This window comes from Amycolatopsis sp. NPDC004378, assembly GCF_053602455.1.
On the sequence record NZ_JBSGDR010000003.1, the window covers coordinates 44,428 to 155,704 of the forward strand.

At 71.7% G+C, this 111,277-nt stretch carries 111 protein-coding genes and 2 tRNA genes (1 of these 113 cut by a window edge); 69 read left to right on the forward strand and 44 right to left on the reverse strand.

The window, feature by feature from the left end; genetic code table 11:
* A partial coding sequence (locus ACWEN0_RS11790; RefSeq protein WP_451972103.1) for a hypothetical protein occupies window positions 1-493 on the reverse strand: 493 nt, incomplete at its 3' end.
* A gap of 35 nt (window positions 494-528) precedes the next feature.
* Between ACWEN0_RS11790 and ACWEN0_RS11795 the strand changes: the two genes are divergently transcribed.
* The 11 genes from ACWEN0_RS11795 (at window position 529) to ACWEN0_RS11845 (ending at window position 12,303) form a co-directional block, all read left to right on the forward strand.
* Window positions 529-2,370 (forward strand): dynamin family protein, encoded by a 1,842-nt coding sequence (locus tag ACWEN0_RS11795; protein WP_451972105.1) that lies wholly within the window; start codon window positions 529-531, stop codon window positions 2,368-2,370.
* Window positions 2,371-2,517: 147 nt separating this feature from the next.
* A complete protein-coding gene (locus ACWEN0_RS11800; protein ID WP_451972107.1) occupies window positions 2,518-3,834 on the forward strand; it encodes a dynamin family protein in 1,317 nt (438 codons plus the stop codon).
* Complete coding sequence (locus tag ACWEN0_RS11805; RefSeq protein WP_451972109.1) at window positions 3,831-5,096, forward strand: hypothetical protein; 1,266 nt, start codon at window positions 3,831-3,833, stop codon at window positions 5,094-5,096. Before ACWEN0_RS11800 ends, ACWEN0_RS11805 begins: the two co-directional genes overlap by 4 nt.
* Before the next feature lies 1 nt (window position 5,097).
* Window positions 5,098-6,714, forward strand: a complete 1,617-nt coding sequence (locus ACWEN0_RS11810) for an Hsp70 family protein (protein ID WP_451972111.1) — start codon at window positions 5,098-5,100, stop codon at window positions 6,712-6,714.
* A gap of 108 nt (window positions 6,715-6,822) precedes the next feature.
* Window positions 6,823-7,971 (forward strand): MFS transporter, encoded by a 1,149-nt coding sequence (locus ACWEN0_RS11815; RefSeq protein ID WP_451972113.1) that lies wholly within the window; start codon window positions 6,823-6,825, stop codon window positions 7,969-7,971.
* A 9-nt stretch (window positions 7,972-7,980) separates the two neighbouring features.
* Complete coding sequence (cutA, locus tag ACWEN0_RS11820; RefSeq protein ID WP_451972115.1) at window positions 7,981-8,304, forward strand: divalent-cation tolerance protein CutA; 324 nt, start codon at window positions 7,981-7,983, stop codon at window positions 8,302-8,304.
* A gap of 10 nt (window positions 8,305-8,314) precedes the next feature.
* Window positions 8,315-9,016 (forward strand): RraA family protein, encoded by a 702-nt coding sequence (locus ACWEN0_RS11825; protein WP_451972117.1) that lies wholly within the window; start codon window positions 8,315-8,317, stop codon window positions 9,014-9,016.
* Between the two features lie 59 nt (window positions 9,017-9,075).
* Window positions 9,076-9,723 carry a response regulator transcription factor gene (locus ACWEN0_RS11830; protein ID WP_451972119.1) on the forward strand — a complete coding sequence of 216 codons (648 nt, stop codon included), beginning with the start codon at window positions 9,076-9,078 and terminating at the stop codon, window positions 9,721-9,723.
* A 71-nt stretch (window positions 9,724-9,794) separates the two neighbouring features.
* The gene (locus ACWEN0_RS11835; RefSeq protein ID WP_451972121.1) at window positions 9,795-10,193 is read left to right on the forward strand and encodes an ATP-binding protein; all 399 of its coding nucleotides are present in this window, start codon (window positions 9,795-9,797) and stop codon (window positions 10,191-10,193) included.
* 53 nt (window positions 10,194-10,246) lie between these two features.
* Window positions 10,247-11,929, forward strand: coding sequence for a PAS domain S-box protein (locus ACWEN0_RS11840; protein ID WP_451972123.1), 1,683 nt, complete (start codon window positions 10,247-10,249; stop codon window positions 11,927-11,929).
* The gene (locus ACWEN0_RS11845; RefSeq protein ID WP_451972125.1) at window positions 11,926-12,303 is read left to right on the forward strand and encodes a response regulator; all 378 of its coding nucleotides are present in this window, start codon (window positions 11,926-11,928) and stop codon (window positions 12,301-12,303) included. Before ACWEN0_RS11840 ends, ACWEN0_RS11845 begins: the two co-directional genes overlap by 4 nt.
* A gap of 4 nt (window positions 12,304-12,307) precedes the next feature.
* On the opposite strand, the gene ACWEN0_RS11850 is transcribed toward ACWEN0_RS11845, so the two are convergent.
* On the reverse strand, window positions 12,308-12,694 hold the full coding sequence (locus ACWEN0_RS11850) for an STAS domain-containing protein (protein WP_451972127.1): 387 nt from the start codon (window positions 12,692-12,694) through the stop codon (window positions 12,308-12,310).
* A 473-nt stretch (window positions 12,695-13,167) separates the two neighbouring features.
* Between ACWEN0_RS11850 and ACWEN0_RS11855 the strand changes: the two genes are divergently transcribed.
* The 3 genes from ACWEN0_RS11855 to ACWEN0_RS11865 all read left to right on the forward strand — a co-directional run bounded on the left by ACWEN0_RS11855 (window position 13,168) and on the right by ACWEN0_RS11865 (window position 16,497).
* Window positions 13,168-13,476 carry a DUF4326 domain-containing protein gene (locus ACWEN0_RS11855; RefSeq protein ID WP_451972128.1) on the forward strand — a complete coding sequence of 103 codons (309 nt, stop codon included), beginning with the start codon at window positions 13,168-13,170 and terminating at the stop codon, window positions 13,474-13,476.
* A gap of 52 nt (window positions 13,477-13,528) precedes the next feature.
* Window positions 13,529-16,078 (forward strand): hypothetical protein, encoded by a 2,550-nt coding sequence (locus ACWEN0_RS11860; protein WP_451972130.1) that lies wholly within the window; start codon window positions 13,529-13,531, stop codon window positions 16,076-16,078.
* Between the two features lie 239 nt (window positions 16,079-16,317).
* The gene (locus ACWEN0_RS11865) at window positions 16,318-16,497 is read left to right on the forward strand and encodes a hypothetical protein (RefSeq protein WP_451972132.1); all 180 of its coding nucleotides are present in this window, start codon (window positions 16,318-16,320) and stop codon (window positions 16,495-16,497) included.
* Here ACWEN0_RS11865 and ACWEN0_RS11870 read toward each other — a convergent pair.
* A complete protein-coding gene (locus ACWEN0_RS11870) occupies window positions 16,494-17,939 on the reverse strand; it encodes a phenylacetate--CoA ligase family protein (RefSeq protein WP_451972134.1) in 1,446 nt (481 codons plus the stop codon). The two genes, ACWEN0_RS11865 and ACWEN0_RS11870, sit on opposite strands and share 4 nt — an antisense overlap.
* Before the next feature lie 28 nt (window positions 17,940-17,967).
* Between ACWEN0_RS11870 and ACWEN0_RS11875 the strand changes: the two genes are divergently transcribed.
* The 8 genes from ACWEN0_RS11875 to ACWEN0_RS11910 all read left to right on the forward strand — a co-directional run bounded on the left by ACWEN0_RS11875 (window position 17,968) and on the right by ACWEN0_RS11910 (window position 26,381).
* On the forward strand, window positions 17,968-18,456 hold the full coding sequence (locus ACWEN0_RS11875) for a MarR family winged helix-turn-helix transcriptional regulator (RefSeq protein ID WP_451972136.1): 489 nt from the start codon (window positions 17,968-17,970) through the stop codon (window positions 18,454-18,456).
* A 196-nt stretch (window positions 18,457-18,652) separates the two neighbouring features.
* The gene (locus tag ACWEN0_RS11880; protein WP_451972138.1) at window positions 18,653-19,840 is read left to right on the forward strand and encodes a hypothetical protein; all 1,188 of its coding nucleotides are present in this window, start codon (window positions 18,653-18,655) and stop codon (window positions 19,838-19,840) included.
* Window positions 19,841-19,937: 97 nt separating this feature from the next.
* Window positions 19,938-20,243 carry a DUF1883 domain-containing protein gene (locus ACWEN0_RS11885; RefSeq protein ID WP_451972139.1) on the forward strand — a complete coding sequence of 102 codons (306 nt, stop codon included), beginning with the start codon at window positions 19,938-19,940 and terminating at the stop codon, window positions 20,241-20,243.
* A gap of 408 nt (window positions 20,244-20,651) precedes the next feature.
* Window positions 20,652-23,192 (forward strand): glutaminase domain-containing protein, encoded by a 2,541-nt coding sequence (locus ACWEN0_RS11890; RefSeq protein ID WP_451972141.1) that lies wholly within the window; start codon window positions 20,652-20,654, stop codon window positions 23,190-23,192.
* A gap of 22 nt (window positions 23,193-23,214) precedes the next feature.
* Complete coding sequence (locus tag ACWEN0_RS11895) at window positions 23,215-24,357, forward strand: type III PLP-dependent enzyme (RefSeq protein WP_451972143.1); 1,143 nt, start codon at window positions 23,215-23,217, stop codon at window positions 24,355-24,357.
* Window positions 24,350-24,709: an adenosylmethionine decarboxylase gene (gene speD / locus ACWEN0_RS11900; RefSeq protein ID WP_451972145.1), complete on the forward strand. Its 360-nt coding sequence runs from the start codon at window positions 24,350-24,352 to the stop codon at window positions 24,707-24,709. The genes ACWEN0_RS11895 and speD overlap by 8 nt, the downstream gene beginning before the upstream one ends.
* A complete protein-coding gene (locus tag ACWEN0_RS11905; protein WP_451972147.1) occupies window positions 24,709-25,572 on the forward strand; it encodes a spermidine synthase in 864 nt (287 codons plus the stop codon). Before speD ends, ACWEN0_RS11905 begins: the two co-directional genes overlap by 1 nt.
* Before the next feature lie 182 nt (window positions 25,573-25,754).
* The gene (locus tag ACWEN0_RS11910) at window positions 25,755-26,381 is read left to right on the forward strand and encodes a DUF4360 domain-containing protein (RefSeq protein WP_451972149.1); all 627 of its coding nucleotides are present in this window, start codon (window positions 25,755-25,757) and stop codon (window positions 26,379-26,381) included.
* A 64-nt stretch (window positions 26,382-26,445) separates the two neighbouring features.
* Here ACWEN0_RS11910 and ACWEN0_RS11915 read toward each other — a convergent pair whose 3' ends face one another.
* Together ACWEN0_RS11915 and ACWEN0_RS11920 are read right to left on the reverse strand one after the other, a co-directional pair.
* Entirely contained in the window at window positions 26,446-26,865 is a 420-nt protein-coding gene (locus ACWEN0_RS11915; RefSeq protein WP_451972151.1) for a hypothetical protein, read from the reverse strand.
* A gap of 338 nt (window positions 26,866-27,203) precedes the next feature.
* Window positions 27,204-27,638 carry a MarR family winged helix-turn-helix transcriptional regulator gene (locus tag ACWEN0_RS11920; RefSeq protein ID WP_451972153.1) on the reverse strand — a complete coding sequence of 145 codons (435 nt, stop codon included), beginning with the start codon at window positions 27,636-27,638 and terminating at the stop codon, window positions 27,204-27,206.
* Window positions 27,639-27,712: 74 nt separating this feature from the next.
* Between ACWEN0_RS11920 and ACWEN0_RS11925 the strand changes: the two genes are divergently transcribed.
* A complete protein-coding gene (locus tag ACWEN0_RS11925) occupies window positions 27,713-29,767 on the forward strand; it encodes an MMPL family transporter (protein ID WP_451972155.1) in 2,055 nt (684 codons plus the stop codon).
* Here the strand turns inward: ACWEN0_RS11925 and ACWEN0_RS11930 are convergent.
* Window positions 29,748-30,125 carry a MerR family transcriptional regulator gene (locus ACWEN0_RS11930; protein ID WP_451972157.1) on the reverse strand — a complete coding sequence of 126 codons (378 nt, stop codon included), beginning with the start codon at window positions 30,123-30,125 and terminating at the stop codon, window positions 29,748-29,750. The two genes, ACWEN0_RS11925 and ACWEN0_RS11930, sit on opposite strands and share 20 nt — an antisense overlap.
* 47 nt (window positions 30,126-30,172) lie before the next feature.
* Here ACWEN0_RS11930 and ACWEN0_RS11935 point away from each other — a divergent pair, with 47 nt between their 5' ends.
* Window positions 30,173-30,967 carry an MBL fold metallo-hydrolase gene (locus tag ACWEN0_RS11935; protein ID WP_451972159.1) on the forward strand — a complete coding sequence of 265 codons (795 nt, stop codon included), beginning with the start codon at window positions 30,173-30,175 and terminating at the stop codon, window positions 30,965-30,967.
* Here the strand turns inward: ACWEN0_RS11935 and ACWEN0_RS11940 are convergent.
* From ACWEN0_RS11940 to ACWEN0_RS11970, 7 genes are all read right to left on the reverse strand, one after another.
* Complete coding sequence (locus ACWEN0_RS11940) at window positions 30,964-31,311, reverse strand: STAS domain-containing protein (RefSeq protein WP_451972161.1); 348 nt, start codon at window positions 31,309-31,311, stop codon at window positions 30,964-30,966. The two genes, ACWEN0_RS11935 and ACWEN0_RS11940, sit on opposite strands and share 4 nt — an antisense overlap.
* On the reverse strand, window positions 31,308-32,378 hold the full coding sequence (locus ACWEN0_RS11945) for a cobalamin B12-binding domain-containing protein (protein ID WP_451972163.1): 1,071 nt from the start codon (window positions 32,376-32,378) through the stop codon (window positions 31,308-31,310). Before ACWEN0_RS11945 ends, ACWEN0_RS11940 begins: the two co-directional genes overlap by 4 nt.
* Window positions 32,375-34,000, reverse strand: coding sequence for a PP2C family protein-serine/threonine phosphatase (locus ACWEN0_RS11950; RefSeq protein ID WP_451972165.1), 1,626 nt, complete (start codon window positions 33,998-34,000; stop codon window positions 32,375-32,377). Before ACWEN0_RS11950 ends, ACWEN0_RS11945 begins: the two co-directional genes overlap by 4 nt.
* Window positions 33,993-34,391, reverse strand: coding sequence for an ATP-binding protein (locus ACWEN0_RS11955; RefSeq protein WP_451972166.1), 399 nt, complete (start codon window positions 34,389-34,391; stop codon window positions 33,993-33,995). The genes ACWEN0_RS11950 and ACWEN0_RS11955 overlap by 8 nt, the downstream gene beginning before the upstream one ends.
* Before the next feature lie 92 nt (window positions 34,392-34,483).
* Window positions 34,484-34,870 carry an STAS domain-containing protein gene (locus ACWEN0_RS11960; protein ID WP_451972168.1) on the reverse strand — a complete coding sequence of 129 codons (387 nt, stop codon included), beginning with the start codon at window positions 34,868-34,870 and terminating at the stop codon, window positions 34,484-34,486.
* Window positions 34,871-34,967: 97 nt separating this feature from the next.
* Window positions 34,968-36,140, reverse strand: a complete 1,173-nt coding sequence (locus ACWEN0_RS11965; protein WP_451972170.1) for a VanZ family protein — start codon at window positions 36,138-36,140, stop codon at window positions 34,968-34,970.
* A gap of 75 nt (window positions 36,141-36,215) precedes the next feature.
* Window positions 36,216-36,410, reverse strand: coding sequence for an antitoxin (locus ACWEN0_RS11970; RefSeq protein ID WP_451972172.1), 195 nt, complete (start codon window positions 36,408-36,410; stop codon window positions 36,216-36,218).
* Between the two features lie 504 nt (window positions 36,411-36,914).
* Between ACWEN0_RS11970 and ACWEN0_RS11975 the strand changes: the two genes are divergently transcribed.
* Both ACWEN0_RS11975 and ACWEN0_RS11980 read left to right on the forward strand, forming a co-directional pair.
* Window positions 36,915-38,585 (forward strand): sulfatase-like hydrolase/transferase, encoded by a 1,671-nt coding sequence (locus tag ACWEN0_RS11975; protein ID WP_451972174.1) that lies wholly within the window; start codon window positions 36,915-36,917, stop codon window positions 38,583-38,585.
* A gap of 414 nt (window positions 38,586-38,999) precedes the next feature.
* Window positions 39,000-39,341 carry a hypothetical protein gene (locus ACWEN0_RS11980; RefSeq protein ID WP_451972176.1) on the forward strand — a complete coding sequence of 114 codons (342 nt, stop codon included), beginning with the start codon at window positions 39,000-39,002 and terminating at the stop codon, window positions 39,339-39,341.
* 82 nt (window positions 39,342-39,423) lie between these two features.
* On the opposite strand, the gene ACWEN0_RS11985 is transcribed toward ACWEN0_RS11980, so the two are convergent.
* Window positions 39,424-40,512 carry a mandelate racemase/muconate lactonizing enzyme family protein gene (locus ACWEN0_RS11985; protein ID WP_451972178.1) on the reverse strand — a complete coding sequence of 363 codons (1,089 nt, stop codon included), beginning with the start codon at window positions 40,510-40,512 and terminating at the stop codon, window positions 39,424-39,426.
* Between the two features lie 376 nt (window positions 40,513-40,888).
* On the opposite strand from ACWEN0_RS11985, the gene ACWEN0_RS11990 reads away from it, so the two are divergent.
* From ACWEN0_RS11990 to ACWEN0_RS12000, 3 genes are read left to right on the forward strand one after another with little or no spacing between them, the layout of a single operon-like run.
* Window positions 40,889-42,010 carry a S1 family peptidase gene (locus tag ACWEN0_RS11990; RefSeq protein ID WP_451972180.1) on the forward strand — a complete coding sequence of 374 codons (1,122 nt, stop codon included), beginning with the start codon at window positions 40,889-40,891 and terminating at the stop codon, window positions 42,008-42,010.
* A 41-nt stretch (window positions 42,011-42,051) separates the two neighbouring features.
* Window positions 42,052-42,552, forward strand: a complete 501-nt coding sequence (gene tsaA / locus ACWEN0_RS11995; RefSeq protein WP_451972182.1) for a tRNA (N6-threonylcarbamoyladenosine(37)-N6)-methyltransferase TrmO — start codon at window positions 42,052-42,054, stop codon at window positions 42,550-42,552.
* Between the two features lie 53 nt (window positions 42,553-42,605).
* Window positions 42,606-43,154 carry a dihydrofolate reductase family protein gene (locus ACWEN0_RS12000; protein WP_451972184.1) on the forward strand — a complete coding sequence of 183 codons (549 nt, stop codon included), beginning with the start codon at window positions 42,606-42,608 and terminating at the stop codon, window positions 43,152-43,154.
* Here the strand turns inward: ACWEN0_RS12000 and ACWEN0_RS12005 are convergent.
* Both ACWEN0_RS12005 and ACWEN0_RS12010 read right to left on the reverse strand, forming a co-directional pair.
* Window positions 43,151-43,741 carry a TetR/AcrR family transcriptional regulator gene (locus tag ACWEN0_RS12005; protein ID WP_451972186.1) on the reverse strand — a complete coding sequence of 197 codons (591 nt, stop codon included), beginning with the start codon at window positions 43,739-43,741 and terminating at the stop codon, window positions 43,151-43,153. The genes ACWEN0_RS12000 and ACWEN0_RS12005 overlap by 4 nt on opposite strands.
* Before the next feature lie 4 nt (window positions 43,742-43,745).
* Window positions 43,746-44,615 (reverse strand): alpha/beta fold hydrolase, encoded by an 870-nt coding sequence (locus tag ACWEN0_RS12010; protein WP_451972188.1) that lies wholly within the window; start codon window positions 44,613-44,615, stop codon window positions 43,746-43,748.
* Between the two features lie 159 nt (window positions 44,616-44,774).
* On the opposite strand from ACWEN0_RS12010, the gene ACWEN0_RS12015 reads away from it, so the two are divergent.
* A complete protein-coding gene (locus ACWEN0_RS12015) occupies window positions 44,775-45,533 on the forward strand; it encodes a D-Ala-D-Ala carboxypeptidase family metallohydrolase (RefSeq protein ID WP_451972190.1) in 759 nt (252 codons plus the stop codon).
* 174 nt (window positions 45,534-45,707) lie between these two features.
* On the opposite strand, the gene ACWEN0_RS12020 is transcribed toward ACWEN0_RS12015, so the two are convergent.
* Window positions 45,708-46,145 (reverse strand): YybH family protein, encoded by a 438-nt coding sequence (locus ACWEN0_RS12020; RefSeq protein ID WP_451972192.1) that lies wholly within the window; start codon window positions 46,143-46,145, stop codon window positions 45,708-45,710.
* 50 nt (window positions 46,146-46,195) lie between these two features.
* On the opposite strand from ACWEN0_RS12020, the gene ACWEN0_RS12025 reads away from it, so the two are divergent.
* Both ACWEN0_RS12025 and ACWEN0_RS12030 read left to right on the forward strand, forming a co-directional pair.
* Window positions 46,196-46,834: a TetR/AcrR family transcriptional regulator gene (locus tag ACWEN0_RS12025; RefSeq protein ID WP_451972194.1), complete on the forward strand. Its 639-nt coding sequence runs from the start codon at window positions 46,196-46,198 to the stop codon at window positions 46,832-46,834.
* 41 nt (window positions 46,835-46,875) lie between these two features.
* Complete coding sequence (locus tag ACWEN0_RS12030; protein ID WP_451972196.1) at window positions 46,876-47,391, forward strand: VOC family protein; 516 nt, start codon at window positions 46,876-46,878, stop codon at window positions 47,389-47,391.
* On the opposite strand, the gene ACWEN0_RS12035 is transcribed toward ACWEN0_RS12030, so the two are convergent.
* The gene (locus ACWEN0_RS12035; protein ID WP_451973290.1) at window positions 47,388-47,813 is read right to left on the reverse strand and encodes a DoxX family protein; all 426 of its coding nucleotides are present in this window, start codon (window positions 47,811-47,813) and stop codon (window positions 47,388-47,390) included. The genes ACWEN0_RS12030 and ACWEN0_RS12035 overlap by 4 nt on opposite strands.
* Window positions 47,814-48,190: 377 nt before the next feature.
* Here ACWEN0_RS12035 and ACWEN0_RS12040 point away from each other — a divergent pair, with 377 nt between their 5' ends.
* From ACWEN0_RS12040 to ACWEN0_RS12060, 5 genes are all read left to right on the forward strand, one after another.
* Window positions 48,191-48,886: a TetR/AcrR family transcriptional regulator gene (locus ACWEN0_RS12040; RefSeq protein WP_451972198.1), complete on the forward strand. Its 696-nt coding sequence runs from the start codon at window positions 48,191-48,193 to the stop codon at window positions 48,884-48,886.
* A gap of 95 nt (window positions 48,887-48,981) precedes the next feature.
* Complete coding sequence (locus ACWEN0_RS12045) at window positions 48,982-50,247, forward strand: PucR family transcriptional regulator (RefSeq protein WP_451972200.1); 1,266 nt, start codon at window positions 48,982-48,984, stop codon at window positions 50,245-50,247.
* Between the two features lie 103 nt (window positions 50,248-50,350).
* On the forward strand, window positions 50,351-50,584 hold the full coding sequence (locus ACWEN0_RS12050) for a hypothetical protein (protein ID WP_451973292.1): 234 nt from the start codon (window positions 50,351-50,353) through the stop codon (window positions 50,582-50,584).
* Window positions 50,585-50,605: 21 nt separating this feature from the next.
* On the forward strand, window positions 50,606-51,229 hold the full coding sequence (locus ACWEN0_RS12055) for an NAD(P)H-dependent oxidoreductase (RefSeq protein ID WP_451972202.1): 624 nt from the start codon (window positions 50,606-50,608) through the stop codon (window positions 51,227-51,229).
* Window positions 51,222-51,383, forward strand: a complete 162-nt coding sequence (locus ACWEN0_RS12060; RefSeq protein ID WP_451972204.1) for a hypothetical protein — start codon at window positions 51,222-51,224, stop codon at window positions 51,381-51,383. Before ACWEN0_RS12055 ends, ACWEN0_RS12060 begins: the two co-directional genes overlap by 8 nt.
* On the opposite strand, the gene bla is transcribed toward ACWEN0_RS12060, so the two are convergent.
* Window positions 51,367-52,263 carry a class A beta-lactamase gene (bla, locus tag ACWEN0_RS12065; protein ID WP_451972205.1) on the reverse strand — a complete coding sequence of 299 codons (897 nt, stop codon included), beginning with the start codon at window positions 52,261-52,263 and terminating at the stop codon, window positions 51,367-51,369. The two genes, ACWEN0_RS12060 and bla, sit on opposite strands and share 17 nt — an antisense overlap.
* A 108-nt stretch (window positions 52,264-52,371) precedes the next feature.
* On the opposite strand from bla, the gene ACWEN0_RS12070 reads away from it, so the two are divergent.
* The 3 genes from ACWEN0_RS12070 to ACWEN0_RS12080 are packed head-to-tail and all read left to right on the forward strand — an operon-like array spanning window position 52,372 to window position 54,516.
* On the forward strand, window positions 52,372-53,241 hold the full coding sequence (locus ACWEN0_RS12070; protein WP_451972207.1) for a LysR family transcriptional regulator: 870 nt from the start codon (window positions 52,372-52,374) through the stop codon (window positions 53,239-53,241).
* A complete protein-coding gene (locus ACWEN0_RS12075) occupies window positions 53,238-54,140 on the forward strand; it encodes a serine hydrolase (protein ID WP_451972209.1) in 903 nt (300 codons plus the stop codon). Before ACWEN0_RS12070 ends, ACWEN0_RS12075 begins: the two co-directional genes overlap by 4 nt.
* 43 nt (window positions 54,141-54,183) lie before the next feature.
* The gene (locus ACWEN0_RS12080) at window positions 54,184-54,516 is read left to right on the forward strand and encodes an antibiotic biosynthesis monooxygenase family protein (RefSeq protein WP_451972211.1); all 333 of its coding nucleotides are present in this window, start codon (window positions 54,184-54,186) and stop codon (window positions 54,514-54,516) included.
* 318 nt (window positions 54,517-54,834) lie between these two features.
* On the opposite strand, the gene ACWEN0_RS12085 is transcribed toward ACWEN0_RS12080, so the two are convergent.
* Window positions 54,835-55,401 (reverse strand): cysteine hydrolase family protein, encoded by a 567-nt coding sequence (locus ACWEN0_RS12085; RefSeq protein ID WP_451972213.1) that lies wholly within the window; start codon window positions 55,399-55,401, stop codon window positions 54,835-54,837.
* Between the two features lie 54 nt (window positions 55,402-55,455).
* On the opposite strand from ACWEN0_RS12085, the gene ACWEN0_RS12090 reads away from it, so the two are divergent.
* Window positions 55,456-55,737: a hypothetical protein gene (locus ACWEN0_RS12090; RefSeq protein ID WP_451972215.1), complete on the forward strand. Its 282-nt coding sequence runs from the start codon at window positions 55,456-55,458 to the stop codon at window positions 55,735-55,737.
* Here the strand turns inward: ACWEN0_RS12090 and ACWEN0_RS12095 are convergent.
* Window positions 55,734-55,946, reverse strand: coding sequence for a DUF2795 domain-containing protein (locus ACWEN0_RS12095; RefSeq protein WP_451972217.1), 213 nt, complete (start codon window positions 55,944-55,946; stop codon window positions 55,734-55,736). The genes ACWEN0_RS12090 and ACWEN0_RS12095 overlap by 4 nt on opposite strands.
* A gap of 34 nt (window positions 55,947-55,980) precedes the next feature.
* Window positions 55,981-56,973, reverse strand: a complete 993-nt coding sequence (selD, locus tag ACWEN0_RS12100; RefSeq protein ID WP_451972219.1) for a selenide, water dikinase SelD — start codon at window positions 56,971-56,973, stop codon at window positions 55,981-55,983.
* A gap of 54 nt (window positions 56,974-57,027) precedes the next feature.
* Between selD and ACWEN0_RS12105 the strand changes: the two genes are divergently transcribed.
* The 6 genes from ACWEN0_RS12105 to nrfD all read left to right on the forward strand — a co-directional run bounded on the left by ACWEN0_RS12105 (window position 57,028) and on the right by nrfD (window position 65,126).
* Window positions 57,028-57,122, forward strand: a tRNA-Sec gene (locus tag ACWEN0_RS12105).
* Window positions 57,122-58,405 carry an L-seryl-tRNA(Sec) selenium transferase gene (gene selA, locus ACWEN0_RS12110; protein WP_451972221.1) on the forward strand — a complete coding sequence of 428 codons (1,284 nt, stop codon included), beginning with the start codon at window positions 57,122-57,124 and terminating at the stop codon, window positions 58,403-58,405. Before ACWEN0_RS12105 ends, selA begins: the two co-directional genes overlap by 1 nt.
* The gene (selB, locus tag ACWEN0_RS12115; RefSeq protein WP_451972223.1) at window positions 58,396-60,117 is read left to right on the forward strand and encodes a selenocysteine-specific translation elongation factor; all 1,722 of its coding nucleotides are present in this window, start codon (window positions 58,396-58,398) and stop codon (window positions 60,115-60,117) included. Before selA ends, selB begins: the two co-directional genes overlap by 10 nt.
* 38 nt (window positions 60,118-60,155) lie before the next feature.
* Entirely contained in the window at window positions 60,156-63,383 is a 3,228-nt protein-coding gene (fdh, locus tag ACWEN0_RS12120; protein WP_451972225.1) for a formate dehydrogenase, read from the forward strand.
* Window positions 63,376-64,206, forward strand: a complete 831-nt coding sequence (locus tag ACWEN0_RS12125) for a 4Fe-4S dicluster domain-containing protein (RefSeq protein ID WP_451972227.1) — start codon at window positions 63,376-63,378, stop codon at window positions 64,204-64,206. Before fdh ends, ACWEN0_RS12125 begins: the two co-directional genes overlap by 8 nt.
* Window positions 64,203-65,126: an NrfD/PsrC family molybdoenzyme membrane anchor subunit gene (nrfD, locus tag ACWEN0_RS12130; RefSeq protein ID WP_451972229.1), complete on the forward strand. Its 924-nt coding sequence runs from the start codon at window positions 64,203-64,205 to the stop codon at window positions 65,124-65,126. Before ACWEN0_RS12125 ends, nrfD begins: the two co-directional genes overlap by 4 nt.
* Here nrfD and ACWEN0_RS12135 read toward each other — a convergent pair.
* The 10 genes from ACWEN0_RS12135 to ACWEN0_RS12180 all read right to left on the reverse strand — a co-directional run bounded on the left by ACWEN0_RS12135 (window position 65,104) and on the right by ACWEN0_RS12180 (window position 71,661).
* Window positions 65,104-65,988: an alpha/beta fold hydrolase gene (locus tag ACWEN0_RS12135; RefSeq protein WP_451972231.1), complete on the reverse strand. Its 885-nt coding sequence runs from the start codon at window positions 65,986-65,988 to the stop codon at window positions 65,104-65,106. The two genes, nrfD and ACWEN0_RS12135, sit on opposite strands and share 23 nt — an antisense overlap.
* 62 nt (window positions 65,989-66,050) lie before the next feature.
* Window positions 66,051-66,233 (reverse strand): CsbD family protein, encoded by a 183-nt coding sequence (locus tag ACWEN0_RS12140; RefSeq protein ID WP_451972233.1) that lies wholly within the window; start codon window positions 66,231-66,233, stop codon window positions 66,051-66,053.
* A 35-nt stretch (window positions 66,234-66,268) separates the two neighbouring features.
* Window positions 66,269-68,068 carry a complex I subunit 5 family protein gene (locus ACWEN0_RS12145; RefSeq protein WP_451972235.1) on the reverse strand — a complete coding sequence of 600 codons (1,800 nt, stop codon included), beginning with the start codon at window positions 68,066-68,068 and terminating at the stop codon, window positions 66,269-66,271.
* 4 nt (window positions 68,069-68,072) lie between these two features.
* Entirely contained in the window at window positions 68,073-68,417 is a 345-nt protein-coding gene (locus tag ACWEN0_RS12150; protein ID WP_451973294.1) for a cation:proton antiporter subunit C, read from the reverse strand.
* Window positions 68,417-69,151 (reverse strand): MnhB domain-containing protein, encoded by a 735-nt coding sequence (locus ACWEN0_RS12155; RefSeq protein ID WP_451972237.1) that lies wholly within the window; start codon window positions 69,149-69,151, stop codon window positions 68,417-68,419. The genes ACWEN0_RS12150 and ACWEN0_RS12155 overlap by 1 nt, the downstream gene beginning before the upstream one ends.
* A complete protein-coding gene (locus ACWEN0_RS12160; RefSeq protein ID WP_451972239.1) occupies window positions 69,148-69,384 on the reverse strand; it encodes a Na(+)/H(+) antiporter subunit B in 237 nt (78 codons plus the stop codon). The genes ACWEN0_RS12155 and ACWEN0_RS12160 overlap by 4 nt, the downstream gene beginning before the upstream one ends.
* Window positions 69,381-69,674, reverse strand: coding sequence for a monovalent cation/H(+) antiporter subunit G (locus ACWEN0_RS12165; protein WP_451972241.1), 294 nt, complete (start codon window positions 69,672-69,674; stop codon window positions 69,381-69,383). The genes ACWEN0_RS12160 and ACWEN0_RS12165 overlap by 4 nt, the downstream gene beginning before the upstream one ends.
* Entirely contained in the window at window positions 69,671-69,925 is a 255-nt protein-coding gene (locus ACWEN0_RS12170; protein ID WP_451972243.1) for a hypothetical protein, read from the reverse strand. The genes ACWEN0_RS12165 and ACWEN0_RS12170 overlap by 4 nt, the downstream gene beginning before the upstream one ends.
* Window positions 69,922-70,362 (reverse strand): hypothetical protein, encoded by a 441-nt coding sequence (locus tag ACWEN0_RS12175; protein ID WP_451972245.1) that lies wholly within the window; start codon window positions 70,360-70,362, stop codon window positions 69,922-69,924. Before ACWEN0_RS12175 ends, ACWEN0_RS12170 begins: the two co-directional genes overlap by 4 nt.
* A gap of 39 nt (window positions 70,363-70,401) precedes the next feature.
* Window positions 70,402-71,661 carry a cation:proton antiporter domain-containing protein gene (locus ACWEN0_RS12180; RefSeq protein WP_451972247.1) on the reverse strand — a complete coding sequence of 420 codons (1,260 nt, stop codon included), beginning with the start codon at window positions 71,659-71,661 and terminating at the stop codon, window positions 70,402-70,404.
* A 122-nt stretch (window positions 71,662-71,783) separates the two neighbouring features.
* On the opposite strand from ACWEN0_RS12180, the gene ACWEN0_RS12185 reads away from it, so the two are divergent.
* The gene (locus ACWEN0_RS12185) at window positions 71,784-72,128 is read left to right on the forward strand and encodes a hypothetical protein (RefSeq protein ID WP_451972249.1); all 345 of its coding nucleotides are present in this window, start codon (window positions 71,784-71,786) and stop codon (window positions 72,126-72,128) included.
* A 50-nt stretch (window positions 72,129-72,178) separates the two neighbouring features.
* Here the strand turns inward: ACWEN0_RS12185 and ACWEN0_RS12190 are convergent, their stop codons facing one another.
* Entirely contained in the window at window positions 72,179-75,826 is a 3,648-nt protein-coding gene (locus ACWEN0_RS12190; protein WP_451972251.1) for a family 78 glycoside hydrolase catalytic domain, read from the reverse strand.
* 261 nt (window positions 75,827-76,087) lie between these two features.
* Here ACWEN0_RS12190 and ACWEN0_RS12195 point away from each other — a divergent pair, with 261 nt between their 5' ends.
* The 6 genes from ACWEN0_RS12195 to ACWEN0_RS12220 all read left to right on the forward strand — a co-directional run bounded on the left by ACWEN0_RS12195 (window position 76,088) and on the right by ACWEN0_RS12220 (window position 84,644).
* Window positions 76,088-77,644 (forward strand): alpha-L-arabinofuranosidase B, encoded by a 1,557-nt coding sequence (locus ACWEN0_RS12195; RefSeq protein WP_451972253.1) that lies wholly within the window; start codon window positions 76,088-76,090, stop codon window positions 77,642-77,644.
* A 218-nt stretch (window positions 77,645-77,862) separates the two neighbouring features.
* Window positions 77,863-80,427, forward strand: a complete 2,565-nt coding sequence (locus ACWEN0_RS12200; protein ID WP_451972255.1) for a glycosyltransferase — start codon at window positions 77,863-77,865, stop codon at window positions 80,425-80,427.
* Window positions 80,427-81,875: a radical SAM protein gene (locus tag ACWEN0_RS12205; protein WP_451972257.1), complete on the forward strand. Its 1,449-nt coding sequence runs from the start codon at window positions 80,427-80,429 to the stop codon at window positions 81,873-81,875. Before ACWEN0_RS12200 ends, ACWEN0_RS12205 begins: the two co-directional genes overlap by 1 nt.
* A 90-nt stretch (window positions 81,876-81,965) precedes the next feature.
* Entirely contained in the window at window positions 81,966-82,799 is an 834-nt protein-coding gene (locus tag ACWEN0_RS12210) for a lysozyme (protein WP_451972259.1), read from the forward strand.
* A 151-nt stretch (window positions 82,800-82,950) separates the two neighbouring features.
* On the forward strand, window positions 82,951-84,201 hold the full coding sequence (locus ACWEN0_RS12215; RefSeq protein WP_451972261.1) for a GDSL-type esterase/lipase family protein: 1,251 nt from the start codon (window positions 82,951-82,953) through the stop codon (window positions 84,199-84,201).
* Window positions 84,202-84,254: 53 nt separating this feature from the next.
* Complete coding sequence (locus ACWEN0_RS12220) at window positions 84,255-84,644, forward strand: hypothetical protein (RefSeq protein WP_451972263.1); 390 nt, start codon at window positions 84,255-84,257, stop codon at window positions 84,642-84,644.
* 38 nt (window positions 84,645-84,682) lie between these two features.
* Here the strand turns inward: ACWEN0_RS12220 and ACWEN0_RS12225 are convergent, their stop codons facing one another.
* The gene (locus tag ACWEN0_RS12225) at window positions 84,683-85,486 is read right to left on the reverse strand and encodes an SAM-dependent methyltransferase (protein ID WP_451972265.1); all 804 of its coding nucleotides are present in this window, start codon (window positions 85,484-85,486) and stop codon (window positions 84,683-84,685) included.
* A gap of 283 nt (window positions 85,487-85,769) precedes the next feature.
* Between ACWEN0_RS12225 and ACWEN0_RS12230 the strand changes: the two genes are divergently transcribed.
* Window positions 85,770-86,411: a LuxR C-terminal-related transcriptional regulator gene (locus ACWEN0_RS12230; RefSeq protein WP_451972267.1), complete on the forward strand. Its 642-nt coding sequence runs from the start codon at window positions 85,770-85,772 to the stop codon at window positions 86,409-86,411.
* 183 nt (window positions 86,412-86,594) lie between these two features.
* Here ACWEN0_RS12230 and ACWEN0_RS12235 read toward each other — a convergent pair whose 3' ends face one another.
* Entirely contained in the window at window positions 86,595-87,224 is a 630-nt protein-coding gene (locus ACWEN0_RS12235) for a ScbR family autoregulator-binding transcription factor (RefSeq protein ID WP_451972269.1), read from the reverse strand.
* Window positions 87,221-87,640, reverse strand: a complete 420-nt coding sequence (locus tag ACWEN0_RS12240; RefSeq protein WP_451972271.1) for a nuclear transport factor 2 family protein — start codon at window positions 87,638-87,640, stop codon at window positions 87,221-87,223. The genes ACWEN0_RS12235 and ACWEN0_RS12240 overlap by 4 nt, the downstream gene beginning before the upstream one ends.
* 282 nt (window positions 87,641-87,922) lie before the next feature.
* Between ACWEN0_RS12240 and ACWEN0_RS12245 the strand changes: the two genes are divergently transcribed.
* From ACWEN0_RS12245 to ACWEN0_RS12265, 5 genes are all read left to right on the forward strand, one after another.
* Window positions 87,923-88,591 carry a response regulator transcription factor gene (locus ACWEN0_RS12245; protein ID WP_451972273.1) on the forward strand — a complete coding sequence of 223 codons (669 nt, stop codon included), beginning with the start codon at window positions 87,923-87,925 and terminating at the stop codon, window positions 88,589-88,591.
* A 101-nt stretch (window positions 88,592-88,692) separates the two neighbouring features.
* Window positions 88,693-89,247, forward strand: coding sequence for a lamin tail domain-containing protein (locus ACWEN0_RS12250; RefSeq protein WP_451972275.1), 555 nt, complete (start codon window positions 88,693-88,695; stop codon window positions 89,245-89,247).
* 80 nt (window positions 89,248-89,327) lie between these two features.
* Window positions 89,328-89,582 (forward strand): helix-turn-helix transcriptional regulator, encoded by a 255-nt coding sequence (locus ACWEN0_RS12255; RefSeq protein ID WP_451972277.1) that lies wholly within the window; start codon window positions 89,328-89,330, stop codon window positions 89,580-89,582.
* 115 nt (window positions 89,583-89,697) lie between these two features.
* Window positions 89,698-90,315 (forward strand): lamin tail domain-containing protein, encoded by a 618-nt coding sequence (locus ACWEN0_RS12260; RefSeq protein ID WP_451972279.1) that lies wholly within the window; start codon window positions 89,698-89,700, stop codon window positions 90,313-90,315.
* A gap of 473 nt (window positions 90,316-90,788) precedes the next feature.
* On the forward strand, window positions 90,789-94,700 hold the full coding sequence (locus ACWEN0_RS12265) for a S8 family peptidase (protein WP_451972281.1): 3,912 nt from the start codon (window positions 90,789-90,791) through the stop codon (window positions 94,698-94,700).
* On the opposite strand, the gene ACWEN0_RS12270 is transcribed toward ACWEN0_RS12265, so the two are convergent.
* Window positions 94,690-95,676, reverse strand: a complete 987-nt coding sequence (locus tag ACWEN0_RS12270) for a helix-turn-helix domain-containing protein (RefSeq protein ID WP_451972283.1) — start codon at window positions 95,674-95,676, stop codon at window positions 94,690-94,692. The two genes, ACWEN0_RS12265 and ACWEN0_RS12270, sit on opposite strands and share 11 nt — an antisense overlap.
* Window positions 95,677-96,582: 906 nt before the next feature.
* Here ACWEN0_RS12270 and ACWEN0_RS12275 point away from each other — a divergent pair.
* Window positions 96,583-97,761 (forward strand): DUF4062 domain-containing protein, encoded by a 1,179-nt coding sequence (locus ACWEN0_RS12275; protein WP_451972285.1) that lies wholly within the window; start codon window positions 96,583-96,585, stop codon window positions 97,759-97,761.
* A gap of 19 nt (window positions 97,762-97,780) precedes the next feature.
* On the opposite strand, the gene ACWEN0_RS12280 is transcribed toward ACWEN0_RS12275, so the two are convergent.
* Together ACWEN0_RS12280 and ACWEN0_RS12285 are read right to left on the reverse strand one after the other, a co-directional pair.
* Window positions 97,781-98,251 carry an NUDIX hydrolase gene (locus ACWEN0_RS12280; protein ID WP_451972287.1) on the reverse strand — a complete coding sequence of 157 codons (471 nt, stop codon included), beginning with the start codon at window positions 98,249-98,251 and terminating at the stop codon, window positions 97,781-97,783.
* A gap of 8 nt (window positions 98,252-98,259) precedes the next feature.
* A complete protein-coding gene (locus ACWEN0_RS12285; protein WP_451972289.1) occupies window positions 98,260-99,003 on the reverse strand; it encodes a DUF5919 domain-containing protein in 744 nt (247 codons plus the stop codon).
* Window positions 99,004-99,487: 484 nt separating this feature from the next.
* Between ACWEN0_RS12285 and ACWEN0_RS12290 the strand changes: the two genes are divergently transcribed.
* From ACWEN0_RS12290 to ACWEN0_RS12325, 8 genes are all read left to right on the forward strand, one after another.
* Window positions 99,488-99,940: a hypothetical protein gene (locus tag ACWEN0_RS12290; protein ID WP_451972291.1), complete on the forward strand. Its 453-nt coding sequence runs from the start codon at window positions 99,488-99,490 to the stop codon at window positions 99,938-99,940.
* Window positions 99,941-100,186: 246 nt separating this feature from the next.
* A complete protein-coding gene (locus ACWEN0_RS12295) occupies window positions 100,187-100,453 on the forward strand; it encodes a hypothetical protein (protein ID WP_451972293.1) in 267 nt (88 codons plus the stop codon).
* A complete protein-coding gene (locus tag ACWEN0_RS12300) occupies window positions 100,434-100,685 on the forward strand; it encodes an AMED_5909 family protein (protein ID WP_451972294.1) in 252 nt (83 codons plus the stop codon). Before ACWEN0_RS12295 ends, ACWEN0_RS12300 begins: the two co-directional genes overlap by 20 nt.
* A gap of 334 nt (window positions 100,686-101,019) precedes the next feature.
* Window positions 101,020-102,573 carry an FtsK/SpoIIIE domain-containing protein gene (locus ACWEN0_RS12305; RefSeq protein WP_451972296.1) on the forward strand — a complete coding sequence of 518 codons (1,554 nt, stop codon included), beginning with the start codon at window positions 101,020-101,022 and terminating at the stop codon, window positions 102,571-102,573.
* Window positions 102,570-102,956 carry a hypothetical protein gene (locus ACWEN0_RS12310; protein ID WP_451972298.1) on the forward strand — a complete coding sequence of 129 codons (387 nt, stop codon included), beginning with the start codon at window positions 102,570-102,572 and terminating at the stop codon, window positions 102,954-102,956. Before ACWEN0_RS12305 ends, ACWEN0_RS12310 begins: the two co-directional genes overlap by 4 nt.
* Window positions 102,956-104,551 carry a replication initiator gene (locus tag ACWEN0_RS12315; RefSeq protein WP_451972300.1) on the forward strand — a complete coding sequence of 532 codons (1,596 nt, stop codon included), beginning with the start codon at window positions 102,956-102,958 and terminating at the stop codon, window positions 104,549-104,551. The genes ACWEN0_RS12310 and ACWEN0_RS12315 overlap by 1 nt, the downstream gene beginning before the upstream one ends.
* Before the next feature lie 12 nt (window positions 104,552-104,563).
* Window positions 104,564-104,782, forward strand: coding sequence for a helix-turn-helix transcriptional regulator (locus ACWEN0_RS12320; RefSeq protein ID WP_326949832.1), 219 nt, complete (start codon window positions 104,564-104,566; stop codon window positions 104,780-104,782).
* Window positions 104,783-104,871: 89 nt separating this feature from the next.
* The gene (locus ACWEN0_RS12325) at window positions 104,872-105,981 is read left to right on the forward strand and encodes a tyrosine-type recombinase/integrase (RefSeq protein ID WP_451972302.1); all 1,110 of its coding nucleotides are present in this window, start codon (window positions 104,872-104,874) and stop codon (window positions 105,979-105,981) included.
* A gap of 57 nt (window positions 105,982-106,038) precedes the next feature.
* Here the strand turns inward: ACWEN0_RS12325 and ACWEN0_RS12330 are convergent, their stop codons facing one another.
* From ACWEN0_RS12330 to ACWEN0_RS12350, 5 genes are all read right to left on the reverse strand, one after another.
* Window positions 106,039-106,764 (reverse strand): hypothetical protein, encoded by a 726-nt coding sequence (locus tag ACWEN0_RS12330; RefSeq protein ID WP_451972304.1) that lies wholly within the window; start codon window positions 106,762-106,764, stop codon window positions 106,039-106,041.
* Between the two features lie 293 nt (window positions 106,765-107,057).
* Window positions 107,058-107,131 (reverse strand) — tRNA-Pro (locus ACWEN0_RS12335).
* Between the two features lie 117 nt (window positions 107,132-107,248).
* Window positions 107,249-108,421, reverse strand: coding sequence for an alginate lyase family protein (locus ACWEN0_RS12340; protein WP_451972306.1), 1,173 nt, complete (start codon window positions 108,419-108,421; stop codon window positions 107,249-107,251).
* A 162-nt stretch (window positions 108,422-108,583) separates the two neighbouring features.
* The gene (locus tag ACWEN0_RS12345; protein ID WP_451972308.1) at window positions 108,584-110,839 is read right to left on the reverse strand and encodes a glycosyl hydrolase family 18 protein; all 2,256 of its coding nucleotides are present in this window, start codon (window positions 110,837-110,839) and stop codon (window positions 108,584-108,586) included.
* A 117-nt stretch (window positions 110,840-110,956) separates the two neighbouring features.
* Window positions 110,957-111,277: the 3' end of an enoyl-CoA hydratase/isomerase family protein gene (locus ACWEN0_RS12350; RefSeq protein ID WP_451972310.1), read on the reverse strand. It continues 459 nt past the right edge of the window; 321 of the gene's 780 nt are visible here — the last part of the coding sequence; its start codon lies beyond the right edge, outside the window — the gene reads right to left on this strand; it ends in the stop codon at window positions 110,957-110,959.

A 111,277-nucleotide genomic window follows, 5' to 3' on the forward strand; every position in this document is an offset into this window, starting at 1 on the left:
CAACGAGCAGGCCTCGACCGGTGGCCACGGGAGCATCTTCCAGAACGAGCAGGGTCACGGTGGTCGTGGCGGTGATCAGTTCAACGAGCAGGCCTCGACCGGTGGCCACGGGAGCATCTTCCAGAACGAGCAGGGTCACGGTGGTCGTGGCGGTGACCAGTTCAACGAGCAGGCCTCCACGGGTGGCCACGGGAGCATCTTCCAGAACGAGCAGGGCCACGGCGGGCACGGTGGGAACCAGTTCAACGAGCAGGCCTCGACCGGCGGCCACGGGAACATTTTCCAGAACGAGCAGGGCCACGGCGGAAACCAGTTCAACGAACAGGCCTCCACGGGCGGCCACGGGAACGTCTTCCAGAACGAACAGGCCCACGGCCACCACGGCGGCGACCAGTTCAACGAGCAGGCGTCCACCGAGCACGAGCACGAGCACCACCACGGCGAGGAGCACCACCAGGACCACCACGCCGACTACCACCACGACGTCGACCACATCTGAGCCGGCGTAGGCAACCCAGGGGAGCGGTCATGCAGGAGCCGAGCGGCGGGGGGCGCATCGCCCTCGACACCCTCGACCTCGCCGTCAAGGGGGCGAAGGCCTACGGGCGGGACGATCTCGTCCAGCGCCTCACCGACGCCCGGCGCCTGCTGTCCGAGCCCGACGTCACCGTGTACGTCGTCGGGGAGTTCAAGCAGGGCAAGAGTTCTCTCATCAACGCCCTGCTGACCGCCAAGATCTGCCCGGTCGACGACGACATCGCGACCGCGGTGCCGACCGTCGTCCGCTACGCGCCGGAGTCCGGGGCTCTGGCGACCTACGAGCCGGCCGATCCGTCGTCGCCGCCGTGGACCGAGCGGATCTCCCTCGAGGACCTGCCCAGTCACGTCAGCGAAGCCGGAAACCCCGGCAACGTCCGGAAGCTCAAGTCCGTCACGGCTTCGATCAGCCGCCAGCTGCTCTCCGGCGGGCTGGTGCTGGTCGACACCCCGGGCGTCGGCGGGCTCGGCTCGCTGCACAACGCCGTCACGGTCAGCTCGCTGCCGCGGGCGCACGCCGTCCTCTTCCTTTCCGACGCCTCCCAGGAACTGACCGCCGCCGAGCTGCGGTTCCTCCGGACGGTCAAGGAACTGTGCCCCAGCGTGTTCTTCGTCCTCACCAAGATCGACCTCTACCCGCAGTGGCGGCGGATCCTCGAGCTGAACGCCGGCCACCTCGAGGCGTGCGGCATCACCATCGACACCGTCGCCGTCTCGTCCGAGCTGCGGACGGTCGCGGCGCGCTCGGCCGACCAGGACATGAACGTCGAATCCGGGTTCCCGCAGCTGGTCAAGCGGCTGCAGGGCGTGGTCGGGGACGCCGAGCGGTCCGCACTCAACGCCGTGGGCCTGCACGTCGCGTCCGCGGTCGGGCAGCTGCACGCCGCCCTGCGGGCCCGCCGCACCGCGCTCGTCCACCCCGAGCAGTCCGCCGGCCTCGTCGCGGAGCTCGGCCGGGTCAACGACCGCGTCGACGCGCTGCGCAGCCAGTCCGCGAAGTGGCAGCAACTGCTCTTCGACGGCTTCGCCGACATTTCGTCCGATGTGGACTACGACCTGCGCGCCCGCTCCCGCGGCGTGCTGCACGAGGCCGAAGAGGCCATCGACGAAGGCGACCCCGCCAAGAACTGGGACGAGTTCGAGAAGTGGCTGCGCCAGCGCCTCGCGAACGAAACGCTCGAGAACTACGCGACCTTCGTCAAGAACGCCCGCGGTCTCGCGTCCCGTGTCGCCGACCACTTCGAGCTCGCCGAGTCCCAGGCCGTGCTGCCGCGCGAGGTCCAGGCGCCGGTCGAGGTCGTCGAGGAGATCGACATCGATTCGTCGTTCACCGGCGTCAAGACCCGCGGGGCCACCGGGATGGCCGCGTTCCAGAAGGCCTACAGCGGCTTCCTGATGTTCTCCATGCTCACGAAGATGGCCGCGCTCGTCATCCCGACCCCGTTCGGCGTCGCCGCCGGCCTGCTCATGGGCCGCTCCGGGTTCATGGACGAGCGCAAGCGGCAGCTGGAGAAACGCCGCAGCCTGGCCAAGACCGCCGTGCGCCGGTTCGTCGACGAGTTCAACCTCCAGGTGGGCAAGGACTCCCGCGACGCGATGCGGACCGTCCAAAGAGAACTCCGCGACGCCTACAGCGCGCGTGTCGAAGAGCTGCAGCGGTCCCTGACCGAAGCGCTGGCGAACGCGAAGAAGGCCGTCGTCGACGACGACGCCGAGGCCGCCGAGCTGAGCCGCCTGGAGGCCGACATCGAAGCCCTCGAAGTGCTCGGCCGCCGCGCCGACGAACTCACCCTGCGCAGTGCGCCCAAACCCGTCCCGGCGGTGACGCGATGATGCCGCTCTACGTCCAGGTCCGCGGGTTCGTCGCCCGCGCGTGCGCCGGGTACGCCCGCCGAGCCGCAGCTGCGGCAGATCGCGGGCCGGCTCGCCGAACCGCTGCGCGTCGCGATCGCCGGCCGCGTCAAGGCCGGGAAGTCCACGTTGCTCAACGCGCTGGTCGGCCAGGAGCTCGCGGCGACGGACGCGGGGGAGTGCACCCGCGTCGTCACCTGGTACCGCAACGGCCCGACCTACCGGATCATGCTGCACCCGGTCCGCGGGATGCCGCGCCAGCTGCCGTTCGGCCGGCTGTCCGGCACCCTCGGCCTCGAGCTCGGCATGGCACCCGACGACGTCGAGCGGCTGGTCGTGGACTGGCCGTCGCCGGCGTTGCGCGCGATGACGCTGATCGACACGCCCGGGCTCGGCTCGGCGCGCTCGGCCGTTTCCGAACGCACCGAGGTCGCGCTGGTGCCCGAGGGCGACGGCGTGGGCACCGCGGACGCCGTCGTGTACCTGATGCGGCACGTCCACGGCGACGACGTCCGGTTCCTCGACGCTTTCCACGACGACCCGGCGCAGCGCCGCCCGGTGAACACGATCGGCGTGCTGTCCCGGGCGGACGAAGTGGGGCACGCCCGCACGGACGCGCTCGACTCGGCCGCGAAGATCGCCGAGCGCTACGCCCGCGACTCCCGCGTGCGCGGGCTCTGCCAGACCGTGGTCCCGGTGGCCGGCCTGCTGGCCAGCTCCGCCGCGTCGCTGAAGGAGTCCGAGTACCGCGCGTTCCGGGTCCTGGCGGCCGCTCCCGAACCGGAGGCGGCGCGGCTGCTGACGTCGGCCGACCGGTTCGCCCGCGCCGAGTCCGAAGTGGACGTTCCGGTCGCCGAGCGCACCGACCTGCTGGCCCGTTACGGCCTCTTCGGCGTCCGGCTGGCGGTCGAGCTGACCCGCGGCGGGATGGTCACCGGCGCGCGGGCGTTGTCCGGCGAACTGCTGGCCCGCAGTGGCCTGCACCGGCTCCGCTCGCTGTTGACGACGCAGTTCGCCGCGCGGGCCGACGTGCTCAAGGCACGCTCGGCGCTGCAGGCGGCCGAACTGGTATTGCGGGCCTACCCGGACCGCACGGGCGGGCTGCTGCACGAATGGGAACGGATCGTCGCCGGGGCGCACGAGTTCGCCGAGATCCAGCTGATCGATTCGATCCGGCTCGGCGTCGTGCTGTTCACCACCGACGAGTCCGGCGACGCGGAACGGCTGCTCGGCGCGGCCGGGGTGGACGTGCCGAGCCGGCTGGGCCTGCCGCCGAACGCGGGCCGGGCCGCGATCCGGCAGGCGCTCGGCGCGCAGCTGCTGAGGTGGCAGCGGCGCGCCGAGCACCCCGCCTCCCCGCGCGACGTCCGCGACGCGGCCCGCGTGCTGGTGCGGACGTGCGAAGGAATCCTGCTCAGCGAAGCCCGGGCGGAGGTCTTGTCGTGAACGAGCTGCCGAAGAAGATCAAGCGGGCGGTCACGGCCACCGCCGGCGCCGTCGCGTCGGAGGTGGCGGGCAACCTGCTCACGCCGGGTTCTCCCGCGACGACGGCCACACCGCCGCCGCAACCGGCACCCGCGGCCGCGGAGACCGCGCACACCGACCCCGGCCACGACTACGTCCCGCACGTGGAGACCAGCACGGTCACCCGGGGCGAGGACGGCTCGGTCGAGGCGCGGACGGGCACGGTCTGGCACCCGGAGACCACCGGCGGCGCGCCGGTCGAGGACCTGCCGACCGTCGAGGAGTTCGAGCAGATCGACGTCCGCGAAGACGAGTTCGGCAACTTCGTCATCGACGCCGCCGAGCGGTTCGTCGTGCACAACCACGGCCACGACGAGGTGTACGCCGACCACCAGCACGTGGTCGTGCCGGGGGACGGGACACCGGGCGACACGGACATCGACGTCGTCCAGAACGCCGGCATCGTCGTGCACGAGCACCCGGACGGCTCGATCTCGGTGGAGCACGCGGGATCGCTGACCTACGAGCTCACGCCGGACGCGCCGGGCCACGGCGACATCGAGGTGTTCCAGGAGGAGACGGTCGCGCTCGACGAGGCCGGGACCGGGCCGCCGGGGATCGCCGTCGCCGTCGGCGTCGACGAGAAGGCGACGGCCGAGGACCCGTTCGGCGAGCCGGCCGGGCCGGCCATCCACCAGACCGAGGTGATCACGGACAGGGCGCGCGGCGCCACGGTCACCACACAGGTCACCGCGCCGGCGCCGGCGCTGCCCGGCCCCGCGGCCCCGCCGGTCGTCACGTTCGGCCGTCAGCCGTCCACTGTGGACCTCGCGCCGGCACCGCCGATCGCCGTCGAGACCACGACGCTGGCGGCGTCTTCGTCGCTGGCCGACCACCCGCCCGCGAAGCACAGTTTCGCGACCGAACGCGAACCGGTGCACCACGACGCGGGTGAGGTCACGGGCAGCCGGCCGCAGCCCGAGGAGAAGGACCACCCGTTCGAGCCCCCGCGGCACCACGAGCCGGACCACGAGCACGGCACGGGTCAGCTGCCGGATCCGGGGCACCTGCCGGACACCGGCCACCTGCCGGGCGACCCGCCGCCCGAGCCGCCCGAACCGCCGCCGGCCGAACCGCCCGGCCCGCCGGCGCCGGAAGAACACCACGAACACCTCGAGGAACCGGCGCCGGTTCCCGACGACCACCCGACTTTGGACCACGCGCACGCGGACGGCGGAGGCTGACATGGGCTACGGACTGGGCATCGACCTCGGCACCACGTTCACGGCTGCCGCCGTCGACAGCGCCGGCCACGTCGAAATGGTGTCCCTCGGCGACCGCACGGCGGCGATCCCGTCGGTCGTGCTGCTGCGGGCGGACGGGAGCGTGCTGGTCGGGGACGCGGCGAGCCGGCGCGCGGCCGTCGAGCCGGACCGGGTGGCGCGGGAGTTCAAGCGGCGCTTGGGCGATCCGACGCCGGTGCTGCTCGGCGGGGCTCCGCATTCGGTGGCGTCGCTGATGGCGCACCTGCTCGGGTACGTCGTCCGGACGGTCGCCGGGCAGCAGGGCGGCCGGCCGGACCGGATCACCCTGACGCACCCGGCGAACTGGGGGCCGTACAAGCGGGAGCTGTTCGAGCAGGTGCCGCGGCTGACCGGGATCGACCGCGTCGGCCTGATCACCGAGCCCGAGGCCGCGGCGGCGCACTACGCGTCGCAGGAACGGCTCGAGGACGGCGCGGTCGTGGCGGTGTACGACCTCGGCGGGGGCACGTTCGACGCGACCGTGCTGCGCAAGCGCGGCAACGGGTTCGAGATCCTCGGCACCCCGGAAGGCATCGAAGGGCTCGGCGGCGTCGACTTCGACGAAGCCGTGTTCGGCCACGTCGACCGGGCGCTCGACGGGAAGCTGTCGCAGGTCGACCCGGACGACCCGGGCGCGGTCGCGGCGGTCGTCCGGCTGCGCCAGGAATGCGTGCTCGCGAAGGAGGCCCTGTCGGCCGACACGGAGACGGCGATCCCGGTCCTGCTGCCTTCGGTGCAGACCGAGGTGCGGCTGACCCGCGGCGAGTTCGAGGAGATGGTCCGCCCGTCGATCACCGCGACGATCGGGTCCCTGCACCGCGCGCTGCGCTCGGCGAACCTGCGCCCGGCGGACCTCGGCGCGGTGCTGCTGGTCGGCGGCTCGTCCCGGATCCCGCTGGTGTCCCAGCTGGTCTCGGCCGAGCTGGGCCGCCCGACGGCGGTCGACATCCACCCGAAGTACGGCGTCGCCCTGGGGGCGGCGGCACTGGCTTCGGGCCGGTCGGGGCTGGTGCAGGCGACGCGCTCGCACCCGGCGATCCGGCCGGTGCCGCCGCCGCCCGTCCCGCAACCGGAAGGCCCCCGGCTCCCGGTGCCCCAGCCGGACGTCTCCCGCGTGCCGGCGCCCCGCGAGGAGACCCGCGCGATGGCCGGCCCCGGCTTCGGCGCGGGGGCACCCCCGCCGTCCCTGGGCCGGGTCAAGTCGGACGCGAGCCCGGGACGGCGGGCGTCCCGTCGCGGGGTGGTCATCGGGCTGTGCGCGGTCGCGGTGGTGGCGATCGGCGGGGTGGCGGTCGCGGTGAGCAGCTCGGGCAATTCGTCCGGCGGCACGACCCCGCCGGGCTCGAGCTCGGCGAGCGAGACGCCGACGCTGGTGAGCGTGCCGTCCCCGGAAGCCCCGGAGACCACGCACGCGACGGTGGCGGCACCACCCCACACGAACCCGCCGGTGACGACCCACCGCAAGACCCCGCCCCGGACGACGACCCCGACGCGCACGACCACCCCGACGACGACCACGACCCCGCCGACCACGACGAGCACGAAGACCACGAACTGAGCACCCGGCCGTCGGCGCGCTCAGTATGTGAGAGATTTTCCAGCCCATGGAGTGAAGCCCGGGTGCACGCCGTTGACCCTGGCCCCGGCCGGGCCGCAAGTAGACCGGGTGATCACCCTCCTGCCGGCCCCCACCGCCGCCGGCCGTCAGCTCGCGGTGCTCGCCGCGGTGCAGGTGTGCGCCCTGAGCGTCTGGTTCTCCGCCTCCGCCGTGGTTCCGGCCCTGCGCGCGGAATGGGGGCTCTCGCGGGAGCACACGATCCTGCTGACCGTGACCGTCCAGGCCGGGTTCGCGGTCGGTGCGGTGGTTTCGGCCGCGCTCAACCTCGCCGACCGGGTGCCGCCGCAGGCGCTGATCGCCGGCAGTGCGCTGCTCGCGGGCGGCGTCACCGCCGCCCTGCCGTGGTGCGCGCACGGGCTCGCCGTCCCGCTGCGGTTCGTCACCGGCTTCGCCCTCGCGGGGGTCTACCCGGTCGGGATGAAGGTCGTCGTCTCGTGGTTTCCGCGGCAGCGCGGGATCGCGCTCGGCGTGCTGCTCGGGGCCCTGACCGTCGGCTCGGCCCTGCCCAGCCTGCTGAACCCGTTGCCGTGGCGGACGGTCCTGCTGTGTTCGGCCGGGCTGGCGACGCTCGGCGCCGGCATCGCCGCGGCGTTCGTCCGCCCCGGTCCGGATCGCCGGCCCTCGCCACGGTGGCAGCCGCGGTACCTGGTGCGGATGGCCACCGATCGCCGGCAGCGGCTGGTCTGCCTCGGCTACTTCGGGCACATGTGGGAGCTCTACGCGCTGTGGGCGTGGCTGCCCGCCTACCTCGCCGCGACCGGCGGACCGGGCGGTGTGCCGCCGTTCGTCGTCATCGGCGTGTGCGGGGCGGCCGGGTGCGTGCTCGGCGGCGCGCTGTCGGACCGCTGCGGACGCGTGGTCGTCGCGATGGCCGCCATGCTCGTCAGTGCGGCCTGCGCGCTGCTGTCCTATGTCGTGTCCGGCACGTCGCTGCTGGTGCCGGTGCTCCTGGTCTGGGGCGTCGCCGTCATCGCCGACTCCGGTCAGTTCTCCGCCGCCCTCGCCGAGACGGCCGATCCGCGCTACGTCGGCACCGCGCTCACCGCCATGACGGCGTTCGGGTTCCTGCTGAGCGCGGGCACGATCCAGCTGCTGCCCCTGGCCGCCGACGCCGTCGGCTGGCGGGCCGCGGTGCCGGTGCTCGCCGTGGGGCCGCTGCTCGGCGCGTTCGCCCTGCACCGCCTGCGCCGCCGGTAACCTCGCGGCATGGCGGCAGAGCACGTGGTCGTGACGACCACGACCGACTCCGAAAGCGCGGCCCGGGAGCTGGCCGCGAAGGCGATCGAAGCGCGGCTGGGGGCCTGCGCGCAGGTCGTCGGCCCGGTGACCAGCGTCTACCGCTGGGACGGCGAGGTGCGGACCGACCGGGAATGGCGCGTCGAGATCAAGACGACCGCCGAGCGGGTGCCCGCCCTGACCGAGCACCTCGGCCGGCTGCACGGCTACGACCTGCCGGAGGTGATCGCCACCCCGATCGTCGGCGGCAGCGCCGCGTACCTGGCCTGGCTGAGCACCGAAACCGGTGGCTAGATTCGCAGGCATGGAAGACCTCGTGCCGCGCTTCACCACCCTGACCACCGCTCACCTCGCGGACGCCTGCATCCGCGCCGGGCTCCCGGTCCGCTGCGCGCCGGCGGGCACGCGCGCGGTGGAGCCCGGCACCCGGGTGATCGGCCCGGCGGTCCCGGCCCGGCACGTCGGCAGCGTCGACGTCTTCCTGGAGGCGTTCGAGCAGGCCACGCCCGGCGGCGTGCTGGTGGTCGACAACGGCGGCCGCCTCGACGAAAGCTGCGTCGGCGACCTCGTGGTGCTCGAGGCGCGCGCCGCCGGGCTCGCCGGCGTCGTGATCTGGGGCCTGCACCGCGACACCGCCGACATCCGGGCGATCGGGCTGCCGGTGTTCAGCCTGGGCTCGCTGCCCACCGGCCCGCTCAGCCTCGGCCCGCGGGTCGACGGCGGGCTGGCCGAAGCGATCGTCGGCACCTGGCGGATCGGCCCGGGCGACCTCGTGCTCGGGGACGACGACGGCGTCCTGTTCGTCCCGCTGGCCCGCGCGGACGAGCTGTTCACCCTCGCCGAGGGCATCCGGGACACCGAACGCCGTCAGGCCGACCGGATCCGGGGCGGCGAGCCCCTGCGAGAGCAGGTCCGCTTCGCCGAGTTCCTCGCCGCACGCGAACAAGATCCGGCGCTGACGTTCCGGGCGCACCTGCGCGCCGTGGGCGGTGCGATCGAGGAGTGATCACGGCGGCCCGCGAGCGCCTAGGATGGACCGACCGACCCGTCCACCGAGGGATGCCCGTGAGCAGCGCCGATGACCCCCGCCCCGTGCGCGTCCTCCTCGTCGAGGACCACGACATGGTGGCTGAGGCCCTGCAGCTGGCCCTCGACCGCGCGGACGGGATCACCGTGATCGGCCGCGCCCGCTCCCGCGCGGAAGCCGTCGCCGACGCGCGCGAGCACGAACCGGACGTCGTGCTGCTCGACCGGCGCCTCGCCGACGGTGACGCCCTCGGCGTGCTCGCCGAGCTCGGCTCGGGCGGTGCCCGGGTGCTCGTGCTGACCGGGGACGCGACCCCGGCGGTCGCCGTCCAGGTCGCCAAGGCGGGCGGGGCCGGGCTCCTGCTCAAGTCGTCTCAGCTGGGTGTGCTGGAGGCGGCCGTCCGCGACGTCGCCGCGGGCGGCGTCGTGTTCGACCAGGAACTGCTGCCCGAGATCTTCGACCGGCTCACCGGACGGCGGCCCGCCCGCGGCACCGAGCTGACCGCGCGCGAGCGCGAAACCCTCGACCTGCTCGCGGAAGGCGCCACCACCGACGAGATCGGCGCGCGCCTCGGCGTCTCGCGCAACACCACGCGCAACCACGTGCAACGGGTGCTGGAAAAGCTCGGCGCGCGGTCGAAGCTCGAAGCGGTCGCCGTCGCGCGCCGGGAGGGCCTCATCGGCTGATGCAGCTGCACCAGCCGCGCGGTCGTGTTTGCATCTCGTGCGGCCGGGCCGGCGGACGCACGCTGGACGACGTGGACCTCCCTGCGCCCTTGACGGCCGAGTGCGCCCTGACCGACCTGGCGGGCGGCATGGCCGTCGTGCGCCGGTTCGCCCGGCTCGCGCTCCAGGCCTGGGCCAGCGGCGCGGACGTCGACGACGCCCTCCTGGTCGTCACCGAGCTCTCGACCAACGCGCTCCGCCACGGCACCGGCCGGCCCGTGCTCCGGCTGAGCGTCGGGGCCGGGCACGTGCGCGTCGAGGTGTTCGACGACGACCCGGCCCCGCCCGTGCGCCGGTCTCCGGGGGCCGACGGGGGCTGGGGCCTCGCCCTCGTCGAGCGGCTCTCCCTGGCCTGGGGGACCGCCCGGCACGGAGCGGGGAAGGTGGTCTGGTGCGCGCTGCCGGCACCGTCGGCCGAACTCGCCGGCTGAGGCCGGCGCGCCCGCGTCGTGCCGGGCGGGCCGCAGTCCGGCACAGTGGCCGCATGGACGACCACGGGATCGCACTGCTGGATCCGGAAGGCCGCGTGACGAGCTGGAACGCGGCGGCCGAACGCATCACGGGCTGGCCGGCGGACGAGGTCGCCGGCCGGCCGTTCGGGGCGTTCGTCCCGCCGGCCGGCGGTGACGACCGGCGGGTCCGCAAGGACGGCGGGCCCTTCCGGGCGAACGTGGTGATCACGCCGTCCTTCGACGAGCAGCACCGGCTGCGGGGGTTCGAGGCGGTCCTGACCGAACACCACGACCCGGCCGGGGACCGGTTGCGGCTGCTCGTCCAGAGCGTCCAGGACTACGCGATCTTCGTGCTCGATCCCGGTGGGCACATCGCGAGCTGGAACGCGGGTGCCGAGCGGATCAAGGGGTGGTCGGCGGAGGAGATCATCGGCCGGCACTTCTCGGTGTTCTACCCGCCGGAGGACGTCGCGGCGGGCAAGCCGGAGCGGGAACTGGAGGTCGCGGTCGAGCAGGGGCGGCTGGAGGACGAGGGCTGGCGGGTGCGCAAGGACGGCACGCGGTTCTGGGCGAACGTGGTGATCACGGCGTTGTTCGACGAGCAGGGGCGGTTGCAGGGCTTCGGGAAGGTCACCCGCGACCGGACGGAACGCCGGGACGCCGAGCAGGCGCTGCGCGAGAGCGAGGAGCGCTTCCGGCTCCTGGTGCAGAACGTGCTCGACTACGGGATCTTCATGCTGGACCCCGGTGGGCACATCTCCAGCTGGAACGCGGGTGCCGAGCGGATCAAGGGATGGTCGGCGGAGGAGATCATCGGCCGGCACTTCTCGGTGTTCTACCCGCCCGAGGACGTCGCGGCCGGGAAGCCCGCTCGGGAGCTGGAAGTCGCGATCGAACACGGGCGGCTGGAGGACGAGGGCTGGCGGGTGCGCAAGGACGGCACCCGGTTCTGGGCGAACGTGGTGATCACGGCGTTGTTCGACGAGCAGGGCCGGTTGCAGGGCTTCGGGAAGGTCACCCGCGACATGACCGAGCGCCGCACCGCCGAGCAGGCGCTGCGCGAACGCCGCCGGCTCGTCGGGCACCTGGTCGACGCGCAGGAGGTCGAACGACGCCGGATCGCCTGGGACGTCCACGACGAGTCCATCCAGTCGATGGTCGCCGTCGGGATGCGCCTGCAACTGCTCGCCTCGCGGCTGCCGGAGCCGCACGCGAGCGCGGTCGAAGGGCTCGACGAATCGGTGCGCGCCGCCATCGGCAGGCTGCGCGACCTGGTGTCCCGGCTGCGCCCGCCGGAACTCGACCGCCACGGCCTCGTCGAGGCCGTGTCCGCGTACGCCGACGACGTCACGGGGCACTGGGGCCTGGCGCACTCGGTGCTCGACGAGCTCACCGCGGAGCCGTCGCCGGAAGCGGCGATCACGATCTACCGGATCTGCCAGGAGGCGCTCAGCAACGTCCACAAGCACGCCCGGGCCACCCGCGTCGACCTGCGACTGTCCACAGTGGACAACGGCACGCTCGTGCGGATCGCCGACGACGGCGTCGGCACGATCGCCGACGGCGCGGGTGCGGGTCACTTCGGGCTGGTGGAGATGCGCGAACGGGCCGAGGCGGCACACGGCTGGCTGTCGGTGACGGGCACCCCCGGCCAGGGCACGGTCGTCGAGTTCTGGCTGCCGAAGCTGCCCGACCTGACGGGACTCGAGCAGTGACCGAGGTGCGGGTGCTGATCTCCGACGACGACGCGATGATCCGAGACGTCCTCAAGGAGGTCCTGGACTCCGAATCCGACATCGCCGTGGTCGCGGTGGCCGGCGACGCCGACGAGGCGATCCGGCTCGCCGAGCGCCACCGGCCCGCGGTCGCGGTCCTCGACGTCCGGATGCCGGGCGGCGGGGGCGCCCGCGCGGCGCGCGAGATCACCCGGCGCAGCCCGGAAACCGCGATCCTGGCCTTCTCGGCCTACGCCGACCGGACTTCGATGGCCGGGCTCGCCGCGGCGGGCGTCACCGAGTACCTCGTGAAGGGCGTGCCGAACGCGAAGATCGTCGAGGCCGTCCGAAGACTGGGGACGCCCCCTCCGTGAGCGCTCAGCCGACCGGGTTCACGACGTCGTCGAAGTCCGTCGGCAGCAGCGCGAACAGCCGCCGGACGGCGCGTGACCGCCCGGGGTCGACCGCCAGGCGCGCCCCGGCGGTGTCGGCGAGCAGTTGCGCCCGCAGCAGCGAGTTCAGCCCGGCGACGGAGAAGAACGTGACGCCGCAGAGGTCGATGACGACCTCCACGAGGTCGCTGCGGATGCGGGACTGGAGGACTTCGTCGAGTCTCCGGGCGGTGCACAGGTCGACTTCGCCGGCCACCCGCACGAGCACGGTGCCCGGAGCGGGGTGCAGGACTCGCAGGGAGAGGTGACCACCGGCGTCGAGCCAGCCGGTGGAGAGGAGCTCGTGGTCGGCCGAGCGAGGTTCAGGAACCATCGCGGGCACACCCTTTCGTCGGGCAGCTGGGGATGCCGGACGCAGGTCGGACGGTGCCCGGTCAAGGCAGCCCGCCGGCCCGGGCGCGGAACGTCCGGCAGCGGCTGACGGCTCAACCGAACTCACAGCATAGTGCATCTGCACTAGTCCAACCACCGCCGGTGACCTCGGGATCGGCCGTGCTGGTTCTGCGGTGACGACGTGCCCGGCGCCGGAGCGCCGCGCCGGTTCTGCCGTGACACCCGTCTGGCGGGTCGGTGCCGGAGCGGCCAGGCTGGTCGCGCCGCGTGCCCGGGTGTTCGCAACCGACCTGGCGCGCGATCCTGCCACCGAATCCGTGCGGGCGGCTCGCCCGGGCGCGTTCGGCGGGCGGCGGCACGTAGCTCGGCGCGCGCCGAGCCGGTTCTGCCGTGACACCCGTCTGGCGGGTCGGTGCCGGAGCGGCCAGGCTGGTCGCCGGGAGAGGAGGAGCCATGCCCACCACCGTCGTCAACCTGAAGGGCCACCGCGACGACCCGGACTACGCCGACGTCGTCTACGTCGGGCGGCCCATGCACCGGGGCGGCTGGCACCTGGCGGGGTCGAAGCTCGCCAGCCCGTTCCGCCCCGGCCCGGACGGCACCCGCGAGGAGGTCGTCGCGAGGTACCGCGAGTACCTGCTCGCCCGGCCGGACCTGCTCGCGCTCCTGCCCGAGCTGCGCGGGAAGCGCCTCGGGTGCTGGTGCGTGCCGGAGCTGTGCCACGCCCAGGTGATCGCCGACGTCGCGGATCACGGCCCGTAACAATCCGCACCCCCTCCGCGAGTAACCTGGCGACACGAGGGGGTGATCGGTGGTGCCCGGCGGCTTCGATCAGGCGGAACTTCCGGCGGCTCACCGGATCCGGTGGTGGTTCGCGGCGGTGGCGGCGGGGATCGTCGCGGCCGGCTTCGCCGTCGTGCCCTACCTGCCCTTCTTCCAGAACTGGACGTTCGTCCGGGACCCGAAGGTCGCGAGCGTCATCACCTGGACCGTGCTGCAGACGTCGGTCGTGGTGGTCTCCGCCGTGCTGACGCTGTACTTCGTCGGCAGGGCCCGGCTCGAATCGGCGGCTTACCGGGCCAACCAGATCGACATCCGGCTCTTCGCCGACGAGCGGCCGGCCGGCAGCCACGACCGCGAGATCGATTCCGCCGTCGAGCTGACCGCGACCTTCAAGCGGATCCTCAACGACTCCCGCCTCTACACGCCGACCCCGGTGCCCGGCGCCGGCGTGTCCTACGACTTCATCCAGATCGTCGAGCACGCGGGCGACTCCGCGGACGGCTGGTGGAAAGCGGTCAGCAAGCTGGTCCGGCTCGCCCAGCCGCCGGCCGCGTTCACCGTCACCGGCACCATCCGGCCGGGCAACACGACCGGCCGCTACCAGCTCATCCTGGAACTGGTGCGCGTCCCGCGCTTCGCCGCGAGCCCGCTGGTGATCGAGGACGAGAACTGGCCGCGCGTGCTGCACCGCGCGGCGAACGCCGTGGCGGCGCTGGTCATCCCGCGCAGCGCCTACGTCCGCACGAACATCCACTGGGCGGCGTGGCGGGGCGCGAAGATCCCGTACGAGCTGTTCGACGCCTACCAGCGCGCCAACCACTTCATCACCTACCGCCGCTACGACGAGGCCCTCGCCGAGTACTACCGCGCGGTGAGCCTCGACCCGTCGAACGTCTACATCAGACTCGAGATCGCCGCCCTGCAGGAACAGCTGGACCTGCACCTCGACGCGCTCGCGACGTACGACGACGTGATCACCGTCTGCAGCCGGGGCCACCCGAAGCTGGCCCGGTGGTGGATCGGCCCGGACTTCGCGCGCCAGCCGCGCCACGCGGGCCGCGGCCGTGACGTCGCCCTGCTCATCGCCCGCTACCGGCACGCGCTCGTCCTCGGCCACGGCGACTCCGTCGCCGGTTCGTGGTGGGTGCGGCGCACGACGGCCGGCGCGCCCGACGACGCCCGCGCGCTGCGGCGCGCCGAACTCCGGGCGGCCCTGGAGCTGCGCTTCCGCCGGTACGTCGACCTCGACGTCCGGGTGCGGCCGTACGCGATCCCGCGGGAGAAGCGGGTCGAACTGCACCGCCGCGTGCTCCGGGTCCCGGCCGAGGAGGTCGTCGTCCACGAGGCGACGCCGGAGAAGCTGGCCGAGTACAACCAGCGCGCCGCCGAAATGCGGTCGTACTTCTGCGCGCTGTCGCAGTACGAGATCGAGCGGCTCGTCGCGGACTACCGCCGGTTCGGCCGGCGCTGGCGCCCCAGCTGGCAGCAGCTGACCAACCGCGCGCTCGACCTGTCGCTGGTCTGGGCGGTGGTGCGGCGCGCGATGGCGGACGTCGAGCCGGTGACCGGTGCGGTCCCCGAGCCCGCGGTCGCCTACCCGGGCAGCCGCGTGCGCCTGGCCGACGTCTGCCCGGACCGGCGCTGGCCGCCGGACCCGAAGGCGCTCGACGACACCGTCGAAGCGGCCGGTCCGCGGAAGTCGTGGGAGGAGTGCTACAACGCGGCGAGCGTGTACGCGGTGGCGATGCTCGAAGTCGGCCCGCGCGGCGAACGCGATCTGCGCGACCGCGCCCGCAACCCGCGTCTGGTCGGCGAAGCACGCGACGAGGTGGCCCGCCGCGCGGTCCGCGAGCTGTACCACGCCGCGACGATCAGCCACAGCGGCCGGCTGCCGGAGCGCCGGTCGTGGGTGATGGGGGAGGACCCCGACCTCGTCGCGCTGCGGGGCCACGAGCTGTTCCGGGTGTTCGAGATGGTGACGTTCTCCCCGGACCGCGCCGCGCCGCTGCGGCCGCAGCGCGCCCACGTCTGGGAGCAGGTCGGCTACGTCCGCCAGCTCGTCGCGGAGATCGCCGGCTGCCGCGCGCACTTCTGGCGGGCCCGGGCGCTCGAACCCGCGCCGGACGGCCGCACGCTCGACCGCTGGCGTTCGGCCGACCGCGACGCCTGGCGCAGGCTCGCCGAGCTGGCTCGCGGCAAGCAGGACTGGTACACGCGCTACCAGGCGATCTGCGCGTTCCGCGCGTGGTCGGCCGACTCGGGCTATCCGGGGTCGATCGCGGGATTCCCGTTGTACAGCGAGGAAAAGCTGCACTCGCAGCTGCGCGGCGCGGCCGGCCCGCGGGTCAAGGCGGGCCTGGACGCGAACGCCGTGGTCCGCGAGTACGTGCGCCTGTGCGACCAGCGGCTCGACCAGCTGACGACCGACATCGCCGAGCTCGTCGAGCAGTCGACGGTCGACGACTTCGCCGGCTGCGCGGACCTGTGGACGGCCCTCGGCTCGTGGTTCGACGACGACATCGCGGACCGATCGTCCGCCGACGAACGGCGTGAGCGGTTCCGGAAACTGATCCGGTCCTAGACTCACCGGCGTGCGAGAGAGGGTGCGGACGCTGCGCGCGGACGAGCGCGACTACACGTGGCGGGCGACCATCGGCTCCGTCCGCGGCGACGACGTCGACGTCCACCGGTGCATCAGGGTGCGCGTCTGGGGGTGCCGGCAAGAACAGCCGCGCGCTGGAGGCCGACCTGCTTTCGAAGGCCACGAGCAGCGGCTGGACCCCGGCCGACACCGACGGCGCGTACCCGGCGCCGGCCGATGTGCGGCGCCTCGTCGCGCACGCGCTGGCCGCCGGCTGGGATCCCGGCGCGCTCGGCGGGACGTTCCGGCTCACCGAGGCGCACGGGCTGGAGCTTCCGGACTTCCTGATCACCGATCGCCTGCGCGACCCGGGCGCGGCGGACCCGACCGAGCGGGTCCTCCGGGCATCCGAAGCCTAGGACTGCCGCGTGTAGCGGTGTTTCACCCCGGCCGGGAAGTACTCGGGATCGCCTGCCGGGCGCAGGACGACGTCGGGCCGCTGCCGTTCGGCCGGGACGTAGTGCGCGAATTCGCTGTTGAGCCGCAGCAGCTGCTCGCGCACCGACTCGGCGATGCGGTCCGCGTCGGCGGTGGCGCCCGGTGCCGTCTCTACCGTGATCCGCAGCCGGCGGTCGCGGTCGGCGTCCTCCACCGACTCGATGACGAACTTGCCCGTCACCGTGTCGCTGATGCCCGGCTGTTCCAGCCCGACGGTGACGTTCTCCGGGTAGACGTTCGCGCCGAAGAACGACACCGTGAACAGCGAACGGCCGAACACGTACACGAACGGCAGCTCCGGGCCGGGCGGCGGCGTGAAGCCGTGGCGGGCGCAGTAGGCGAGCAGTTCGTCGTGGGCGATCAGCCCGCCGTCGTCGGCGATGTGGTAGCGGACCAACGGGATCCCGCCGTCACCGGTGAAGACCAGCGTGCCCTCGTGCACTTCGAAGAAGCGGCTCGCCGGGTCGTACTGCACCAGCGTCGGGAGGCGGCCGTCGCCGAAGACCTCGCGCGCGAGGTCCGGGTGGTCGGCGAAGAACCGGCGGATGCCCGCCGACACCGGGGTTTCGGTGCCGAGCACGCCCGCGTCGGCCGTCCCGTACAGGGACGCGATGTGGCGCACCGGATCGGCGATCCCGGCCCGCCGGCCCACCAGTTCGCGCCACTGCTCGCTGAACACCTCGCCGGCCAGCACGAGCTTGATCGCGTACGCCGGCCAGTCGACGCCCTCGGCCAGGCCGGTGTCGACGACGTCCTTGACGAACGGCGGGTAGCCCAGTAGCACCACCTGCTCGAAGTGCGGCGCGAGCTCGGGCAGCACGCGCAGGATCTCGGCCTTGTTGTTGCCCGGCGCCACGACGGTGATCGGGCAGCCCTTGGCCGCGAGGTGACGCACGCAGGCCGTGGTGAACAGGCCGCCCACCCAGGTGCCGAGCGGGAAGCAGACGACGGCCAGCGTGCTGCGCTCGGCGGCCTCGAACGCGTCCACCAGCACGGTTTCGAACCGGCGCGCCACGTGCAGCTCGTCTTCGAGGGCGCGCGGCCAGACGGTCGGGTGACCGCTGGACCCGGAGGAGACGGCGATCATGTCGAGCCCGGCGAAGGTGCCGTCGCGGCACAGCTCGGGCAGCGGGTACCTGCGGTGGTAGCCGGCCTTGTCGACGAGCGGCAGCTTGGCGAAGTCGGCCATCGTCAGGACGTCTTCGGGCGCGATCCCGTGCTCCCGCAGGAACTTCCGGTACGCGGGCACGGTCTCCGCGGTCCGGTGGAACAGCGCGAGGACGTGGTCCGCGGGCGGCGGCGCGGGCGGGCCGAAGAACGAGTCGAACGCCTGCCGCACGCGGGTCTGCCGGCCGAGGTCCATGATCGGAGCATAGCGGCCGGAGCGTGTCATGATGGGCGGCGTGAGCACCTCCGCCGAGCAGCAGCCCGCCGGCCCGCCGTTGACCCTCTACCTGGTCAAACGGCTCGAGCTGGCGATCCGCGCGCTGCTCGACGACGCCCTCCGGCCGGTCGGGCTCACGACGTTGCAGTACACCGCGCTGACCGTGCTGGAGGCGAGTGGCGCGCTGTCGTCGGCGCAGCTCGCCCGGCGCTCGTTCCTGCGCCCGCAGACCATGCACGAAATGGTGCTGGCCCTGGAAAAGCGCGGGCTGATCGCCCGGACCCCGAAGCCGGAGAACAAGCGCGTCCTGCTGGCCGGCCTGACCGACGCGGGCCGCGCGCTGCTCGTCGCGTGCGCACCGGCGGTCGCGGAGGTGGAGGACGCGCTGCTGGCCGACCTGAGCCCGGGCCAGCGCGCGACGTTCCGCGAGGGCCTCCAGCACGGCGTGTTGACGCTGGGTGCGTTGTCGGAGCTCCGACGCTCTCAGGAAGCCTGATTTACCGCGGAGCTACGTTTCCGCGTGCGACTGGGTCATCCGGCTACTCCACCTGGACGGTCAAATCAGGCTTGCTGAGACCTCTGCGCTAGGCCGGTCGAGTGGAAGCGGCAGGCGGCGCGTAGCCCGCGTGTGGTGGCGGGCGTTGGAGGGTACGTCCCAGATCTGCATCTCGCATTCTGGAGGTTCGCCGACCGTGACCGGGGCTCGCGACGTGGCTGGCACAGTGGCCGCCGCCCGACGGCTCCTGGCGGTCGCCGGGGCCATCGCCGGGTTCTGGCTGCTGTCGTGGCTCGTGTCGGGGCACGCCCAGGCGGACCCGCTGGGTGCGGTGGTTCCACCGGCGGGTTCCGGTGTGGTGGCACCGGCGGCGGGGGCCGCGCTCGAAGGGTCTTCGCAGGCGCGGTCTGCCGTGCGGGCGGGATCGGCGCCGGTGGCAGAGCCGGTTTCGCAGCCGCGGTCCGCGGCGCGGGTCGGTTCGGCGGCGCCGGTTTCTCGGCCGTCGGCCACTGAGCCGATCGTGGCGTCGGTGAGGCCTGCGGTGCCGGTGGCCGGGGCAGCCAAGCCCGTGGTGCGCCCGGTCGCGACGTCGGCCCGGTCTGTGGCGGCGCCGGTCGTGGCGTTGGCGAAGCCAGTGGTGGATGCGGTTGTGCTTCCGGCGGTGCCGGTGGCCGGTGCGGCTACACCCGTGGTGCGCCCGGTCGCGGAATCGGCCCGGTCTGCGGCGGAGCCGGTCGTGGCGTTGGCGAATCCTGTGGTGGCGCGGGTTTCCCGGCCGGTGGCCGATGTGGTCAAGCTTGCGGAACCCGTCGCGCGAGGGGTGGCTTCCACCGCGCCGGTGATCGAACCCGTGGTGAACGCAGTCGCGCCGGTCTCGCGACTCGTCGGGTCCGTCGTCCCGGTGATCAAGCCGGTGCTGGATGCCACCGCGCCCGTCATCGAACCGGTCGCCACTGGCGTCTCGCCCGGGACCACTGCCCCGACCACCCGGCCTGGCATCGTCCCCCCGCTCACCGAGCCGGTCGATGCCGAAACCCCGCTCGCGAACTCGCTGACCCGCGAGGCCGACCTCGGGCGGGCAATCTTTGCCGCCCCACCGAAAGCCAAGCCGGCCGGACGGGTCCCGGCCTCCCGCACCCGGCCGGCCGTAACCACGAAGACACCGGAACACCGCACCTCGGCGACGACCGCGCACCAGCCGGGGGACACCCCGGGCCCGCGGGGCCCGGCCCCCGCCGATGCCGCCTGGGGGAGCAGCCCCACCGTTCCTCCCGCCTTCCTCACCCCTGGCTCCGGACCCCGCGCCACCCGGGCGTTCGCGCCGTCGCACGGGGACTTCCTGCCGCTCTGGCGGCCGTGCAAGCCGGGCACCGGCCCCGGCTAGACCCGTCCCGGACTCCCGATCCGTCGTGCGCTCCGCGGCGTGCTCCGCGCTGCCCGCGACAACCAGAACGCAACCCACACGTGGAAGAGGGACGAAGATGGAAGCGAGTGTGTTCGACCTCGGGAAGGTGCGAAGAGACGCGGTGGTCACCGTCCGCCTGGACGCGATGGCCAACGTCAGGCTCCTGACGGAGGTCAACTTCCAGGCTTACCGGCGCCGGCAGTACTACCGGATGCACGGCGGCGTGGCCACCGCACCGATGTTCAAGATCCACATCCCCGCCAACGCCCACTGGTTCCTGGTCGTCGACGCGGAAGGGCTGGAGAAGCTGCCCTCGCGTCCCCGGGTGAACGTCGAACCCGAGCCGGCCGTCACCGCCCGTGGGCGCAGCGGCCGGCGGTGACCGTCACCGCGACCTTCGCGGCCCCGATCGCGTCTTCGGGGCAGGCGATCGAAGACCACGAGGCCGGCACGGTGGCCGGGGCGTAGTGCCCCCGTGTCGTGGATGCCCTGCAGCGGGTCGGGACCGCTCACCGAAGGCGGCCGGCCCGGCTCGCGGCAGGGCACCGAACGAGTACTGCCACGACGCCCGTTCGGCCGGGCACCGTCGCCGGCCGCGGTGATCCGATCCCCGGTGACGGCCACGAACCCCGGCCCGGGTGCGCGGGACCACCGGTGACCCGCACCGGACCGGCGATCCCACTGGTCCGCACCCTCCTCGCGACCCCGACCAACGGCGGATTTACAACGTTGTACCAACGATGTAAAAGTATCTCCGCACCGGCTCGTACGCCGTTGGAAGGGGCCACTGATGTCCTCCCTGGAACTGACTCGCCGTGATCTGCTCCGGCTCGCCGGGGGCTCGGCCGCCGCCGTGGCCGTGGCGCTGTGGCTGCCCGGGACGGCGGCCGCCGCGGGTACCTTCAGCCCGATCCGGCCGCCCGCCACTCCGCTGATCGTGCGTTCTCCCTACCTGTCCACCTGGCAGGCGAGCGACACCCTGCCCGGCACCTGGTCGAGCTTCTGGACCGGCCACATCACCGCCCTGTGCGGGCTCGCCCGCATCGACGGCGCCGCGTACGTCTTCGCCGGCTCGCCCGCCTTGCCGTCCGGGCCGGCCCTCACCCCGATGACCCAGGTGAGCCTGCAGGTCACCGGTACCCGCTCGACCTACGTCCTCACCGGCGGCGGGGTGAACCTGACCGTCACGTTCTTCTCTCCGGTCGACCCGGCGAACCTGCAGCGCCAGTGCGTCCCGTTCGGCTACGTGACCCTTCAGGCCGCCAGCGCCGACGGTCGCGCGCACGCCGTCGACCTGCACTTCGACACCTCGGCCGAGTGGGTGCACGGCGACACCTCGGCCCAGGTCACCTGGACGCAGCAGCAGTCGGGTGGCTACACGCTCCTGAGCTGCACCCCGGCAAGCCCGGGCGTGCTGCAGGAGAACGGCGACCAGGCAAGCTGGGGTCAGCTCGTGCTCGCCGCGCCGACGTCCGGCGTGAGCTGGCAGATCGGGCAGGACACCGTCGTGCGCGCCGCGTCGGCCGGCCAAGGCGGCCTCGCCGACACCAGCGACACCGCCCAGCCGCGCGCGATCAGCGACCGCTGGCCGGTGCTGGCCTTCAACAAGAACCTCGGCACGATCCCGGCAGGCGGTTCGTCGAGCCCGTTCACGCTCGCGATCGGGCACGTCCGCACACCCGCGGTCCGCTACCTCGGCACCCCGCTGAACCCGTGGTGGACGCACTACTGGGGCAGCTGGCAGGACATGGCCGTCTGGTTCGCGAACGACTACGCGAGCGCGCTGTCGGCCGCGACCGCGATCGACCAGCGGCTGCACGACGACGCCGTCGCGGCGGCCGGCGGCGGCAGCACGGGCGAGCACTACGCCGGGATCTGCGCGCTGGCGCTGCGCCAGGCCTTCGGCGGCACCGAGCTCGTCGACCGCGGCGGCTCGCCGTGGGGCTTCCTCAAGGAAATCTCCTCCAACGGCAACATGTCCACTGTGGACGTCACCTACCCGGCGTTCCCGGCCTACCTCTACCTTTCCCCGGCCTACCTGCGGCTGATCCTGGAGCCGCTGCTGGACTACGCCGAGCGCGGCGGCTGGCCGATGCAGTACGCCGAGCACGACCTCGGCACCCACTACCCGGACGCGACCGGCCACAACGACGGCAACGAGGAGAGCATGCCGGTCGAGGAGTCGGCCAACATGCTGATCATGGCCGCCGCGCTCGTGCAGCGGCTGCCCTCGGCCGACGCCGTGGCCTTCGCGAACACCCACTACCGGATCCTGCGCCAGTGGGCGGAGTACCTGATCGGCAACACCCTGGACCCCGGCTTCCAGAACCAGACCGACGACTTCACCGGGTTCATCGCGCACAGCGCCAACCTCGCGCTGAAGGGCATCGTCGGCGTCGGTGCGATGGGGGTGATCGCCGCCGCCGTCGGCAACACCGCCGACGCCCAGCGCTACCGCTCGGTGTCCCGCAGTTACGTCAGCCAGTGGGTGACGCTCGCGCAGGACTCGTCGAACCAGCACCTCAAGCTCGCCTACGACCAGGCCGGGACGTGGAGCCTGAAGTACAACGGCTTCGCCGACCGCGTCCTCGGCCTCGACCTGGTCCCGCTGGGCGTCGCGGCGCAGGAAGCGGCCTGGTACCAGGGCCGCGCGGGCGCCCACGGCGTGCTGCTCGACCCGCGCAACGACTACACGAAGGCCGACTGGGAGCTGTGGACCGCGGCCTGGCTGACCGACCAGCCGACCATCCGGACCACGCTGGTCGAAGGCGTCTACAGCTACGCCGACACCACGCCGCAGCGGGTGCCGTTCTCCGACTGGTACGTCGTCGCCGACGCCACCCAGCGCGGGTTCCAGGCCCGGCCGGTCGCCGGCGGCTACCTGGCGCTGCTGACGCGGCCCGCGGCGTCGGCGACGGTGTGGCGGAAGCTGCAGAACCAGCGTTCGGGCAAGGTGCTCGCCGTGTCGAACATGTCGCTCGCCGACACCGCGGAGGTCACGCAGTGGACGGACAACGGCACGGCCGACCACCTCTGGGCGGTCGTCGACAACGGCGACGGCACGGTCCGGATCGTCAACCGCAACAGCGGCAAGATCCTGGCCGTGCACGACCAGAGCCTCGACAACGGCGCCCACGTGCAGCAGTTCCAGGACAACGGCACCCCCGACCACAACTGGCGCATCGTCGACGCGGGCGGTGGCTGGTCGAAGATCGTCAACGTCCGCAGCGGCAAGGTGATGGCCGTCGACCAGCAGTCCACCGCCGACGGCGCGCAGGTGACGCAGTGGGAGGACAACGGGACACCGGACCACCTGTGGCGGTTCGTCTGACGCCGTTTGCGAGACTGGCGGAGTGTGTGCCGACCCCCTCCGCCGCTTCCTCGACGACCGGGACCCGCCGACGCCGTGCCTCGTCGTCGACACCGACGCCGTCGCGGCGCGGGCGCTGGAGTTGCGCGCCGCGTTCCCCGGCGCGCTGATCCGGTACGCGGTCAAGGCCAACCCGGCGCCGCCGGTGCTCGACGCGCTGGTGGCGGCCGGGATCGGCTTCGACGTCGCCGGGCCCGCCGAGCTCGCGCTGTGCCTCGGGCGCGGCGCGGCCCCGGCGGACCTCGCCTACGGCAACCCGATCAAGAAGCCCCGCGACATCGCCTTCGCGTTCGAGCGCGGCGTCCGGGAGTTCACTACGGACGCGCCGGACGACGTCGACCACCTGGCCCGGCACGCGCCGGGCTCGGCCGTGTCGGTCCGCGTGGTGCTCGACGCGCCGGACTCGGTGACGCCGTTCGGCCGCAAGTTCGGCTGCGAGCCGGCCGAAGCCCTGGACCTGGTGCTGCGCGCGGCCGCGCGGGGCCTGCGGCCCGGCATCGCGTTCCACGTCGGGTCGCAGCAACCGGACGCCGGCGCGTGGGAGATCGGGGTCGCGACCGCGGCGAAGCTCTTCGCCGAAGCCGCCGCTCAGGGCGTCGGGATGACCCGGCTCAACCTCGGCGGCGGCTTTGCGACGACCCATCGCACCGAGGTCCCTTCACTGGCCACCTACGCGGAGAAGATCGCCTCGGCGCTCGACACGCACTTCCCGGCGGCGCGGCCGGAGCTGCTGCTGGAGCCGGGCCGGGTGCTCGTCGCCGACGCCGGGCTGCTGCGCACCGAGGTCGTGCTGGTCGCGCGCCGCGGGGAGCGGCGGTGGGTGTACCTCGACATCGGCCGCTACAACGGGCTCGCCGAGGCCGAGAACGAGGCCATCGCCTACCGGTTCGAGCCGGTTTCCCCGCACGACGGCCCGGCCGGGCCGGTGGTGCTCGCCGGGCCGACCTGCGACGGCGACGACGTCCTCTACCAGCGGACGCCGTACGAACTGCCGCTTTCCCTGCGGACCGGTGACCGGCTCGACGTGCCCGGCACCGGCGCCTACACCGCGAGTTACGCGTCGGTGGGGTTCAACGGGATCGAGCCGCTGCGCACCCACTGCGTCGGGTGGTGGGGAGATGCCTGAGATCGGCCGGTTCACCGGGCGGCACGTGCTGGCCGAGCTGCACGGCGTCGACCCCGCCCTGCTCGACGACGCGGCGCGGCTGGGGGAGCTGCTGCGGGCGGCGGTGACGGAGGCGGGCGCGACGGTCGTCGACGTCGTGGCGAAGCGGTTCGCGCCCCAGGGCGCCACGGTGATCGCGCTGCTCGCCGAGTCGCACGCGTCCGTCCACACCTACCCCGAGCACGGGTCGCTCTTCGCCGACGTCTTCACGTGCGGCGAGCGCGCCGACCCCGAACACGCGCTGCGGCTGCTCGCGAAGTCGCTCGACGCCACCTCGGTCCACCTGTCCGTCCTGCACCGCGGAGAACCCTGATGCCTCTCGTCCACGAACCGGTCGGCCCCGGCCTCACCCGCGTCTGGGAGGTCGGCGAGGTGCGGTACGAGGCGCGCACGCCGTACCAGGACGTGCTGATCGGGAAGACCGCGCAGGGGATTTCACTGTTCTGCGACGGGGAACGCCAGAGCACCGAAGCGAGCCAGCTGGTGTACCACGAGGCGCTGATGGTGCCCGCGCTCCTGCTGGCCGAGCAGGTCCGGCGGGTCCTGGTCGTCGGGTCGAGCGAGGGGGTGGCTTCGCAGCTCGCGGTGGCCGCGGGCGCATCGCTGGTCGACCACGTCGACATCGACGAGCAGGTCGTGCGGGCCTGCGCCGAGCACCTGCCCTACGGCTACACGACCGAGGACCTGGCTCGCGACGGCGGGCCGGTCCGGGTGTCCTTTGCGGACGGCTGGGCGTTCCTGGCCGAAGCCGAGGAGCGGGGTGACACCTACGACGTGGTCGTCATCGACCTGCCCGACGAGACCACCGATCCCGACGCGCAGCACAACCGCTTGTACGGCAAGGACTTCCTCGGCCGGTGCGCTCGCCTCCTGGCGCCCGGCGGGGTCGTGACGTGCCAGGCCGGGTGCCCGACGCTCTGGCGCAACGAGACGCTGCTCGCGTCGTGGCACCGGTTCCGCGAAGTGTTCGGGACGGTCCTGTACTTCGGTTCCGACGAGCACGAGTGGGCGTTCCTCTCCGGACGGACCGACCGCGTCGAGGAGCCGGGCGCGCTGGTCGCGCGGCGGTTCGCCGAGCGGGGGAGCCGGGCCGTGACACTCGACGCCGAAACGCTCCTCGGCGGCGCGATCCCGCCCTATTCGCTCCGGCACTCCAGTGGTCCGGACCACCGGTGACCGTCGATTATCCGCTATTCCGAACTCCGTGAAGATGAATGTGCGGGAAATGGATTTCCCGCACTCCGGGCCGTCGTGTTACTCCGTTCAGTGGCCGTCGAAAAGGTTGCGATCGCGCTACGATCCGTTCCGCGCGCGATCACCGTGACCCCCAGGCACCGTGGCCCATTTGGAGGAGCGTCATGCTCGGTATGTTGGTCGTAGCCGGAATGGTTCTGTCCGCCCTCGCCGGACCCGCCGATTCCCCGGCGGCCTCGGTTCCGACCGAAAAGATCACGCTCGACATCAAGACCATCAACGGGTCCGGCTGTCCCGCGGGCACGGCCACCGCGTCGGCCGACGTCGCGTCCGACAACACCTCGTTCACGGTGCACTACACGAACTTCACCGCCAAGGCCGGCGGCGGCGCGTCCGCGCTCGACGCCCGGAAGAACTGCCAGATCAACGTGCTCGTCCATGTACCGCAAGGGTTCACGTACGCGATCGCCGAGGCGGACTACCGCGGCTTCGCGCACATCGAGAGCGGCGCGAGCGCGCTCGAGCAGGCCAACTACTACTTCGCCGGCACGTCGCCCACGGCCCGGGTGCGCCACACCTTCCCCGGCCCGTTCCACGGCGTGTGGCGGGCCACGGACACCACCGACGTCGCCGAGCTCGTCTTCGCCCCGTGCGGCGAAGACCGCAACCTGAACGTCAATGCGGAACTGCGCGCCGACGCGGGCACGTCATCCGCGACCAGTTTCATCGAAATGGATTCCGAACACGCGAGTGTGGACACCATTTACCACTTCGCGTGGAAGACCTGCTGAATTCAGGACCATTTCGCCCCGCGGCCCGCTCACCGGGAAACGTCCCGGTGAGCGGGCTTGCCCGCTAAACGTGGGTGACGAGCAGGGTCACCCCGGCTTCGCCGCCGCAGTCGACGAACACCGGGCCGACGCCGTTGCCGATGTGCTGCGCCAGCGTCGCCTTGGCCACGAAGTGCGCCGGGCCCGCGTCGACGATGCGGATGTTCTCCAGTGACGGGTGCTCCGGGAAGCCGCCGAGCACGGACTTCAGCCCCGTGCCGCCGCCGCAGCCGCCCGTGATGGTCACTTCTTCGCCGCGCCGCGTGGTGGGGTTCGGGCTCACCTGCACGGTGGCGCGCGCCCCCTTCGGCGGTTGCTGCTGACCGGCCATGGTCCCCTCCGTCGTCCCCGATTCCGCCGACGCCGCGCCGGCGATCCCGACGCTCGCCGCCGTGACCAGCCCGGCCGCGACGGCCAGGCCGAGCACCTTCGACTTGCTGTGCATGGTGTTCTCCTCCCGTGGACCCGATCACCGGATCTGCCCGGTCAGTCGCGGCGAGGGGTCGCCGAGGTTCTCGACGGGCGGGAGTGAGACGTGGATCACGCTGGCACGCGCTTCAGGGCACCGGGGGGATTTCCGGCGGGGGAGCGGACTTCAGCCGCGCGGATCGGCGTGTTCGGCTTTCGCGGTGGGCACCAGGGAACATCGTCGCTCGAACCGCTCCATGAGGACGGTAGCGATCAGGAGGGCCACTGGGGTGCTCACCGCGATCCACATGCCAGAAGACGTACCCAGCACGGCAAAGTCTCAACCGCCACCGGGTGATCGCCGAGGTCATGGGGTCACTCGGTCGTGGAGAGCCGGGTGATCAGGTCCAAGAGGCCGGCGCGGAAAGCGTCGTCGTCGCCCAGGACTCCGAGCAGCGCGGGCTCCGCGCGCACCGCCCGTTCGTGGACGGCCCGGCCGGGCGCCGTCAACCGGGTGAGGTGACGGCGGGCGTCGGCCGGGTCCGGCGTCCGCGTGACGAACCCCGCCTTGGCGAGCCGGTCGAGGGTGCGGCTCATCGTCTGGTCGGTCACCTGGCAGCGCTGGGCCAGCGCCCGCTGCGACAGCGGCCCGTCCCGCAGCGTGTGGAGCGCGATCAGCCCCGCGTGGGTGAGTCCCATCCCGCCGAGCACGGCCTCCCAGCGGTGCTCCACCAGCCGGGCGGCGACGGCGAGCAGCCGGCCTGTCGGCCAGGTACTCAGATCGGGTTCGGGGGTTGTGCTCACCGTCACTCCGGGTCGTCGTGCAGAATGTTCAGCCTGCTGAACAATTGGGCGTGTTCACGCTCGAAGGGACCTTAGCGACCATGAACCAGACGCCGCGCCGCCTCCGCTGGCTGATCCCCGCCCTCCTGGTGATCGCCTGGCTCGCGCTGGGCGGTATCGGCGGGCCGTACGCCGGGAAGCTCAGCCAAGTCGCGAAGAACGACAACGCCGCCTTCCTGCCCCGGTCGGCCGAGGCCACCGAGGTCGCCGACGAGCAGAAGGCGTTCACCCCGCGCCAGGTGCTGCCCGCGACCGTCGTCGCCGAGCGCACGACCGGCCTCACCGCCGAAGACCGCCGCTTCCTCGACGCCAAGGCCCGGAAGCTCGGCGGCATCCCCGGCGTCGTCGGCCCGCTGGGCACGCCCGAACAGGCACCGCGGGACGACCAGGCCGTCCAGCTCGCCGTGCCGATCCTCGCCGACGGCAACCCCGCCGACGTCGTCAAGGAGGTCCGCGCGCAGCTCACCGGCGCCCCGGCCGGGCTCACCGTGCTGGTCACCGGCCCGGCCGGGCAGATCGCGGACCTGGTCAAGGCCTTCGGCGGCATCGACGGGATCCTGCTGCTCGTCGCCGGGGGCGTGGTCGCGCTGATCCTCATCGCGGTCTACCGCAGCCCGCTGCTGCCGTTCCTGGTGCTGCTGTCCGCGGTGTTCGCGCTCGGGCTCGCCAGCCTCGTCGTCTACCTGCTGGCGAAGAACGACGTCCTCGCGCTCAACGGCCAGAGCCAGGGCATCCTCTCGATCCTCGTCTTCGGCGCGGCGACCGACTACGCGCTCCTGCTCGTCGCGCGGTTCCGCGAGCAGCTGCGCGACACGCCGAGCCGGTTCGACGCGCTGAGGCTCGCCTGGCGCGCGACGCTCGAGCCGATCGCCGCGTCGGCGGGCACCGTGATCCTCGGCGTGCTGTGCCTGCTGTTCAGCGACCTGAACTCCAACAAGGGCCTGGGCCCGGTCGCGGCGATCGGCATCGGCGCCGCCCTGCTCGCGTCCACGACGTTCCTGCCCGCCGCACTGGCGCTCTGCGGCCGCGGCGCGTTCTGGCCGTTCAAGCCCGCGCTCGGTTCGGCCCACCCGGAGACGGCCGGGATCTGGGGCCGCGTCGCGCGCCTGGTCGGCCGCCGGCCGCGCGCGGTCTGGGTCGTGACGGCGCTGGTGCTCGGCATCGGCGTCGCGTTCCTGCCGCAGCTCAAGGCGTCCGGCACCGCGCAGTCCGACGTCTTCCTCACCCAGGTCGAGTCCGGTACCGGCCAGGACGTCCTGGGCCGCCACTTCCCCGGTGGCCTCGGCGCACCGGCGATCACCATCGCCGACGCCGGCGCGGTGCCCGCCGTGCTGGCAGCGTCCAAAATGGACGGAATCGCACAGTCGGTGCCGCTGCCGAAGGAAGTGCACGGCCGGGTGCAGATCCTGTCCGTGCTGAACGACCCGGCGGACTCCGAGGCGGCGGTCGCGACCGTCGGCCGCCTGCGCGACGCCGTGCACGCGATCCCGGGCGCGAACGCGAAAGTCGGTGGCCCCACGGCGATCCAGCTCGACACGCAGCGGACCTCGGAACGCGACCGCGCGCTGATCATCCCGATCGTGCTGCTGGTGATCTTCCTCGTGCTGGCCCTGCTGCTGCGGTCGCTGCTGGCGCCCCTGCTGCTGATCGCGACGGTGGTGCTGTCGTTCGCGGCGACCATGGGCGTGTCGGCGCTGGTCTTCAACCACCTCCTGGACTTCCCGGGCGCGGACCCCGTGGTGCCGCTGTTCGGGTTCGTCTTCCTGGTGGCGCTCGGGATCGACTACAACATCTTCCTGATGACGCGGGTCCGCGAAGAGGCGCTGAGCCGCGGGACGCGGGACGGCACGTTGCGCGGGCTGTCGCTGACCGGCGGCGTGATCACCTCGGCCGGCGTCGTGCTCGCCGCGACGTTCTCCGCGCTCGCGGTGATCCCGATCCTGTTCCTGGCCCAGATCGCGTTCATCGTCGCGTTCGGCGTCCTGCTCGACACGTTCCTGGTCCGGTCGCTGCTGGTGCCCGCGCTGACCGTCGACGTCGGGCGCCGGATCTGGTGGCCGTCGGCGCTGGCGAAGGCTACGAAATCGCCCGCTTGAAGTCCGGGCACTCGACGAGCGGCACGTGGTCGCAGGTCGCCGCGTGCCGCAGGCTGTCGCGCATGCGCGACAGCCGGTCGATGGCGTCGTCCAGCTCGGTCGCCTTGGCGGCCATCCGCTCGCGCAGCGCGTCGTCGCCCGGGGTCGCCACGAGGAACCGCGCGATCTCCGCGATCGTGAAGCCCGCGCCGCGCGCGCAGGCGACGAGGTCGAGCCGGCGCAGGACGTCCGGGTGGTACGTGCGCCGCAGCCCGTTGCGCCCGGCCGGTTCGACGAGCCCGCGCTTCTCGTAGAACCGCAGCGCCGACGGCGCCAGACCGGACTTCTCGGCGACTTCGGCGATGTCGAGCAGGGTCATCGTGGCCTCCTTGACTTGAAGCGTAGTTCAAGTCAGACGATGACGGCATGAAGATCCACCACCTCAACTGCGGGTCCGTGCGGCAGATCGAAGCCCCCGGGCTCCCGGCCGCACCCGCGGTCAACCACTGCCTGCTCGCCGAGACCGACCACGACGGTCTCGTGCTCGTCGAGACCGGTCTCGGCCTCGGCGACGTCCGGGACCCCGAAACCACGCTGGGCGGCGACTGGGTCGCGATGGCCCGGCCCCTGCTCGCCGAGGACGAAACCGCCGTCCGGCAGGTCGCGCGCCTCGGCTTCTCACCCGGGGACGTGCGCCACGTCGTCGTCACGCACCTCGACGTCGACCACTCCGGCGGCCTTCCCGACTTCCCGGACGCGCGGGTGCACGTCCTCGCCGCGGAACGGGACGCGGCCCTCGCCGAGGCGCCGAGCTTCCGGTACCGGCCCGCCCACTGGGCGCACGGGCCGCGGTGGGCGGCCTACGAGCCGCCGTCCGGCGACGACTGGTTCGACTTCGCGTCCGTGCCACTGGCCGGCCTGAAAGCCGACATCCGGCTCGTGCCGCTCGGCGGGCACACCGCCGGTCACGCCGGGGTCGCGCTGCACGACGGCACCCGGTGGCTGTTGCACTGCGGGGACGCGTACTACTACCACCGGGAACTCGACGCCGAGCCCGCGCCGCACCCGGTCATGGACGTCGTCCAGACCCGCTCCGAAATCCACCACGACCTGCGGCTGGGGACGCAGGCGCGGCTGCGCGAGCTGGTCCGGCGCCACGGCGGCGAGGTGACGGTCTTCAGCGCCCACGACCCGTGGGAGCTGGCCCGGCTGCGGGCCTAGGAGTCGAGCCGCGCCCGGGACGCCGCGGTTTCGCCGATCAGGTACCCCGCGGTCCCGGTGAGGGCCAGCAGCCGCTCGAGCGCGTGCGTCCGGTTGTCCAGGTGCAGCCGGGCGTCCGCGCCCGTGACGGCGCGCTGGACGAGCAGCAGCGTGGACAGGCCGGAGGAGTCGCAGAAGGCGATCTCACCGCAGTCGAGCCGCACGTCCCGGACGCCCGGGTACTCGGTCAGCCGGTCGGTGACCAGCCGCAGCAGCTGCCCGGCCGTGGCGAACTCGAGGTCGCCGACGATCGAGACGCGGGCCGTGACGCCGTCCGACGTGGTCCAGGCGCAGGTCAACGTCATGCCGAGAGCTCCGATCCGGCGGCCGGACCCGCCAAGTGCGTGCGTGCGGTCCGGAGCAGCTCCGTCGCCCGCGGGAAGTCGCGCAGCTCCGCTTCGAGCAGGTCGAGGGCGGGCACCAGGGAGGCGGCCGGGACGCCGCGCGCGGTGAGGATCCCGGCCGTCCAGGTCAGGAAGCCGGTGAACAACTCGCTGTCGCCGACGTAGAGGGCCGTCGCCAGGAACTCGACGATGTGCGCGAGGTCCTCGGCCGTGTGCTGGCGCTGCAGTTCGGTGTACGCCCGCATCGCCGGGACGCGCTCCTCGAGCCCGGCCAGCACCGACTTGACGAGCCGGCCGGAGCTGCGCGTGACCAGGGTGTACTCCTGGTCGGCCAGGTGCGGCAGGTCGTCGAGCGGCTGGTGCCCGGTGTGCGGGCGGGGGAGCGGTTCGGTCAGCCGGTCGGCGGCCGAGCGCGCGTCGGGCGCCCACGCTTCGGCGCCGAGCAGCCGTGCGTACCGGCCGTCGGGCCCGAACGCGGCGCCACCCGCGATGACCGGGGTCGCCGCGGCCTGGCAGGCCGTGATCGTGGCGTGCGCGGTCGGCAGCCGGGTCGCGATGGAGCCCGACAGCGCGACCGCGTCCGGCCCGGTGCGGTGCAGGTGGGCGACCAGGTGCGGGGCGGGCACCTGCGCGCCGAGGTAGTCGACCTGGAACCCGCGCAGCCGCAGCACTTCCGAGAGCAGCCGGGCGGGCATCGCGTGCCACTCGCCGTCGACGCAGGCAACCGTGACGCGGCCGAGGTGTGGTTCGGGCCGCTTCAGCACGTAGCCGAACGTCGCGATCACGCGGTCGTTGATCGCGGTCGCCGCGTGCTCCTGGGCGACGGTCAGCCGGTTCGCCGCCCACTCCAGGCCGACCTTGCGCTGCACGGCGCCGATCACGTCGAGCAGCACGCTCTCCGGGTCGGCCCCGTCGCCGAGCGCCTGGACGACGATGTCGCCCGCGGCGTACTCGTCGCCGGTCGTGACGGCGGCCCAGAGCCGTTCGGAGTACTCGGCCACCCCGGTGCCGCGGGTAGCGGTGGTCATGCGGTGTACCTCCCGCGACCGTGGCCGCCGACCGCGGCCAGGTGCTGCCCGCGCGGGGCCGTGATCGCCAGTACCGCCATGTCGTCGTGGGTGCCGCGCCCGATCCACTGCGACGCGAGCATCTGGATCCGCTCGACGACGGCGTCGGCCGGCAGGTTGGCGCACTCGGCCAGCGACTGCCGGAGCCGCTCCTCGCCGAACATGGCTTCCCCGAGCGGCCCGCCGCGGGCTTCGACGATCCCGTCGGTGTAGAGCAGGCAGGTCTCGCCCGGCTCGAGCGTGATGTCCGCGCCCGTGGACTCGATCTGCGGCAGCACGCCGATCAGGCTGCCGTGGCTGTCGGCCTCCTCGACCCGGCCGTCGGCCCGGACGATCAGGGGCGGGGGATGACCCGCGCAGGTGACGCGCAGCCGGACCGTGGCGCCGTCGCGGCGCGCGGAGGCCAGCACGAGGGTGACGAACCGGGCGTTGCGGCTGTCGGCGAGCGTGCTGTTGAGCAGGTTCAGCAGCCGCGCGTGGTCGTCGGCCATCGGCAGCAGCGCCCGCAGCGTGGTGCGGATCTTGCCGGTCAGCACGGCCGCGTCGAGGCCCTTGCCGCAGACGTCGCCGAGCACGGCCAGCGACTCGTCGCCCTCGGCGGTGATCGCGGAGTGCACGTCGTAGAAGTCGCCGCCGATCCGCTCGCCGTCGCGGGCCGGGCGGTAGCGGCCGGCGAACTCGACGCCGCCGAGCTGTTCGAGGGTGGGCGGGAGCAGTTCACGCATCAGCGTGTCCGTGATCGACGCCTGGAGTGCGAACACGCGCGCCGCCGACATCGCGGCGCCGGCTCGCGCGGCGAACAGCCGCGCGAAGAGCTCTTCCTGCTCGGTGAACGACGCCCGGTCGTCGCGGCGCAGCAGGACCAGGGCGCCAGCGGGCACGCCGTGGCCCGGCAGGGGCGTGACGACGATCGAGCCGGCCGCGCCGAAGCCCGAGGGCAGCACCCAGCCGGGGGCGGCGTCCGGATCGAGCCAGCGCGAAGGCACCGGCGGGAAGCCCTGCAGGGCCTCGCCGAGCCCGGGCAGCTCGTCCGGGTCGATTTCGAACCGGGACCGGACCGGCTCGCCGCCGCGCAGGCAGGTGACGACGGGGAAGCCGCCGCCCGTCGCGGGCGCCAGGACCATGGCCGCGTCGGCGAGGTGCTGCGCGGCGAGCCGGGCGGCGACCTCCATGCAGCGTTCGAGGTTGAGCGACCCGAGCAGCGCGGCCGAGGCGTCGCTGAGGAACGCCGTCCGCTCCTGCTCCCGGGCCAGCGCCTCGCGGGCCACGCGGGCGTCGGTCTCGTCGACCAGCCACCACGTCACGGCGGTGCCGTGGGGGATCGGGTGGGCCGCGAAGGCGCGCTCGGCGGCCTCGCCGCGCACGACCGCCTCGGAGCCGCGCTCGTGGGCTTCGGCCAGCCAGTCCGCGACCGTGCCGGCCAGCGGACGGCCGGGCCCGGCGGCGGGGAACAGCGCACGGGCGGCGTCGTTGAGCAGCCGGACGGCCCCCGTGTCGTCGGCCACGATCGCCGCGGTGGGAGCGGCGGCCCAGCCCAGGTCGCCGCTGACGGGGGCGGGCGGCGCCGTCACCGGGTCAGCCATGGGCTCCGGCCGGGTCCTGATCGGTGGTCAGCTCGGCCCACAGGGTCTTGCCGCTGGGGCGGCGCAGCTGGCCCCACGCGGCGGCGCAGCGCTCCACCAGCAGGAGCCCGCGGCCGCCGTGGTCGTTCGGCGCCCGCCGGCGGGCCGGTTCGCCGCCGCCGTCGTCGACCTCGATCCGCAGCTTGGCGCCGCCGGGCAGCAGCCGGACGTGGTAGGGGGCACGGCCGTGGCGCAGCGCGTTGGACGCCAGTTCGTCGACCACCATGACCGCGGTGCTGACGACGTGCGCCGGCAGGCCCCGCAGCACCGCGCGCACCCAGTGGCGGACCTTGGCCAGCTCGCTGAGCTCGGCGGTGATGCCCAGCTCGTGCCGGACCGATCGCAGGTTCACGTCCGCCTCCTTCGCCGTGCCGGACCCCGCGGTGAAGCCCTCCCCGTCTTCATGCCCGGAACCGGGCCCGCTGACACGGGTGCCGGAGGCCGTCATGCTTCCTCGCCCCAGGAGGCGAGGGCCGCGGCGAAGCTGGGGCGCACCGGCATGACGTCGCCGAGGCCCAGCAGCTCGATCGGGCGGACGACGGCGTGCACGGTCGTCACCAGGGCCAGCCGGCCGCCGGCTTCACGCAGGCTGCCGCCCAGCCGCAGCAGGACCTGCAGGCAGCTGGAGTCGCAGTACTCGACCTCGGTCATGTCCAGCACGACCCGGACGGCGCCGGGATCGCCGGGGAGCAGGTCGGCGAGCTTCGCCGAAACGGCGAAGTCGAACTCGCCGCTCAGGGTGTAGACGTGCGGGTCACCGTCGTCGCGGACTTCGAGGGACCAGCCGCCACCGGAGAACCGCTGCCGGGGCCGCGTAGCGTCGGTGGTCATGCAGGGCTCCAGAATGGGGGATCGGGGACGCGGGCTGGCGGCTCAACCCTGCTCCCGTGGCAATCTACCAGCGCCGCGGATCCCGGGCAGCACCGTGTCACCGTCCTTTGAGGACCTCCGTGCGCGCCGCGGGCGCGGGTGCCGGTTCGGGCTCGGGCACCCCCGGTGGCACGATGGCGGCGTTGACGGTCCTGGTCAGGCGCTCGTAAGGCGCCCGGTGCTCGCTGTCCAGCAGCACCGCCAGCGGCGTCCAGACGCCGACCACGAACACGGCGGCGGCGAGCCCGGCGGGCAGCAGCAACCGCTCGGGGTGCGCGCCGAGATCCCAGTGGTCCAGGTCCAGCACCAGCCACGTCAGCCAGAGCGGCGAAAGCAGGACGCCGTTGCGGACCAGCAGCGCGACCGGTCCGGCCCGGCGGCCGCCGCGGCGCGTCACGCGCAGCAGCATCGCCCGTTTGCCGGGCGTCGAGCCGGTCACCGCGGGCAGCACCACGAACCACACCACGGCGAGGATCACGACCGGCGTGTCGCGGTGGGTCAGGTCCTCGCCGAACAGCGTCAGCAGGCCGAACAGGAAGCCGAGCAGGGCGGCGAACCCGAGCAGGTCGGTGGCCAGCGCGAACAGCCGCCGGGTGAACGTGACCTTGGCGGCGTAGCGGCGCCGCTCGTGTTCCGGCTCCGGGGAGGGGAGCAGCCGGCCGAGCGGGCCGGCGAGGACCCAGCCGACGACGACGCCGGCGGTGTTGAGGATCAGGTCGTCCACGCTGAAGAGCCGGTACGGGCACGGGTAGACGAACCACAGGCCGGTCAGCTGCGTCAGTTCGAAGAACAGGGAAACGCCGAAACCGACCAGCGTCGCGGGGATCAGCCGCATCTTCTGCGCGTAGCGCACGTAGAAGCCGAGCGGTACCAGCATCACGACGTTGAGCGCGGTGGTCCAGACCGCCGGGTTGTGCAGCAGCGCGCCGGGACTCCAGTGACCGCGAGCGCGCTGCGCGACGACTTCGACGAAGTAGAAAGGCCGCAACTGCGGAGAACTCGCGTAGGTGTGACCCGCGCAGTACGCCGGATCGGCGGGCAGCGGCAGCACCGTCTGCGTCGCGATCGCCAGCAGGTAGAAGAGGAACGTGTAGAAGACGAAGGTCGGCCACCCGCCGGCACGGCCCCGGCGGCGGTAGCTGACGAACGCGGCCGGGAGCATGACGGCCAGCACGAGGAACGGGAAGAGGATGAGGGCCGTCCGGACGGGGACGAGGTAGGTGGCGACCACGGAGCCGGTGGTACCCAGCCGCGGGGAAAGCGAAGCGCGCTTCCCCCGGACGGCTGGGCGGCTACCGGCGCCGGATCACTGCGGGGGCGCGTCCTGCCCGCCGCCGTCCTGCTTGTGCAGGAAGTCCTTCACCTTTTCCGAGCCCTGGTCGATCTTGTCGGCGTGGTCGCCGAAGCGCTGCTTGGCGGCATCGGCCGCCTTGTCGACGCCTTGGTCGGCCTGGTCCGGGTGCTTGCCCAGAGCCTCTTTCGCCTTGTCGAACAGATTCATCGGGTCGGCCTCCGTTCGGAATCCGATCTTCGGACCCCCCGAGGACATCACCGGCGCAGCGGGCCCGCAACCGAATGGCCGTATGCACTCCCCTGTCGTGGGTAATACGGCCCCTTTCCCGGGTGAAAGCCGGTGGTCCGGGTTTGAACACGCGGAGTTCGGGTAGCGCCCGATTCCTTTCGCCCCGGCGGCCGGCGTCGCCCACGTCGTGTGGTCGGCGTCAAAGCCGCCGCCGGCGCGGAGTTCCACGGCTGCCCGGGATCGCCGTGGCTGCCGCCGACCCGGAAAAGGCGCCGCTGCACGGAATGTACGACCGGTACCTGGGCGGACGCACCCCGCCGCCGGAACCGGACGCCGGCCGGCCGGCGTCCGGATCGTCCCGGAACGGCTGTACTCCGGCCGCCCGCGTGAACCTCCCGGCGCCGCGACCCGTATACCGGGTGAGGATCGCCGGCCCGGCCGCACGGGCCGCGCGGTCACCGCCGCGAACGACGTGAGGCCAGCATGCCCGGACGAACCGGACCGACCACCCCGCTCCCCGAATTCGGCCTGCCCCGGCTCGGCCGCCGGCACGTCGTCGCCGGCCGGATCCTGACGGTGCTGGCCGCGCTGCTCGTGCTGTTCGCGCTGCTCGCCCCGGACGACCTCACGGCGTTCTCCGGCGAGGCAATGGTGCGGGTGCCGGTCGAGGGGCTCATCGTCGCGGCGTTCGTGCTGGTCCTGCCGCCGCGCGCCCGCCGGGTGGTCGCGGTCGCCGTCGGGGTGGTGCTCGGCCTGCTCGTCGTGCTGAAGGCGCTCGACACGGGCTTCTACGCGACCCTGGAGAAGCCGTTCGACCCGGTCTACGACTGGAGTTTCTTCAGCGCCGGGGTCGAGTTCCTCGCCGGGCAGATCGGGGACGCGGGCGCGCTCGCCGTGCTCGCCGGCGCCGGCCTGCTCGCGGTCGCCGTGGTCGTGCTGATGGTCCTGGCGATGCTGCGGCTGACCCGGGTCGCCGCCGGGCGCCGCACCGAATCGACGCGCGTCGTGGCCGTGCTGGGGGTCGTCTGGATCGTCTGCTCGGTGTTCGGCGTCGAGATCGCGCCGGGGCAGCCGCTCGCCGCGCAGAGCGCGGCCGCGCTGGCCTACGGCGACCTGCGCCAGGTCGGCGCGGACCTGCGCGAGCAGCGGCCGTTCGGCGAGGTCGCGGCCGAAGACGCGTTCCGCGCCACCCCCGGTGACCAGCTGCTGAATGGTCTGCGCGGCAAGAACGTCGTGCTCACCTTCGTCGAGAGCTACGGCCGGATCGCGCTCGACGACCCGGCGATCGGGACGAAGATCGGGGCGACGCTCGACGCGGGCACGGCCGAGCTGCGCGCGGCGGGCATCGGCGCCAAGAGCGCGTTCCTCTCGTCCTCGACGTTCGGGGGCGGGAGCTGGCTCGCGCACTCGACCGTCCAGTCCGGGATGTGGATCGACAACCAGCAGCGCTACAACGACCTCCTCGGCAGCGACCGGCTGACGCTCGGCGGCGCGTTCCAGCGGGCGGGCTGGAAGACCGTCTGGGACGTCCCGGCGCACACGAAGGACTGGCCGGAGGGTCAGCGGTTCTACCACCCGGACGCCTACTACGACGCCCACCACGTCGGCTACCGGGGGCCGGGCTACGCCTACGCCACGATGCCCGACCAGTTCACGCTGTCGATGCTGCAGCGCACCGAACTCGCGAAGTCGAGCCAGAAGCCGGTGATGGCCGAGGTGGACCTGGTTTCCAGCCACGCGCCGTGGTCCCCGCGCCCGTGGCTGGTGGACTGGAACCAGGTCGGCGACGGCTCGGTGTTCGCGCCGCAGCCGGCGGCGGGGGAGGCGCCGGAGTCGGTCTGGAAGGACCCCGCCAAGATCCGCGACGCCTACCGCGACGCCACGGACTACGCGCTGAAGACGCTGATCTCGTTCATGCAGCACTACGGCGACGAGAACACCGTGCTGGTCTTCCTGGGCGACCACCAGCCCCCGGTGGTGACCCCGCAGGGCGCGGTGCACGACGTCCCGATCACGATCGTGGCGAAGGACCCGAAGGTGCTGGACCGCATTTCCGGCTGGGGCTGGACGGACGGCCTCCACCCGGCGGCGCAGGCCCCGGTCTGGAAGATGGACTCCTTCCGCGACCGCTTCCTGACCGCCTTCGCCCACTGACCCCCGGCGGCGGGCCGGGCCGGGCACTTGCCCGGCCCGCCGACGCATCGGCGGCGGAGACCTGCTGCCGACCGGCCGCGGGGACGGGTGCGCGCTCGCCCGGCACACCTCGGTGCCGGCCGGCGCGAGAACATGCCGCGCTCGGTGCGGGCGCGGGGCTTGTCCCGCGGTCGCCCAAACCGTCCAGCGAGGTGCGGATCCACGCCGCGAAGAACGCCGGGCGCGGTCGGGTTTGCGTGAGCCGCCGGGGAAATGCTCACCCGTCCGCTTGCGTTTCCCGGCGCGGGCTAGCTCGGATGGAGCAGCGTGGTGACTATCCGCTGCGCGGGTTTTCACTGGCCCGATGAATTGCCGGTAATTCTTTCGCGCTCCTACGCTTCATAACGTCGGGGTTCTCCGCGCTGAGGAGTGGTCATGCGAAGCGGTTTGCGCAAAAAGCTGGCGGTACTCGCGGTCACCGTGTTTTCCCTGCTGGGTCTGGCGGTCGGTCCCGCGGCCGCCGCCGAACGCGACTTCGCGCCGCCCGGCTGTTTCGCCGAGCGGTACGGAATCCTCTTCGGACAGGGCGTTTCGGTGAGCTGCCTGCCGGGGGAGGGCTACGGGTACCGGGTGATCGCGCACTGCTCGGACGGCAACGTCTTCTGGTTCGCCGCCGGGGATTTCGTGTCCTACGGGTTCGGTCCGGCGACGGCGGAATGCTCCGGCGCACTGCTGGTTCCGGCGCGGGTGTACACCTACCACGTCGACGAAATCTGATTCAGCACGGAACCGTCCGGCTGCCCGTTTTCCGGGTGGCCGGGCGGTGCTGTGTCCACGATTTCCCGCGAGCGATTCTTCGTCACACCGTACGGCGGTCGTCCATCGCGTCGCGGTCCCAGTCGATTCCGAGCCCGGGCGTTTCCGGGGGCACCGCGTGGCCGTTTTCGACGGTCAGTTCGGTGCGCGTGATCGCGCGCAGCTGGGGGATGTGCTCGACGTACCGGCCGTTCGGCACCGCCGCGGTCAGGCTGACGTGCAGTTCCATCAGGAAGTGCGGGCACACCTCGACGTTGTGCGCCTCGGCGAGGTGGGCGACCTTCAGCCACGGCGTGATGCCGCCGAGCCGGGCGGCGTCGGGCTGCAGGATCGCCGCCGCGTCGCGGTGCAGGTAGTCGCGGAACTGCGCGATCGAGTACAGCGACTCGCCCACGGCGACCGGGATCGACGTCGACGCGGCGAGCCGCGCGTGCCCGCTGACGTCGTCGGCCGGCAGCGGTTCTTCCAGCCAGGACAGGTCGAGGCCGCCGAACGCGGCCGCCCGGCGGACGGCTTCGGCGGCGGTCATCGACTGGTTCGCGTCCACCATCAGGTCGAACCGCGGCCCGACGGCCTCGCGGACCGCGGTGAGCCGTTCGAGGTCCTCGCTCGCGTCCGGCTTGCCGATCTTGACCTTGACCCCGCCCCAGCCGGCCGCCACGGCGGACTTCGCGCCCGCGACGAGCTCCTCGGTGCTCAGGTGCAGCCAGCCGCCCTCGGTGTCGTACAACGGAACGCGGGGCCGGAATCCGCCGGCGGCGCGCCACAGCGGTTCGCCGGCCCGGCGGCACTTCAGGTCCCACAACGCGGTGTCGACGGCGGCGAGCGCGAGCGAGGTGATCGCACCGACGGTCGTCGCGCGCGTGGCCGCGAACAGGTCCCGCCAGAGCGCCTCGACCAGCCTCGAGTCCCGGCCGACGAGCCGGGGGAGCAGGTGGTCGCGCAGCAGGGCGACGACGGAGCTGCCGCCGGTGCCGATCGTGTACGAGTAGCCGAGCCCGCTGCCGCCGTCGGCCGTGGTCAGCTCCACGAACACGGTTTCCTGGGACGTGAACGCCTGCACCGCGTCGGTCCGGGCCCGCTCGACCTCGACGTCGACGAGAAAGGCCTCGGCCCGCGTGACGACAGTCAACGATCCCCCTGACGCAGAATCCTATAGGAAATACGATTCTGGCTTGCCGCGCTGTCGGATGTCAACGGCCGGCCGTCGAGGGACGGTCATGCACGTCTGCTGCCCCGCAGACTCTGGTTCCGGCCGCCGCTCGCGTCCGCGTGCTGTACTTGGTCCAGACCTTCGTCGACGCGGACGGGAGAGCCCGGCTCGCGGCTCTTTCGCGTGCTCCGAAAGTGTTGTGGCGCAACAGAGATAAAGATCAAGTCCGCAATGGACAGTCGTTCGCCTCCGCGAATTCCGGACAGAAGACCGGACAAATCTGGACCACTCGCCCGGCCTCACCGCACACTCGGCCCACAGTGAGTTTCTTTCCCCCTGCCACGAAGGAGACCTCATGCGTCGAAGAATCGCCCTCGCCCTCGGCGGCGCCGCGGTCCTCACCGCGAGCCTCGCTTCCGCCTCGCTCAGCCCGGCCGTCGCGTCACCCGGGTTGATCGCCGCCATGCAACGGGATTTCGGCCTGACCGCCGCTCAGGCCGAAGCCCGCCTCGGCCAGGAGACGACGGCCTCGCGCGTGCTGCCGGCCGCACAGCAGGCCGCCGGGGCCGCGTTCGGCGGTGCCTGGTTCGACCCCGCGCTCGGCAAGCTCGTCGTCGGCGTGACCGACCCGGCCGCGGCCTCGGCCGTTCGCAAGACCGGCGCGGAAGCCGCTCCCGCCCGGGTCAGCGCCGCGAAGCTGGACGCGGCGAAGGCCGCGATCGACGCCTCGGCCAAGGCGAAGCCGGCCCCCGCGGCCGTCAGCGGCTGGCGCACCGACCCGCGCGCGGGCAGCGTCGTGGTCACCCTGCGGCCGGGCGCGCACGGCGCCGACGTCGACGCGTTCCTGGCGAAGGCCCGCGAAGCGGGTCCGGTCACCGTGGCGACCGCGCCGGCCGCCCGGCCGTTCTCGGCGGGCACCGTCGGCGGCGACCCGTACTACATCAACGGCAACACACGCTGCTCGATCGGCTTCTCCGTGCAGGGCGGCTTCGTGAGCGCCGGCCACTGCGGCGGCGTCGGCAGCTCGGTCGTCGGCTGGGACGGCTCGGCGATGGGCACGTTCGCCGGCTCTTCCTTCCCCGGCAACGACTACTCGTTCATCCGCATCGGCAACGGCTGGTGGACCGCGCCGGTCGTGCTCGGCTGGGGCACGGTCAGCGACGCGCTGGTCCGCGGTTCCTGGGTCGCGCCGGTCGGCACGTCGGTCTGCCGCTCGGGCTCGACGACGCACTGGCACTGCGGGGTCGTCGAAGGCCTGAACGAGACGGTCAACTACGCCCAGGGCGCCGTCTACCAGGTGACCCGGACCAACGTCTGCGCCGAGCCCGGCGACTCCGGCGGCTCCTTCATCACCGGTGACCAGGCCCAGGGCGTCACCTCCGGCGGCTGGGGCAACTGCAGCTCCGGCGGCGAGACGTGGTTCCAGCCGGTGAACGAGATCCTGCAGACCTACGGCCTGTCGCTCGTCACGGCCTAGCGTTCGCGCGCGGCACCGGTCGGGCGTCCTAGGCTGGCCCGATGACCCCGATCGGTGTCGTGCGGACCGCGCGCACGGAGCTCGAGCACACGCCCGTCCAGGCGGCCGCGAACCGGGCCGAGGAAGGCACGATCGAGCTCGACGAGCGGTTCGCCGAAGGCCTCGCGGGCCTGGCCGGCTTCGACTACGCGTGGCTGGTGAGCCTGCTGGACCGGCCCGGCCGGCCGGGCGGGCTGACGCAGGTCCCGTTCCTGCTCCGCCGCGAAGGCCGCCGGATGGGCATCTTCGCCACCCGCGGCCCGCGGCGGCCGAACCCGATCGGGCTGAGCCTGGTCCGGATCCTCGACGTCCGCGGCGCCACGATCCGGTTCGCCGGGGTCGACCTGCTCGACGGCACGCCCGTGCTCGACGTCAAGCCGTACGTGACGCGGTTCGACCGGCCGCCCGGCGAGCCCGCGTGCGGCTGGTTCGACGCGGTCGACGTCCCCGAGGGCACAACTCCTTCCGACCTGACCGATGAATCCGGCGACCGCCGCCGGTAGATACCGGTGAGACCGCGCCACGAGGGTGCGGCGAGAACCCACCGGGAGTGGCCATGAGCGTGATCGTCGTCGAATTCCTCACCCTGGACGGCGTCGTCGAGGACCCGGACGGCGCCGGCGGCACGGCGTTCGGCGGCTGGGCGTTCCGGCACGGCCCCGAGGCCGTCGCCGGGGACAAGTTCCGGCTCGGCACCCTGCTCGACACCGGCGTCCTGCTGCTCGGCCGGACGACCTGGGAGCTGTTCTCGAAGCTGTGGCCGGGTCGGTCGGGCGAGTTCCCGGACCGGCTCAACGCGGCGTCGAAGCTGGTCGCCTCGCGGACGCTCGACGACGTGTCCGCGTGGCGGAACTCCACGCTGCTGCAGGGAGATCTCGCCGACGCGGTGGCGCGCGAGGAGCGCGACGTGATCGTGATCGGTTCGGTCGGGGTCGCCCGGGAGCTCGCGACGCACGGCCTGGTCGACGAGTACCGCCTGCTCGTCTTCCCGAGCCTGGTGGGCGAGGGCCGGCGGCTCTTCGACGGCTCGGCACCCGCCGACCTGAAGCTGGTGTCCAGCACGACGGTCGGGCCCGCGGTGCTCAGCACCTACCGGACGCGCTAGGTCCGCAGGAGGCCGCCGAGCCAGCCGGCCAGGACCTGCTGGACCTCGGCGCGCGTCACGGCCGGGTCGTCCGCCGCGGCGATCATCCGGGCCGCTTCCATCACCGCGCTGAGCACGAGCTGGGCCAGGGCGCGGACGGGCATCTCCACGATCAGCCCGTCCGTCCTGGCCCGCTCGAGCACGGTGACGAGCAGGCCGAGCCCGTGTTCCTCCTCGATCTCGCGCCAGACGTCCCAGCCCAGCACGGCGGGCGCTTCGTCGAGCGAGATGCGGCGGACCTCCTCGCGCAGGCAGGCGTCGAGGAACACGCCGAGCCCCCGCAGCATGCCGGTGAGCGGGTCCGCGGCCCCGGAGAAGGCCGCCTCGACCTCCTCGGTCAGCTCGCGTTCGAGCTCCTCGACGACGGCCCGGAACAGGCCCTGCTTGTCGGAATAGTGGTGGTACAGCGCGCCGCGCGTGACCCCGGCGGCGCGGGTGATCTCGTCCGCCGGCACGGCCTGGTAGCCGCGGGCGGCGAACAGCTCGCGCGCGGCGGCGACCAGGGCGGCCTTCGTGCCGGCGGAACGGTCCTGCTGGGTACGTCGCACCCGCCTAATCTGCCATGACGCCCGCGAACTCGACGATGTGCCCGGCCAGCGCCGCCGGCTGGTCTTCGGACACGAAGGTGTAGGAGTCCGGGATCTCGACGAGCTTCGCGTCCGGCAGCAGCGCGGCGAGGCGGTGGGCCAGCTCGATCGGGAACAGCTTGTCCTCGGCGGCCCAGGCGAGCAGGACGGGCCGGTCGAAGGTCCGCAGCTTTCCGGCGGCGGCGAGCGTGTGCCGCGGGTGCACGTCCCGCAGCAGCTTGCGCAGGTCGCGGCGCACCCCGGCGGACTTCCGCAGCGGCGAGAGGTAGGCCTGCGTCACGTCGTCCGGCAAAGGTCGTTTGACCACCCAGCCGAAGAGCACCGGCAGCGGGTAGAGCACGCGGAAGCGCAGCAGCTGGGCCAGCACCGCGATCGAGCCGGGAATCTTCGCGACCAGTGGCAGGGTCTTGAAGATCGGCGGGAAGAAGTACTCGAAGCAGTCCGACGGCGTGAGCACGACCCGCCCGACGCGGTCCGGCCGCCGGCTGAGCAGGATCTGCGTCAGCGCGCCGCCGGTGTCGTTCGCGACGAGCGTGACTTCACGCAGGTCGAGCGCCTCGAGGAAGTCGGCGATGACATCGGCGTTGCCGGTGGGGGAGAGGTCGGCGTCCGCGCGCATCGGGAGGTCGTGCGAGCCGAGCGGCAGGTCGGGGGCCAGGCACCGGAACCCCGCGGCGGCGACGTCCGGCACCACCTTCCGCCACAGCTCGGCGTTCGTCAGCACCCCGTGGACGAACACCACGGGAGCGCCTTCGCCCCGTTCGAAGTACCGCACCTCGCCGGCGGGCAGCCGGACCCGGTGCTCCTGACCCAAGGATTCGCTGCGTGTCGTCATGCCGGCGAGAATACATACATGGCGTATGTATGTAAATGTGGCCGTGGGGAATTCACGAGCGCCGCCGTGGCCGGAAGTGCGCCGGGGTCGGGGGTTGGCGGATGTTTGGCCGCCGGGTGTCCACTTCACCCCCGTCGCCGAAAGACCACGGAGGTCTCGATGAGCCCGTCCCGTTTCGACCGCCGCACGCTGCTCAAGTCCGGGCTCGTCGTGGCCGGTGGTGTCGCCGCGCTGGCGGCGTTCCCCGCGATCGCGGAGGCCTACTCGTGGCCGGCTTCCCTGCAGTCCGGCTCGACCGGCGCCGCCGTCGAGGAACTCCAGATCCGGATCGCCGGCTGGGCCGCCGACGGTCCGAAGCAGACGTACGTCGCCACCGACGGCGACTTCGGGCCGGCCACGGCCGCCGCGCTCAAGCGCTTCCAGGCCGCGAACCACCTGACCGCCAACGGGATCGCCGACGCCGACGACTTCGCGGCGCTCAACGCGCTCGAGTCAGCCGACGGGTCGACCGCGCACTTCGAGTTCGGCGAATTCACGTCGAACGACGGCACCGGCTTCAGCGGCGGGAAGGTCGGCGCGGCGACGGTCAAGGAGAACGTCCGGCGGCTGATGTACAAGCTGGAAGCGTTGCGGCTCAAGGCAGGCGGCCGCGCGATCACGATCTCGTCCGGCTTCCGCAGCATCGCGCACAACCAGGCCGTCGGCGGCGCGTCGAACAGCATGCACCTCTACGGTGTCGCGGCGGACGCCTACGTGAGCGGGCTGAGCACGCGCCAGGTCTACGTGCTCGCCGAGGCCTGCGGCTTCTCCGGCCTCGAGCGGTACACCCTCTCGGACGCGCACCAGCACGTGGACAGCCGGGTCGAGTACGCCTACGGCTCGCAGAGCTGGTGGTGGGAGAGCGGCACCGTCAGCTGAAAGTGCGGTGATGCCCCGGACTTGGCTTCGGGGAAAGGTCGGATCCGGGGGCATCACCGCCCGCGGGACAGCTGACACGGTGTCCTGCGGTGGACCAAACCTACGTACCGCCGGGGCATCTGACCAGGGCCTCGATGCGGTGTCGAAGGTTTGTCGCCCGGTCGGTCACCGCACCTACCGAGAGTGGAGCGCCGACCCGGGGCCGGGCTCGTCCGGCGGCCGGTCGCCGTGGCGGTGGACGATCTTCCACTCGCCCTCTTCGCGGCGGTACACGTGCGTGACGCGCAGCGTGTACGTCGTCGGTCTGCCGTTGACCGACACGGTGTTGTGCTCGAAGCCGATCGTGTAGGCGAGGTCACCGCTCGCGCCGGCCGCGACCACCTCGAAGCGGTACTCGCGCGAGTCGGAGAACTGGGCGGCGACCCGGCCGAACGCGTCGCTCACGTCGGCCCAGCCCGTGCGGATCGGCAGCCAGGCACCGAAAAGGCTCACCGGATCGGCCTTCGACCAGAGCGCGGTGCGCGGTGCCGGGTCGCCGTGGTGGATGGCGCGTTCGGCGGCGGTCTGCCGGGGCAGCATCTCGGCCAGGAACGCTTCGGTGGCGGAGGGCATGATGACTCCAATACAGTCGTGCTGTTTTCAATACAGTGAGGATGTATCGGATGAGTGGGCCCGTCAAGCGCCGCTACGACGCCAGCCGTCGGCAGGCACAGGCCGGGGAGAACCGGCGCCGCATCCTGAGCGCGGCGCACGACCTTTTCGTCACGAAGGGTTACGGCCGGACGACCATCGCGGATGTCGCGCGTGAAGCCGGCGTCGCGCCCGAGACGGTCTATTCGGCCTTCAAGAACAAACCGGGGCTGCTGCACCGGACCTGGGATGTGACGGTCGGCGGGGACGCCGAAGACGTCCCGCTGCTGGAGCGCCCGGAGCTGCGGGCCGTGTTCGCCGAGTCCGACCTGCGGCAGCGGTTCGCGGCGTTCGCGGTCTTCAACACCGCGGCGATGCGCCGGACCGCGCGCCTGCACGGCGCGGTGCGCGGAGCGGCGGCGAGCGACCCCTCGGCGGCGGCGATGCTCGCCGAGATCGACCGCCAGCGGCTGGACTCGATGGCCGAGCACGCCCGCGCGGCCGCGGAGACCGGACAGCTGGCGGTCGCGGAGGAGGAGTGCCGCGACGTGCTGTGGTCCACGACGGACGGGACGCTGTGGCAGCACCTCGTCGAGGAACGCGGGTGGCCGGACGAGCGCTACGCGGCGTGGCTCGGGCGGCTCTGGGGAGTGTCCTTCGTGGTAGCCTGAAGTTGAAACTTCAATCGATTGTGCCGCGCGCGGGAGCCCCGATGTCGATCTTTCGCCTGAACCACGCCGTGTTGTACGTCCGGGATTTGGCCGAAAGCGTCGCGTTCTACCGGGACGTGCTGGGCTTCGACTACATCGAAGGCGGCGACAGCCACCGCGGCGCGGCGTTCCTGCGGGCCCCCGGCTCGGCCAACGACCACGACCTCGGCCTCTTCGAGCTCGGCCCGCACGCCGGGAACTCGGGCGCCGGCCAGACGTCGGTCGGCCTGTACCACCTCGCGTGGGAGGTCGACACGCTCGGCGACCTCGAGCGGCTCGCCGGCAAGCTCGAGGCGGCCGGCGCGCTGGTCGGCTCCTCCGACCACGGCACCACGAAGTCCTTGTACGCCAAGGATCCCAGCGGGCTCGAGTTCGAAGTGGTCTGGATCATCCCGCGCGAGCTGCTGACCGACGACGACCGCGCGAAGAGCAAGGTCATCGGCCGGCTCGACCTCGCGGGCGAGCTGGCGAAGTACGGCGCCGACACGCGCGGCGGCGTGGGGATTTCGCGCTCCTAGGCGGTGACGCGCTCGCGGGCCGGCCGCGAACTCCGCTGCAGGGCGGGCAGGTTGCCGAGCGCGAAGCGGCCGGGGCCGGCGAACGCGACGACGAGCAGGCCCCAGCAGAAGAGCGCCGCAGCTTCGCCGCCGTTCTGGATCGGGAACAGGCCGTCCGGCAGGTGCACGGTGAAGTAGGCGAAGGCCATCGAGCCGGACCCGAGGACGGCCGCGGCGCGGCTGCCGAGACCCACGCAGACCAGCGCGCCGCAGACGAGCTGGATCACCGCGGCCCACCAGCCCGGCCACGCCCCGACGGCGGCGGGTGCCTTCGCGCCGAAGAGGCCGAAGAGCGTTTTCAAGCCGTGGCAGGCGAACAGGAAGCCGATGACGATGCGGTAGAGCCCGATGACGTGCTCGCGGGCCGGGTCCAAGCGGGACATGGTGCCTCCGGTGGTGTCGCGGGCGGCCTCGAACCGGCCGGAGCCGTGCCCGGCCTCTGCGGGGTCGATGCGCTCAGATATACCGGTCGTAAATGATTCACGCACCCTCCGAAAGTTGCTTAACCGGTTTTTCGGCGGAGCAATTGCGGCTGCTTGCCGCAGTGGTCTATACCAGACACTTTAGGTTGCGGTGTAACGGGAAACCGCCATCCGGGTGATCTTCCCCCTATGGTCCAGACCAGTTTGCGTACTGGTCCTGTTTCGCCGGTGTTTCCGATTCTTTTCGTATCGCCTTTTCACGGTGGAAAAACGGCGACGCGGCCCCGTGTCACGGTGGCGAACATGCTCGGAACGAACATGTTCGCTACCATGGCGGCATGGCTCCGGAACGCACGTACAACCGCCGGGAGCGTCCGGCGAAACCGGCACTGACCCGCGACGGGATCGTGGCCACCGCCGTCGCGGTCATGCGCGCCGAAGGCGTCGAGCGGGTCACCATGCGCCGGCTCGCCAAGGAGCTCGACACCGGCGCGGCCTCGCTCTACGTCTACGTCAAGGACACCGAAGAGCTGCACGCCGCGGTCCTCGACGAGCTGCTCGCGGAGGTCGGCCTCGGCGGCGCGGGGGACTGGCGCGAGCGCCTCTGGGCGGTGCTGGACTCCTACCGGTCGGTGCTGTTCGCGCACCCGAGCCTCGCCCGGGTCGCGCTGGTGACCCGGCTGAGCGGGCCGCACTACCTGGGCGTCGTCGAAGCCGTGCTCGCGCTGCTCGCCGAGGGCGGGATGCCCGCCGGGCAGGCCGCCTGGGCCGTCGACGTGCTGCTGCTGACCGCCACCGCGACCGCCGTCGAGCACGGCAGCCGCCGGGAGCGGCCCGGGGCCGGCCGCGAGCACGACGTCATGGTCGAATCCGTCGCCACCGCGTCGCCCGAAACCCACCCGCACATCGCCGCGCTGGGCAGCGACCTGGTGTCCGGTCCGGGCCCCGCTCGCGCGCGGTGGGCGTTCGACGCCCTGCTCAACGGCGCGCTCGCCACCCCGCGCCCGGAGGCCGGCGGAACGGACCTGCCGTGACCCGGGCGAGCGAAGTTCAAGCCCCGGCCGAAACGTCCGCCTTGATCGGCGCGTTCGCCGGACGGGCTTGATCGACCACCCCGTAAAGTGGCTCCATGGTCGACGAAGAAGTCGTCTCGGACCGCATCCGGCAGGTCGCCGCCACCCTGGCGGAGCGGGCGGGCGAGCTCACCGGCGAGCTGGTGCAGCTCTACGCCGCCGACCTGCCGCAGCTGGTCAACGACGACGAGCGCATGGTGAGCCTGCTGACGGCGAGCGTCTACCAGAACATCGAGACCGCCCTGCAGATCTTCCGCCACGGCATCGACCCGGCGAACGTGGAACCACCGGCCGCGGCGATGGAGTACGCGCGCCGGCTGGCCCAGCGCGGCACGCCCGTGTTCGACCTGATCCGCGCGTACGACCTCGGGCAGGCCGCGATGCTCGACTTCGGGTTCCAGGAGTGCGTCCGGGTGGTCGACGACGCGGCCCTGCTCGGGGCGATGATGCGCCGGCTGCTCAAGGTCGCCTACGAGTTCATCACCCGGGTGGTGCGCCAGCTCGTCGGCGTCTACCAGGACGAACGCGACAAGTGGCTGCTCAACCGCAGCGCCGCGCGAGCGGCGAAGGTGCTCGACCTGCTCGGCGAGAACGGCGGCCCGCCCGACGTCGACGCGGCCGAGGCGGTGATCGGCTACCGGCTGCGCGGCCGGCACGTCGGGATGATCGTCTGGCACGCGTCGGAGGCCTACGTCGACGACGCCCTGTCGTTGCTGGAGTCGGTCGCGGGGGCGGTGCTGGAGCGGGCCGGCGGCGAGGGCCGGCCCCTGTTCGTGCCCCGCGACCAGGCCGGCGCGTGGGTGTGGCTCCCGCTCGCGCCGGGGGCGACGGTCGGCCGCGAGCACCTCGACGCGGTGCTCGCCGGGTCCGACCCGGGCGTGCGCGTGACTATCGGCGACCCCGGCACGGGTGTTGCGGGCTTCCGCGACACCCACCAGCAGGCCCGCCGGGTGCACGCCCTGGCGCTGGCCGCCGGGGAGCACTGCGACCGTGCCCTGACCTTCCGCGAGGTCGGCACGGTGGCGCTGATGTCGAGCGACCTCAACGCGGCCCGGCTGTGGGTCGCGAGCACGCTCGGCCCGCTGAGCGCCGACGACGAGAACTGCGGGCGGCTGCGCGAAACCCTTCGCGTGTTCCTCGCGACCGGCGGCAGCTACACCGCGGCCGCCGCCGAACTGACGATGCACAAGAACTCGGTGCAGTACCGCGTCCGCAAGGCGCAGGAGCTGCTGCCGCGCGGGCTCGCCGACAGCCGCCTGGACGTCGAGCTCGCGCTCAACCTGAGCCTGCGCCTGGGCGCGGCGGTGCTCTCCCCGGCGTGACTTTGGTATCCCGGACCACCGGCGCCGAAGATCGTTGGGTCGTGAGCACGAAGCCCGGGTCCGCCGTTCGGCCTACCGTTCCGGTATGGGTGAAAACGGTGGAATGCTCGCGCTGGTGCGGCTGCGCCGAGGCGTCGTGGGCGAGAGCAGACGCGTCTGCCACCTGATCCCCGTTCCCGCCCCGGGCAAGGTGCCCGACCGGCTGACGGCGCTGTGCGGGGAAGCGATCTTCCCCGGCGACGCCGAGGTCCTGGACGGGCTGCGCGGCATGCCGTGCCACTCGTGCCTGATGGAGAGCGCGCCCTCGGGGCCGGGGCTGCTGGCGAACGCGGGCTGATCTCCCTGGCAAGCTGACACCGTGAGCGACGAGACGGTGGTGGTCCTGCTGGCCCACCCGCGGCCGGGGAGCTTCAACCACGCGCTCGCCGCGCGGGTCCGCGACACGCTGACGCGGTCGGGCCGGGAAGTGCGTTTCCACGACCTGTACGCCGAAGGCTTCGACCCGGTGCTCAAGGCGGAAGAGGCGTACACGAGCGGGACCCGGGCGGAGGAGTTCCTCGCCGCCGAAACGGATCCGTTGGTACGCCGGCACCGGGACGACCTGCGGGAGGCCGGCGGGCTCGTCGCGGTCCACCCGAACTGGTGGGGCAAGCCGCCCGCCATCCTCGGCGGCTGGCTCGACCGGATCCTCGTCCCCGGCGTCGCGTACCGCCTCGACGACGCCGGCGGCGCGCCCGAACCGCTGCTCCCGGTGCGGCGGCTGCTGGTCGTCAACACGTCCGACACTCCCGAGGACCGGGAGCGGACGCTCTTCGGCGACCCCCTGGACGCGATCTGGCGGCGTTGCCTGGCGCCCTACCTCGGCGAGCCCGAGGTGCGCCGGCTCGTGCTGCGCGTCGTGGCCGACGCGGACGACCATCGCCGCGCGCAGTGGCTCGAAGACGTCGAAACCGAGGTCCGGCGCCTGTTCGGTGGTGACTGACCGGTTCCGGGCACTTCCCGCGACTACTCCGACGAGGAAGGCACCGGCGGGGCCGGGCGGCGCGGCACCCGAGCCGGGTTCGCTCGTGCGGGCCGAGGTCGTCGGCACCCACGGCGTCGATCTCGAGGCCCGGATCCTCACCGAAGAGCGTTGAAGACCAGCTTCGCGGCCTCCGCGATCACCCGGTCGTCCGGCTTCGCGTCCTTCGTCTTCTTGTCGGACATGACGACCAGCACGATCGGGGCGCGCCCGGGCGGCCAGACGACGGCGATGTCGTTGCGCGTGGCGTAGTCGCCGGTGCCGGTCTTGTCGGCGACGGTCCAGCCCGCGGGCGTGCCGGCCCGGATCACCGTCGCGCCGGTCAGGTTGGCGCGCATCGTGTCCGTGAGGATCTTCCGCTGCTCCGGCGGCAGCACGTCACCGAGGGTGAACGCGCGCAGGCTGCCGGCCATCGCGCGGGGCGTGCTGGTGTCGCGGACGTCGCCCGGCGAGAGGTCGTTGAGACCGGGCTCGGTCCGGTCGACGTGCGTGGTCGTGTCGCCGATCCCGCGGAGCGCGGCGGCGAGCCCCGGCGGTCCGCCGAGTTCCTCGAACAGCAGGTTCGCGGCCGTGTTGTCGCTGTAGCGCAGGGCCGCGTCGATCGCGTCGCGCAGCGAAATGCCGGTGCCGACGTGCTTTTCGGTGACCGGGGAGTTCGGTTGCAGGCCGGCGCGGGTGTACTTCAGCACCTTCGCGAGTCCTTCGACGCTCGTGCGCTGCAGCACGGCGGCGGACGAGAACGCCTTGTGCGTCGAGGCGTAGCCGAAGCGTTCGTCGGCGCGGTGGGCGAGTTCGCGGCCGGTGCCGGTGTCCACGGCGTACACGCCGAGACGGGCGTCGAACTCCCGCTCCAGCGGCGCGAAGTCGGCTTGCGGCGCGCTCGCCGTCGTGGGCGTCGGTGAGGCAGGGGGAGCCGGGGCTTCGGCCGCGCAGGCGGTGAGCGAAACGAAGGCCAGCGCGGCGAGCGCGGCCCGCCGGACGTGGGGGAACGGCACGGTGCATCCTTTCCGGTCATGATCGACATCCGCAGTCTCGCCGGGTTCGCCGATGCTGTCCAAGACGGAAACGCGCGGTTCGATGCCGGAATCGCATAGAGTGCGGTCGTGGACCTGGTCGGCGGCTGCAGGGCGTTCGTGAGCGTGAGCGAGGCGGGGAGCTTCACGGCCGGTGCCGCCGTGGCGCACATCCCGCAGCCGGTCGCCAGCCGGCGCATCGCCGCGCTGGAACGGCACTTCGGCGAGCAGCTGTTCGACCGCTCGACCCGGCGGGCGCGGCTCACGCCGTTCGGGCGCGACGTGCTGCCCACGGCCCGGCGGCTGGTGCAGCTCGCCGACGCGCTGGAGCACGACGCCCGGCGCGCCCGGCTGCGGCCGATGCGCGTGGCCGTCCCGGACACCTGCGGGGTGCGTGACCTCGCGGAGCTCGTCGCCGAGGCCCGTGCGCTCGAGGTCCACCTGGAGTTCCGCGTCGCGCCGCCGGGGGAGCGCGCCGAGCTCGTCCGGACGCAGGAGGTGCGGGCCGCGCTCGTCGCGGTCCCGGCCGACGAGGGCGTGTGGTCGGTGCCGCTGGGACTGGCGGGCGTGGCCGAGCCGTCGACGCGGGTCGTGCACCTGGAGACCCTGCGGGCCGGGCGGTCCGGCGGCCCGCGGCGGCGCGCGTGGATCCAGCCGGAGGACGACGTCCCGCACGTGCGGGACCGGCTGCTGCGGGTCCGGGACCGGGTGGGCCTGCCACCGGCCCAGGTCGAGGTGGCGGGCTCGCTCACCGCGGCCGCCGCGGCCGTGTTCGGTTCGGCGGACCTGCTGCTGTGCTCGGCCGCGCAGGCCGGGGAACTGGGACTGCACTGGCGGCCGGTCGGGGAGGTTTCGCTGGCCCGCGGGTTCGGCGTCGCCGCGGCGCTGGCCGCGGACGCCGACCGGCTGCGGGACGGGTTGCGGGTGGCCGTCGGACGGTGTTTGGGAGTCGAGGGATGACGGGCGAAGCGCTGGTCCGGCAGCTGCGGGCCGAGCTGGACGACGGCGGGCTGCGCGGGTCCTTCCTGGTCCGCGACCTGCGCTCCGGCCACGAGCTGGGGATCGACCCGGACCGCGTGTACCCGATCGCTTCGCTGGTCAAGGTGCCGTTGGCGGCGGCGACGTTCGAGCGCGTCCGCCGGGGCGAGCTGGACGGCGCGACCCAGCTGGAGGTCGCGCCCGGCGGCGTCACCACGCCCGGGCCGATCGGGCTGACCCGGTTCCGCCACCCGGCCCGCGTCGCGATCGAGGACCTGCTCTACCTGAGCACGTCCCTGAGCGACGGCGTGGCCGCCGACGTCCTGTTCGGCCTCACCCCGCCGGCGCGGATCACGGCACAGCTGGACGACTGGGGACTGCCCGGGATCGCCGTCCGGCACCTGATGGCGGACCTCGTCGACACCCCGGCCGAGCGGTTCGACGCGGGCGAGGCCGACCTGGCGCACTCCCTGGCCATCGGCGCGGGCACGGCCGGCCAGGGCCACCGCCTCCCGCAGCTCGACGTCACGCGCGCGAATTCGGCGTCGGCGCGGGCCCTGCTCGACCTGCTGCAGGCGTTGTGGACACCGTCGAAGATCGACCCGTCGGTGGCCGCGAAGGTGCGGGAACTGATGGCGCACAACGTGATCCGCCACCGCCTGACCCCGGACTTCGCCTCGGACGCGGCCCGCTGGTCGTCGAAGACGGGGACGCTGCTGAACCTGCGGCACGAAGCGGGCGTCGTCGAGCACGCGGACGGCCGGCTGTTCGGAGTCGTGGCGCTGACGGAGTCGCGGGTGCCGGCGGTGCTCCAGCCGGAGGCGGACGTGCTGATGTCCCGGGTCGCACGCGCCCTGCGCGACCACCTGCGCGGGGCGTGAGAAATCGGTTGGTGCGCGGAACGCGCGGACCTAGGCTCCGCGCGTGTCCTTCACCAGACCCGAACCGCCGTACTACGCGGTGATCGTCAGCAGCGCCCTCGACGCGGACAACCTGGACGGCTACGCGTCGTTCGACGAACGCATGACCACGCTCGGCCGAGCCCAGCCGGGCTACCTGGGCCGCGAATCGAAAACGGGCCCGGACGGTCGCGACCTGACGGTGCTGTACTACCGCGACGCCGAGTCGATCGCGGCGTGGAAGCAGCACCCGGAACACCTCGAAGCCCAGCGACGCGGACGCGAGCAGTGGTACGCGGATTACCACATCGAAGTGGCCAAGGTGGAGCGCGCTTACGGCTTCACGCGCGAGAAGTAAGGCTTCCGTAGTGAGTGGGAAACACGGTTTCCCGCTCACGACAAGCCACACCGAGCGGTCGGGGCACGCCCAGCGGCTGCGGGTGTCCGCAGCCGCGGTCTCCGCGGGGCGGCGGTGCCCGCGCGGTGTCGGCGGTGTGGGCGGTGTCCGCGGGTCGGCGGTGTCCGCGCGGTGTCGGTGGTGTCCGCGGGGTGTCGGTGGTGTCCGCGGGGTGTCGGCGGTGTGGGCGATGTCCGCCGCTCGGCGCCGCCCCGCGGGCACCCGGCCCAAGCGCGGTTCCGGCCCGCCCGCCCCGGCACCGTTCTCGAGAGCCGCGGCTCAGGCCGAAGCCTTCACCCCGAACTCCACCTCGGCCGCCGCCACGATCCCGGCCGTCCGGCCCGGTGCCGTGTGGTATTGCCAGTACAGGTTCGTGTGCGCGATGACCTGGCCCGGCGCCGGTGCGCCGTACGCCGAAAGGTCCTCCGTCGTGTGCGCGTCCGACACCAGCGTCGCGTCGTAGCCGCGGGTGATCGCGCCGTGCAGGGTGGCGCGGATGCAGGCGTCCGTCTGGGCTCCCGTCACCACCAGGCGGCCGATGCCGCGCGCGGCCAGGACCTCCTCCAGGTCCGTCGCCTCGAACGAGTCGCCGTACTCCTTGTGCACCACCGGTTCCGCCTCGCGCCGGACCAGCTCGGGCACGTACTGCCACGGTTCGCCGCCGCGGGGGAGCTCGTCGCTCGTGTGCTGCACCCACACCACCTCGGTCCCCGCCGCGCGGGCCTTTTCCACCAGGCCGGCGATGTTCGCGATGACGGCCGAGCGGTCGTGGGCGCCGTCCATCACGCCGTTCTGCACGTCGACCACGAGCAACGCGGTGTTCGGTCGGTCGGTCAAAGTCGTCATGCCGGCACCTTAACCACGGGCACCGACACTTTTCGCGAAGTAGCATGCCCTGCCATGGACTACGGGATGCTGCTGCTCGGCGTCGTCCTGCTCGTCGTGGTCGTCGGCCTGGGGTCTTCGGCCACCGAACGCAGGCTCAGCCGCCGGCTCGACCGGATGGAACGGAAGCTGGACGCGATCGTCGCCCAGCTCGGGGTGACCGTCGAGGAGCCGGGGCTCGCCGAGGTCACCGCGCTGCTGCGCGAAGGCAAGAAGATCCAGGCGATCAAGGCCTACCGCGAGAACACGGGAGCGGACCTGAAGGAGGCCCGCGACGCCGTCGAGCGGCTCGCTTAGGGCGCGCCCCGGACGCGCTTCGCGGAGACGGCCTCCCACACCGCGTCGAAGTCCGGGTACCGGTCGCCCTCGGGCAGGCCGCCGAGGAAGCCGAGCACGGAGTCGCCGCCGCCGGCCGCGGCGGCCCGGCGCAGGAGTTCGTCGCGGCCGCACGGGTATTCCGTCGCGGCCAGGTGCTGTTCGAGGCTGGATCGGTCCGGTGCAGGCATGCGCGTCGCGTACCCGTGGCCGCGCGCCCGAAACTCAGCCGGCGACGATCGTGTGGTCCGACCGGGGCAGCAGCTCCCCGATCACCGGGTGGCCCGGCAGCTCGCCGGCGACCAGCAGCCCCCCGGACGTCTGGGCGTCGGCCAGCAGCAGCACCTCGTCCTCGGGCAGCCGCGCCAGGTCGGCGTGCGGGCGCACCCAGTCGAGGTTGCGCCGCGTGCCGCCGCTGACGTACCCGTCGCGCACCGCCTCGCGCGCTCCCTCGACGTACGGCACCGCCGCCGGGTCGATCCGGGCGGTGACGCCGCTGGCCCGCGCCAGCTTGTGCAGGTGCCCCAGCAACCCGAAGCCGGTGACGTCGGTGGCGCAGACGGCCCCGGCGGCGAGCGCGGCGCGGGCGGCGTCGTCGTTCAACGTCGTCATGACGTCGATCGCCTGCGCGAACCGTTCGCCGGTGGCCTTGTGCCGCGAGTTCAGCACGCCGATGCCCAGGGGCTTGGTCAGCGTCAGGGGCACGCCCGCCCGGCCCGCGTCGTTGCGCAGCAGCCGCGCGGGGTCCGCGACGCCGGTGACGGCCAGCCCGTACTTCGGCTCCGGGTCGTCGATGCTGTGCCCGCCGGCGAGGTGGCAGCCGGCCTTGCCGCACACGTCGAGACCGCCGCGCAGCACCTCGCCCGCCAGCTCGAACGGCAGCGTCTCCCGCGGCCAGCCCAGCAGGTTGACCGCGACCACCGGCGTGCCGCCCATGGCGTAGACGTCGGAAAGCGCGTTGGCCGCGGCGATCCGGCCCCAGTCGTAGGCGTCGTCGACCACCGGGGTGAAGAAGTCGGTGGTCGCGATGAGCGCGGTCGACCCGGAGATCCGGACCGCCGCCGCGTCGTCGCCGGTGTCGAGACCGACGAGGAGCTCGCCCGCCGGGTGGGCGGGCGAGCTCCCGGTGAGGCCGCGGACGGCCGCCTCGAGCTCGCCGGGCGGGATCTTGCACGCGCAGCCGCCGCCGTGCGCGTACTGCGTCAGTCGGATGGCCACCGGTTCATCGTGCCCGCCGGCCGCGGAGTTGGCAGGATGGCGGCCATGGTGCAGGGAGGCGTATCCGGCCTGGTGACCGGCGCGGTCTTCAAAACCGTTGAGCGGCAGGTCCTGCCGCTGGCGGGTTCGATTCCCGTCCGCCTCCGCCATGCCTGACCCGCGCCGCGCGATCCCGCGGACCGACGCGGTCCTGGCCGAGCCCCGCATCGCGAAGGCGGCCGGGACGCTCGGCCGTGACCTGGTCAAAGCGGTCGTCCACCACGTCCAGCAGGACGCGCGCGCGGGCGCGGTCGCCGTCGGGGACGTCGTCGACGTCGTGCTCGAGCGTCTTCCGGCGAGCGCGGCCTCACTGCGGCCGGTGATCAACGCGACCGGCGTCGTCGTGCACACCAACCTCGGCCGGGCCCCGCTGTCCGCGGCCGCGCTCGACGCCCTGGTGGCGGCCGGCGGCGCGACCGACGTGGAGTTCGACCTCGCGACCGGCGAGCGAGCCCGCCGCGGCCGGGGCGCCCTCGCGGCGCTCGCCGCCGCGGTCCCGGACGCGGGCGCGGTCCACGTCGTCAACAACAACGCGGCGGCCCTCATGCTCTGCGCGCTCGCCCTGGCCCCGGGCCGGGAGGTCGTCGTCAGCCGCGGCGAGCTGGTCGAGATCGGCGACGGCTTCCGCATCCCCGACCTCCTGGCCTCGACCGGCGCGCGGCTGCGCGAAGTCGGCACGACGAACCGGACGTCCGTCCGGGACTACGCCGGCGCGATCGGCCCGGACACCGGGTTCGTGCTGAAGGTGCACCCGTCGAACTACCTCGTCACCGGCTTCACCTCGGAGGCGACGGTCACCGAACTGGCCGGACTCGGCGTACCGCTGGTCGCCGACATCGGCTCCGGGCTCCTGACGCCGCACCCGCTCCTGCCGGACGAGCCGGACGCGGCCAGTGCCCTGCGCGCGGGCGCCACGGTCGTCACGGCCAGCGGGGACAAGCTGCTCGGCGGTCCCCAGGCAGGCCTGCTGCTCGGCGACGCCGAGGTCGTCGAGCGGCTGCGGCGGCACCCGGCCGCGCGGGCCCTGCGCGTCGACAAGCTCACGCTCGCCGCGCTCGAAGCAACGCTTCGCGGACCGGAAACGCCCGTTCGCGCAGCACTGGACGCGTCCGCCGAAACCCTGCGACGCCGGGCCGAAGCCCTCGCCCTGAGCCTGCGGGACCTCGGTGCCGAGGCGGTCCCGTCCCTGGCGGCCGTCGGCGGCGGGGGCGCGCCGGGCGTCGAGCTGCCGAGCTTCGCGGTCGGCCTGCCCGCCCGGTACGCGGCGGCCTTGCGCACCGGCGACCCCGCGGTCGTGGGCCGCGTCGAACGCGACCGCTGCCTGCTCGACCTGCGGACCGTGCGCCCGGAAGAGGACGCGAAGCTCGGGGAAGCCGTCCGCCGATGCGGGTGATCGTCACCGCCGGGCACGTGGACCACGGGAAGTCGACGCTGGTGCGCCGGCTGACCGGGATGGAACCGGACCGCTGGGCCGAGGAGCGCCGCCGCGGCCTCACCATCGACCTCGGGTTCGCCTGGACGCGGATCGGCGGCGAAGACGTCGCCTTCGTCGACGTCCCGGGTCACGAACGGTTCGTGCCGAACATGCTGGCCGGGGCCGGCCCGGCGCCCGCGGTGCTGTTCGTGGTCGCCGCGGACGAGGGCTGGATGCCGCAGTCGGCCGAACACCTCGCCGCGCTGGACGCGTTCGGCGTGCGACGCGGGCTGCTGGTCGTCACCAAGGCCGACCGGGCCGATCCGGCGGCCGCTACCGAGGTGGCGCGGCACGAGATCGGCCGGACGTCGCTGGGCGCGGTGCCGAGCGTTGCGGTCAGCGGCGCGACGGGCTCGGGGTTCGCCGAGCTGCGCGCGGCGATTTCCGAGCTCACCGGCGGCCTGCCGACGCCCGATCCGGACGCCGACGTGCGGCTCTGGATCGACCGCGCGTTCACTGTGTCGGGCGCGGGAACGGTCGTCACCGGCACCCTCGGCGCGGGCACGATCGCCGTCGGCGACGAGCTGCTCCTCGGCGGCACCCGGGTGAAGGTCCGCGGTCTGCAGGCGCTGGGCGAGCCGTGCGAGCGGGTCCGAGCCGTGGCCCGGGTGGCGGTGAACCTGCGCGGGACCGCGCGCGGCGACGTCGGCCGCGGCGACGTCCTGCTGACGCCGGACCGGTGGCGCACCACGGCCGAGCTCGACGTCCGGCTGCGCGGCGCGGCCGCCGCGGACCTGCACCGGAACCTGGTGCTGCACTTCGGGACCGCCGCGGTGCCGGTGCGGATCCGTCCACTGGGGACGGACACCGCGCGGCTCACCCCGGCCGGCGCGCTGCCCCTGCGCGTCGGCGATCGCGGGCTGGTGCGCGACCCCGGGATGCACCGGATCGCCGCCGGGTTCGACGTGCTCGACGTCCACCCGCCGTCGCTGGCCCGCCGCGGCGCCGCTCGCGCGCGCGGCGACGAGCTGGCCGATCCGGATCTCGCGCGGACCTACCTGCGCCGCACCGGGTTCGTCCGGGCCGCGGACCTCGCCGCGATGGGCCTGCCGGAGACGGGGGACCGGCTGGGCGAGTGGCTCGCCGACCCGGCCCGGTTCGCCGGGCTGCGGGCGGAGGCGGCGGCGATCGTGCGCGGGTGGGATGCCGTCGCGGCGGGCGTGCCGGTCGAGGCCCTGCGGCAGCGGCTCGGGCTGCCCGCCGCGGAGCTGGTCGAGCCGCTGCTGGCGGGCACCGGCCTGACCGTGGCGGGCGGGCTCGTCCGGCGCCCGGGCGGGCTGGCCCCGGACGTCGAAAAGGCCGTGGAAGCGGTCGAAAAGCGGCTGGCCGGGCACCCGTTCCGCGCGCCGGAGGCGGACGAGCTGCGGGCGCTGGGCCTGGGCCGCCGCGAACTGGCCGCGGCCGTCCGGCTCGGCCGGCTGACCGCGGTCGCCGAGGGCGTCGTGCTCGGCCCGGACGTCGAGGAGCGGGCGGTGGCCGTGCTGCGCGGGCTGACCCGGCCGTTCACCGTTTCGGAGGCGCGCAAGGCCCTCGACAGCACCCGGCGGGTGATGATCCCGCTGCTGGAGCGGCTCGACGCGGCCGGCCGCACCGAACCGCTCGGCGACGGAACCCGGATGGTGCGCGGTTAGCGCTGCGATTCGCGGGTATCGCTATTACCGTGCCAGGTATGGGTGTGCGGCGGTGGATCGAAGGCTGGCCGGTGTACCGGCAGCTGACCGGGCCCGACCGGCTCGGGCGCGCCGCGGCGGCCAAATCGGACGGTTCGGAGAAATGGCACGCCCGCACCGAAGACGCCGACCGGGTCGTCCGGTCGGTCTGTCCTTATTGCGCTGTCGGCTGCGGCCAGAAGGTGTACGTCAAGGACGAGCGCGTCACCCAGATCGAGGGTGACCCCGATTCGCCGATCTCCCGTGGCCGCCTCTGCCCGAAGGGCTCGGCCAGCAAGCAGCTCGTGACCAGCCCGAGCCGCGTCACCGAAGTCCTCTACCGCCGCCCGTACGGCACCGACTGGGAGCGCCTGTCCCTCGACGAGGCGATGGACATGATCGCCGACCGGGTCCTCAAGACCCGTGCCGAGACGTGGCAGGACACCGACGAGCAGGGCCGCCCGCTCAACCGGACCCTCGGCTTCGCGAGCCTGGGCGGCGCGACGCTGGACAACGAAGAGAACTACCTGATGAAGAAGCTGTACACCGCGCTCGGCGCGTTGCAGATCGAGAATCAGGCCCGTATTTGACACTCCGCCACGGTTCCCGGTCTGGGGACCTCCTTCGGTCGTGGGGGCGCCACGACGTTCCAGCAGGACCTCGCCAACGCCGACTGCATCGTCATCCAGGGCTCGAACATGGCCGAGTGCCACCCGGTCGGGTTCCAGTGGGTGATGGAGGCGAAGGCCCGCGGCGCGAAGATCATCCACGTCGACCCGCGGTTCACCCGCACCAGCGCGGTCTCGCACGTCCACGCGGCGCTGCGGGCCGGGACGGACATCGCGTTCCTCGGCGGCCTGATCAACCACGTCCTGAGCGAGGGGAAGGACTTCCGCGAGTACGTGCTGGCCTACACCAACGCGGCCGCGATCCTGCGTGAGGACTTCGCCGACACCGAAGACCTGGACGGGCTGTTCTCCGGCTACGACCCGGAACGCCGTCAGTACGACATGACGACGTGGGCGTACGAAGGCGCGCCGACGGTGCCGGCGGCCGGCTCGGCCGACCCGGAGCAGCCCGGCGAACCCGGCTCGGAGCAGCACCACGGCGGCGAGGCCCACCAGAGCACCGCCCGCGCGGACACCTACGGCAGTGGCGGCGCGGCGATCGGCGGCAAGCCGGAGACCGACGAAACCCTGCAGCACCCGCGATGCGTCTACCAGGTCCTCAAGCGCCACTTCGCCCGGTACACGCCCGAAATGGTGGCCGACGTCTGCGGTCTGTCGGTGCGCGAGTTCGAAGAGATCGCCGAGGCGATCACCGCGAACTCCGGCCGCGACCGGACGACGGCGTGGGTGTACTCGGTCGGCTGGACGCACCACACCGTGGGCGCGCAGTACATCCGGACGGCGTCGATCCTGCAGACGCTGCTGGGCAACATCGGCCGTCCCGGTGGCGGCATCCTCGCGCTGCGGGGCCACGCCAGCATCCAGGGCTCGACCGACATCCCGACGCTGTTCAACCTGCTGCCCGGCTACATCCCGATGCCGCACGCGCACCAGCACCAGAGCCTCGACGAGTTCGTTGCGGCGGACGCGGGCGCGACCGGCTTCTGGGGCAACATGCGCGCCTACACCGTCAGCCTCCTGAAGTCCTACTGGGGCGATTCGGCCCAGCCGCACAACGACTTCCGCTTCGACTACCTGCCGCGCCTGACCGGCGACCACGGCACGTACGACACCGTGCGCAGGCAGATCGCGGGGGAGTGCAAGGGCTACTTCCTGGTCGGGGAGAACCCGGCGGTCGGCTCGGCCAACGGCAAGTTCCAGCGGCTCGGCCTGGCCAACCTCGACTGGCTCGTCGTGCGGGACCTGCAGCTGATCGAGAGCGCGACGTTCTGGAAGGACGGGCCGGAGATCGAGACCGGCGAGCTGTCGCCGGAGGAGATCGGCACCGAGGTGTTCTTCCTGCCCGCCGCCGCGCACACCGAGAAGGACGGCAGCTTCACCAACACGCAACGGCTGCTGCAGTGGCACCACAAGGCGGTCGAGCCGCCGGGCGACGCGCGCAGCGACCTGTGGTTCTACTACCACCTGGGCCGGATCATCCGGGAGCGGACCGGGGACGACCCGCGCGACGCGCCGATCCGCGACCTGACCTGGAGCTACCCGGTCGAAGGGCCGACGGACGACCCGAGCGCGGAGTCCGTGCTCGCCGAGATCAACGGGCATGGCCCCGAAGGTCCGCTTTCGGCGTACACCCAGCTGAAGGACGACGGCTCGACCGCGTGCGGCTGCTGGATCTACTGCGGTGTCCGCGCGGACGGGAAGAACCAGGCCGCCAACCGGCAACCGGGGCACGAGCAGGACTGGGTCGCGAAGGGCTGGGCCTGGGCGTGGCCGGCCAACCGCCGGATCCTCTACAACCGCGCCTCGGCGGACCCGGACGGCAAGCCGTGGAGCGAGCGGAAGAAGCTGCTCAGCTGGGACGCCGGGCAGGGCAAGTGGGTCGGCCCGGACGTCCCGGACTTCGAGCCCGCCAAGGCACCGGACTACGTGCCGCCCGAGGGGGCCAAAGCCCAGGACGCGCTCGGCGGGCAGGACCCGTTCATCATGCAGACCGACGGCAAGGCGTGGCTGTACGTCCCGGCCGGGCTGGCCGACGGTCCGCTGCCCGCGCACTACGAGCCGTTCGAGAGCCCGGTGGAGAACGCGCTGTACGGGCAGCAGGAATCGCCGACGCGCCAGACGCTGGAAGCCCCGTCGAACCCGTACAACCCGGCACGCAGCGCGGTCTACCCGTACGTGTTCACCACCTACCGCCTCACCGAGCACCACACGGCGGGCGGGATGAGCCGGACCCTGCCGTACCTGTCGGAGCTGCAGCCCGAGTTCTTCTGCGAGGTTGCCCCGGCGCTCGCGGCCGAACGCGGGCTCGAGAACGGCGGCTGGGCGACGATCGTCTCGGCGCGCACCGCGATCGAGGCCCGCGTGCTGGTGACCGACCGCGTGAAGCCGCTGAAGGTCCGCGGCCGGACGATCCACCAGGTCGGCCTGCCCTACCACTGGGGTCCCAACGGGCTTTCCCGCGGCGACGCGGCCAACGACCTGCTGGGCATCGTGATGGACCCGAACGTGCACATCCAGGAGTCGAAGGCGGCGACCTGTGACATCCGGCCCGGACGACGGCCGCGCGGGGCCGCGCTGCCGGAGTTCGTGGCCGAGTACCGGAGGCGAGCCGATGGCTGAGTACGGCGCCCAGCCCCGCATGGGGTTCTTCACCGACACGTCGGTGTGCATCGGGTGCAAAGCGTGCGAAGTGGCGTGCAAGGAGTGGAACGGCGTGCCCGAGGCGGGCGGGCTCGACCTGCTGGGCATGTCGTACGACAACACCGGCGACCTGGGTTCGAACACCTGGCGGCACGTCGCGTTCGTCGAGCAGCCGAAGAAACCCGCCGTGGAGCTGGGCATGCCGGACATCGGCGCGCCCGCGCAGGAGGACCCCGGCGTGCGCTGGCTGATGTCGAGCGACGTCTGCAAGCACTGCACGCACGCGGCCTGCCTGGACGTCTGCCCGACCGGCGCGCTGTTCCGCACCGAGTTCGACACCGTCGTGGTGCAGCAGGACATCTGCAACGGCTGCGGCTACTGCGTGCCCGCGTGCCCCTACGGCGTCATCGAAAAGCGCGAGAGCGACGGCCGCGCGTTCAAGTGCACCCTCTGCTACGACCGGCTCGGCGCGGGGATGGAACCGGCCTGCGCCAAGGCGTGCCCGACCGACTCCATCCAGTTCGGCGAACTGGACGAGCTGCGCCTGCGCGCCGACGAACGCGTCAAGACGCTGCACGGCTCGGGCGTGCCCGAGGCCCGGCTCTACGGCCGCGACCCGGACGACGGCGTGGGCGGCGACGGCGCGTTCTTCCTGCTCCTGGACGAACCCGAGGTCTACGGCCTGCCGCCGGACCCGGTCGTCACGACGCGGGACCTGCCCGCGATGTGGAAGCGGGCCGCGGTGACGGCCGCCGGGGTGGCCGCGGCCCTCGCCGCGTCGTTCCTGGGACGGCGCCGGTGAGCCCCCGCCGCGAACGCGCGATGGTCGAGCCCGCCGAGTTCAAGTCGTACTACGGCCGCCCGATCCTCAAGGAACCGGCGTGGAAGCAGCCGGACGTGCCGCTCTACCTGTTCCTCGGCGGTGCGGCGGGTGCGTCGGCGACCATGGCCGCGCTCGCCGACGTCACCGGGCGGCCCGGCCTGGCCCGCGTGGGCCGGCTGGCCGCGTCCGGCGGGTCGCTCGCGAGTGTCGTGGCGCTGATCCACGACCTGGGGAAACCGTTGCGGTTCCTGCACATGCTGCGGGTGTTCAAGCCGACGTCCCCGCTTTCGGTGGGGTCGTGGATCCTTTCGCCGTTCTCGGGCCTGGCCGCGATCTCCGCCGCGTCCGAGGTCACGGGCCTGCTGCCGCGGATCGGCCGGCTCGCCGGTGCGGGCGCGGGCGTGCTCGGCCCGGCGATGTGCACGTACACGGCGGTTCTGCTGGCGGACACCGCGACGCCGTCCTGGCACGAAGCCCACGGGACCCTTCCGGTGCTGTTCGCCGGCAGCGCGGTGACCAGCGGCGCGGGCGTGGCCCTGCTGGCGGCCCCGGCCGGGGAAACCGGTCCGGTCGTGCGGGCCGGGCTGATCGGGGCGGCGGCCGAGCTGGTCGCCGAACACCACCTGGAAACCGGGCTGGGCCTGGTGTCCGAGCCGTACCGGACCGGCCGGGCGGGGAAGCTGTTGAAGGCCGCGAAGGCGCTCACCGCGGCGGGGGCCGGGCTTTCCCTGCTGGCCCGGCGGAACCGCGCCGCGGGGGTGCTCGCGGGCGCGGCCTACGTCGCTTCGGGGCTGTGCACGCGCTTCGGCGTCTACGCGGCGGGCGTCGAGTCCACAAAGGACCCGAAGTACGTCGTGGTACCGCAGCGGGAACGGATCAACCGGCGGGAAGGCCGCTGAAGAACCCGCCCAGCGCGTCGGCGAGGGCGGCGGGGTTGTCCTCCGCCATGTGGTGGCCGGATTCGATGGCGTGGGCGGCACGGAGGTCCGTGGTCCAGTCACGCCAGATGGCGGGGATGTCGCCGTGCATTTCCTCGAGGTCGTCCAGACTCGACCACAGGACCAGCACCGGGCAGGTGATCCGGCGCCCGGCGGCCCGGTCGGCGTCGTCGTGCGCCCGGTCCACGCCCAGGCCCGCCCGGTAGTCCTCGAGCATCGCCTTGACCGTCGCGGGGTCGTGGATCGCCCGGCGGAAGTCGGCGAAGTTCTCTTCGCCCAGCCGCTCGGGAGTGTTCTTCGTCCCGACGTCGTACCAGGCGTCCGGGTCCGCGGTGATCGCCCGTTCGGGCTTGTCCGGCTGGGCGAAGAAGAACCAGTGGTACCAGGCCTGGGCGAACCCGGCGTGGCAGCGGGCGAGGTGCTCGCCGACCGGGATGGAGTCGAGGATCGCCGCGCCGCGGACCACGTCCGGGTGATCGAGGCACAGCCGGGTGGCGACCAGGGCGCCGCGGTCGTGCCCGGCGAGGAAGAACCGGTCGTGCCCCAGCCGCCGCATGAGAGCGACGCAGTCGGCCGCCATGACGCGCTTGCTGTAGGGCGTGTGCCCGGCGTCCGTCGGCGGCTTGGTGGATTCGCCGTAGCCCCGGGTGTCCGGGCAGACGACGGTGAACCGCTCGGCGAGCCGCGGCGCGACCCGGTGCCAGGTCGTGTGCGTGCGCGGATGTCCGTGCACCAGCAGGAGCGGCGGGCCGGAGCCGCCGTGGCGGACCCGCAGGGTCACGTCGCCGACGTCGACGCGGTCGAGCGTGAAACCTTCGAACACCGGTCACCCCCAGGCGAAAGCCGCACCCCGGCGAACCGGGGTGCGGCTGCGGACAGAACGCGTCAGTCCTTGTTGGTGACGCCCTTGACGGCGTCCTTGATCTTCTCGCCCGCCTGCTTGAGCGAGCCCTTGGCCTGGTCTGCCTTGCCTTCGGCCTGCCACTGCTCGTTGCCGGTCGCGTCGCCGACGGCTTCCTTCGCCTTGCCCTTGAGCTCTTCACCCTTGTTTTCGAATTTGTCGCTCATACGGTGTGGTTACCCGCTCTTCGCGCGGCTACACCTCAGAGCCAGACGACCACCGTGAGGACGGTCACCCCGGCGAGGAGCCACGCGACGTAGTCCCCGACGTGCCCGGAATGCCCGCGGTGCACCACTTCCAGCGCCGCGCGCAGCGGGCGCGGCCACGACGGCAGCCGATGCGGCCAGAGGGCGGCCGCCGCGATGCCGAGCGCCAGCGCCACCGTGAGCCCGCTGAACACCAGGCCGGACGACGTCCATTCCGCGGCCACCGGGTGGGAAAGCCCGGTGGACCGGATCGCCGGCAGGACGTCGTGGAGGTAGCCGCCGCGGTCGCTGTCCTGCCGTCCGGCCGTGACGGCGGCGTCGCGCAGCCACGGCACCGTGCCCACGGCGAGCGCGGCGGCCAGCACCGCGACGATCGCGGCGAGCATCGTCGCCGGGGTGCGTTCGAGCCGCCGTCCCGTTTCGGGTTCTTCGTCCGTCCCGGGCGTCCGCTCGCCGTCGTCCCGGCGCGGCGGCCGGCCCAGTCCGAAGTAGACACCCAGCCCGGCGCGCAGCACCGCGGCCGCGGTCACCGCCGTGACGACGACGAACACCGCCACCAGCCAGCCGTAACCGGCCCGGCCGAGCGCGTGCTCGACGACGTCCTTGCCGAACGCGACGCCGAACGGTGGCAACCCGGCCAGGACCAGCGCCGCCAGCAGGAACAGCCCGCCTTCCAGCCGGGAATGCCCGCACTGGCCGAACAGCTCGTCTTCGTCGACGCTGCCGTAGCGGTCCATCAGGACGCCGGTCAGCAGGAACAGCGCCGCCTTGGCCCCGGCGTGCCCGGCCACCGCGAGCACGAACCCCGCGCTCGCCTCGCCGTCCGCCGCGGCCAGGCCGCACAGGAACAGCCCGGTGTGCGCGATGGTCGAGTAGGCCAGCAGCCGTTTCAGATGGCGCTGGGTGAAGCACAGGACGGCGCCGAGCAGCGCGCTCGCGATCCCGAGCACCAGCAGCACGCGCGCGAAGACGCCGTCGTCGAGCACGCCGCCGAAGACCGTGCGCCGCACCCGCAGCACGCCGTAGACACCGAGTTCGACCATGACACCGGAAAAGAGCACGCACACCGGGGTCGGCGCGACCGCGTGCGCGTCGGCGAGCCAGAAGTGGAACGGCACGGCCGCCGCCTTGACCAGCAAGCCGGTGCAGACGAGCACGAACGCCGCCAGGACCAGCGCGTCGGCCGGCTTCCCGTCGAGCGCGACGCCGAGCTGCGCCAGGCCGAGCTGCCCGCCGCGCGCGTAGAGCAGGCCGATGCCCATGAGCGTGAAGTACGCGCCGAGGGAGTTCACGACGCCGAAGTTCAGCGCGCCCTGGACGGAGTCGGCCTCCTCGACGCGGTACCCGGTCAGCGCGTAGGCGACGCCGCTCATGAGCTCGAAGAAGACGAACAGGGTGAACAGGTCCCCGGTGAGCAGGAAGCCGAGCATGCCGGTGAGGAACAGCAGCATCATCGCGTGGTAGCGCGCTTCGACCGCTTCGAAGTAGCGCCAGCTGTAGAGCAGCGCGCACGTCGTCAGGAACGACGCCAGCAGCGCGAGCGTCGTGTTGAGGCCGTCGGCGGCCAGGACGATGCCCAGCGACCGCGCGCCGTCGGGCCGGTGCCCGCCCAGCCAGCTCACCACCCGGCCGTGCTGGACCGCCGCGAGCAGCACCGTCGTCAGGACGGTGACGGCCAGCGCGGCCGTGGTCGCGACGACGTCGGCCGCCACGCGCGGCAGCTTCGGGCCGAGGCCGAGCAGCACGCACGCGGCCAGCAACGGCACCGCGATGACGAGGGACGGGAGTGCGTTCATCGCGTCAGCCACGCAGCGCGCGCAGCTCGTCGGGGTCGACCGTCCCGTGCCGCTTCGAGATCTGGATGGTCAGGCCCAGCAGCACCGCCGTGATCGTCGCCGAGACGACGATGTCGGTCAGCGTCATCGCCTGCACCATCGGGTCGACCACGGGCTGCCGCTGGTCCGGCACGACGATCGGGGCGCCCGCCTGGTCCTGGTAGCCGATGCCGAGCAGCAGCACGTACGTCCCGGCCTGCGCGACCGAGAGCGAGACGACAGTGTGCACGAGGTGGCGGCTGCGCACGATGCCGGCCGCGCCGACCAGCAGCAGCCACGCCGCCACGCAGTAACAGACCAGCCCCACCATCACGCGGCCTCCTCGGAAATCAGGCCCTGGCCGAGGAACTGCGCCAGCAGCACGACGAGCCCGGCGGCGACCTCGATCCCGACGAGCACGCTCAGCACCGGCACGGTCCCGGCCGAAAGCAGCGAGCCGAACTCGCCCTTCGGCAGCACGTTGGCCAGGAACGTGCCCCCGGCGAGCAGGCCGACGAGCCCGGTGACGACGTACAGCCCGGTCGCCGACGCTTCCGCGTACTCGCACCAGTCGATCGGGCGCAGCCGCTTCAGCGCCGGGTAGCTGCCGGAGATGTAGAGCAGGTGCCAGCCGGTGGCCAGCACGACCCCGCCCTGGAAGCCGCCGCCCGGGGTGAGGTGGCCGTGCACCACGACGTCGATGCCGAGCAGGAGGGTCACCGGCAGCATCAGGTACCCGGCGACCTTGACCACCGGCATGACGTACCCGCGCGAGGGGCCGATCCGCCGTCGCTCCTCTTCGGACGGCTGCAGCAGCGACAGCGCCCCCACGACGGCCGCCGCGACGATGGTCTCTTCGCCCAGGGTGTCGAGCGCGCGCAGGTCGAAGTTCACCGACGACACGAGGTTCGGCGTGGCGCGGGCGATCGCGGCGGGCAGCGCGAGGTCGCGGTAGCCGTGCAGGGCCCCACCGAACTCCGGCATCCGCAGGAACGCCGTCACGAGCAGCACGGCGACGCCGAGCGCGCCGGCCGCACACAGCCACGTCCGGGTCCGCAGGCTCATCGGCCGCCCACCTTCCGGATCGTGAGCAGCACGAGCAGCGGCACGACGGCCGAGCCGACGGCCAGTTCGGACAGCGCGACGTCCGGGGCCTGGAGCGCGACGAACAACAGGGCCAGGCAGAGGCTGAACAGGGACAGCGTGATCGCCTGCCGACGCGGGTCCGGGGTCGCCACCACCGCGAACCCCGCGACGGCGACGAACGCGAGGGCGACGAGCAGCACGACCGTCGTCACGACGGCAGGTCCTCGTCGATCACGCCCTGCCGCTCGGCTTCGACGCGGCCCACGGCGGACTGCAGCACGGGGCCGGTCACCGCGAGCAGCGCGACGGTGAGCAGGATGGCGGCCGACCCGAGGTTCCAGCCGTTGGCCAGCGCCAGCCCGGCCCCGACGAGCGGCGCGCCCAGCGTCGTCACCGGCGCGAGCAGGTGCAGCCGGGTGAGCAGCGTGCGCGCCCGCAGCATCGTCACGGCCGAGACCACGACCACGGCCACCCCGGCGAACACGAGGATCAGCGCGATCATCGGGTCGTCCCCAGCAACCGGATGAACACGAGCGTGCCGGCGAAGGCGAGCACGGTCAGCGTCAAGGGCAGGATCACCGCGCTCGACGGGCCGTAGGCCTGCCCGAGCAGCAGCAGCGTGAGCACGGTGACCGGGCCGGCCAGCTGCAGCCCGGCGAGGCGCCCGATCGCGTCGCCGCGCGCGGCGAGCCACAGCGCGGGCCCGAGGCCACCCACCATGAGCAGCACCGCGGCGAGCAGCCAGCCGGTCACCGGCGGACCTCGTCCAGTGTTCGCGAGCCGCCGTCGAGCAGCCGGTGGACGACGAGCTCGCGCCGGCCCGGGGGAGTGGCGACGACCATCGTCCCGGGCGTGCTGCCGACGACCACGGCCGCGCAGGCGGCCCGGGCTTCGTGCACGGCGTCCGGTTCGTCCGGCAGGCTCACGGTGCCGAAGGTGCCCGCACGGACCTTGACCAGGGCCTGGGCGGTTTCGCGGACGGCGGTCGCGGGCACGGTCGGCAGCCAGCGCAGCCACCGGACCCGGGGCCGCCACGCACCACCGACGGCCCGGCGCGCGGCCCGGGCGGCGAACGCGCAGGGCACCGCGGCGACGGCCGCGGCCACGATCTCCGGCAGCGACGGCGTCGACAGCGTCACGACCCACAGCGCGGTCAGGCCGAGCCACCAGGGCAGCACTTCGGAGAACACGCGTTCCGGGTACCCCGCGGCCGGGCGCGCCAACCGGGATCAGTGGTCGGGCAGGTGGCCGCCCATCCGTTCGATCCGCTGGATCGCCGGCTCCGCGAGCACGCCGTGGACCAGCACGGACACGGCGACGGCGAGGGCGCCGACGCGCCAGAGCACGTCCTGCTGCGCCACCGGCAGCCGGTCGAGCGCGTAGGCGAGGTAGTAGAGCGTGCCGATGCCGCGGACGCCGAAGAACGCGATCGCCAGTTTCGCGGGCCGGCCGGCGGACGACCCGAGCAGCGAAACCCAGCCGATCAGGGGACGCACCACCAGCACCGCGACGACGGCGATCACCACCTCGAGGGGACGCAGGCCGCGCAGCAGCCCGTCCCCGATGGCGAGCCCGAGGCCCAGCAGCGCCAGCGGCACGAAAAGCCGTTCGAGCTGGTGGCCGAAGGCGTGCAGGACACCGTGGTAGTCGTGTTCCCGCTCTTGCTTGCGCACCACGACCGCCGCGACGAACACGGCGGCGAACCCGTTGCCGCGGGCCAGCTCCGCCAGCGCGTACGGCAGGAAGGCGAGGGCGAGCAGGACCAGGCCGTCGCCGTACTCGGCCAGCCGCAGCCGGTCCGACGAGACGTGGAAGATCGCCCAGCCGAGGCCGCGCCCGGCGACCAGCCCGATCACCACGCCGACGACGACCGGCAGCAGCAGGTCCACCAGCACCCAGGAGACGCCGAGGTGCGGCTCGCGCCCCGCCATCGCCAACCCGAGCAGGACGAACGGCATGGCGAGGCCGTCGTTGAGCCCGGCCTCGGTGGTCAGCGTGAAGCGGATCTCGTTGTCCCGGGCCAGTTCCGGCTCGACGTCGGGGTGCGGGACGCCGATGTCGCCCGCCAGCACCGGGTCCGTCGGCGAGAGCGCCGCGGCCAGCAGCAGCGCGACACCGGGCGCGAGGGCGAGCCACCAGGCCCCGAGCGCGGCGATCGCGAGGATCGACAGCGGCATGGTCAGGGCGAGCAGCCGCCACGTCGAGCCCCAGCGCTGCACGCCGAACGGGCGGTCGACGGACAGCCCCGCGCCGGCGAGCGCGACGAGGATCCCGAGCTGGGTGAAGGACTCCACGCCGTGCAGGTGGGCGGCCGGGTCGCTCCAGCCGTTGCCGTACGGCGCGGGCAGCGGAAGCAGGCCGAGCACGATCCCGGCGACCAGCATCACCAGCGGCACCGAGAACGGCCGGTCGGCGACGAGCTTCGGCACGATGGCCGCGGCCAGGGCGAGCAGGCCGGCCACGCCGAACAGCACCGTCAACGCCGACAAGGTTCCTCCCGCGCTCGTGCCGTCCAGTGCGCTTGCCCGGCTGAAGGCGCGTAGCGTGGCCGGCAGGTCGCACCGCGCTCGGGGTTCCCGCCGCGCGGACGGCGAAACCGTGAGGAGGCGGCGTGACGGCGGCGAACGGGGCCGGGCGGCCCTGCCGGTTCTGCGGCACGGTGCGCGGCCCGCGGGTGCCCGGCAAGGCCGGCCCGATCTGCCTGGACTGCGTCCGGACCGGGTTGAAGGTGGTCGGCGACGGCGTCGACCGGGAGACCGTGAGCGGAGACGTGCTGGCGGCGGTGACCTCGCCGCTGGCCGCGGTGTGCGGCTCGTGCGGCCGCCGCGAGCGGCGCACGTTCCTCGGCCTGCGCCGTCCGCTGCTGCGCGTGAGCTGCGCCCAGCGCGACGCGGTGATCTGCGCGGACTGCCTGGACCACGCGGGCGACGTGCTCAACGTCGCGCTGCGCCACTGACCGAGGGGCCTTTCCTCGCAGCGCGTGCGAGGAAAGGCCCCGTCAGTTCGTCAGGCCTGCGCCGTGAACACGTACGAACCCGCGGGCACGAAGTACGACCCGCTCGACGACGGAACCGCCTCCGCCGGCGCGGCCACCGATCCCGGCTGTGACGTCGGCACCTGGACCGTCGCCGACGAGCCCGGCGGCACCGTCACCCGGAGCGTCAGCTTCCCGCCCGAGACCGACCAGTCGCTGACCGCGCCGCCGTACGGTGTCTCGTACGACGACTTCGCCGACGTCAGCCCGCCGCCCGGCCGCGGGGCGACCAGCAGCGACGCGTAGCCCGGCGAGGACGGGGAGAGGCCGCCCACGGAGCGGTACAGGAAGTCGCCCACCGAGCCGAGGCCGTAGTGGTTGAACGAGTTCATGCCCGGGTCGTTGAACGAGCCGTCCGGCTTGATGCCGTCCCAGCGCTCCCAGATCGTCGTCGCGCCGTGGCCGATCATGTAGCCCCAGCCGGGGAAGTCCGGCTGCAGCAGCACCTGGTACGCCGTGTCGGCGTGGCCGTGCGCGGCCAGCACCGGCAGCAGGTTCTCCACGCCGAGGAACCCGACGCTCAGGTGCCCGCCGGCCGCCGCCACGCGGGCGGCCAGTTTGTCCGCCGCAGGCTGCACCCGCGAAGCGGGCAGCAGCCCGAACGCCAGGGCGAGAACGTAACCCGTCTGAGAACCCGCCCCCACCGTGCCGTCGGCCTGCGAGAACCGGGCCGTGAACGCCGCCCCGACCTGGTCGGCGAGCGTCCCGTACTTCGTCGCCTCCGCGGTGTGGCCGGTGGCCGCCGCCATCCGCGACACCAGCCGTGACGACCACGCGAAGAACGCCGTCGAGATCAGGTCCTGCGCGGTGTTGTCGTTGACGTTGAGCCAGTCCCCGTAGGTCTGGTGGTCGCGGATCAGGTCCGCGCCGGACGTCGAGCGCAGGTACTCGACCCACTTGACCATCGCGTCGAAGTGCTCGGTGATCACGCCGGTGTCGCCGTAGCGCTGCCACAGGGTGTAGGGCACGATGACGCCCGCGTCACCCCAGCCCGCCGTGCCCGAGCCGCTCAGCACGCCCGGTGCGACGTCGGTGAACGACCCGTCGGCGTGCTGCGCGTCGACCAGGTCGTCGCTGAACTTGCCGAGGAAGTTCGCCACGTCGAGGTTGAACGTCGACGTGCCGGCGAAGATCCCGATGTCGCCGGTCCAGCCGAGGCGTTCGTCGCGCTGCGGGCAGTCGCTCGGCACGGACAGCATGTTCGAGCGCTCACCCCACAGGATGTTGTGCTGCAGTTGGTTCACCAGCGCGTTCGACGACGTGAAGGTGCCGGTCTGCGCGCCGGAGGTCCACATCGCCCGCCCGGTCAGCGTCGATGCGTCCGGCGCCGACGGCAGGCCGGTCAGCTCGACGTACCGGTACCCGTGCACGGTGAACCGCGGCTCGTACGTCTCCGCGCCGCCCGTGCCGGCCAGGGTGAACCGGTCGGTCGCCTGGGCCGCGCGCAGGTTCGTCGTGTAGATCGTCCCGTCCGGGTTGAGCACCTCGGCGTGCCGCATGGTCACCGTGGTGCCGGCCGGGCCGGTCACGGACAGCCGGTTCACGCCGCTGAAGTTCTGGCCGAGGTCGGCCACCCAGACGCCCGGCTTCGGCTGCGTCCACGAGACGGGCTTGAACTCCTGCTGCACGGTGACGCCGTTGTCCACTTGCGACACCAGGTTCGGCTTCGCGTCGGTGCGCACGCGGGGTGCCGCCCAGGTGCGATCGTCGAAGCCGGGCCGGTCCCAGCCGGTCGCGAGCCGCGCGTCGTAGGTCTCGCCCTGGTAGAGGTCGTCGGCGCGGATCGGGCCGTCGCCGGCCTTCCAGGTGCCGTCGGTCGCGACCGTGGTGGCGGTGCCGTCGGTGAAGGTCAGCTGCAGCTGCGCCGAGTACCACGGCTCGGTGCCGTACTTCTGGCTCCCGGCGATGCCGATGCTCCCGGAGTACCAGCCGTTGCCGACCATCGCGCCGAGGACGTTCTCGCCGGTCCGGATCTGCTTGGTGACGTCGGAAACGCGGTACTGCAGCCGTTTCGTGTAGTCGGTCCAGCCGGGCTCGAGGACCTCGCCGCCGACCTTGGCGCCGTTGAGGTGGGTCTCCTGCAGGCCGAGCGCGGTGCTGAGCAGCCGCGCGCTCGCGACCGGCTTCGACACCGTGAAGCTCTTGCGCAGCAGGGGAGAAGGCGCGCTGACGGCGACGTTCGCGCCCCACGGCCCCGTGCCGTAGCCGGCCACCGCCTTCGCCGCGGGCCACGCGCTGTCGTCGTACCCGCTCTGCTGCCAGCCGTCCGGTCCGGTCTGGCTCGCCTTCCACGACCCGTCGGTCACCACGGCCGGTCCACCCGGGACGGTCAGCTTCGCGATCATCCCGGCCGGGCTCTGGGTGGTGTTCTCCGCGCTGACGGCGACGGTGTTGGTCCCGGCCTTGAGCAGGCTGCCGATCTCGACGACGGCCGCCGTCTTCCAGGAGTCGGTGACCCGCGGCGAGTCGCTGACCTTCGTGCCGTTGACCCACACGGTGGCCGTGTCGTCCCCGGTCACGACCAGGGTTGCCTTCGACGGCGCCGTCGTGAGGTCCAGGGTCTTGCGGAAGAACCGGGTCGCCGGCGGCACGCCGCCGGCGGGATCACCCTCCGGGTACCAGATCCAGCTGGCCCCGGCCAGGTCCGGGCCCGCGGTGGCTCGGCCGAGGAACGCGCCGGTCCACTCGGACGCGGGGTCGCGCAGGGCCGTTTCGAAGCGCTGCACCGGGCTCCAGCCGCTCATCCGGCCCTGGCCGTCCCAGACGCGGACCTTCCAGGTGTAGGCGGTCAGCGAGGTCAGCGCCGGGCCGCCGTAGGCGACGTCCGCCTGCTGCGGGGAGGCGACGCGCCCGCTGTCCCAGACCTGCCGGCCACCGGAGGACACCTGGATTTCGTAGGCCGACTGCCGTTGCTGTGAAGCCGACGATGCGAGCTTCCAGCCGAACCGGGGCTGGTCGACGCCGAGCGGGTTGACCTGCTGCCCGACCGTCGCGCTCGCGATCGAGAGCGGCGTCGAGTCCGAAGGGCTCGGGGTGCGGACGCCGGAGCCCCACGGTCCGGTGCCGTACGCGCCGAGGTCGCGGGCCGCGGCCCAGCTCCCGTCGGCGAAGCCGGGCTGTTCCCAGCCGTCCGGCGCGGTGGTCGCGCTCTTCCAGCCGGTGCCGGTGGTCAGGTCCGTGGTGCCGGACGCGGTCGTCACGCGCAGCCGCCCGAGCAGCCCGGCCGCGCCGCCGGCGTTGCGGACGGCGACGGCGAGGGTGTTGACGCCCGGGGTGAGCGCGGGCCGCAGGTCGACCGACAGGGCCGAGCGCCACGAGTCCTGGGTGCGGGCCGAGGAGGCGAGCGGCTTGCCGTTGAGCCAGACGTCGGCGGTGTCGTCGCCGGTGACGACGAACCGCGCGTCGGTGACCGCGGCGGCGGGGACGGTGAACGTGGCGCGGAAGTACCGGGTCGCGGCCGGCGCGGTGGTCTGGGGCGTGCCTTCCGGGTACCAGATCCAGTGCGCGCCGGTCAGCTCGACCGGTGGCGCCGCACCGGCCGGGGGCACCGAGGCGGCGGAGAGGGCCAGGATCGCGGCGAGCGTGGTGGTGGTCGCGCGCCAGAGCTTCGAGGGCAGCATTCGGGCTCCCTTACGGCGGGGATGGGGCGGCGAATATTTAAACGTTTCAATACAGCGTGATACGTGACTGTAATCACGAACTCACACGTTGGCAATACTCCACCGGGACGTACGCCTGGTGAATCGCTTCGACGACGACGGCCGTTCGTAAATCGTTTTAGGGACGCGCGTGGCAGTTCGGAGCGTTGACGAAACCCGGGTGGCACTGCATAGTGACCTGCTGGTAACGCTCACATCATCGGTCCCGCTCTGGAGGCTTTTATGTCTCAACGTCGAGACATCAAAAATGTTAGCGCTAACAATCGGCGGCGGACCTGGCTGGTCCTGGCCGCTGCCGCCGCCCTGGTTTCGGCCGCTCTCACGACGGCGTCCACGGCCTCGGCCGCGACGTCGCTGCCCTGCGACATCTACGGCGCCGCGGGGACCCCGTGCGTCGCCGCGCACAGCACCACGCGGGCCCTCTTCGCCGCCTACAACGGCCCGCTCTACCAGGTCCAACGGGCGTCCGACGGCGCGAAGACGAACATCGGCCTGCTCGCGGCCGGCGGCTACGCCAACGCGGCGGCCCAGGACTCCTTCTGCACGGGCACGACCTGCCTCATCACCGAGATCTACGACCAGACGTCCCGGCACAACGACCTCACGATCGAAGGTCCCGGCGGAGCGGGCGGGCAGGACACCGGCGTGCCGGCGGACGCGCTCCCGGTGACGGCCGGCGGCCACCAGGTCTACGGCGCCTCCTTCTCCGGCCGGATGGGCTACCGGGACAACTCGACGTCCGGCGTCGCCAGGAACGGCCAGGCCGAGGGCATGTACATGATCACCTCGGGCACGCACGTCAACGGCGCCTGCTGCTTCGACTACGGCAACGCCGAGACGAACAACCAGGACACGGGCAACGGCCACATGGACGCGCTCAACTTCGGCACCGAATGCTGGTTCCAGCCCTGTCACGGCGCGGGCCCGTGGGTGCAGGCGGACCTGGAGAACGGGCTCTTCCAATCGAGCGCGGGCGGCAGCCAGAACACGGCCAACACGGGCAGCACGGCACCGTTCGTGACCGCCCTCCTGAAGAACAACGGCCAGAACTTCTTCGCGCTCAAGGACGGCAATGCCCAGTCCGGCGGGCTGCGGACGACCTACTCCGGCCCGGAGCCCACGCGGGCGGGCTACTCGCCGATGCACCAGGAGGGCGCGATCGTCCTGGGCACCGGCGGCGACAACAGCAACGGCTCGATCGGGTCGTTCTTCGAGGGCGTGATGACCGCCGGGCTGCCGACCGACGCGGCCGACAACGCGGTGCAGGCCAACGTCGTCTCGGTCGGCTACGGCGGCCCGACCGGCAGCACCGGCACACTCAGCCCCGGTTCGGAGGTCTCCCTGCGCGCGACCACCGCGTGCTGCACGAACGACTACCTGCGCCACCGGAACGACACCGCGGTGATCTCACCCGTCAGCTCCACTTTGGACAAGAACGACGCCACCTGGGTCGTCCGGAAGGGACTCGCCGACGCGTCCTGCGTGTCGTTCGAATCCCGGAACTACCCGGGCGACTTCCTGCGCCACTTCGACTTCCAGGTGCTGCGCCGGCCGATGGACGGCAGCGCCGTCTTCCGCGCCGACGCGACGTTCTGCCCGGTCGCCGGGAAGAACGGCCAGGGCTCGTCGTTCCGCAGCTACAACTACTCCGGCAAGTACCTGCGGCACTACAACGACACCGTGTACATCGCCGACACCAGCGGCGCCCACGCCTGGGACGCCGCCGGCTCGTACAACGACGACGTCAGCTGGGTCGTCGCCCAGCCCTGGGCGCCCTGACCCGGCGCTCGACGGACAGCCACGGCCGGGCCCGGCCTTCGAAGCCGACCCCGTCGGCGGGCAGCTCGATGACCTTCGCGGTCGAGAGCGCGCTCACCGCGGTGTCGCAGACGAAGCCGGGCCCGCCCGTGGTCAACCATTTCGCTCACGCGGCCGTCCGGCGCTTCGCCGCTTAGTCTGGAAAAGACGGCGAAGCCGAGACGGGGAGTCCGACATCGATGTCAGTGCTCTGGGGCGTGTCCTTCGACGCAACTCCGCTGTCCGGGGTCGTGGTCGAGTTCCTCAAGACGGCGGGCCGCCTTCGCGGGCGCCGGGTCCACCTGGACCTGGGCTACGACATCAAGGCGGACAAGGGCGCGTTCTTCCGGCCGTACCGCGAGGAAGCCGGGCTGCTGCCGGAGTGGGTGACGCTCGCCCGCGTCGAGGGCGTCGAGGAGATCCGCGGCTACGACCGCGCGTTCGTCGAGCGGACGCTGACCGAGGTCGTCCAGAACGGGACTGCCGCCCTGCGCCCGGAAATCGACCGCATCGCGGGTGAGCTGGCCGACCGGGTCGTGGCGACCTGGGAACGCCTCGGCGTGACGATGGTGGTGGTCGAGAACGGCACCCTGCCCGAGAACATCACCTACACCGAAGCGCTGTACCGCGCGATCGACCGCTACGGCGCCCGGCACCGCCTGGGCCGGTTCGTGTTCTGGCGCGACCACGACCTGATGTGGCAGAGCGAGCCGGGCATCGCCAAGTACGGGCGGTTCCCCTACCCGGGCGTGCCCGCGCCGCGGAACTCGCCGCACATCCACTACTTCGCCCTGCACGAGCAGGCGAAGGTGAAGACCCTGGAGTGGGTTCCCGGTCTGCGGAACATCGACGTCCTGCCCAACGCGTTCACCGTCGCGCCCGCGCGGATCGACGAGCGCAACGCGGATTTCCGGCGCGACCACGGGATTCCCGCCGACGTCCCGCTGCTGGCGCGGATCACGCGGATCATCCCGCAGAAGCGCGTCGACCGGGACCTCCACCTGCTGACGCTGCTCCCGGACGCGTGGCTGTTCGTGGCCGGCGACGTCGCCGAGGCCCCGGCCGAGCACGCCCGGCTCGTCGAACTCGCGACCCGGCTCGGCGTCGGCGACCGCGTCGTCTTCGGGGGCTGGCTGACGCCGTACGACACGACCGTGCCCGACCGCTACTCGGTGCGCGACCTCCTCGCGCACGCGACCGTCGTGTCCTTCCTGACCTCCTACGACTACGAGAGCTACGGCAACCCGGTCAGCGAAGCCATCGCCTCCGGGACGCCGTACATCACGAGCGGGTACGAGCTGTATAACGCCGTTTACGGCGGCTTCCGGGCGCCGGTGCTGGACATCCGGGCCCGCGACCTGCCGGACGCGGCGTTCGCCCGCGAAGTGGCCGAACTGATCACCGACGAAGGGAAACGGGCCGAAGTGGTGCGGGCGAACTCCGAACTCGGGCAGGCGCGGTTCGGCACGCGCGTCGCGGACGAGCTGGTCGGCCGGCTGTACCCGCCGCCGATGGGCGCGGGCACGCGGGTTTCGGTCGTGCTGCCGGTCTACAACGAGGCCGCGAACCTGCCGGAGGTGCTGCGGACGCTGCACGACCAGCGCGGCCCGCTCGGCAAGAGCCGGTACGAGGTCGTGCTCGTCGACAACAACTCGACCGACGACACCGTGGCCATCGCCCGTGCTTTCGCGGCGGCGCACCCGGACCTGGCGCTGCACGTGATCCACGAGCCCGAGCAGGGCGTCTCGTGCGCGCGGCGGGCGGGCATGGACTTCGCCGCGGCGCGCAGCCGCAACCGGCCCGACACCGACCCGGCGCAGCGGTTCTACCTCGTTTCGGCCGATGCGGACTGCCGGGTCGACGCGCACTGGCTGAGCGAACTGTTCGCCGCGATGGAGGAGAGCAAGGCCGCCATCGGCGTCTGCGACTACTACTACAACCCCGGGCACTTCACCGGACGGCCACGGCTGTGGGACGCGATCCAGCGGACGCTCCGGTGCCGCGCCGTCACCTTCTCGCTGTTCGGCGGCTTCCCCGACGGCAAGGGCTTCGCGGTCGAACGGGACGCCTACGAGCGCGCGGGCGGCATCGAGATCTTCTACCAGCTGCAGGACGGCAAGTTCGTCAACCACCTCTCCGACGACTGGGACTTCGGCATCAAGGTCGCCAGCGGGGGAGACGCGATCACGTACGCGCCGCGCTCGCGGGTCGAGATCAACCCCCGGCGCGTCGACCACGCCATCGACGAGGTGATCGCGGGCCGGGCCTACGGCTCGGACGGCATCATCGTCATGCGCGACATCCGGCCTTCAGCGCCCGCTGTGCCCGTTGACCTCACCGAGGCGGAGGCGCGTCAGGCGTGGGAGTTCTCGATCAAGGACTTCACGCCGAAGAACACCATCCTGCCGGTGCTCCTCACGCCCGCGCTGCTGGAGGACGACGCCGTCATCGCGTTCTTCGGCACCGACCTGGCGGCGCGGCTGGCCCGGCGGATCGAGGAGATCCGGCACGAGATGCGCGTGGTCGACTTCACGCCGATCCACGCGTACAAGACGCCGTCCTACCGGCTGTACTTCGAGTTCGCCGACGACCTGTTCGCCTGCCTGCGCAGGCACGTCGGCGAAGACATCGGCGTCCCGCCGCCGCTGCCGCCGTGCCTGGCGGACGTGCCGGAGGAGCGCTTCGCGGAGTTCGTCCACTACTACTGCGAAGACCGCGAATCGGGAGAGGCCCACAACTACTTCGGCAACGGAGGGGTGTTCTGATGACCCTCGCCTACGAAGAGGCGATCGGCTCGCTGCACGCGCTCGACCCGGCCTGGCCGCGCCCCGCCGTGCTCGACGTCCTGGCGGCACCGGAGAACCGGCACCTGCTCGACTTCGTGCAGGAGGACCCGTTCGGGGCGCACGTCTTCCCGGGCAACGTCCCCGGTTCGCCCGACGACTTCCTGCGCGATCTGGACGCGCAGCTGGCGTCATCGGGCCCGATCCACCTCTGGTCCTACATCCCGACGTGCGCGTACCGCTGCCGGTTTTGCCAGTACCCGGTGGTGCTGGTCAAGGGCAACCCCGAAGTGGCGTACGAAAAGGCGAAGCACTGGGTCGACCTGAACATCGCCGAAGCCCGCCTGTGGCTCGACGCCGTGCCGCGCCTGGCCGGCGCCGAGGTGGGGGAGTTCAACGTCTTCGGCGGGACGCCGTCGCTGCTGCCGGAACCGGAGATCCGCCGCCTCCTGGAGTTCTACCGCTCGGAGTTCGGGTTCACCGCCGGCACCACGATCCGGTTCGAGGGCGACCCGAGCACGTTCACCCCGGCCAAGCTGGCGTTGTTGCGGGACCTGGGTTGCACCAAGCTGTCCAGCGGCGTCCAGTCCTTCGACGACCACGTCCTGGAGCTGTGCGGCCGTGAGCACACCGCGCAGATGTGCGTCGACTTCGTCCGCAACGCGACGGCCGCGGGCTTCGAGTGGGTCAGCATCGACCTGATGTACGGCCTGCTCGACCAGACCCTCGACAGCGTCCGCCGCGACCTCGACGTCGTGCTGGAGAACGAGGTCACGGCCGTGGTGTGCACCAAGCTGCACCTCGCGTCCTACAGCGACACCCGCACCGGCGTCACCGGCGAGAAGCCGGCCGCGTGGCAGCTGCCGTCCTACCGGGACAAGCTGGTCCGCGACGGCCACCGCTGGCCGACGCTCGGCGAGCAGTACCAGATGCGGGAACTGCTCACCGAAGGCCTGCGCGCGGCGGGGTACACCGAGCACCCGACGATGTACTTCGCGCGGGACGGCCTCGGCCCCGAGAAGTGGAAGGCCATCATGGTCGACCAGGACAAGCAGGAGGCCGAGGTCGCGATCGGCCTGGGCGGCTCGTCGAGCTGCCGTGCGTCGGAGGCGATCACCGACGTCAACTCGAAGCGGTACAGCGAGACCGTCTCGGGCGGCCGCATCCCGCTGGGCTCGGCGACGCGGTTCACCCCCGAAGCGCAGGAAGCGCGGGCCGTCAAGATGGCGCTGACGACGTTGCAGCCGCTGCGGGACTCCCTGCACGGCTCGCGGTTCCCGGGCCGGTCGTTGTTCGCCGAGCCGTGGCTGGGCAGGTTCCGCGCATTGGAAGCACGGGGGCTCGTCGAGCTGCGACCGCACGACGGCGTCGTCGAACTCACCCGTGCGGGGGAAGTACTGGTCGAAGCGATCATCACCACAGAGCTATAGATCACCACATCGAGTGACGTAGCGCTCGCGGGGAGCGACACGGGCAGGCACCATGATCTTGGACGTGCCCGTACCGAGATCGGAGCCCCGATGAGCCGAACCGTTGCCGGACACGACGAACAGCGGTGGCGACGGCGTCTCGCCGCAGCGGGCGCCTTGGCCGCCTTCGCTTCGGTGGTCGTCGCCGTGCCCGCGGAAGCCGCGGACTACTCGCGCGCGGACACGAACTTCGCGGGCACGCAGATCGCGCTGCACGAAGGTGTGCACGGGACCGCGCGCGCCGAGCCGGCCGGGCAGACGCTCGGCCACGACGTCAGCGGGCACCAGGGCGCCGTCGACTGGGCCGCGGCGGCCGGGGGCGGCGCGAGGTTCACCTACGTCAAGGCCACCGAAGGCACCGGGTTCGTCAACCCGCAGTATGCCCAGCAGTACGACGGCGCGCACGCGGCGGGCCTGATCCGCGGCGCGTACCACTTCGCCCGCCCGGACGTCTCGGGTGGCGCCGAACAGGCCGAGTACTTCATCGCCCACGGCGGGGGCTGGCGCTCCGACGGCAAGACGCTCCCCGGTGCGCTGGACATCGAGTACAACCCGTACGGCGACGTCTGCTACGGCAAGAACCCGGCCGACATGACGGCGTGGATCAAGGACTTCACCCGAACGTACCTGGCGAAGGTCAAGCGCAGCGCGCTGATCTACACGAGCACCGCGTGGTGGAAGCAGTGCACCGGCAACGCGAACGGGTTCGGTGACACGAACCCGCTGTGGCTCGCCCGGTACGCGCCGGAGATCGGGGAGCTCCCGGCGGGCTGGGACAAGCAGAGCATCTGGCAGTTCGCGCGCAGCGGCGGCCTGCCGGGCGACCAGAACTACTACAACGGCCCGTTCGGCCGGGTCGTCGCCCTGGCCGGCGGCGCGGCTTGACGCTGCCGGCGGCCCGACAGGTCCGACAGGTCCGGCCACGGCGGCCGGTGCAGGACGGCGAGGGTGCCGAGCGTCGCCGGAATCCGGGGCCCTGACAAGAACGGACGAGCTGCTTGCCGGTCTCGTGACCCGCTCCCTACGATCAAGAACCGTGCGAGCAGCTCATCGGATCGCTGTCCTGGCCGCGGTTTCCGCATTCGTCGTCGCCTCGGCGCCCGGTGCCGACGGCGCCGGGCCGGCCTGGTTCACGTCGTGGGCGCAGTCGCAGGACGGGCACGCCGACGCGCCCGTGTCCGGGCAGACGCTGCGCATGATCACCCACCTGAGCCAGGGCGGCGACGCGGTGCGCGTCCGGCTGCAGAACACCCTCGGCACGGGCCCGCTGACGATCGGGCACGCCACCGCCGGCCTGAGCGGCACCGGCGCGTCCGTGTCGGGAGTGCGCGACCTGACGTTCGCCGGCCGGCGCGCGGTGACGATCCCCGCAGGCGGCGAGGTCTGGAGCGACGAGGCGAAGCTGGTCACGCGGCCGGACACGAACCTGGCCGTGAGCATGGCGGTCGAGGGCACCGCCGTCCCCGGCCGCCACGGCGCGGCGTTGCGCGACAACTACCTCACCGCACCCGGTTCCGGCGACCACACCGCCGACGTCTCGGCCGGGGCGTTCACCTCCACCGTCGGCGCGACGTACGTCGTGAGCGCCGTCGACGTCCACAACCCGGCGTTGAAGGGCACGGTCGTCCCGTTCGGCAGCTCGGTCGTCGACGGCATCGGCAGCACCGACTGCGGTCCCGGCTGCACGCAGCTCGGCGCGGACCGCCGGTGGACCGACGACCTCGCGCGGCGGCTCGTCGCCGCCTCGGCACCGCTGGCCGTCGCCAACGCGGGCGTCTCGGGCACGACGAGCGCGCGGACCTGCCCGGGGATGCCGCCGTCGGTCGCCGGCCTGGACGCGGCGAGCCGTCTGGACCGGGACGTTCTGGCACTGCACGGCGTCACGGCGGTCATCTACTACTACGGCACCAACGACCTGGCCTACGGTTGTGACGCGCCGACGATCCTGGCGAGCTACCGCGAAGTCTTCCAGCGGCTGCGGGACGCCGGGATCGCCGTCTACGTCACGCCGAGCACGCCCCGGCCCGGCTACGACGACCGGGCCAACCTGGCGCGGCACGACATCGGGTTGTTCGTCTCGAAGTGGAACAGCTGCGGTGGCGCGTGTTCCGGCGTCGTCGACTTCGACCAGGTGCTCAAGGATCCCTTGAAGCCGAACAGCATCCTCCCGGCGTACGACAACGGCGACGGCATCCACGCGAACGCGGCCGGCCAGCAGGCCTTGGCGGACTTCGTCTCACTGCCGATGCTCGCCCGATCCGGGCCGGTTCGTCACACGATGGGGTGACCCGGCGCGTCGCACCACCGGGACTGTGCCCGGAGGTCCGCAGAGTACGTCCCGTGAAGCACAACTCAATGGACGACGCCGGGTGCTGCCTGCTGTCGGTGGCGTGGAACGTGGCCCCGCTGACCGAAGGGCGCCCGGATTCGCGGCGCGAACGGATCCGGCGGACGGTCGTCTCGGTGTGCCGCGCCGCCGGCCACGGCGCCCGCGCCTGGGCCGTGGCCCACGGGCCGGGCACCGAAGCGGAGTACCGGCCGTTCCTGCGCCTCGCCGACGTCGCGTACGAGATCGCCACGCTGTTGTTGCTGGTGGAGGACTTCCTGGTCCCGGACCTGGAACGCGAGCACCGCCGCTGGGCCGAAATCGAAGAGCTGACTGCGCGGCTGACAGAGCTCGACGAGTGGACATCGGCCTTCCTCTTGTCAGGCTCGGCCGTGCGCTTGTAAGGCCCGCCCTGACACCTGCAAATCGGCGAGTCCCTCGGCTACCGCTTGACGCCGACGCCGGCGTAAAGCCCGTCCTCCTCGGGATCCACGACGGCGGCGAGCCGGTCCGGCCGCCAGTTCGCGGAGGTGGTCAGCCCGGGCTCGACGAGCTCGAAGCCGTCGAAGAGCGCGAGCACCTCGTCGCGCGAGCGCGGGTAGATGTTGTCCTGCGTCGACCGCATGGTCTCGGCGATCTTCGGGTCGCTGAGGACGGCGAAGTCGTTGGTGAGGTGGGTGAGCGCGAGGTGGCTGCCGGGCGCGAGCGCGTCCCGGTAAGCCCCGAAGACACCCCGCACCTCCGGCAGGTAGTGCCCGAGCGTGATGGCGAGCAGCCCGACGGGCCGGTCGAGGTCGATCAGCCTCGTCACGGCCTCGGAGGCGAGCACGGCCTTGGTGTCGGTGGCGTCGGCCTCGAGCGCCTCGGCGTTCGGATTCCCCTTGAGCAACATCCGGCTGTGCGCGACGGCGACGGGTTCGTAGTCGACGTAGACGACTTTGGCGTTCTCGTCGACGTCCTGGGCAACTTCGTGCACGTTGCCGACGGTCGGGATCCCGGAGCCGAGGTCGAGGAACTGCCGGACGCCCTGGTCGAGCATGAACCGCACGACCCGTCGCAGGAAGGCCCGGTTCCGCCTCGCCACGGACGCGACCTGCGGCTGGATGGCCTCGAGCTGCTGGGCGACCGCCCGATCGGCGGCGAGGTTGTGCGCCCCGCCGAGCAGGTAGTCGTAGATCCGCGCGGCGCTGGGCCGGGAAAGATCGGCACCGGGCGGAATCCAGTCGGCGCCTTCCTGATCGGTCATCGCTGCCCCCTCGAATCGGCTCGGCCCACCCTAGCGAAGGCGGGGCGGGAGCGGGCGGTGCGTCCTTCTGCCGGGGTCCGGGCGACCGGACGGCGGATCCGTGGTCCGGCGAACCGGTGATCTCCGGCACCGGGAGCGAAGATCCACGGGCAGCTGCGCTACTTTCCGCCGGCGACGGCGAACGGCTCCGGAGGTGACGCGGCTTGATCGGGACCACAGGTCCGAACCATTGCCCCCCAACGTGTTCTCCCGGCGGACCCGGGGAAAGCGGGGCACCCAGGCCGTGATCCGCGTTCTGCTGATCCTGTCCTGCGCGCGCCGGTCCCGGCGGATCGGGCGGCTGCTCGCCGGCGAGGCGGACATCGAGGTGCGGCACCGGGCCGCCGGGCCCTGGAGCGACGTCGTCACCGAGCTCGCGGACTTCGCGCCGTCGGTGGTGGTGCTCGACCGGGCCGCGCTCGGCGAGGAGGGCGTCACGGCCGTCGGAAACCTCGCGCGCACCGGCCGCCCGCCGGCCGTCGTGCTCGTGGCCGACGCGTACCACCCGGCGGACACGGTGCCCGCCGCGCAGGCGGGCGTGCGCGGCTACGTCGTCGACGGGGCCGGCACCGGCCCGTGGGCGGCCGTGGTCCGCGCGGTCGCGGCGGGCGGGGCCTGGCTGGCCCCGCCCGCGGCCGGCGACCTGCTCGACGAGCTCCGTGCCCGTGCCCCGCTGCGGCCGGCGCAGCCGCGGGTTCCGTTGACGGAACGGGAACTGAGCGTGCTCAGGCTCGTCGCGCGGGGCTGCTCGAACCTGGAGGTGGCGGCCGAGCTGGGGCTGAGCCAGTCGACGATCAAGACCCACGTCTCCCGCATGCTGGCCCGGCTCGACCTGCGCAGCCGCACCCAGCTGGCCGCGTTCGCCCGCGACCTCGGCATCGTGTGATACCTCCCGGCCGGGTGATACCCCGGGTATCACCCGGCCGGGGGTGGGCCACGTGCCCGCCGCGGCCGTACTTTTCCGCCGGCGGCGGAGGATTCCGCCGCCAGGGGCGAGGAGGACCGCGGCGCAGGAGCGTGCGCGGGGTCGGCTCCTGAACGGACCGGGGTGACCGGCGCCCCTCGGCGGTCACCCCGGCTCCGGGGCCTCCAGGCGCACCCGCGCCGAGGTGCCGGGTTCGACGAGCCCGGGCAGGCGCTGCCGCCACATCGCGCGGACGCGGCCGGCGAGGTCCTGCTCGCCGGCCGTGGCCCGGACGAGGAGGTGGGTGCCGGCGAACTCCGCGACGGTGCTTTCGGCGGCCGCCGGGACGTCCACGTCGCCGCGCAGTTCGCCCGCGTGCCGGGCGCCGCGCAGCAGTTCGCGCACCACGGCCAGCCAGCCCAGGAAGTGCGCGGGTGCCAGCACGTCCGCGAGCTCGGCGTGCAGCGGCAGCCGGACGCTCGCCCGGTACCCCGGATCGTGCTGCAGCCGCCGGGCGACCTCGAACGTCAGGCCGACGAGCACCTGCACGGGGCTGGACTGCCGGGCGGAGAGCCGGGCCGCCAGGTCCCACCACACCGGGCAGTACCGCTCCACGACCGCGGCGGCCAGCGCCGCCTTGGACGGGAAGTGGCAGTACAGCGCCCCTTTGGTCACCGCGGCCTCCGCGCAGACCAGCTCGAGCGTGCTCCCGGCGAAGCCGACCCGGTCGAAGATCGCGGCGGCGGCGTCGACGAGCTCCTCGCGCGTCCGGCGGCCCCGGGCGGTGCCGGTCACGCCGCGGTGCCCACCGGGTGCGCGAGGAGCCAGCACGAGTCGACGAGGTCCGCCCCGGCCGTCAGGGACACGGCGAACTCGTAGGCCGTCTCGGCGCCGCTCGCCCTGGCCTGGCAACGGATCCGGCCCAGCACCACGACGGTGTCCTCCTCGCACACCCAGCGGCCCACGGTGAGCCCGGCGACGGTCATCGCGGAGTCGAACGCGGAAAGGAAGGACTCGACCTGCCGCCGGGTACGGATTTCGCAGGCTCCGCCCGGGTTTTCCGGGGTCGGACCGTGCCATTCGACGCGCGGCGCGAGCAATTGCGCGACGCCGGCGAAGTCGCCCGTGCCGAACCGCAGGAGCACCTGTTGCGCGAGGACGATGGCGGCCGGGTCCGGGCGGTGGCAGCGGGCCTGGGCAGCAGGGTTCACGCGTTCTCCTGGGGATTCACGGTCGGTGGCCGGCGGGGCGACGATACCGGAAATCGCGCGTGTCACCGCGTGACGTCCGTGATTCATCATTAGGAACGACGGCATTCGCCGGTGATCTCTCCGCCGTTTGCGAGAGTTGCCGCTGCGGATTGTTTCGCCGGGCAATCGAGGACGGTTTCGTCGTGTGAACGCCACGTATCACCCGGATGACGGTCTGCGCGTGGCGAAGAAAGCGGCAGGATCGCATCCGGCCGGAGCCGGACGAGACACCGAAGGGGAACCATGCACTGCGTCACGACGCTCGTGGTGGACGACCAGCCCGTGCTGCGGTACGCGATCCGGCAGCTGCTGCGGGACTACGCCGGGGTGCGCGCGGTCACCGAAGCCGGCTGCGAACGGGAAGCCCTGCGGCAGTGCGAAACCTCCCGGCCCGGCCTGGTCATCACCGAGCTGTCGCTGGCCGGGGAGCCGGCGGGAGCGGGCATCTGCCAGTTCGCCAAGGAACGTCTCGACCGCGCGGCCGTGCTGGTGTTCGCCGGCGATGCCTCGCCCGCGGCCGTCGCGATGGCGCTGAACGCCGGCGCCGACAGCTTCGTGCACAAGTCGGCCAGCGGCGCGCGGCTGATGGCCGCCGTGCGGGCCACGCTCGCGGGCAGCCGGGTCTGGGTGCCGGCGGGGGAGACGGCGCCGCTGCTCGCCGGGTCCCTGCCCTACACCGGCGCGATGACCAAGCGGGAGGAGGACGTCCTCGCCCTGATGCTCTGCCGGTGGTCGAACGACGAGATCGCCGGCGAGCTGCACCTGGCCCGGCAGACGGTGAAGAACTACGCCAGCCGGATCCTGCAGAAGCTCGGGTTCTCGAGCCGGCGGGAGCTGGTGCACGCGCTCGCGTCCGGCGTCGCCCCGGTGCCCTGCGCGACGCCGTTGCGCCCGCCGGGTGCCGGCGGTTGACCCGGGCGCGGTACCGGCGGTACCGGGAGTACTGCTCGCGGGCCAGGTTCGGTACCGGCCGGTCCCTGTGACCCGGAGATCTTTTTCCTAGTGTGGCCGGAGTGAGCACTTCGGCGTCGGCGAGGCAGCCGTTCCCCCGGGAGGCCGGTTCCGTGATCGCGCGAGGCGCGCTGGCCGTGTCGCTCGCGCTCGGCGGGGTCCCGGTACCGGTCGCCGCGGCCTCGGTGGTCAAGATCCACGAGGTGCTGGCCGGCCCGGCCGGGTACCTGGTCCTGCACAACGTCGGCGCCGCGGACGTGGACCTCGGCGGCTGGTCCGTGCGCTCGTGCACGGGCAGCAGCCCGGCGCCGGTCGAGCTGGCGTCGCTGCCGGCAGGCGCGGTGCTGCCGGCCGGCGGGCACTTCCTGATCGCCTCCGCGGGCTTCGGCGGCACGGAAGCGGCGCAGCTCGTCGTGCCGGAGGTGCCCGGCGACGGCGAAATGCTGCTGGACCAGCGCCGGGTGCGGGCCGACGCCGTCGGCTGGACGGCGTCGTCGCCGTGCCGGGAGCGGCAGGCCGCGGCGCCGTGCCCCGGGCTCGCGGAATCGCGCGACGCCGCGAGCCGCGACACCGACGACAACCTCGTCGACTTCAGCTGCGTGCGAGCGCGGAACTGAATTTCCGTCGAAATCCGGAGAAAGGGGTGTTCGTGGTGCCCGCAAAAAGCAGGCGCGGGGAAAGAACGTCGTTCGATTCGATGTGCGAACTGCTGGCCGAACGGCGGACGGCGCTGGGCTGGTCCCAGGACGACCTGGCGGCGAGGCTGCACGCGATGTCCGGCAACGACAGCGTCACCCGGGAAGAGATTTCCCGGTGGGAGCGGGGAAAACGCATCCCCGGACCGTACTGGCGCAGCTGGCTCAGCCGGGTGCTGGAAACCCCGTGCACGGAGCTGGAGCTGGCCGCCGCCGTGACCCGGCGGCAGCGCCGGCTGGCTGAAAGTACCGGATAACTGGCCCCTTCCGATCGCGTCGATCTTCCTTGGATACTGGTCCGGCCACCGACGGAAAACAGTTCCGGAATGGTGGACAGCGGTATTCTCAATTCCTCCCCGAAAGGATTCGATCATGCGTCGTCTTCTGGCTTGCTCGGCGATCCTGGCCTCGGTAGCGGGCCTCGCGGCCGGTGGTGTGGCCGCCGCGACCGAAGAGCAGCCGGCCGTTTCGTCGTCGGTGGTGATCAACGAGGTCTCGACCCGCGGCCCGAACGGCCCGACCGACGAGTTCATCGAGATCCGCAACGTGTCCAACCGCGCACAGGACCTGACCGGCTACACGATCCGCGTCTACGGCCCGGGCAACGCGGTGCTGGACACGATCGCGCTGCCGGCCGGCACGGTGCTGCAGCCGAAGGGCAACCCCGGCCAGTTCGTGGTCCTGACCGGCCAGAACTTCTCCGGCACGATCGCCGACCAGACCAACGTGGTGCCGTTCTTCCTCTCGACGGTGGAAGGCATCCCGACGAGCGGCGGCGTGGCGGTCTTCAGCCAGACGGGCGCGAAGGTCGACGGCGTCGCGTTCAGCACGTCGGCGTTCACCCCGCGCGAAGGCCAGGCAGCGGTCCCGGAGACCGCGGCGACCGAGCAGCTGGCCGGTGCGAGCGCCCGCGACATCCTGAGCACGGACACCGACAACAACCGCCTGGACTTCTCCCTGCACCAGCGCACGCCGGGCATGGAGAACTGACCTTCGCCCAGCGGCATCGCCGGTGACCCCGATCGGGTGCCGGCCACCGCCCCGGAAGAACCCCGACCCGGCGGCGGAACCCCTGCCGCGGCCGGGCCGTGACGGGCAGGCACCCTCACGGCCCGGCCGCACTCCACCCGGCGGCGCCCTGCTTCCGGTGGCCGCCCTGCATCCGGCGGCCGCCCCTGCCTCGCGGGCGCCCACGACCCTCGCGTGCGGCATCCGCCAGGCGCGGCGGAGCGCCCGCCGCGACCGGGCCGTCAGAGCGGGGAGACGCTCCGGCCGGGTCGCACCCCGGAAGGCCCGGGCCGTCACTCGGCCCGGGCCTTCCCCTTGGCGGGATGTCGCCGATGGCGACACCCCGCCAGCCGAACCCGTGTCTTTCTGGCAAAACCTCGCTCATCCTCGGAAAAACCCTCGCGGCGGCCGTGCTCCACGGCCGCCGCCTGGCATCCGAGGAGAGTGAGGTCCCGATGTCCCCGCGCCCCCCTCACCGGCCGAAGCGCCGTCACCTGGCCGTCGTCGCCGCGATCGTCCTGTCCCCGCTGCCCGCGCCGGAAGCTGCCGCGGCGACAGCAGCGGCGCCGCCGCCTGCCGTCCACCGCGTCACGCTGCTCACCGGCGACGTCGTGACCTACGAACAGGACAGCGCAGGGCACCGCACCGCCCAGGTCGAACCGGCGTCGAGGCCGGACCGGCCGCAGCCCGCCTTCACCATCACGACCACGGCCGAAGGCCTGCTCGTCTACCCCTCGGACGCCCTCCCGCTGGTCAGCACCGGCGTGCTGAACCGCGACCTGTTCAACCTCACCGAGCTGGTCGGCGACGGCCGGGACGACGCGGCCACCGCGACGATCCCCGTCATCGCCCGCTACGGCGGCCGCACCGCCCTCTCCGCCACGGCCCTGGACGCGAAGGCGAAAGCCCTCCCGCGCACCGACCGCCGGATCCCGCTGACCACCGCCAACGGCGTCGGCCTCCGGGTCGAGAAGGCCGGCGCGGCCGACTTCTGGCACGCCCTGGTGACCCGGGACGCGACGGGCAAACCCGCGCTGGCCAACGGGGTTTCGGCGGTCCAGCTCGACCGCAAGGTCCGGGTGGCGCTGGACCAGAGCACGATCCAGGTGGGCGCGCCGACCGCGTGGCAGCACGGCCTGACCGGGGCCGGGACAACGGTCGCCGTCGTCGACACCGGCATCGACGCCGGCCACCCGGACCTGGCCGGCAAGACGGTCGCCGCCGCGGACTTCAGCGGGGAAGGCGACGTCGTCGACCGCAACGGCCACGGCACGCACGTCGCGTCGATCGTCGCGGGCACCGGCGCCGCTTCCGGCGGGCGCTACAAGGGTGTCGCGCCGGACGCGAAACTGATGGTGGCCAAGGTCTTCGACGCCTCGGGCGAGGGCGACACCGCGCAGGTGATGGCCGGCGTCGACTGGGCCGTCGCGCAGGGCGCGAAGATCGTCAACCTCAGCCTGGGCGCCGGGGTGAGCGACGGCTACGACCCGCTGAGCCAGCAGCTGGACACGCTTTCGGCGGACAAGGGCACGTTGTTCGTGGTCGCCGCGGGCAACGCGGGTCCCGGCGACCGGACCGTGACGACCCCGGGCGCGGCGGCGTCGGCCCTCACCGTCGGCGCCCTCGACCGCGACAACTCCTTGGCGTGGTTCAGCAGCCGCGGCCCGCGCCTGCGCGACGCGGCGGTGAAGCCGGAGATCGCCGCGCCGGGTGTCGGCATCGCGGCGGCCCGCGCGGCCGGCACGGCGCTCGGCGACCCGGTCGACGACTTCTACACCCGGCTGTCCGGCACGTCGATGGCCACGCCGCACGTCGCGGGCGCGGCGGCGATCCTGCTCCAGCAGCACCCCGGGCTGTCCGGGGAGGCGCTGAAGAACGAGCTGGTCAGCACGGCGAAGGACGTCGGCCTGCAGTGGTACGAGCAGGGTTCCGGGCTGCTCGACATCGCCCGCGCCGTCACCCAGGAATCGAGCGGGACGGCCGTGGCCAGCTTCGGCCGCACCGAACGCACCACGGCGGCGCGGATCACCCGGACGCTGACCTACGCCAACACCGGTGACAAGCCGCTCGACCTCACGCTCAAGCTCCAGGTGCACCCGTGGGACGACCAGGCCGCGCCCCTCCCGGGGATGCAGCTGTCCGGGACGACCCTGTCCGTGCCACCGAACTCCACGAAGTCCGTGGAGCTGAGCGAAGATCCGAACCAAGGCACCGCCGGCGTCTACGGCGGCTCGGTGCTGGCCACGACCGCGGACGGGTCCGACGCCGTGCGCACCGCGGTGAGCGCGTACAACGCGGCGGCGCTCGCGCCGGTCACCGTGCGGGTACTGGACTCGACGGGGGCGCCCGCGTCGCTGGCCTCGGTGCAGCTGATCGACGACAGCGCCGGCACCGCCAACCGCAACGACCCCTTCCTCGACCAGGTCAGCCAGCAGGTCGACCTGGTGGACGGCGTCGGCCGCGTCGGCGTGCCCGCCGGCCGGTACTCGGCGCTGGGCTGGATCGTCGAAAACGGCGCCGCGGCGCGCCGCTGGTCGGCCGTCAGCGCCGCCGGGGTCGCGGTCACCGGACCGGCGGAGATCACCCTGGACGCGGCGACCGCCGTCCCGGCCACGTTCGTCATGCCCGAGCCCGCCGATCTGCGGGACCGGACCGTCATGCTGCGGCGGGTGATCCCGGCGTCGGCGGGCACGAGCGGCTACATCGGCGAAGCCGGGCTGTCGACCGGCAGCGCCGCGTGGGACGTGCGGGTCGCGCCGGCGCCGGCCACCACGACGGGCACGATCTCGGTGCAGGACAGCGCGGTCCTGTCGTCGGCAGCCGTTTCCCTCACCGCGGGAACAGCCGTGCTCAACCCGGCGTACGACGTCCCGTCGCTGACGGCGAAGCTGCCCGGCGAGCGGACCCTGCCGCTCGTGTTCGCCGAGGCGGCGAACCTGGCGGCGGCCGACGTCCGCGGGAAGGCCGTCCTCGTGCGGCTCCCGGCGGGCACCCCCGAGGAGGTCGCCGCGAGCGCGTCGGCCGCGGCCCGCCAGGTGGCCGCGGCGGGCGGGACAGTGTTGCTGCCGTACGCCGGTGCGGCGCCGATCCCGGGGCTGACGAGCACGGTGGTCCCGACGCTTTCCCTGGGCTCCGAACAAGGTGAGGCGCTGCGCGCGGCGACGTCGGTGCACCTCGTGGTGCGCGCGGCACCCGACGCGATGTACAACCTCAGCTACTTCGACCGCAACGGCGTGCCGAAAGACCTCACGCGCCGGGTCGACCGGGTGTCGCTGGTCGCGACGAAGACGGCCTACCACGCCGACCGCCCGGACCTGAGCGGGCAGAAGACCTGGTACGCGTTCCCGACCGGCTCGTGGAAGACGCAGCTCGTGCAGGGCGAGAAGATCCCGGTGCCGGGCACGTGGACGGAGTACACCGGGCCGGGCGACGACCGGCTCGTCTGGAAGCGCGTGGTGACGTTGTCGGGCACCGACGCGACGGGCAGACGGGCGTCACTCGCGATGAACCGCCAGGGCACCTACCGCCCGGGCGAGCGAACGCGGCCGGACGAGCACTGGTTCCGCGCGCCCCTGCACAGCACGGCGGTGGAGCTGCCGCTCGACCACCCGGCCCGCTACCCGGCGACGGCGAGCGGCTGGACGGTGCTGTGCTCGCTGTGCCGCGGCGGGACCGACCCGGACCTGTTCGTCCCGGCTCTGCAGTGGACGGACGGCGCGAACTACACGAGCCCCTACGAAAACGCCCGCTACTTCACCGGGACGACAGCGCGCCTGTTCCGCGACGGCGCCGAAGTCCCACGGTCCAATGCGGACGATCCGCTGGCGCTGTTCCCGGTGTTCCGGCTCGCGCCGGAGCAGGCGACCTACCGCCTGGACGTCACCGACGTGATGCCGGCCCAGGCCTGGGTGGGCACGCCGAGCACGGTCCTGTTCCAGCGCGCGCCCCGCACCGACACGTCGTGGACGTTCACCTCGGCGCGCTCCGCGACGGCGCCACCCGCCGGGTACACCTGCTACCCGGCCGGGACCGCGTGCTCGTTCCAGCCGCTCATCCAGCTGGACTACCGGATCCCGCTGGACCCGGCGAACCGGGCCCCGGCGAGTCCGGCGTTCACGTTCGACATCGCGGCGGCGTCCCATTCCGGCGCCCGCGGCGGCCCGGTGACGCAGCTGAAGGTGTCGTCCTCAGTGGACGAAGGCCGCACCTGGACGGCGGCGGTGGCCAAACCGCACGGCGACGCGGTGTGGACGGTGACGGTGAACCAGCCGTCGGGCGGCTTCGTCTGGCTGCGCACGGACGCCCGGGACGCGTCGGGCGACACGGTCACGCAGACGGTGCAGCGGGCGTACGAGCTCACTCCCTGACGTCGGGCCGGGGGAGCGCGACCCACCCGCGCGCGGCGGCTTGCAGCCCGGCTTGGAACCGGGTGCCGGCGCCGAGCTGGTTCATCAGGTTCTGCAGCCGGCGCTGGAAGGTCCGGTAGCTCATGCCGAGCTGCTTGGCGATGCTGCGGTCGGGCAGGCCGGTCGTGAGCAGGGCCAGCAGCCGGGCGTCATCGAAGGAGAGGACGCCCGGCTGCTCGGCGCCGGGGAACCGCAGCGGCAGCCCTTCGCGCCACAGAAGCGCGAAGAGCGCACCGAGCGCGTCGAGGAGGGCACACCGCCGGATGACGAGCGCGGAGCGGATTTCGGGAAGATCGGACCGCAGCGGAACCAGCCCGAAGTCCCGGTCGACGAGAATCATCTTGACGGGCGCCTCCGGCACGACGCGGGCTTCCTCGCCGAGCACGAGCCCGGCCTCGAGATCGGTGGGAAGATCGTGCACTTCGAGCGCACTCCGGTCGTAAACCCCCCGAAACCGAACCCCGCGTCCGAGCAGCTCCCGTTCGGCGGGATGCAGGACCGTGGGCGGTTGCGCATAGGGCGGCTTGTCCACGAAGGTGACTTCCTGCTTGGCCCGCCGCAGAAGCTGGTCGGCGCGTTCGGCAATGCGCTCGTGGCCGTGCACGACCTCGACGAGGTCGACGGAATGCTGCGCGGGAGCGTCCCGAAACCGCTGTTCAAGCCGTTCACAGACCAACCGCGCGGCGGCCAGTTCCTGCTGCTTGCGCCCGAGCATGGCCCCGAGCGCAATCTCCGGCTGCACGGGCGCGTAGGCCTTGGGAGTGCCGGGAAGCCGCGCGAGCAGCCCTTTCCTGGTGAGGACGCGCACGATGGGCCCGAGCTGCTCATCGGAGAGCCCGGTGGCCTCCCGGAGTTCGGCGTGGGTCATCGACCCGGAGCCGGCAAAGGCCTGGTAGACGTCGAGGTCGGCTTCCCGGAGACCGATGATGTCCAGCATGACCCTCCCCGCGGGGCTTTGCTGCACGTTAGCGCCGGGGCGGCGCGGGGGAGGGTACGGAAGGTACTTCCGGACGGCCCCGGAGACGACGAAAGCCACGTCTACCTGGGTAAACGTGGCTTGTCCGTCGGGCTGACAGGATTTGAACCTGCGACCCCTTGACCCCCAGGACGGGGGCGTCGGGGTTTTCGCAGCTCAGGGCCCGTGTACGTGATCAACTGGCGTGTCGGGAATGCCTGGTCGTTCACTGGCGTGCACGACGTGTGGTCCCCCGGTGGTCCCCAAGATCGGGCTTGATCGACCAGATCGCGATGATCTGCTCCGGTGTTCTGCTCGACCTCGGCGTTCCTGCCTCTTAGGTGGGCTGAGCTGCGGTTTTGTCTGTCACCAGTTCTCGCGGGTGCTTGCCTCTTCCTGACCTCTGACGGCCTGGAGACGGCCTGGCGGACCAGTCACACCCTGCCCTGCATCCCGATACGAAGCCTCCACGCGGCCGGTGGTGCCGGGTCAAGACACGCTTCATCGTCTTGACGCGGTGCTACCGGCCGTTGTCACGATCAGGCGTCGGGATGGAGGTCTCCCACGACGGTGCGTAACGGAGATCGAGTCACGAACGACCCGAATGTCACCAACGCTCGTAGCTTGCCGAGGAGACCGGGATGGCCCAGGGGACTCGCGTGCCGCCGCCGCGCGGCGCTGCGCCAGGTGACCCGCTGGCGGCCGCACCGCCCGGCCGGCGGGCGGAGCGGAGCGGCAGCCCGCCGTGTCGGAAGCGGATGCGGCCGCCAAGGCGAGGAGCTACGTAGGTGACAGGCGTGCCGCCTGCGGCGGCACGCCCTTGATCCCATAGAGCCAAGTTCGGCAAAGCTAATAGTCTTTACGCGATGAATAAATTAGGAGGCCAGGTTGCCTGACCTGCCACGCTATCAGGTTTTTATAAGCTCAACCTATACCGATCTGATTGAAGAGAGGCAAGCGCTTATCTCTACTCTCCTGCAGCTTCGAGCATTACCGGCTGGAATGGAGCTTTTTCCGGCTGCAGACGACGAAGCCTGGGAGTTAATCAAACGAGTGATCGACGAGTCGGACTATTATCTTCTGGTTATTGGTGGAAGGTATGGATCGACGGATTCTGACGGGGTCAGTTATACGGAAAAGGAGTATGACTACGCTACTGCGCAAGGTAAGCCAGTGATGGCGTTTCTTCACAAAAGTCCTGCCGACTTGCCGATGAGGAATAGTGAAGGGGACCCCGAAGCTCGAGAGCTTCTGCAGAAATTCCGAAAAAAAGTAGAAGTAGCGAAACATGTAAAATTCTGGAGTAATGCCGAAGAATTGTCTGGCAAAGTTGCGCTCTCTTATACATCGTTTACTTCTAGATATCCCGCCGTGGGTTGGGTTAGGGGTGGAGCGGGAGACTCTGCTGAAACCTTGGCCAAGCTGGCCGCGGCTCAGGATAAAATTGCAGCCTTGGAAAGCGAGATAAAGCATGACGCCTTTCAGCCGCCTGTGGGTGCTGCTGGCCTCGCCGATGAGGACGAGTATATCGAGCTCACTTTGCCGGCGCGCATGCGAATCCGCAACTTAGCTGGCAACTCTGGTTTGTCTGATTATCAAAAAATTGTCGGAAGCGGATCCATGACGTGGAACGAGATCCTTTTTGGACTTGGTCCGCTAATGCTGGACGAAGCAATGCAGTCACAGCTTCAAGTTCGATTCAATCAAGAAGTTTCACGCCTTAATAAGGAGGATGTTCTCGAACAGGCGATCATGTGGGCGGAAGAGAAAATTCCGAAGAGTAAACTTCGAAAAGTGGAAGGGGTGACTTCAATATTCCCCGATGTTGAGATCGACGAAGTAAAGGCAAGTCCCAGTGATTTCGAAACGGCGCTTCTACAACTTCAGGCGTTGGGCCTCGTAGAGCGAGGTACGAGAAAGCGGACAGCCTCTGATCGTGGGATTTATTGGACCCTGACACCTTGGGGGCGAACTCGATTAACTCGCTTGCGTGCGGTTCGCAAGGGTGAGACTAAGCCTCCAGAGGCTGAAGTCGAGGATGCAAGCTCGGCGGATAGCCAAGATTGACTATGGTGGATTCAAGTGACTATGTGAATACGGTCTCATGCCGGTTCTCTAATGCGTGTTCTAGGCGGAGTTGGATGGATTTATGAATCTTCAAGGCTGGTAGATCAGCCTCACCGACCCAAAGTACTTCGCTGCTCTCAATGCTCGTGCTGAGATGGCCTCCGGTGGGGCGTGCTCGGAAGCAGATCGAGAACTCTTGGCGAACTTCTCCGTCGTCGTAGGCAATGACATGCTTGGGGTCGGAGTAGAGTCCAATCACGCCCGTCACCTCGCATTCGACGCCGGTCTCCTCGCGAACCTCCCGGACGGCTGCCTCGGCCAGGGTCTCGCCGAGCTCAAGCTGGCCACCTGGGATGGCGTACAGGTCGTTGTCCGTGCGCCTGATCATCAAGATCCGGCCTTCGCTGTCCTGGATGAATGCTGACACTGCGACTGCGATGCTGTTGGCCTTGGGTGCGTTCGGGTCGTTGTAGTGGTCGACTCGGGTCATGCTGCCTCCTAGAAGGTGGCCGGCTTGGCGAGGTTCCAGACTGACTCGAAGCTCTCCGAGTACGTCTCGAAGAGGTCCCCAGCGGAGAGTCTCCGCAGGTGGAGGGACGGGGCGTGGGCTCCCTGAAAGCCGTACACGTGCGTGTTGATGATCATCTCGTCGTCGAACCGGAAGATCGAGTTGTAGAGCGTCGTGTTGTGGAACCGCATCTCCACGCCGTCGACTCCGACCAAGGGTCGGTACGACGCCAGCGCGTTTCGGATGCGTGCCGCGAGCGTCCCATCGCCGAGCTGTTCTTCCTCGCCGCGTAGGGCGACGCTCTCCCCCTCGGGGTCTCCGAACACGAGCCGGATTCGGGCGCCGGCGGCTGCCTTGGCTGTCAGGTCCTTTATGAACCGCGGGCGCTCCACCAGGAACAACGCCGCGTGGACCAGGATCTCCACGGTCTCCGTTGCTTCCTTGATCAGCCGATCCCATAGCTCGACGGGGACGGCGTTGCGGTGCGGAAAGACCTGCACAAGCTCGGCAGCGGCTGTCTCGGCCTTGCGCTCCGGGGCGACGGAGTCCGGCCACAGGTAGGTCTCTGACTCGCGGGCCATGGCGGCGATCTTGTGCCGGTGCTTGGGGTAGGGCGTCCGGTTCTTGGTGATCCAGCGCTCGACGGTCTTCTGATCGACCCCGACGGCCTTGGCGACCTGCTCCAACGTCAGGCCGTTGCGCAGCAGCGCGTCACGCAGGCGTTCGTTCGGCATCGGCACCCCTTGGGACGTGTAGGGACGTCTTCGACGGTACCAGGGACGTCCCGAGATGTCCTGCCATGTGGTGATCACGTCCCGCGTTTTGGCGGAGTCTGGGTGTCAGGTTGCCGGGGCAGGCCCGGTGGCCAGGAGACCGAGGAGGTAGGCGTGACCATTGAAACCGCCGTCCGGCCGGCTGGCTTGGACAAGCGGGCGGTACCTCGCCGACGTGCGGCGTAGGCGCGGCGTGGCATGCGCGACACGGTTCAGATCCACGTCACGGCTGATCTGCCGATTCGTGTCAGGGCGCTGACGTACGCAAACCGCGCGGAAGTCCGGTTCGGCAAGGCGTTCCCGGTGGTCCTGCTTGTGGACTCCGACGCGATCGCCGTACTGCGGAGGGAACTGGACGAGGTGAGCGCGGCATTGGACGCCGCAGCGGCACGAGGCGAAGAGCCGCCAACAGCTACTAATTAGCAGACGACACAAGGGATTCAGCATGGCTATCGACAAGGGACACCGGTTCAGCATCGACTTCGACGACGCATTCACCCAGGGCCTGGTGATGGTGGGCGAAGTGTCGCCCGACAACGAGTACCAGTCGCGAGAGGACCGGGCCGCCAATCGCCCGGTGCGGCAGCGGGTCGATGAGATCACGGGTAAGCGGCAGTGGAAGGTCATGGTCACCGACCCGGCGGAGACGCGGGCGAAGCGGGCGTCGTTCGAGATCACGCTCTTGGCCGACGTGCAGCCGGTGCCGACGACGTCGGAGGCGCTGCCGGGGATGCGGCCGATCGAACTGGAGGGGTTGACCGCTGAGCCAAAGGTGGCTGGTCAGGGTGAGTTCAAGTACCAGTCCTACGTGTTCCGGGCGACCGGCTTCAAGCAGGCCACCAGCAACGCGAAGGCGTCCCGGTCCGGTGGGTCCGGTGAGACGGCGAAGGCGGCGTGACGGTGGTGGGCTTCCGCGAGCGGGTCGAGGCGTGGGAGCAGGCGTATCGGGACTACATGGCCGCGTGGGAGCACGGCCGTGCGGTGTTGTCGCCGGTGAGTGCGACGAACACGGCGAATGCGGCTCGGCGAGTCTCCCGAGCGTGGCATGAGCTGGCGCAGGTGCGCGGGTTGCCGTGGTGGTGTGTGGCGGCGTTGGAATCGGCGGCCGAGGGGTTTGCCGACCTGGCCCGGGAATGGGAACGACATGACGGCAACGTGGGACGGGCTGGGGCTGCGCTGGACGGTGGGCGCGGGTACCGAGGTGACGGTGGAGGAGACCGGGACGGGCGCGTCCCACCCGCCGGTCCTGGTGCTGGCTGGTGGGCTGTGCGTGGTGACGCTGGTGCCGCCGGAGGACCAGACCGCGTGGACGGGATGCGCGGTGTTCCTTCGCCGGCTCCGCGACCACGCCGACGAATTGGCGGCGCTGCTGGAAGTCCGCGCGGGGAGGCGTGACCGTGCGCAGGGGTGAGCCGAAGACGCTGCGAGACGCTCACGAGGTCGTGATGGACCGCCGACCACCGAACGACGCGAACCCATCGGTCTGGCTGGCGTTCCGGCTCGGCAACGCGCGGCTGTACAAGGCTGTCGCGGACGTCGACCGGGGGCATCACCACGAGGCGCTGTACTGGGCTGGGTACGAGGAGCGGAAGGCGGGTGAGATCTCGGCGGAACTCCAGGCGGAGGGGACGCCCGCTGATTAGTCCCATGTAGACGACCGAAAAGTCAACAGTACCAGCAAAAAACGCACGCAATGACGTGCGGTGATGAAACACATCCTGATGCGGATGATCGTGATCCGTAAGGCGCAGAAGCGGTGCCTGGCTACCAACCTTGCCGCTCCTGCGCTGTCCACAACCAGCGGAAGTGAACAATGACAACGCTAAACGATGACAACGGGCGAGCGTCAACGGGGGTCACCCGAACGCGCTGCGCCTCCTGCAAACGATTCGCCAAACTCCTGCCCGGCGAGACCAAGTGCGCCCCCTGTCTGGGAATGCTGCCGCTGGACCTCGACGTGAAGCGGGGTGGTCGGTGATGTCTCCCGGATTCGCGGCGGTCGCCCTGGCTGGGCTGGGGCTCGGCGTGTGGGTGCTGCACAAGATCGGCCGCGCCCTGGCTTCGGTGGTCGAAGGTCTGGCTGCGGCGGCAGTGGTGTTCGTCGCTCTGTGGTGGCTGTGCAAGGCCGTGGTCTGGATGCTCGCGCAGGTCGTGACCCGGTGGCGGACCAGTCTCGCCGTGGTCGCGGTCTACGCCTGGTGCGAACTGCTGGGCTGGCAGTCGCTCGCCCTGGTACTGGGCGGAGTCGCAATGGCTCTCACGACGTGGTGGTTGATCGACGCCGTCTCCTTCGACCAGTGGTGCTGGCGGTTCCTGCGCTCCTGGTGGGCCCGTTGGGCGGTCTACGGGCGGAAGCTGCCGGAATGGCTGCACGCCTGTGGTCTTTCCGTGCGGGACGAGGCGCTGCCGGTGGTGGTGAACGTGAACCTCGTCGGCCGTCGACGCGCGCTGTCTCGGTCGACGTCGAACCGGGCGAACGCGCGGCTGCCCAAGGTGCTCGGCGTTCGGTCGGGTGCCTCGTGGGATGAGGTGCGGGTGGAGCTGGTGGCCGGGCAGAAGCCGGAGGACTTCGACGAGGCTGCCCGGGCGCTGGCTGTTGCGCGGAAGGTTGCTCGCTGCCAGGTTCGTGAGCTGGCTCCCAACGTTGTGTCGGTCGACTTTCAGCGCCGTGACCTTCTTGGCGGCGGGGTGGCCGGCCCGCAGGTCCCCGACGGCGTCGACTCATCCGGTGTGGATCTGCGCAACGTCTGGGCGGGGCGGACCGAGTACGGGCGTGACTGGCGGGTCCCGCTGCTGGGCTCCGGCGCGCACTGCCTGACCGCCGGTGCCTCCGGTGCGGGCAAGAACTCGGTGATGTGGTGCCCGCTCGTCGCGGCCGCGTCGGCGATCCGGGCTGGGGTGGTAAGGATGTCCGGGATCGACCCGAAGGGCATGGAACTGGCTTACGGGCGCGGCATCTTCTCTCGGTACGCGGTCGGAGGTAAGGACGCGGTCGAGCTGCTCGATGGTCTGGTGGAGGAGATGGAATCGCGCAAGCGCGCGTTCGCCGGTCGGCTCCGGACCATTCCGGTGTCGACGGAGTATCCGTTGGAGCTGCTGGAGTTCGATGAGATCGGCGCACTCACGAAGTACACCGACCGCAAGACTCGTGAGGCCATTGTGGAACGCGTCGCCCTGCTCACCACCCAAGGCCGGGCACTAGGGATCTCGGTCCGCGGCTACGTCCAGGAGCCCACTAAGGACACCGTCCCCGTGCGGGAGCTGTTCACCCGGCGGGTGTGCCTGCGCGTCACCTCGAAGACGCACGTCGGGATGGTCCTCGGCGACGGCGCGTACGAGCGCGGGGCTTGGGCGAACCGCATCGGCGACTCGGAAGCGGGTGTCGGGTACGTCTGGGGCGAAGGCATCCGCGAACCCCTGCGCATCCGCGCAGGCTGGGTCTCCGACAGCACGGTCAAGGCGCTGGAGGCGTACGTGACCAACGGTGGTGTCGCAGATCTGCGACACGGCGGTGAGGGGGTGGCCGCGTGAACCGTCTGATGATCTTCCTCGACGCCATCCGTGACCACCTGGAATCCCACCAGCTGCCGCCGGCCGCGTCGGTCGACGTCAACGCCTGGTCCAGCCCGATCACCGTTCAGCTCGACGTGGACGGGCTGCCGGAGGTCGCGCGCGCGTTGCTGGTGTGGACGCAGACGCTCGAGGACGTCTCGGCTCGGCTGTGGCGGCTGGTCGACGGGACGCAGGTGCACCTGTCGATCACCGGCCGGACGCCATGCGGCATCCCCGTCGTGGTGTTCGGCGTGGTGCGGTTTGAGCCGAGCACGTTCCCGGATCTCCCGGCCGGAGCGAGGCAGAACATGCCGGTGTTCCTTCTGCGTGGTTGGTCCTCGCCGGGGGAGGTGGCGGCCTGATGGGTGAGACACGTGCAGAGCGGATGCGGACACCGCTGGCTGCTGACGTCATCCGGGCGACAGCGGAGAAACACGGGGTCTGTGTCCGTCCATTCACGATGGAGGTGGGGGACACCGCAACCGGCGAACTTCGGTACGTCCCGGTGCCCTGTGGGGCCACTGTCGAGTCGGTCTGTCTGCCCTGCGCCCGGAAGGCGAAGGCGCTGCGGCAGGTCCAGTGCCGCGAAGGCTGGCACATGACCGAAGAACCGAGCCTCACCCCTGCTCCTCCGTCGGAGGACCACAAGGAACTGCTGACGTACCGCGCCGACCTTGTCGCGGCCTACCGGGAGGTGGTCGAGCACGACCAGGCGGAGGCCGAGGAGCTGCGGGAGGAGGTCGCAGGGGTTGACGCGGAACTTCGGCAACTTGGGATGCGGGGCCGGCTGCCCGCCCTCAATGTCCCGGCCAAACCTGCGGTGAAGCGGTCGACCAAGCGCAGGCAGGACACGCCAAACCTCCCTCGGCGAAAGGTCGCGAAGACCACCGTGGGCCGGGAGTACGCGGGGAAGTTCCGGCCGTCGATGTTCGTGACGCTGACCTGCGACACCTACGGGCCAGTCCGCGGTGACGGTGCTCCGGTCGACCCGTCGCGGTACGACTACCGGCGGGCTGCTCGGGACGCGGTGCACTTCTCGGCGCTGGTGGATCGGTGGTGGCAGAACCTGCGCCGGGTCGTCGGCTGGGACGCGCAGTACTTCGCCACTGTTGAGCCTCAGCGTCGGGCCGCACCGCACCTGCACGCCGCTATCCGGGGCTCGGTGCCGCACGACGTGATCCGCCAGGTCACTGAGGCCACCTATCACCAGGTGTGGTGGCCGGCGCATGACGAGATCGTCTACGCCGATCGCCTGCCGGTCTGGGGCGGCCCAGACACCGGCTTCGTTGATCCAGAGACGCGTGAGCCGCTGACCCGGTGGGACGACGCGGTGGAGGCGGTCGAGCATCCGGCGCACGTGGTCCGGTTCGGGCGTCAGGTGCACTCGAAGGGCATCCTCGGCGGCACGGAAGAGGCCGGCCGCCACATCGGCTACCTGACCAAGTATCTGACGAAGTCCACCGGGGAAGTGGTCGAGGCGGACAGCGCGGCCCAGGCCGATCATCACGACCGGCTTCACGCGGAGCTGTCGGTGACGCCTTGTTCGCCGCGCTGCGCGGTCTGGCTGCTTTACGGTGTCCAGCCTAAGGGCGTCACGGGCAAGACCACCCCTGGGCACTGCAAGGGGCGGGCTCACCGCCGGACCACGCTCGGTCTACCCGGCCGCCGGGTCCTCGTGTCGCGGAAGTGGTCGGGCAAGACGCTCGTCGATCACAAAGCCGACCGGCGGGCCTTCGTGCTCCAGGCGCTCGCGGCGGTCGGGATCGAGAAGCCGGCGGCCGACCGGTCACAGCAGGTCTGGCGCAAGGTCGAGCCCGGAGACCCGCAGGTCCCGCCTCGGCCGCACCTGGTGATGCGGGCGATCGCGGAGCGGATCACGTGGAAGGCCGAGTACGACCGGGCGCTACTGGCGGCGGAGAGACCTCCAGAAACTTCGGCAACCGAGCTCGCGGCCTAAGGGGGAGTGGACATGGAACTGCGACTGGTGGATGGGCGGTGGCTCACGACTGAGGAGTTGGGCGCCCTGCTCGGCGTTGATCCGTCGACGGTGCGGAGGTGGCGAACGTCCCGGCCGCCGCAGGGACCGCCCTTCGTTCAGCTCTCCGAGCGGGTGACCGTGTACAGCGCGTCGGACATCGAAGCGTGGCTACGGAGCAGGCGCGTTGATCCAGGTCAGGCGGCTGCGTGATGGCCGGCGATGTGCGTCTGCCGCTCGGCGTCTCATTGTCGTCTGATGTCGAGTACCGGCCTGGGCGGGCGAGTCCGTACCGCGCTCGGGTGCGGTGGATCGACCCAGTGACGAAGAGGCGTCCGAGCAAGTCGGAGGCGTTCGCGTCCGAGGATGAGGCTCGCGACTGGATCACCCGGATGGAGCGTGCCGCCGCTCAGGGCGTCGATCCGAACACGGCGACGATGAAGCTGGCCGACTACGGAACGACGAACATGACGTTCGCCCTGCGCGGGCTGGAGGCCAAGACCACCGATCCGTACTTGGCCGGCTGGCGGAAGCGGGTCGTCCCGACGCTGGGGCACCTGCCGGTCAGCATGATCACGAACGGGGCGGTCGACCGGGCAGTGCATGCGTGGATCGCGGATGAGTGCAGCCGGTCGACGGTGAAGAACAGCATTGCGGTGCTGGTCAGGGTTATGGAGCAGGCTCTCCGGGACGGCATCATCGACCGGAACCCGGCTCGGGTGACTGGCTGGCAGCAGGAGTACAAGCGCGCCGAGGACGAGTTGGACGATCCGCGGTCGCTGGCGCTGCCAGACTGGATCTCGCTCACGACGCTGGCGGACGCCCTGGTGGCGCGGTCGTCGGGGGAGTACCGGGGCTGGGGTGACGTGGTGCTGTTCGCTGCCTGCACGGCGGCCCGAATCGGGGAAGTCTCAGGCTGCCGGGTTGGGGATATCGACACCTCGTCGTGGACCTGGATGGTTCGCCGGCAGACCACGCCGTCGCCTGGCGGGCTGGTGGATAAGGGGACGAAGGGGAAGCGGGCGCGGACGGTTCCGCTGATCGAGGACATCCGGGAGTTGGTTCAGCGGCGTATCGCCCTCGCCGACAACGACCCGGATGGCCGGTTGTTCAAGGGGCCGCGTGGAGGCCGTATTACTACGGCGGTGCTGCGTGACGCGACGGCCTGGGACGAGGTAGTGGCGAAGCTCGGGCACGACCACCTGAGGCGCCACGACTTGAGGCATACGGGCTTGACCTGGATGGCGGATGCCGGTGTGCCAGTGCACCACCTGCGTAAAATCGCGGGTCATGGTTCGCTTTCGACTACCCAAAGGTATTTGCATCCGGGCCGACAAGCGGTTACTGAAGCTGGAGAACTCCTGACGAGGCACCTGCGGTCGCCGCGATTGTCAAGACTTCGTGTGATTTGATGGGGGCCCACTTGGGTCGTGGAGTATTACCTTTATTTGCGTTGAGGATAGTGCTGACTAATTCAAGAATGTGTCGATTGTCTTGTGTACAGCCTCGGCACTCGAAGCGATTGCCTTTACTCCGGGTGCGGACTTTTCAAAAGAAGAGAAAAGTTTGCGAACCATGTTGGCAATCTTGCTTCCCTCTTGGGGTTGGCTGTAGTGGATACGAAAAGTTGTGCCAGTGAGCGAGTCCATGGACTCTTGGACTCGGGGGAATCCGCCGATTTTGTACAGGGTCAAGGCTGTTTGGACATCCTGGAGCCTCTGAAAAACTAGAACGCGAAGTTGTTCGGGTAGATTGCTGGCGGATACCTCTTTGATGAGGTTCTGGATAACGTCTAACATGCTTTCCAGGCTGGGCTTCTCAAGTTGAGTTTCTCGGAGCCCGTGTCTGCGAAGTACTCGCGCGCAGGTCTGGAGGCTGTAGATCATCTCGCCTGTTACCTGATTTGAGTAGTTAATCATCGGAACATTGCGCACTGCAAGCAGGTCCATTACGAATTTTGAGACCGCAGGCATGTGCAGAAGAAGGTGATCGGGGTCTTCGTCTTCCGGGAGAGCCATTATTGCGCTCACTACTTGTTCCTGTTGAGCGAAAAGCTCAGCTATGGCAATCGGAAGTAGTCGCTCGTCTTCGATGCCGAGAATCCGCATCCAGATGGGGTAAGCTGAATCGTTCGACGCATTCGCTCTTGCCGCTTCGAGCACTGAAGCCAGTCGCGCGGCGGGATTATCGTCCATGACCAGCCTTGTCGGTCGGTAGTTGCTGAGCGTTACAAGTGTTGTGGTTAACTATATGCAACGACTTCGCTGGGGTCTTTGCTGGTCGCTGCCTCGGTCGAGGTGGCCTCGGGTGGGTGCCATGGTATGGCGCCGCGTGTCAGTTGGCTCGGAGGTCGTCGCCGCGTGTCAGCTGACGTGGTCCCCTGGTGGTCCCCAGGGAATCCGGTGGGGTCGGTAGGCCAGCAAAGTTGGAGAAACAAAAAAGCCGCCTGACCTGGGCTTTCACCCAGGCCAAGCGGCTTCCGTGTCCGTCGGGCTGACAGGATTTGAACCTGCGACCCCTTGACCCCCAGTCAAGTGCGCTACCAAACTGCGCCACAGCCCGGACCCGCACTCGCTGAGTGCGTGAGAAGTACTCTAGCGTGCCCGTGCAAGCTGCCTGCACTCGGGGGCCCGATCCGCCTGACCTGCGGAAACGTGTCAGGCGGATCGGGCGGCAAGATCAAGCCGGGTTTGCTGCGTGGGTCAGGGTCTGCCAGGCCACGAACAGGTTGTTCGAGCCCGCCGGGCGCTGGCGTTCCGTCAGCGTCTGCGTGTTCGCCATCGCGATGCCCAGGCGCGTGTGCAGGGCGTTGAAGCCCACCTCCGTCACCGGGCCCAAGCCCAGGTTCAGGTGGCCCGAGCACAGCCAGGACGGCGGGGCCGTGCCCAGCTGGTACTTCGACTGGAAGCCCAGGGCCTGGCGCAGGCGCTCGCCCACGTCCGTTCCGTAGACGTCCTGGCCCTGGATGCGCAGCGTCTCCGCCACGTCCGCTATCGCCGCTATGCCGTAGCCCGTGTGGGTGAAGTCGCGGCAGGTCTCCTGGGTCAGGCCGTCCACGAACGTCGATTGGCCCTGCCAGTAGCCGACGATCTGGTCGCGCGTCGAGAGGCCGCTGCCGGGGACCGTCTTCGGGAGGGAGCCGTCCGAGGACAGGTAGACGTAGGCCGCGACGCGGTTGCGGTAGCGTGTCACCGCCTTGTCGAAGTTCGTCTTGTCCTCCAGGAAGACCGAAATCCCGACCGCGGCCTCCATCATGGACAGTTCCCAGTTGCCGTTGCTGTTGCTGCCGTTGATGATTTTGTTCAGGTACACATTCCGCAGCATCGTGCCGAAGCGGCCGGAGTTCGGCCAGCTCGTGTACGTGTACTTGATGATCTCCGCCGCCCGGGGCCAGGACGAACCCGCCCAGCCCGTCTGCAGGGGCGCGTTGCTGTTCGTGTGGCTGGTGATCGTCGCCGACCACGCGTCCATCAGCGCGATCGCCTTCTGCGCGTAGCGGGCGTCGCCGGAGATGTACCAGATCAGCGCGTCCGTGTACGCCGCGATCGCGTCTTCCCGTTCGTCGGTACAACCGTTGTTCGGGTTCGAATACGGGCCGCACTCGACGACCGAACGCGGTTTCGGCGTGCGCGAAAGCGACGCATACGCACTCGATTTGGCTTGGTCGTAGGCGGCTTTCCACGGCTGGGCGCCGGCATTCACCTGCGCTTTGACGAAGTCGAGCTGGGGACGGCTGACCAGCACGCCCGGGTGTGTGAACGTCGCCGGCGCCGCGGGGGACGGGGTGGCGACCAGGCCGAGCGCCAGCGGGACCAGGGCGGCGAGCGTGGCGACTCTTCTCAAACGGGACATGGGCTCTCCTCGAGACGACGGTGTCCGGGGTAGCGCGCTCCGCCCAGTTTCATGGTCCAGACCACCAGGAGTCAAGACAAGGACGAGCCTTTCTTTTTGTTCCGAACAAAAGATTCAGCCCGCTGAACGGAGACGCATTTCCGTTCAGCGGGCTGAACGAAATCAGCCGAGTCCGGCGGTGACCGCGTTCATCAACGTCCCGGTGTCACCCGACATCTCCCACGCCATCACGCCGAGGAGGCCGCGCGACTTGAGCCACGTCGTCTTCAACCCGATCGACCACGCGTCGTCGAACGTCCACCACTGGCCGCCGTTGCCCGTGTAGCACGACGTCGCGACGGCCGCCGTGTCGTGGTAGACCGTGCACGCGGGAACGCTCGCCACCAGGTTCGAGTAGCCGCGCGTGCCCGCTTCCTCGGCGAACTGGCCCGGCGCCGCGCCGGTGGCCGACTGCCATTCGCCGTGCTTGCCGCCGTCCGCGACGCCCTGCCAGCCGCGGCCGTAGAACGCCAGGCCGAGGGTCAGCCGCCGGGGATCGACGCCCGCGTTCGTGTACGCGTTGATCGCGCTTTCCGCACTGAAGTGGAAGTTGTACGGGTCGTCCGCGTCGGCGTACAGGTTGCCCTGGTGGCCCGTGCGGTTCGGCTCCCACGAGTTGTCGCTGCCCGAGCCGTGGAAGTCGTACCCCTGCACGTTCGCGACGTCCAGGTAGTCGAAGACCTTCGACAGGTCCCAGCCGGACGCGACCTTGTTCGGGTCCGCCGGCGTGAACGCGTGCAGCTGGTAGCGCTTGCCGGTCGTCGCGCCGTACGCGTCGAGCTGCGTGCGGAACTCGGCCAGCAACGCGGTCAGGTTGTCCTTGTCGTTCGTGCTCCAGTGGTTGCCCGGGTGGCCGTCGGCGCTGCCGGGCCACTCCCAGTCGAGGTCGATGCCGTCGAAGAGACCGGCCGCGGTGCCCGGGCCGCCCGCGCCGCCGTAGGACGCGATGTTGCCCTTGATCCACGTGTCGAGGCACGACGAGACGAACTTCTTGCGCGACGCGTCCGTGGCCGCGACGTCGGAGAAGTACTTCGAGTACGTCCAGCCGCCCAGGGAGACCAGCACCTTGAGGTTCGGGTGCTTCGCCTTGAGCTTCTTCAGCTGGTTGAAGTTGCCGCGCAACGATTCCCAGCCGGTGTCGGCCACGCCGTCGACGGACTGCGCCGCCGCGAACGGCCGCGAGTAGTCCGCTTCGGCGTCACCCGCGCCGTCGCCCTGGTTCGGGTCCTGCGGGTTCGCCGTGGTGCCCTTCGTGACGCCGGAGAGGCACGTGAGGTTCACCGGGTCGATGTTCTCGAACGCGTACAGCAGGTGCGTCAGCTTGGCTGCCGCGCCGGACGTCTCGAGGTTCTTCACGAAGTACTGGCGCCCGTAGATTCCCCACTGCACGAAGTAGCCGACCTTCGCGTAGCCCGAAACGATGTCGCCGGTCTTCACGGTGATCGCGGTGCTGGCGGCGGAAACGTTGTCGTAGCCGTCGCGGGCGCGCACCGTGAAGCTGTACGAAGTGGACGGTGCCAGCCCGGTCACGACGGCCGCCGTGGTGGTCACCGTGGTGGCCAGCGTCGTACCGCGGTAGACGTCGTAGCTGACGACGCCGGTGTTGTCCGTCGAGGCGTTCCACGCGAGCGACACGCTGCCCGAATCGGCCGCGGTCGAGCGGAGCGAGCCCGGTGCGGACGGCGGGGACGTGTCGTCGGCCGGGTTGTTGGTGGTCACGGCCAAGGCCGCGCTCGCCGGCGAAGTCGTCCCCTTCGAATCCTTGGCCTTCACCGTGAACGAGTACGCCGTGCTCGGCGCGAGCCCGCTGATCGTGGCGCTCGTCCCGGTCACCGAGGCAGCCAGCGATGACCCCTGGTAGACGTCGTAACCGGTCACCGGCAGCGAACCGGCGGTCGAGGCGTTCCAGGCCAGCGCGACCATCTTGGTCGTCTTCGCGACCAGGCGCAGGTTGCCCGGCGCGCCCGGGGGAGTGTCGGGTGAACCGTCGCAGTTCGCGTTGTCGACGCGGCATTGCGCCGGCGTCGCGGCCGCGCTGAGCCGGAACGTCGGGCTGTACGGGTAGGTGTTCCGGCCCGGCGCCAGCGTCGCGATGTAGTACGCCGGGGTCAGCGTGACCTGGGTGCCGTTCTGCGTCACCGTGCCGTTTTCGCCGGTCGAGGCGGTGACGCCGGCGGGCAGCGTGAAGGTGATGGCCCAGTTGCTCACCGAGGCGCTGCCGGTGTTCGCGACCGTGTAGGTGCCGGTCGTGCCGCTCATCGCCAAGGTGGCGGTCAGTGAACCGGCTGCGGCGGCCGGGGGCGCGAGCGCCGCGATGCCGCCGACTGCGATCAGTACGGCGGCGAGCGCGGAGCGTAGTCGTGCGGGAGTGCGTCTCATGGCGGTTCTCCAAGCGGCGCGAAGGGGTTCGAGGTGGTCTAGACCACATCGAATGTAACCCGGTGCCGGGGAAACCGCGCACGCCCGAACGGCCGAAACCGCAGGCCGAACGGACTGTTAACGCCCCGAGAACGTCGCCTTGCCGGGTCCGTCGGCGAGGAACGACTTCACGGCGTTGCGGAGGTCCTCGGTTGCGAACAGCTCCGCGGCGATCGTCGTGATGTGCGCGTTCGCCTCCGGGACACCACCGGCGGAGAAGTGGTCGAGGACGCGCTTGGTCGCCGCATGCGCCCGGGTCGGTCCTGCAGCGAGCTGCGACGCGAAGGACCGAGCGGCCGCGTCGAAGCCTTCGTCCGGCAGGACGCGGTTGACGACGTTCCAGCGCTCGAGCGTCGCCGCGTCGTAGGTGTCGCCGGTCAGCACGAACTCCTTGGCGCG

Bases quoted from the DNA above. Each gene is read 5' to 3' on its own strand.
- ACWEN0_RS12015 (WP_451972190.1), top strand. From the start codon at position 44,775: ATGAGCCCGTCCCGTTTCGACCGCCGCACGCTGCTCAAGTCCGGGCTC.
- ACWEN0_RS12050 (WP_451973292.1), top strand. From the start codon at position 50,351: ATGCTCGCGCTGGTGCGGCTGCGCCGAGGCGTCGTGGGCGAGAGCAGA.
- ACWEN0_RS11950 (WP_451972165.1), bottom strand. From the start codon at position 34,000: ATGGCTGACCCGGTGACGGCGCCGCCCGCCCCCGTCAGCGGCGACCTG.
- ACWEN0_RS11930 (WP_451972157.1), bottom strand. From the start codon at position 30,125: ATGACCCTGCTCGACATCGCCGAAGTCGCCGAGAAGTCCGGTCTGGCG.
- ACWEN0_RS12000 (WP_451972184.1), top strand. From the start codon at position 42,606: ATGAGCGTGATCGTCGTCGAATTCCTCACCCTGGACGGCGTCGTCGAG.
- ACWEN0_RS11915 (WP_451972151.1), bottom strand. From the start codon at position 26,865: ATGCACAGCAAGTCGAAGGTGCTCGGCCTGGCCGTCGCGGCCGGGCTG.
- ACWEN0_RS11840 (WP_451972123.1), top strand. From the start codon at position 10,247: ATGGACGACCACGGGATCGCACTGCTGGATCCGGAAGGCCGCGTGACG.
- speD (WP_451972145.1), top strand. From the start codon at position 24,350: ATGCCTGAGATCGGCCGGTTCACCGGGCGGCACGTGCTGGCCGAGCTG.
- ACWEN0_RS11850 (WP_451972127.1), bottom strand. From the start codon at position 12,694: ATGGTTCCTGAACCTCGCTCGGCCGACCACGAGCTCCTCTCCACCGGC.
- ACWEN0_RS12150 (WP_451973294.1), bottom strand. From the start codon at position 68,417: ATGGTGGGGCTGGTCTGTTACTGCGTGGCGGCGTGGCTGCTGCTGGTC.
- ACWEN0_RS12045 (WP_451972200.1), top strand. From the start codon at position 48,982: ATGGTCGACGAAGAAGTCGTCTCGGACCGCATCCGGCAGGTCGCCGCC.
- ACWEN0_RS11885 (WP_451972139.1), top strand. From the start codon at position 19,938: ATGGAAGCGAGTGTGTTCGACCTCGGGAAGGTGCGAAGAGACGCGGTG.
- ACWEN0_RS12085 (WP_451972213.1), bottom strand. From the start codon at position 55,401: ATGACGACTTTGACCGACCGACCGAACACCGCGTTGCTCGTGGTCGAC.
- ACWEN0_RS12265 (WP_451972281.1), top strand. From the start codon at position 90,789: ATGTCCCCGCGCCCCCCTCACCGGCCGAAGCGCCGTCACCTGGCCGTC.
- ACWEN0_RS11975 (WP_451972174.1), top strand. From the start codon at position 36,915: ATGCCCGGACGAACCGGACCGACCACCCCGCTCCCCGAATTCGGCCTG.
- ACWEN0_RS12285 (WP_451972289.1), bottom strand. From the start codon at position 99,003: ATGCCGAACGAACGCCTGCGTGACGCGCTGCTGCGCAACGGCCTGACG.
- ACWEN0_RS12245 (WP_451972273.1), top strand. From the start codon at position 87,923: ATGCACTGCGTCACGACGCTCGTGGTGGACGACCAGCCCGTGCTGCGG.
- ACWEN0_RS11960 (WP_451972168.1), bottom strand. From the start codon at position 34,870: ATGACCACCGACGCTACGCGGCCCCGGCAGCGGTTCTCCGGTGGCGGC.
- ACWEN0_RS12330 (WP_451972304.1), bottom strand. From the start codon at position 106,764: ATGGACGATAATCCCGCCGCGCGACTGGCTTCAGTGCTCGAAGCGGCA.
- ACWEN0_RS11940 (WP_451972161.1), bottom strand. From the start codon at position 31,311: ATGACGTTGACCTGCGCCTGGACCACGTCGGACGGCGTCACGGCCCGC.
- ACWEN0_RS12020 (WP_451972192.1), bottom strand. From the start codon at position 46,145: ATGCCCTCCGCCACCGAAGCGTTCCTGGCCGAGATGCTGCCCCGGCAG.
- ACWEN0_RS12125 (WP_451972227.1), top strand. From the start codon at position 63,376: ATGGCTGAGTACGGCGCCCAGCCCCGCATGGGGTTCTTCACCGACACG.
- ACWEN0_RS12035 (WP_451973290.1), bottom strand. From the start codon at position 47,813: ATGTCCCGCTTGGACCCGGCCCGCGAGCACGTCATCGGGCTCTACCGC.
- ACWEN0_RS11875 (WP_451972136.1), top strand. From the start codon at position 17,968: ATGATGGGCGGCGTGAGCACCTCCGCCGAGCAGCAGCCCGCCGGCCCG.
- ACWEN0_RS11870 (WP_451972134.1), bottom strand. From the start codon at position 17,939: ATGGACCTCGGCCGGCAGACCCGCGTGCGGCAGGCGTTCGACTCGTTC.
- ACWEN0_RS11890 (WP_451972141.1), top strand. From the start codon at position 20,652: ATGTCCTCCCTGGAACTGACTCGCCGTGATCTGCTCCGGCTCGCCGGG.
- ACWEN0_RS12155 (WP_451972237.1), bottom strand. From the start codon at position 69,151: ATGAGCCTGCGGACCCGGACGTGGCTGTGTGCGGCCGGCGCGCTCGGC.
- ACWEN0_RS12095 (WP_451972217.1), bottom strand. From the start codon at position 55,946: ATGCCTGCACCGGACCGATCCAGCCTCGAACAGCACCTGGCCGCGACG.
- ACWEN0_RS11990 (WP_451972180.1), top strand. From the start codon at position 40,889: ATGCGTCGAAGAATCGCCCTCGCCCTCGGCGGCGCCGCGGTCCTCACC.
- ACWEN0_RS12010 (WP_451972188.1), bottom strand. From the start codon at position 44,615: ATGACGACACGCAGCGAATCCTTGGGTCAGGAGCACCGGGTCCGGCTG.
- tsaA (WP_451972182.1), top strand. From the start codon at position 42,052: ATGACCCCGATCGGTGTCGTGCGGACCGCGCGCACGGAGCTCGAGCAC.
- ACWEN0_RS12280 (WP_451972287.1), bottom strand. From the start codon at position 98,251: ATGACCCGAGTCGACCACTACAACGACCCGAACGCACCCAAGGCCAAC.
- ACWEN0_RS12315 (WP_451972300.1), top strand. From the start codon at position 102,956: ATGGGTGAGACACGTGCAGAGCGGATGCGGACACCGCTGGCTGCTGAC.
- ACWEN0_RS12210 (WP_451972259.1), top strand. From the start codon at position 81,966: ATGAGCCGAACCGTTGCCGGACACGACGAACAGCGGTGGCGACGGCGT.
- ACWEN0_RS12340 (WP_451972306.1), bottom strand. From the start codon at position 108,421: ATGTCCCGTTTGAGAAGAGTCGCCACGCTCGCCGCCCTGGTCCCGCTG.
- ACWEN0_RS12320 (WP_326949832.1), top strand. From the start codon at position 104,564: ATGGAACTGCGACTGGTGGATGGGCGGTGGCTCACGACTGAGGAGTTG.
- ACWEN0_RS11925 (WP_451972155.1), top strand. From the start codon at position 27,713: ATGAACCAGACGCCGCGCCGCCTCCGCTGGCTGATCCCCGCCCTCCTG.
- ACWEN0_RS12075 (WP_451972209.1), top strand. From the start codon at position 53,238: ATGACGGGCGAAGCGCTGGTCCGGCAGCTGCGGGCCGAGCTGGACGAC.
- ACWEN0_RS11905 (WP_451972147.1), top strand. From the start codon at position 24,709: ATGCCTCTCGTCCACGAACCGGTCGGCCCCGGCCTCACCCGCGTCTGG.
- ACWEN0_RS11810 (WP_451972111.1), top strand. From the start codon at position 5,098: ATGGGCTACGGACTGGGCATCGACCTCGGCACCACGTTCACGGCTGCC.
- ACWEN0_RS12165 (WP_451972241.1), bottom strand. From the start codon at position 69,674: ATGATCGCGCTGATCCTCGTGTTCGCCGGGGTGGCCGTGGTCGTGGTC.
- ACWEN0_RS12295 (WP_451972293.1), top strand. From the start codon at position 100,187: ATGACGGCAACGTGGGACGGGCTGGGGCTGCGCTGGACGGTGGGCGCG.
- ACWEN0_RS12270 (WP_451972283.1), bottom strand. From the start codon at position 95,676: ATGCTGGACATCATCGGTCTCCGGGAAGCCGACCTCGACGTCTACCAG.
- ACWEN0_RS12145 (WP_451972235.1), bottom strand. From the start codon at position 68,068: ATGAACGCACTCCCGTCCCTCGTCATCGCGGTGCCGTTGCTGGCCGCG.
- ACWEN0_RS11980 (WP_451972176.1), top strand. From the start codon at position 39,000: ATGCGAAGCGGTTTGCGCAAAAAGCTGGCGGTACTCGCGGTCACCGTG.
- ACWEN0_RS11970 (WP_451972172.1), bottom strand. From the start codon at position 36,410: ATGAATCTGTTCGACAAGGCGAAAGAGGCTCTGGGCAAGCACCCGGAC.
- ACWEN0_RS12260 (WP_451972279.1), top strand. From the start codon at position 89,698: ATGCGTCGTCTTCTGGCTTGCTCGGCGATCCTGGCCTCGGTAGCGGGC.
- ACWEN0_RS11795 (WP_451972105.1), top strand. From the start codon at position 529: ATGCAGGAGCCGAGCGGCGGGGGGCGCATCGCCCTCGACACCCTCGAC.
- ACWEN0_RS12200 (WP_451972255.1), top strand. From the start codon at position 77,863: ATGTCAGTGCTCTGGGGCGTGTCCTTCGACGCAACTCCGCTGTCCGGG.
- ACWEN0_RS11825 (WP_451972117.1), top strand. From the start codon at position 8,315: ATGGAAGACCTCGTGCCGCGCTTCACCACCCTGACCACCGCTCACCTC.
- ACWEN0_RS12345 (WP_451972308.1), bottom strand. From the start codon at position 110,839: ATGAGACGCACTCCCGCACGACTACGCTCCGCGCTCGCCGCCGTACTG.
- ACWEN0_RS12205 (WP_451972257.1), top strand. From the start codon at position 80,427: ATGACCCTCGCCTACGAAGAGGCGATCGGCTCGCTGCACGCGCTCGAC.
- ACWEN0_RS12090 (WP_451972215.1), top strand. From the start codon at position 55,456: ATGGACTACGGGATGCTGCTGCTCGGCGTCGTCCTGCTCGTCGTGGTC.
- cutA (WP_451972115.1), top strand. From the start codon at position 7,981: ATGGCGGCAGAGCACGTGGTCGTGACGACCACGACCGACTCCGAAAGC.
- ACWEN0_RS11910 (WP_451972149.1), top strand. From the start codon at position 25,755: ATGCTCGGTATGTTGGTCGTAGCCGGAATGGTTCTGTCCGCCCTCGCC.
- ACWEN0_RS12255 (WP_451972277.1), top strand. From the start codon at position 89,328: ATGTGCGAACTGCTGGCCGAACGGCGGACGGCGCTGGGCTGGTCCCAG.
- ACWEN0_RS11935 (WP_451972159.1), top strand. From the start codon at position 30,173: ATGAAGATCCACCACCTCAACTGCGGGTCCGTGCGGCAGATCGAAGCC.
- ACWEN0_RS12290 (WP_451972291.1), top strand. From the start codon at position 99,488: ATGGCTATCGACAAGGGACACCGGTTCAGCATCGACTTCGACGACGCA.
- ACWEN0_RS12025 (WP_451972194.1), top strand. From the start codon at position 46,196: ATGAGTGGGCCCGTCAAGCGCCGCTACGACGCCAGCCGTCGGCAGGCA.
- ACWEN0_RS12140 (WP_451972233.1), bottom strand. From the start codon at position 66,233: ATGAGCGACAAATTCGAAAACAAGGGTGAAGAGCTCAAGGGCAAGGCG.
- ACWEN0_RS11945 (WP_451972163.1), bottom strand. From the start codon at position 32,378: ATGACCACCGCTACCCGCGGCACCGGGGTGGCCGAGTACTCCGAACGG.
- ACWEN0_RS12305 (WP_451972296.1), top strand. From the start codon at position 101,020: ATGTCTCCCGGATTCGCGGCGGTCGCCCTGGCTGGGCTGGGGCTCGGC.
- ACWEN0_RS12225 (WP_451972265.1), bottom strand. From the start codon at position 85,486: ATGACCGATCAGGAAGGCGCCGACTGGATTCCGCCCGGTGCCGATCTT.
- ACWEN0_RS11855 (WP_451972128.1), top strand. From the start codon at position 13,168: ATGCCCACCACCGTCGTCAACCTGAAGGGCCACCGCGACGACCCGGAC.
- ACWEN0_RS12040 (WP_451972198.1), top strand. From the start codon at position 48,191: ATGGCTCCGGAACGCACGTACAACCGCCGGGAGCGTCCGGCGAAACCG.
- selA (WP_451972221.1), top strand. From the start codon at position 57,122: ATGCCTGACCCGCGCCGCGCGATCCCGCGGACCGACGCGGTCCTGGCC.
- ACWEN0_RS12195 (WP_451972253.1), top strand. From the start codon at position 76,088: ATGTCTCAACGTCGAGACATCAAAAATGTTAGCGCTAACAATCGGCGG.
- ACWEN0_RS12190 (WP_451972251.1), bottom strand. From the start codon at position 75,826: ATGCTGCCCTCGAAGCTCTGGCGCGCGACCACCACCACGCTCGCCGCG.
- ACWEN0_RS12030 (WP_451972196.1), top strand. From the start codon at position 46,876: ATGTCGATCTTTCGCCTGAACCACGCCGTGTTGTACGTCCGGGATTTG.
- selB (WP_451972223.1), top strand. From the start codon at position 58,396: ATGCGGGTGATCGTCACCGCCGGGCACGTGGACCACGGGAAGTCGACG.